This window comes from Tomitella biformata AHU 1821, from assembly GCF_000524475.1.
GTDB classification, from domain to species: domain Bacteria; phylum Actinomycetota; class Actinomycetes; order Mycobacteriales; family Mycobacteriaceae; genus Tomitella; species Tomitella biformata.
Map to the genome: position 1 here is coordinate 1 of NZ_BAVQ01000022.1, position 114,060 is coordinate 114,060.

Below are 114,060 nucleotides of genomic sequence, written 5' to 3' on the forward strand. Positions count from 1 at the left end.
AATCGCCTAGCGTTCACGCTGATTCGTTGATCGCTACGCTGATCCGAATTCCACCACTACACGGGGCACTACCCACGGCACCGGCTCGGCCACGGGTGTGCGGGCGACCCGCAGCCCGTCAAGGACGGCATTACAGCACCGCGACCCGCCCCGGCCGAATCACGTTGGGTCCCCTGCCTGACAGCGCACGGCATCGCGATGACCGCCACCGACATCTCGCATTGCCCCGTTCTGCGCCGTACCGTGGGCTAGGTATGACTGCCAACCTATCGGGAGGAACCATGCGTAGAACCACCGTATTCGCCGTCGGCATCGCCGTCACCGCCCTGATCGCCACGGGCTGCTCAAGCGGAAACAACTCCGCCAACCCGTCCAGCACCCCACCACCCAGCGGATCCTCCACAGCCAGCACCAGCGCCGAGCCCACCACCGCTGTCGCAGACTCGGGCGGAGCGTTCAGCGCGGCCGGGCCCGACTTCACCTACAACGAGGCCGCAGTGCCGATCGGGTCAACCCTCACCGCGGAGGTTGACGAGGCCGACGGGATGACCACCGTCGACATCCAGGTGACGGGCCTACAGCCCGACCGCGCGTACGGTGCCCACGCGCACACACTGGCATGTGGGCCGACGCCGTCCGACTCCGGTCCGCACTACCAGAATCAGAAGGACCCCGCGGCGACGCCGGAGACTCCATCCAGCGACCCCGCCTACGCGAACACCCAGAACGAGGTGTGGCTCGACTTCACCACGGACTCCGCCGGCAACGCCAGCGCGGCCACGATGGTGGAATGGGAATTCCGGCCCGGCGAAGCCCAGTCGATCGTGATCCACGACCACCGCACCAGCACCGAGCCCGGCAAGGCGGGCATGGCCGGGGACCGATTGGCCTGCGTGCCGGTGCAGTTCCCCTGACCGCCGAATAGGACGCGTGGCAGCGCCCCCGCTGTTCGTCCTTCGTGGCCGATCTCGGCACACCCAGAATCAGGATTCCGCCACCCATCGCCGCGACTGCGCGGTGGCGGTCCACCGCCACACCATCAGCACCACCCCGCAGCAGCCAATATGCTCCAGCAGAGTTCCCGCGACATCAAGCAACCGTTGCGCCTCAGCCTTGTCGCGGGCTGCAGGTCTGGGATCTGCCACCACGAGGGCCAGCGCGTCGCAGATATCGGCGACGTGGCGGTCATCCAGTGGCTGATAGGTGAAGGCCTCGATGATCCCGTCGCGCAAATCCGGCAGACCGACGGCGAGCAGGTCCTCCGCCAGCGCCTTGGCTGGCTCGTCGAATACCGTAATCCGCCCCATCGCAACACCGTAGTGAAATGGCCCGATCAGGTCAGGACTACGGCAGATACCCCGCCCGCAAGACCGGCTCGGCCACCGGAGTGCGGGCGACCCGCAGCCCGTCGAGGATCGCATTGCGCAGTTGCCGGGGGTCGATGACGGCGTCGTAGGTGGCGGTGCCGGCCAGCCGCCAGGGCCCCGCGGCCTCGTTCTCCACCAAGGCCTTCGTCGTGTCCGCGTCCGCCTTGGAGGTCTGGCCGCCGACCTTCGCGGGGATGCCGCCGAGCACCGCGCCGGGGAAGGCCAGCGATAGTGTCTGCCCGTTGAAGGCGTTCTGTCCCATCACCGAGCTGCCGAATCCGAACGCTTTGCGCAGCGTCACATGAATCTTCGGCACGTCCGCCCGGTGCTGCGCGGCGAACATCCGAGCCCCCGCCCGCAAGATCCCGGCCCGTTCCGAGGCACTGCCCGCGAGCACGCCGGGGTTGTCGGCCAGTTGGATCAGCGGCAGGTGGAACGCGTCAGCGATCTGGATGAACCGGGCCGCCTTCTCCGCGGCGGCGACATCGATCGCGCCGGCCATGACACTGGGCTGGTTCGCGATCACAGCGACAGGCCGTCCCCCGATGCGGGCGAGCGCAGTGATGATCGAGCGGCCGTGCAGAGGTGCGAGCTCGAAAACGTCCTCGCACACCGCTTCCAGGACCTCACACATGTCATAAGGGCGGCGCGCGTCGGGCGGGATGATATCGAGCAGCTCCTCCACGGCGCGGTCCCCCTCCGCATCGATCACCTCGGGCAAAGACCACGCGTTGGCGGGCATCAGCGCAAGGTAGCGGCGTGCCAGCGCGCAGGCCTCGTCGACGTCGGCCGCGACATTGTGCGCGACACCGCTGATTCCCGCGTGCACGGCAGGTCCGCCGAGGTCCTCCTTGGTGACCTTCTCCCCCAGCGACGCCTCGACCAGCGGCGGGCCGGCCGTGAACAGCGCGGAGTGGCCGTCCACCATGATCGTGAAGTCCGAGAGCGGCGCGGCCAGGGCACCGTGCCCGGCGGAGGGCCCGGTGACGATCGCGACGGTGGGCACGAGACCCGCAAGATCCGCCAGAGCCTGTAAGTCGTTGGGGGCAGGGCGTTCTCCGCGCAGCGCGTTAGTGGCGCGATGACCGGCGCCCTCGAGCATCAGCACAAGAGGACGTCGCTCCTGCAGGGCGAGGTGAGCCAGCCGCGCGCGCTTGGTGGCGCCGGCGGTGCCGATGGACCCGCCGGCGACGGAGAAGTCCTCCGCGCCGACGAACACCGGCCGGCCGTCGATCAGCCCGTGTCCAGCGATGAACGCGTCGGCGGGCACTTCGCCTGCGAGCGCGCCGATCTCGCGGAATGAGTCGGCGTCGAGCAGGAGTCCGATGCGCTCGCGGGCATCGACCCGGCCCAGTGCGCGGCGCTTGGCCAGCTTCTCCGGCCCGCCCATAGCTAGGGCGGCCTCGGTGCGCCGCGCCAGATCCGCCAGCAGCGGCGCCCAGTCGTCGCGGTGGGTCACGGCTAGTTGGTGATCAGCTCGTCGAGCCCGTGCCGGATGACCTTGCCGGTGGCGTTGCGCGGCAACAGTTCCGTGGTGAAACGCCACTTCGTGGGGATCTTGTACTTGGCGATCTGCTCGGCTAGGTGCGCGCACAATTCCTCGCCCCCGGCCGCGTCTGCGGCATCCAGGACGACGAGCGCGCCGACCTCCTCGCCTAGGTCGTGGTGCTCGAGCCCGACCACCGCGGCCTCGAGCACGCGGGGGTGCGTCGCAAGAGCGTTCTCGATCTCCACCGGGTAGACGTTCTCGCCGCCGCGCAAGATCAGGTCCGAGCGGCGACTGCTGATGGTGAGGTAGCCGTCGCGCATGGTGCCGAGGTCGCCAGTGTGCAGCCACCCCGCGGCGTCGATCGCCTCCGCCGTGGCCTCGGGGTTATTCCAGTATCCGAGCATCACCTGCGCGCCGCGGACACAGATCTCGCCCTCAACGCCGTCGGGCACGATCGCCCCGGCCGTGTCCATGACAACGACCTCGACGTTCTGAATGGCCTTGCCGACGGTGGTGGGGTCGGCCTCGAGGTCCGCCGCGGTGGCGAACGTGGCCGCGGTGGAGCATTCCGTCTGTCCGTAGTTGGTGCCGAGGGACTGCGCGACGGCCGGGATCAGCTTGCGCAGCTTCTCCTTCAGCTCCACGGACGACGGCGCGGAGCCGAGCGAAATCGTCTTGAGCGAGGACAGGTCATAACCCGACAGGTCGCCGCGCTCGACGAGGCGGCTGGCCATCGTGGGCACCGCACCCCAGCTCTCGATGCGCTCGGCCTCGATCACCCGCAGTACCCGGTCCACCTCGAAGCGGCCGGTGTAGATCGTCAGGGTGTCGCCGGCGACCAGTCGCGGGACCGACAGGTTGTGCAGCCCCGCGATGTGGAACAGCGGGCTGGTCATGAGGTAATTGCGCATCGTGCGCGGGCGGCCGAACGCGGCCATAAGCTCGTCGTTGAAGCGGAAGAAGTCGGCGGCGGCAATGACATTCCGGTGCGAGTGCACCGCGCCCTTGGGCCGGCCCGTCGTCCCCGAGGTGTAGAGGATGACGGCCGCGTCGTCCTCGTCGATCTCCACCGCGGGCAGTTCCGCCGGCGCGCCGGGCTCGGTGGCCAGGCGGACGATGTCCTCCTCAATGGACAACATCGGAATGCCGCGGTCGGCCGCCATTGTGCCGATATTCTCTCTGCGGCGGGTGTCCGCGATGAGGATCTTCGGCTCCGAGTGGTCGAGGCCGTACTCGATCTCGGCGCGCGACCAGAATGCGTTCATCCCGACGACGACGGCGCCCAGGGACGTCGCGGCCCAGAAGCTCATGATCCACTCGGCGCTGTTCGCCGCCAGGATCGCGACGCGGTCACCCTTGCCGAGGCCATACTCGTCCTTGAACGCGTGGCTCAGGGCGGTGACGCGGCGCAGGTTCTCGGTGTAGGTCAGGCGCAGGCCGTCGCAAATGAGGTACTCGGTGTCGCCGTACTTCGCGGAGTCCAGCAGCATGTCCCGCAGCGCGCGCGAGCGTCCGGTGTACACGGGCAACGGGTGGCCCTGAACCTGCTCGACGCCGACCTCGAGCGGACCTCCCGGTCCAGTAACCTGCTCGATCGCTGCCTCGCGCGTCAGTGCCGCCATCGTTGCCTACTCCTCATACCGCGTCGAATACCTGCCTGCACCCACCACACAAGCAATTGCTTGGTGGAGCGTAGGTTGCCGCGTCCTGGCAGGTCAATCGGCGGTCTCGGTGCCCTCCCGATACCGCTTCCATCGGCCGGGGTCCACCGGGACCGGCTCGGTGCTCCCCGCCACCTTCGAGGTGCCCTCGAAACTCCTGGCCACCTCCTCGATATCGGCTAGCAACTGCTCTGCGAGGTCGCGCTCGGCCTGGTAGTACCGCGCCGACCAGCGCATAGCCATGCTGGCGAACTCCCAGGTCGGCAGCTCGGAGGTCTGCTGCGCGCGAAGCGCCGCCCCGTCGCGCATTCCCTCCACGTACACGATGTGCTCCCGCACCATCTCCTTGAGCCGGTCCGGCTCGTTGAGGTGGCCGAGCCACATCCGCACCATCATCGGATGCTTCAGCACCGGCTGGTCGACCTCTGCGTTACGCGCCCAGGCGCGCAACGCGGCCGTCCCCGCCGGGGTGATTGTGTAGACCCGACGACCGCGGGCATCGGTCTCCGCGTCCAGTTCCGACTCCACGAAACCAAGGACCTCGAGCTTCTTCAGCTCCGAGTACACCTGGCTGAACGACGGGCTCCAATAGAAGTAGTTAAGGCTCCAATCGGCCCACGTCTTCAAGTCGTAGCCGGACAGCCCCTCGCCGAATGCGAGCATCCCCAGCACAGTCCACGCGTTAGCGGGCATTTTGGGGTAGCTCGCCTCGTCGGTGGCACGGGTTTCGTCCACGGAGTCATGCATATGTCCACGCTAACAGTCGACACAGCGTGCCGCAGCGACACCTTAATTAAATTGAATTGCCGCCCGCTCAACTAGAACCGCAGCCGTCCGCCCGAGATCACGGCGGCGCCGCCACTGACCAATTCGAAGTCGATGTGCTCGCCGTCGGCCCACGTCGACAGGTCCAACTCATCTCCCGGAAATACCGGCGCGGCGAACCGGCCCGAGAGCTCCTTTAGATCCGCCGGGTGCACGCCGAGGCGCGCGGCGAGGGGCAAGGTCAGTGCGGCCATCGTGCACAGCCCGTGCATGATCGGACGGGGCTGCCCGATGCCGGCCGCCGCCTCGGGGTCGATGTGGATGTGGTGGCGATCGCCCGTCAGGCGGTAGGTCGCTGCCTGCGTCGCATAGGTCTGCACGGGCAGGACCACGTCGGGCTCCCCCTGCGGTCCGATGGGCTTGGACGGGCCGCGCTCGCCGCCGAAGCCGCCGCTGCCGGGCGCGAAAATCGACCATGTGGCCTCGAAGTACTCGCACTCGACGAGAATGTCGAACACCGCCGCCGAACCCTTGTCCCATACCTCGGTCACGCGCGCGGCCAGGTGGAGTTCGCCCGTGCGCGGCAGATCCTTCAACACCTGAAGCTGCTGCGATCCGTGCACCGAGAGCCGAGTGTCGAAACCGCCCTGCGAACCCAGCGCGTCCGGGGCCCACTGCGCGAGGGTCAGCGCGAACGTGGGCAGCACCCGCAGGCGCTCCTCGAAGATCAGGTCCAGGTCCGTCGCCTGCGCGCCGACTGCGAGGGCGTAGAGGATCGCGTCGCGCTCGGTATAGGAGACGGTGCGGGCGCCGAGGTCGACGCCCTTCCACTCGCCGGCGGGACGGGGGTCGAGTTCACGGTGTTGAGCCATAGGCGGGACGCTAGCCGGGACGCCCAGCGCCAACGCTTGGGGCTCTCGGTGAGCGAGAGGCGCTTAGGGCTCGTACCTCCACTCGAGCATGCCGTCGACGATCATGGGCTTCATTCCCCAAGCGAAGACCTCCCCCGTCTCGAGGCTGTTCGCAAGATCGGCGAGCATCGCGCTGATCGAGAGCCAGCGCGGGCCGCTGCCATCGGCTCCCTCATCAGCGAACTCTGTGACACAGCCAGACAACTCGCCCGGGCGGGTGTCCACAAATAGGTAGTAGTTGTCCAGGCCCGCGATGGGAATGAACTCCGGCAGGATCATCCCTGCGGTGTCTCCAGCCTGGGAGCCGACGGCCTCCTCTCGCAGCCAACCGTCGTCGAGCCTGCTGGCCACATCCAGCATCATCTGTCTCTCCCCGAGCATCCGGTCCAGATCAAAAAACCCATGTCCCGGCAGGATCGGAGCCGAGCTATCCAGCGGCAGCCCGTTGACATCCTCAAATAGCTCGATGAGCTCCGCCGGCCACTTAACCCCCGTGGCCGCCTCGGCCCGGGCAATCCTGTCCGGATCGGCCCCGACGATGGGCACCGCCGGCAAGTTCTCCCCCATCCACTCCGCTATCCGGCTCCACTGCACGGCGACCGATCCCGGAGGCGTCGCCGACAGCACCGGCTCCGCGGGCGGCGCGTCACGCGCCAGCTCGTCGGCTGCCCTCTGTTCTGCGATCGCGACCTCGATGCGCTCGCGCAATTCCGGATCAGAAAGCTCTGGATCGAAGAAGCCGCTGACCCAGGCCATGTCCTGATTGATGCTCACGAAAACTGTCCCGGGTTCGCACACGTCCCCACCTCGACTTTGCTCGTCGAGGATGAGCTGTCGTCCCCGCTCGATCGCGGTGGCCAGCGCGGTCTCTCGGTCCTACTCGGTGCCATTGACGAGGGAGGAACTGCCGACGACCGTCGTCGGGCAAGCGAAGGACCAGGACGTCTCCTGTTCGAACTGCGATTCCACTGCGACTCCGCCCCTGTCTGCCGTGCAGGCCGCTGCCAACCCGAGTACTGCCAACAGCGCCGCAGCCCTAGCGACAGCTTGCATCCCGTTCCAGCTCACCGTGGATACCACCATTCGTCGGGCCGGGCACTGAGGAGGCTCCACAGACACATCCGTCGATGCTTCCACAGCCGTGCTCTTTGCCAGGAGAAACCGATGTTCCAGCCCCTATCGAGACCCCCGGATCAACCGCCCCGGCAACGCGCCCGTGTGCTCGCCCTCACGGAACACGATCTCGCCCGCGACGATCGTCGCCTCATAGCCGGCCGCCGTCTGCATCAGCCGCCGCCCGCCCGTCGGCAGGTCGTACGCGACGAAGGGATCGCCCGCCTGGAGCCGCTCGAAGTCGATCACATTGAGGTCCGCACGGTAGCCCGGCTTGATGACCCCGCGGTCCCCCAGACCGAGCGCCTCGGCGGTGTCCGCGGTCTGACGCTTGACCAGCCACTCGATGGGGAATAACTTGCCCCGCACGCGGTCCCGGCCCCAGAGGGTGAGCATCGTCGTCGGGAAGCTGGCATCCGAGATCGCACCGCAGTGCGCGCCGCCGTCGCCGAGCGCGGGGATGGTGATGGGGTGCTCGAGCATCTCGGCGCAGGCGTCGAGGTTGCCCTCGAGGTAGTTGAGCATCGGGAAGTACAGCAGGCCGCCGGCGGTCATGTGGTCATAGGCCAGAGCCTCCGGGAGGACTCCTGCGCGGGCCGCCGCGGCGTCGATGGAGTACTCGGGCCCCGGCTCGTAGTTCACGGGGCTGCCCAGGATGAACTGGTTCTCGAAGCTCTGCGAGAGCCGCGCGTGCAGCGCCGCCCCTTCGATCGGCACCTGGGCCAGGATGGCGTCGCGCACCTCGGGCCGGCGCAGCTGTGCGAGGCGTTCCGGCACAGGCAGATCCGCGATCTCCAGATAGGAGGGGCAACTCATGAACGGGTGCCAGCTCAGCTCCCAACCGAGCATCACGCCGATGGCTCGCGAGGCCACCTGGCCGCGGATCGGCACGCCGGTCTCCTCGCCGATCTGCTGCAGGCCCTCGAGCAGCGCGCGCCACTTGTCCTTGTCCGCCCCAGCCTGGGTGATCGACACGGACACGGGCCGCCCAGAGGCCTCCGCGACGGCTCGGACGAACGCCATCTCCTCTGGCCGGTCGATGAAGTCGGAGATGAGGTCGATGACGCCGTCGCCCGCGTCCTTGAGGCCCAGCGCCATCGTCAGCAACTCCTCGCGCGAGGCGGTCAGACTCGGTGTCGGCGACCCGTCCGCGGCCTTGTGCACGGCGGTCCTCGACGTCGACCAGCCCAGAGCTCCAGCCCGGACCGCGTCGGCGATGATCACCCGCATCTGCGCCAATTCGTCTGCGGTGGGGCGGGACTCGTGGTCCCCGCCGCGCTCCCCCATCACAAAGGTGCGCAGCGCGCCGTGCGGGACCTGCGCCCCGAAGTCGATGGCGCGCGGCTGTTCGATCGCGTCGAGGTACTCGGGGAAAGTGGTCCAGTCCCAGCTGATCCCCTCCGCGAGGACGCTGCCGGGGATGTCCTCGACGCCCTCCATAAGGTTGATCAGCCAGTCGCGATCCTGCGGCTTGACGGGCGCGAAGCCGACGCCGCAGTTGCCCATCACCACCGTGGTCACGCCGTGCAGGCTCGACGGGGTGAGCAGCTCGTCCCAGCTGACCTGCCCGTCGTAGTGGGTGTGGATATCGACGAAGCCCGGGGTGGCCAGCTTGCCACGGGCGTCGATCTCGGTGCGGCCGCTCGCGACAACCTCGCCGACGACGGTGATGAGGCCGCCGTCCACGGCGATATCGGCGGCGAAGCCCGGCCCGCCGGTCCCGTCGATGACGGTGGCGCCGCGGATAACGAGATCATGCATGGTGGGTCTCCATAATTCGGGCGGGCGCCGCGGCGACCTCGCGGGCCGCGGCGACGGCCGCCGGGATGATTGCGGTGAACTGCAGGAATCCGTGCGCCAGCGGCTCCAGGTGGTGCAGCCGCACGTCGACCCCCGCCGCCGTGAGGCGCGCCGCGTAGTCGAGGCCCTCATCGCGCAGCGGGTCATGCCCGCCAACGAACACCTCGGTGGGGGCCAGACCGGAGAGGTCAGCCGCGCGGATCGGGGCAAACGACGCGTCCACACGGTCCGCGGGGTCCGGGCAGTAATGGTCGATGAACCACGCCATCTCCCGCCGCCCGATCAAGATGTCCGAGTTCTCGACGTAGGACGGACGGTCCAGATCCCCGTCAACCACCGGGTACACCAGGACCGTGCCCGCGATGCGCTCGTCCGCGCGTAACCGCTGGGCGCAGACCGCCGCGAGGTTGCCGCCCGCGCTATCGCCCATGAGCACCAACCGATCCCACCGGCGCGCGGCCCAGTCGACGGCGTCGAGGACGTCCTCGACCGCGGCGGGAAACGGCGCCTCCGGGGCAAGGCGGTAGTCGACGCTGAGGACCGGCATCGCGGAGGCGTCCGCGATGAGTCGGCAGGTCGCGTCGGCGTACTCGAGGTCGCCGGTGACCCAGCCGCCGCCGTGGAAGTAGACAACGGCACCCTCACCCCGAACCACGTCAGGCGTGTAGAGCCGTCCGCCGAAATGCGGGGCGAGCTCCACCTCCTCGACCGTTCTCAGCTCCGGGCCGGGCGCGCAGGTGCCGGCGGTCGCGGCGATCACAGCGCGAGCGTCGGACACCGGGAGCTCGACCATCGGGGTGTTGCCAGCCTTGGCCATGGCGTCGACCAGCCCTGCGGTGTGTGGATCCAGCAGTGGAAATCTCGCGGCGGCTGTCACTGGGGCGCTCCTAGTGGGACGGCGGGGTGTGAAACTAGAACCTAGATCTATTATGAGACCTGCGCCACTCCGAGTCCCACCGCCAGAATCCCGATCCGCCGCTCCGAAGGACACGCCACCCATGACCACCACCCGCTTCGACGCCGTCATCGTCGGCGCCGGCTTCTCCGGCCTCTACCTCCTGCACAAGCTCCAGGCGCAGGGCCTGAGCGTGCGGCTCTTCGAGGCCGGCGACGAGGTCGGCGGTACCTGGCACTGGAACCGCTACCCCGGCGCGCGGTGCGATGTGGAGAGCCTGGACTACTCGTACTCCTTCGACGACGACCTCGCGAGCGAGTGGGTCTGGACCGAGCGCTACGCGCCGCAGCCGGAGATCTACGCGTACCTGCGGCACGTCGCCGACCGTTTCGACCTGCGCCGCGATATCGCGTTCAGCACCCGGGTCGACGCCGCCGAATGGGCTCAGAACTCCTGGCAGGTGACGACGGACCAGGGCGACACCGTCGAGGCAGGCCTGCTATTCATGGCCACCGGCAGCCTGTCCGCCGCGAACATTCCGGAGTTGCCCGGGCTCGATGGGTTCACCGGCCAGATCCTGCACACCGCCCAGTGGCCAGACACGGAGGTCGACTTCGCAGGCAAACGAGTGGGCGTGATCGGCACCGGGTCGTCGGGCATCCAGGTGATCCCCCAATTGGCCCGTCGTGCAGCGCATCTCACTGTCTTCCAGCGCACCCCCAACTTCAGCCTGCCCGCGCGCAACCACGAGCGCAGCCCCGAGCAGATCGAGCACGCCCGGCGCACCCACAAGCAGCGCCGTGCCAGCGCCCTGCAGACCCCGGGCGGCTGGAACATCACGCCTGGCACCCTGTCCGCACAGTCAGTCTCAGATGTCGAGCGGGAGAAGCTGTTCCGCGAGCGCTGGGACATCGGCGGCATCGGCATGACGATGACGTTCGGCGACCTGCTCACCGACGCCGCTTCCAATGACCTGGCGGCGGACTTCGTGCGCGACCGCATCCGCGAGACCGTGCGGGACCCGGCCACCGCCGAGATGCTGTGTCCCACTGGTTATCCCTTCGCGGCCAAGCGCCCGTGCGTCGATATCGACTACTTCGAGACGTACAACCGGCCGAATGTCACCCTGGTGGACGTGCGCGCGCACCCGATCACGGGACTCACCGTCGACGGTCTGCGAGCCGGCGATCAGCTCCACGAGCTCGACATCCTGGTGTTCGCCACCGGCTTCGATGCGATGACGGGCGCGCTGGCCAAGATCGACATCCTCGGCCGCGGCGGGCTCGCCCTGCAGGAGGCGTGGGCGGACGGCCCGCGCACCTACCTGGGCGTCGCGACCGCAGGCTTCCCGAACTTGTTCGTTCTGGCCGGTCCCGGCAGCCCGTCGGTGCTGACGAATGTGGCCGTCTCCATCGAACAGCACGTGGAGTGGCTCGCCGAGCACGTGGAGTACCTGCGAGCCAACGGCTTCCGCGTCAGCGAGGCCCAAAGACTGGCCCAGGACGACTGGGTGGAGCACGTGAACACGGTGGCGTCGGCAACCCTCTATCCGCAGGCCGACTCCTGGTACCTGGGCGCGAACATCCCTGGCAAGCCACGCAGGTTCATGCCGTACCCCGGCGGGATCGGGCCGTACCGCGCCAAGTGCGACGCGGTGGCCGCGGCGGGGTACGAGGGGTTCAACCTCTCTTAGCCGCGGGGCCCCTGGAAGACCAACGTGATCGCCCGGTCGACGATGCGGTATACCTCAGCCATCGTGGTGCCGCCGCGCTGATAGAGCCCCAGCGCAAAGGTCAGCACCGCCGACACGACCGTGATGAGGTCCGCGGCCTCCTCCACCCCGACGAGCTCGCCGCGGAAGGACTCGACCACCAAGCTCGAGAAGTCCCGGTAGAGCGCCTGCGCCTCGGCGTCGGCGGACTGCTGGATGACGTGCTGGAGCCCGATGAAATTCTGCTGGGCCTCGAACCGCGCCACGGACTGCAGGGCCCGCGCCCGCAACCGAGACTCCGGATCGGACTCATCCGCGGCCGGCGCGCGCTCCGGCCGGGCGTCCGACCACGCCCACAGCACTGCCGCATAGAGGTGTTCCTTCGAGCCGAAGTACCGATACAGAGTGCCGAGCGCGACGCCGGCCGACTCCGCGACGTCGCGGATCTGAATCTGTTCAAACGGCTGCGCGTCCAATAGCGCTGCGGCCGCCTCGATGATGCGCTCGCGACGCTGACGCTGCCCGCGCGGGAGATCCTGCGGCTGCGGCGATCGCGCTGTCCCACTGCTCACCGCTAACCTCCGGATTGTTGGGCCACTACCGCGTCGAGTGTTCCAGACCAAGCCGGTGACCACACCATCGTTCGGGATCCCCTAAGCCTTGCGACGCTCGAGACCCCGCACACCAATTTCTGGGGCAGGCGTGAACCAGAGTTCCTAGAGTGACAGGTGGTACATAACCGCAGGTCAATTGTGCTAAATCTGCCACGTTAGATAGCCTGTTCGGATAAACTTGGGTCATGTGCACCCCGGGGATTCAACTCGACAGGCAGGCGATCGCCATGCTCGCGAGTCCCTTGGACGTGGCCCCGGAAGCCCTCCCCACTGATCTCCTCTACGAGCTGACGGAGCAATGGATAGCCGACGCCCTCTCCGCGGACGTGCTCGAGCTTCAGTTCCTGGACGCCATCGTCTCCCGTGATCCCATCTGCGGCGCAGACAAGGCCGCCGCCGCCTGGCTGCATCGGCGAGCTACCCTGCGGCAGTCGGACGCTCGCGCCGAGATCGCCTTCGCCATCGGCATGTGCAAGCACCGAGAAATCCTCACCTCCTATGCGCAGTCCGAGATCAGCCGCCGCGAGGCCAAACGGATCATTAAGTTCCTCGAGTTCCCGCCGAAGAACGCCACGGACGACGACATCCCCGACATTCGCGCCAAGCTCCTCGACGCGGCCCGCACCCATGACCCTGAAGCACTGCGCGAGGAAGAGGAGACGATCCGGCAAGCCTTCACGGACGACGTGCCGCCGTCGGAGGACCACGACCGCAACGAGCTATTCATCCATCAGGGCCTGTACGGGCGCCATTTCCTCAATGGAGATCTCGACGCCGAGACCGCCGCCAAGCTCGAGGAGGCGCTCCGCCCCTACGCCGCCCCGCGCCCCGAGCACGACGGGACTCCGGACAAGCGGCCCGCCGCGATGCGGCGAGCGGAGGCCCTCGGCGACATCCTTGACGCGCACCTCGCCAGCCGCGAACGCCCCGAGGAGAACGGCGAGCGGCCCCGGCTTACGGTGCACATCAACCTCGATGCCCTGTTCGGGCACATCCCCACACATGCCGAGCGCATCGCGCTCATCCGCGCCGGCCGTCTCGACGAGGCCCTCGACACGATGAGGTTGGGCTGGAACAGCTGCATGGGCCCGGTCTCGCTGGCCACGGCACAGCGGATCGCCTGTGATTGCGAAATGCTCATGATCGGGGCCGACGAGAACGGCGCCCCGCTCGCCGTCGACACCGGCGAGAGGTTCGCGTCGAAGAAGCTCCGCCAAGCCCTCGCCGACAGAGATCGCGGGTGCGCCTTCCCCCACTGCAACCGCCCCTCCGGCATGACACAGGCTCACCACCTAGTGCACTGGGTGCACGGCGGACGCACCCACATCGACAATCTCGCCTCCCTCTGCGCCGAGCACCACCGAGCCGTCCACCATCACGGTTGGGATATAGCGATGGCCGCGAATCGGCATCCGATATTCCGCCCGCCGGAGAGAATCGACCCGCTTAGGCGCTGGCTGAACAGCAGGGGTCGCCCCGTTCACGACACCGCCTGAGGTCCACCCGACAGCCCCTCAACCACGGGCAACCCCACGGAGTCAACGCCGATGGGGCTGCCTGCACGCGGTCTCAACGCGAACCGCCGCCGCCGCGGCCCGCCGCAAACCTGACCCATTTACACTCTCGACAAACGGACTATCACGATATATCGTGATGTAGTCACCCAGAAAGAGTGACGATGTCACGATATTCAGGAGAAACACATGCACAGCCACAACAATGACCACATGCGCGGCCACGGAGCACGCCGCCGCCACGACAACAGCGCCCGGATGGGCTTCGGATTCAGCGGCGATGACGGCCGCCGCGGCCGCCATCCCCGAGGCGGCGGGCTGGGTCGCGAGCCCTGGGCCGGCGCGCCCCAAACCGGAGAACCCATGGGCTTCGGCGCAGAACACCCCCACGCCGAGCACGGCCCGCACGGGGAGGGCCCCCACGGCCGACGCGGCGGCGGCCCACGAGGCGGCGGTCCGCGAGGCGGGGGCCGCGGGCGAGGTCGCGCACAGCGCGGAGACATCCGCACCGCAACGCTGCTGCTGCTGACTGAGGAGCCGATGCACGGCTACCAGATCATGCAGGCCATCGCGGAGCGCACCGGCAGCGCATGGCGCCCCAGCCCCGGGGCCATCTACCCGACCATCGCCCAGCTCGAGGACGAGGGCCTGATCACCATCACCCGGGAGGGCGGGCGAAAGCTGGCCACCCTGACCGAGGCGGGCAAGCAGCACGTGGAGGAGAACGCCGCCGCCATGGGCAATCCGTTCGGGGCGATGTCGCGCGGCGCCGACGGACGCCACGACCTGCGCAGCGCGATCGATGACGTGCAGACCGCCACCCGGATCGTCGCCAAGAGGGGCACAGACGCCCAGATCGCGGCCGTCCACCAGATCCTCGCCCAGGCCCGGAAGTCGATCTACCTGGTCCTGGCCGAGGAGAACGACGCCGACGCCCCCGCCGCTGAGTCCAGCAGCGAGTAACTCAGCCCTGGACCGGCAGGTCCCCCAGGAACCGCTGGCGGCCGAACTTGCCGAACTCCGCCTCGAGGACGTCTTTGTCCTCGTTCGACATCAGCGTGTACTCCACGCCGCCACGGCCCGTCCACTGGTAGATCGGGTCGGCGCTGCGCCAGGCATCCGCCTTGACCTTGGCCTTCTGCACCTTGTTGGAGCCCGTGGTCGGCAGCCCGGTGGAGACGCGCAGGAATCGCGGGGTCGCCTTCGTGCCGAGGTCCTCCTGGCTGGCCAGGAAGTCGCGCAAGTGCGCGGGATCGAACTGCCCGCCCTCCTCAACCTCGATGGCGGCCATCACCTGATCCCCCGAGCGCGGGTCCGGCACCGCGTACACGACGGCCGTGACCACCGGCGGGTAACGGCGGATCACGCGCTCAATCATCAGCGCCGACGTGTTCTCGCCGTCGATGCGGATCCAGTCGCCCTTGCGGCCCGCGAAATACAGGAAGCCCTCGGTGTCGACGTAACCGAGGTCCCCGGTCCAGTACCAGCCGTTGCGGATCCGCTCGGCGTCCGCCTCATCGTTCTTGTAGTAGCCCTCGAACGCCCGGACCCCCTCCTTGTTCACCATCTCGCCAATGGCCTCGTCGGGGTTGAGCACCCGGCCGTGCTCGTCGAGCACCGCACGCCCGCGCTCGACGAAGGTGGCTGCGTCGACCACCGCGATGCCGTCGTGCGCGGGTCGCCCGAGCGCGCCGGCGGGGGCCGCGGGGTCCAGGCGGACGCTGCCCGCTCCCTCGCTGGAGCCGTAGCCCTCGAACAGCTCCGCGCCGAAGCGCCGCTTGAACTCGCTCTGGTCGTCGGGCGAGGCCTCGGTGCCGAAGCCGTGGGTGATGGTGTTCTCGGTGTCGTCCGGCTGCTCGGGCGTGAGCATCAGGTAACCGAGGGCCTTGCCGACGTACGTGAAGAAGGTGGCGCCGTAGAAGCGGATGTCGGACAGGAATCCCGACGCGGTGAACTTCGGTGTCAGCACCACAGTCGCGCCGACGGCCAGCGACGGCGCCCACAGCGCCATCAGCGCGTTGCCGTGAAACAGGGGCATGCAGCAGTAGCTGATGTCCTCGCGTTTGATGCTGTACTTGCGGCTGTTCTGATAGGCCAGGCGGGTCAGGCGGCCCTGGCTGCACTTGACGGCCTTCGACATGCCGGTGGTGCCGGAGGTGAACAGCAGGAGCAAGAGCGTGTCCTCGTCAACGCCCTCCGCGACCTCTACCGGAGCGTCGGCGTGCTCGGCCAACAGCGCCGCGTACTCCGGGGAATCGATGAGCAGGAAGCGGTCCTCGCCGAGGCCCAGGTCCAGGCCATCGAGCAGCGCCTTGCCGGCCGCGTCGGTGACGATCAGCTGGCAGTCGACGTAGCGGATCTCCTGTTCGAGCTCCGCGCCGCGGCGGGTCGAGTTGATGCCGACGATCGCGGCGCCGGACAGCGCCGCGCCGCCCAGCCAGAAGAGGAACTCGGGCACGTTCTCGAGAAGCACCCCGATATGGAAGGGGCCCTCGCGGCGCAGCGACTGCGCCGCCGCGGCCCGCGTCGCGCTCTCGCGCACCGTCTCGTCCCAGGTCCAGTCCTGGTCCTTGGAGCGAGTGCCCAGGTGGGTGTCGCCGACGCGGTCAAGTAGCAGCTCGACGATGGAGCTGCGGTCTACCTGGGACATCAGCGGTCCACCGCCGTCAGGGCTAGATTGTCCGCATCCAGATTACGCATCGAAGTCCTCCGTGAAATGTTCATGCATTTACCCCAGTGGTCGCGACGCGGCGGGTCCTCGCCGGCAGCGCGTTATGCGGTCGACGGTAGACATCTTCGCGTCCGCGCCGCCAGACCGTCCCAATGATTGGAAGCCCGGCGGGCACCTATCCTCCTTTCCCGCGAAACTGAGGTGCCGGACCCGACCCCAGCCGGCCCGCAGAGTGAGGACCCGCCACGATGACCGACCCCGCCAACCCAGAGCTCAATTGGCTAGAGCAGTACCAGTTCGCCGAGTTCACGCGCGCCGGCGACCTCGTGTTCCTCTCCGGGCAGGTGGGCCACGACGAGCAAGGCAACCCGCCCGAGGACCCCATCGCCCAATACCAACTGGCGTTCCAGTCGCTCTCTCGCGTGCTCAGGCAGGCTGGGCTGACGCCCGCCGACATCGTCGACCTGACCACCTTCCACACCTCCTACCCGCAGCACATGGCGGAGTTCGTGGCCGTGAAGGCCGAGTTCCAGGGCCCGGCGCGGCCGGCGTGGACCGCGGTGGGCGTGGAACGGCTGGGGATGCCGGGCACACTCGTGGAGATCAAGGCGATCGCGTCCGCACCGCGCTAGATCGGATAGTTTGCGATCACCAACACCGTCCGCACTAATCTGTCAACAACGCCAAGGTCGGCGACGCACAGGGAGGCTTCATACTCATGGCCACAGACATGCAGGCCGCGTTTGCCGCGCTGATCGGCAACCTCACCGGTCCCGGTGGGGAGTTCGAGCTGGTGAAGGAACAGGTGCTGGGAGCCCCGCTGACTGTGATGCGGAACCGGGAGCGCTCCCTCGCCGATGTTTTCGCGAAGTCCGAGCGGTTCGCCGACGCCGACTACCTGGTCAGCGAAGAGCAGCGCGTGTCGTTCGCCCAACACACAGCGGATGTCCGCGCGCTGGCACACTCCTTCGCGGAGCAGTACGGCATCGGCAAGGGGGACCGTGTCGCCATCCTGGGCGCCAACAGCCCGCAGTGGGTGGAGGTGTTCTGGGCCACGCAGGTGCTCGGCGCCATCGCAGTCGGCTTCAACGCATGGTGGTCGCCTCCCGAGGTGGCGCACGCGCTGGACGACTCGACCCCGAAGCTCCTCGTGGTGGACCGCAAGCGCCTGAACTCGCTCGGCGAGGTCGATATCCCGGTGCTCTGCCTCGACGACGACATCCCCCGCCTCGCAGCGGCCCACACCGGCGCCCCCCTCCCCCAGACACCCATCGACGAGGACGATCCCGCGATCATCCTCTACACCAGCGGCACCAGCGGCAGGCCCAAGGGCGCGGTCCACTCGAACCGCAACGCCATCGCCGTCACCGACTTCCACCACTTCAACGAGAAGCTGTTGGAGAGCCTCGGCGCCGCGCATCCGGTCGAGCGCCGCTATCTGCTGACCTCGCCCCTGTTCCACATCGCCAGCCTGCACAACCTCGCGCTCCCCAGCCTGGCCACCGGCACCGCCGTGGTCATGTACCAGGGGTCCTTCGACCCCAACCGGGTGCTGGCCCTGATTGAGTCCGAGCGCGTGACGAACTGGGGCGCGGTGCCCACCATGGCGAAGCGGCTCGTCGAGTCCGGGGACTTCGACAAGTACGACACCTCCTCGATGACCTCCTTCGCGCTGGCCTCCGCGCCGTCCTCCCCGGAGTTCAAACGGCAAGTGCGAGAACGCATCCCCTTCGCAAAGAACAGCCTCGTAGACAGCTACGGACTGACCGAGAGCTGCACGGGAATCGCCGTCGCGACCCCCGTCGACCTCGCGGAGAACCCCGGCACCCTGGGCCGCCCGACGCTGACTGTGGAGATGGAGATCCGCGATCCGTTCGGCGTCGTGCTGCCTGACGGCGTGGACGGCGAGGTCTGCGTGCGGGCCCCGTACATCATGCTGGGCTACTGGAATAACCCCGCGGCGACATCCGCCGCCATCGACAAGGACCGCTGGCTGCACACCGGCGACATCGGGTCCATGCGCGACGGCCTGCTATATCTGAACTCCCGGCGCTCCGATCTGATCCTGCGCGGCGGCGAGAACGTGTACCCCACCGAGGTCGAGCAGTGTCTCGACGAGTGTCCCGGCGTGATCGAGTGCATCGTCCTGGGCGCGCCGGACGAGGACCTCGGCCAGATCGTGGTCGCGGTAGTCGTCACCTCCGAGTCCGACCCGGTCACGGAGGAGACGCTGAACGACTGGGTGTCGAAGCGGCTCGCCTACTTCAAGCGGCCCGCGCGCTGGCGCATCACCACAAATCGGCTGCCCCGCAACGCGACTGGCAAGATCGCCAGGAAAGTCGTCGAGGCCCCGCGCGCAGGCCGCGACGGCTCCGCGGTTGGCCACGATTCCGTACCGGGCCATACTGGCTGACGTGACCCACGACTCGATCATCCCGATCTCCCGGCCGTCCGAACGCGATCTGCACGAGATCCGCGCCCTCGTCGACGCCTACGCCTACGCAGTCGATCGTCGCGACGAGCCGATGCTGGCCGCGCTGCTCACCCCGGACGCCGCGCTTATCCGCCCGGCCTCGATGGTCGGCGCCGGCCAGCACGCCGCGCTGACCGGCGTGCGCCTGCCGAATGAGATTCTCGCGGCCGTTGCGCATCTGCGGTCCACCCGGCACATCGTTGCGCAGCAGGTGCTCTTGGGCGCGGGCACCGCCACCACGGTTCAGGCCGAAACCTATTGCACCGCCCACCACATCTATGGCAAGGGCGACGCACACCGCGACAACCGCCTGCACGTGCGCTACCGGGACACCTTCGTCCGCCAGGACGGCCGGTGGTGGATCAGCCGACGCGAGCTGCTGGTGGACTTCATCGAGGACGTGCCAGTCACCCTGCCCCACCCTTGAGCTGCCCGGATCGACCAGAGATGGAGCACCCCCAGATGACTGACGACCTCAGCGCCGAGAAGTCCCCCGCGGACACGCGGGCCGCCGACATCGCCGCGGTCCGCGCGTTCTGGGAGCGGCTAGGACTGCCGGGGCTGATCGACGTGCACACGCACTTCATGCCGAAGCAGGTGCTGGACAAGGTGTGGCAGTACTTCGACTCCGCGGGGCCCCTCACGGGGCGGGTGTGGCCGATCGCCTACCGCGAGGATGAGGACGCCCGCATGCAGAGGCTGCGGGACTTCGGGATCCTCGCGTTCTCCTCGATGCTCTATCCGCATAAGCCGGACATGGCCGCGTGGCTCAACTCCTGGGCCGCCGAGTTCGCCGCCCGCACCCCGGACTGCCTGCACACCGCCACGTTCTACCCCGAGCCCGGCGCCGGCGAATACGTTGCGGAAGCTATCTCCCATGGTGCCCGGATCTTCAAATCCCATGTGCAGGTGGGTAACTACTCTCCAGACGACCCGCTCTTGAACCCCGTCTGGGAGCTGCTCCAGGAGCACCAGATCCCGACGGTAATCCATGCCGGCTCCGGCCCCGCCCCCGGCACGTTCACCGGGCCCGCCCCGGTGAACGACGTCCTCGAGCGCCATCCCGAGCTGCCACTGATCATCGCGCACATGGGCATGCCCGAGTACACCGAGTTCCTCGACATGGCCGAGCGCTTCCCCAACGTGTACCTCGACACCACGATGGCCTTCACCACCTTCACCGAGGCCGAGATCCCGTTCCCCCCGGCGGACCGTGCCCGCCTGCTCACCCTGCAGGACCGCATCCTGCACGGCAGCGACTTCCCCAACATCCCGTACCCGTACATCGAGTCGCTCGATGCCCTGCAGCGGCTGGATTTGGGCGATGATTGGCTGCGGGCGGTGTGCTTCGACAACGCGGTGCGGCTGTTCGGCATAGCCGTCTAGGAGTTACGCACGCTCACGCAGGTCCCAGCGCAGAATTTTCTGCGTGAGCGCGCGTAACCCCTAAAAACGTGTGGCTATGTCGGGCGCGGCACCTTCTTGTTGATGAACAACCCCTCCACCGACACACACACCTCGCCGTTGTGCGAGATCTGACCAGTGGTCCAGATCTTGCGGCCCTCGGTCCGCTCCTGGCGGCCAGAGACCTCGAGGGTCTCGAAGAGCGGAGCCGGGCGGTGATACCGCACATTCAGCTGCGCGGTCATGCCGTCCTTGCCGGACCAGGCGTTGGCGACGCCCAGAACATGGTCGAGCAGCAGCGCGGAGACGCCGCCGTGCACGCAGCCGGGCGGGCCCTGGTACGGGATGGTCAGGGCCACCTCGCCGCGCACGGAGGCGTCGTCGTAGCCGCGCAAGACCAGCGGCGGCGCGACCGCGTTCTCTGGCCCGGTCACGGGGTCGTGGCGGGTGACGCCCTCCCCTGACCACATGTCCACGAGCCGCTCCTGGACCGGGCCGGCGTGCTCCTCGAGGTGGTCGGCGATGGCATCAAGCTCCGCCGCGACGCGCGCGAGGTTCGCGTCGTCGCGGTTGGTGCGCAGCAACGCGTCGATGACGCGTCGGGCCGCCTCGGTGGCCTGGTCGATGGGGGTATCCCCACGCGGGGAGGTGATGACCGTGCCGCTGGGGGTGTTCGCCATCGTGGCGTGCGACAAGCCCTTGCCGGAGTGTTCGGCCGGGACCGCCCGGGCCTCCTCGGCGGCCACTACTGTCCTGGGGCCGGGTCGCGGGGCAGGCCGAGCAGGCGCTCGCCAATGATGTTGAGCTGCACGTCCGTGGTGCCGCCGGCGATCGACAGGTTGCGGGTGCTCAGGAACCAGCGGGTCGGGTCGTTGCGCCCGTGGGTGCCGACGAGCATCGACGTGCCGACCCACTCCATGATCACCTCCCACACCTGCTGGCGGTGGTCCACACCCAGCAGCTTCGCGATCGAGGACTCAGCGCCGGGCTGAGCGCCCGAGAGGCTGCGGATGGTGCCGCGCAGCGCGAGGAGCCCGCCGGACTGCGCGTCGCACAGCACCTGGCCGAGCGTCGTAGACATCTGCGCGTCCAGTGCCGCCTCGCCGCGCTGGGTGCAGATCTCCTCCGCCACCTCCAGCAGCCGCTCGCCGCCACCGCCGAGCGAGGAGCCCCGGGACAGGGACACGCGCTCGTTGGCGAGGGTGGTGCGGGCGAGCTTCCAACCGTCGCCGGGCTGCGCGATCAGCGCGTCGTCGGGGACGAAGACATTATCGAGGAAGACCTCGTTGAACAGCGCCTCGCCGGTGATCTCACGAAGCGGCCGGATATCGAGCCCCGCGGACTTCATGTCGAGCACGAAGTAGGAGATGCCCTTGTGCTTGGCGACGTCGGCGTCCGTGCGGGCGAGGAGGATGCCAAAGTCGGCCTCCCGCGCGACGGACGTCCACACCTTCTGGCCGTTGAGCACCCACCCGCCCTCGACCTTGACGGCCTTGGTGGCCAGGCCAGCGAGGTCGGAGCCGGCGCCGGGTTCGGAGAACAGCTGGCACCAGACGATGTCGCCGCGCAGGGAGCCGGGGATATAGCGCTGCTGCTGCTCGGCGCTGCCGTGCTCGATCAGCGTGGGGACCACCCAGTTGCCGATGACCATGTCATGCGCCTCGAGCTCGAGCGCGGCGAGCTCCTCGGCGATCACGAGCTGGCTGACCGCGTCGGCCCCCTTGCCCCACGGGGCCGGGAAGTGCGGGGCGGTATACCCGTGCTCGGCCAGATAGGCCGTGCGCTCGGCGCCGCTCACGGCGCCGGCGGGGATCAGCTCGGCGCGGATCTCGGCGCGGATCTGCTCGGCCTCCGGGGGCAACTCGACGCCCAGCTTGCGGCGCACGCCGGAGAGCGCGAGCGTGGCAACCCGCTGCTGCCAGACGGCCGTGGAGCCGAGGACGATGCGGAGGGTCTGGGCGCGGCGCAGATACAGATGCGCGTCGTGTTCCCAGGTGAAGCCAATGCCGCCGAGGTTGTTGATGTTGTCCTTGGCGGTGCTGAACGCCGCCTCAATGGCGACCGCGCCGGCGACGGAGGCCGCGAGCGAGGCCTCGTCCTGCGTGGCGGCGCCGCCCTCACTCAGAGCGCGGGCGGCGTCCCAGGCGCAGGCTCGGGCCTGCTCGGCGCGGGCAAGCATCCGGGCGATGCGGTGCTTCACACCCTGGAACTGCCCGATGGGGCGGCCGAACTGGCGGCGCACCTTCGCGTACTCGGCGGAAGTGGTCACGTTCCAGTCCGCCATGCCCGACGCCTCCGCGCCGAAGATCGTGGCGGCCAGGTCCAGCGGGCGGTTGGAGTCGTTGACCGAGAGGATGTCGGCGCTGTCGATGACGACGCGGCTGACGGTCACGCGCACGAGGTGTCGGGTGACGTCGTAGCTGGTCAGCTCCTCCACATCGACCTGGCCGCGATCCACGACCACCCAGACGATCGCGTCGCCGTCGTGCGCGGGAAGGACGAGCTTGGCGGCCAGCGCGCCGCCGATGATGAGTCCGGGGACGCCGTCGAGCACGGCCTTGCCATCCTCCCGGGTCAGGGTGAGGGTGCCCGGGTCCACGGCCATCGCGCCGATGACGGTGCCGTCGGCAAAGCCCGCGAGGAAGGCGGTGTGGCCGGCGTCGGCCAGCACCGCGCCGGTCAGAACGGTGGAGGTGAACGCGCCGGGGATCATGGCGCGGCCGAGCTCCTCGACCACCACCGCCGTCTCGATGAGGCTGGTGCCGGCGCCGCCGAACTCCTCGGGCAGGTGCAGGCCCAGCAGACCCTGCTCAGCAAGGTCGGACCAGTAGCCGGGGGCCGACTCCGACTCTGCGTTGACGGCATCGCGCAGCACGTCCGGGGTCAGGTGCCGACTGGCCCAGCCGCGCACCGCGTCACGCAGGTCGCGGGTGTCCTCTGTCAAACCGATCGTCATGGGTTCCTCACTGGCTCTTCTGACTGGGCGTTAGCTATTTTTAGAACGTATTCCACTCGAATGTTCGGTGGCAACGCGGTCCCGACTTCGCCCGCCGCCGGGCAGCTCGCGCCACCGGCGGGAACTGGTCAAATCCGCCAACAACAGCTCGCAGGCCAGGCGCAGGTCGGCCTCCGCGGTCTCCACTGAGATGTGCCCGTTCAGGCAGGACTGGACCATCCCGAACCACTGTTGGTTGACCAGCCGCGCCAGCCGGTCGTCCTCCTCTGTGGGCACGGAGATACGGGCGGCGGCCCACAGCGCCTCCTTGAACCCCTCATCGATCTTCGCGACGTCGACAACCCTGTCCACGTGCGCGATGTTCAGCGAGCGGATCATGGCGTCGGCCAGCATGGGCCGCGCCATCAGCGAGCGCAGGGCCTGGGTCAGGATGCTCGCGACCGACTCCCAGGGCGGCAGGTCCTCCCGGATGGCCCTGATCGACTGCGCGGTGAGTCCCTCGATCTGCGCGGCCATGACGCTGACGAACAGTTGGGTCTTTGACGGGAAATAACGGTAGAGGGTGCCAATGGCGATGCCCGCAGACTTCGCGACATCGTGCATCTGCACATGGTCGAAGCGATGCTGCGACGCGAGCTCCTCCGCCGATTTCAGCATCCGTGCGTACTTCTCGTGCTGCAACTTGGACGACGGCTCCGCCGGAGCACGAGACTCCCCGATCCTCGGCATCCACGCCTCCCTCTATTACGCCCCGGACAATGCCGCCCTAGTCTTCCCTACCTGCAGCGCCTGCGGAATTCGCCGTCCCGAACGCCGAGAGTCCATACAATCCCGGTAGATGAGATCAACGCGTCTGCCCTGCCGGGCCGCATCTAGCGTCACTGAAAAGCCACAGCCCCGTGTGTGAAGGACGGCAAATAATGACCAACGTTGTGCAAGACCAAGACGAGATCCGCACTATCGACGCCGGCAATGCCCCAGAGCGGTTCGCCCGTGGCTGGCACTGCCTCGGCCTGGCGAAGGATTTCCGCGACGGCAAGCCCCACTCCATCGAGGCCTTCGGCGGCAAGCTCGTCATCTGGGCCGACTCCGAGGGCAAGCTCAACGTCCTCGACTCGTACTGCCGCCACATGGGAGGCGACCTCTCCCAGGGCACCATCAAGGGCGACGAGATCGCCTGCCCGTTCCACGACTGGCGCTGGGGCGGCGACGGCAAGTGCAAGGACATCCCCTACGCCAAGCGCGTCCCGATGCGCGCCCGCACGCAGACCTGGCCCACCATGGAGCAGGACGAACTGCTGTACGTGTGGAACGACCCCGAGGGCAAGCAGCCGCCCGCCGACGTCACCGTCCCGATCATGCGAACCCCGGACGCCGAGTGGACCGACTGGCGCTGGCACGCGATCACCATCGACACGAACTGCCGCGAGATTGTCGACAACGTCGTCGACATGGCGCACTTCTTCTACGTGCACTACTCGCTGCCGGTGTACTTCAAGAACATCTTCGAGGGCCACACCGCCATCCAGTACTTCAATGGCGAGGGCCGCGAGGACATGGCGTCCAAGCGCGCCGAGAGCTCGCAGAAGGCCATTGGCAACTCCTCGATCGCCGCATACCACGGCCCCGCCTTCATGATCGATGACCTGGTGTACCACTACCCGGACTACGACGTCACCTCCGTGCTGGTGAACTGCCACTACCCGATCTCCCCCGACAAGTTCGTCCTCATGTACGGCACCACCGTCAAGAAGACGGCCGACCTGCCCGAGGGCATGGCGGACAAGATCGCCGAGGGCAACACCGCGTTCATCACCAAGGGCTTCGAGCAGGACGTCGCGATCTGGAAGAGCAAGACGCGCATCAACAACCCGCTCCTCTGCGAGGAGGATGGCCCCGTCTACCAGCTGCGTCGCTGGTACGAGCAGTTCTACGTCGACGTCGCGGACATCACCGAGGACATGACGGCCCGCTTCGAGTTCGAGATGGACACGAGCAAGCCGGTCGAGGCCTGGCGCAAGCAGGTCGCCGAGAACGTCAAGGCACAAGAGGCAGCGGCCCAGAAGGCCGCGGCACTGTAATGGCTATGCAGCCGCACGCCTGCCACACCTGCGGGACCCACGTCGAGGTGGAGAAGTTCAGCTTCCACCACACCTCGATCCAGTGGCAGAACGACGCCGAGGAGACCTGCGCGCAGTTCCAGGCGCTCGCCGCCGCGGGAGACCGTCAGGTCGACGCGTCCAGCTGCAAGGCCATGCGCGACTCCATCGAGGCCGCGGTGCTCGACGGCTCCATCGTCGTGCCCGACTAGCCCTACACCCATTTCGCTGACCCAGAGGACCACATGATCGACAAGGAATTTTACGGCCCCTGGGCCGTCATCGCCGGCGGCTCCGAGGGCGTTGGCGCGTCCTTCGCCGACCAGCTCGCGGAGGCAGGCATCAACTTGCTGCTGATCGCCCGCAAGCCCGGCCCACTCGAGGAGACCGCCGAGGCCGTGCGCAAGCATGGCGTCGAGGTCCGCACCCTCGCGCAGGACCTCCTGGCCGACGACGCGATCGAGAACATCAGCAAGGCCGTCGCGGACGTCGAGGTCGGGCTGATGATCTTCAACGCCGGCGCGAACAGCTACGGCCACGAGTTCGTCACCGGCGACCTCGACGGCTTCCGCGGCGTCGTCAAGCTCAACATCGACCGCCAGCTCGAGCTCTCGCACGTGTTCGGCGCGCCGATGCGCGAGCGCGGCCGCGGCGGCATCATGCTGCTCGGCTCGATGGCTGGCTACCTCGGCGCCGAGCACCAGAGCATCTACGCCGCGTCGAAGGCGTTCAGCCGCATCTTCGCCGAGGGCCTCTGGCTCGAGCTGAAGGAGCACGGCGTGCACGTCCTGGAGCTGGTGCTGGGCGTGACCCGCACCCCCGCCATGGCGCGCGCAGGGCTGAACTTCGACATCCCCGGCATGGTCGTCTGGGAGCCCGAGGACGTGGCCCGCCAGGGCCTCGAGCAGCTGCCCAACGGCCCCGTCTACATCGTCGGCGGCGACACCTCCGCCGCGGAGGCCCGCTCCGGCTACCCCCGCGACAAGATGGTCGAGGGCGCCGCGGCGGCCATGCGAAAGCTGATGGGCCGCTAGCCTTCTCAGTACAAGCTAGAGGTGGCCGGATCTGTGCTCAGCACCGATCCGGCCACTTTTCTTCTATCCACAGACAGGACCTTCCATGGTGCCTCAGCCCGACCACGTCCTCATCACCAACCTCGTCTACCGCTACGCGGAGTTGGTTGACAGCGCCGACTTCGACGCCCTGGGCGAGATGTTCTCCGACGCCGTGCTCTACGCCGGTGGGGAGCCCCTGCGCGGGGCCGCGGCGATCCGGCAGAACTTCGTCGACTGGGTGCGCGTGTACCCAGACAACGGCACGCCACACACGCGCCACCTCACGAGCAACCTGATTATCGAGGTCGCAGAGCCGGAAGATGGCGGGGCCGCGCAGACTGCGGCGGCCCGCTCCTATGTCACCGTGCTGCAATACGGGCCGGGCAACACGCTGACGCCGATCTTCTTCGTCCGCTATTTCGACGAGTTCCACCGCGTGGACGGGGCCTGGCGGTTCGCGTCGCGCCGCTACATCGAGCCTGCCTCCGGGCCGGCCGCGGACCATCTGCTCAAGGAATTGGGCGACTAACGGCACCCGCCCCTAGCCTTGCGTCCCGTGTTTGACCGTGCGCACGTTGCAAAGTGAGCAGGGCCAAACACCGGACGCAAAGCGGGCACGCGGGGGGGTTAGACGGCGGGCTTGTGCGCCGCGACGTCCCTAGCCTTGGACAGCTCCGCCGGCTCAGCGCTCTCGAACTTGCCGATCATCCGCAGCAGCAGCTTTCGCAGCTCCGCCGAATCCGCCACCGCGTCCGACAGTGCATCGGACTCCCGCACGTCCGCGACCACCCGCGCGTAGACCTGCCGACCTGCCTCCGTGATCGAGACCAACTGCCGCCGCTCGTCCGAGGGATCCGTCGCGCGACTGACCAGATCCTTGCGCTCGAGCCGCTCGATGGTGCGGCTGATCGTCTGATCAGTGACCCGGCAGCTGCGAGCCAGCTTGCGCTGGGGTTGGGCGCCGTCGATCAGGCACTCCTCCAGGATGGTGTAGCCGGCGTGGGTGACGCCGTGCTCGCGGAGCAGCAGCTCCCAGGTGTGCTCGAGCATGCGGGAGGCGGTCACCAGCAAACGTGCTGTCGACCAGTCCTCGATCTCCTGACTCACCATGACTTCCTATCATGAAAGACCCCCGGAAAACCCATCGACCTGCAGTTATTTACGCAATGCTACGTCGAGAGATAACTTCCGGGAGGCTTTTTCAGATGAATGCCTAGAGTCTGTCCAAAGCGGTCAAACCGGAGCGGTCAAACCAGGGCCCCCATCCACGCCAGCAGATCGTCTAGCCCATCCGCAGTCTCCAAGTAGGCCGTCGGCCGCAGCATTACGGTGGTGGCCCCCTCGTCGAACCGCCGGGCCACCGACGCCGCGGTGCGCTCGAGGTCCAGCTCCCCCGCCGTCGTCCGGGCCATCCCCAGGGAGACCTGCACCTCCAGGGAACCGGGATCGCGGCCATGCGCCTCGAAGGCCGCTCGCAGCCGGTCCACCGCGGCGGGGAAGTCCGGCAGGTCCGCGGGGTTGACGGTCCAGCCGTCGCCGACCCGTGCCAGGCGGTCGAAATTGCTGGCCGACGGCGCGAAGCCGAAAATCACGGGCAGCCGCTCCTGCACCGGCAGCGGGCGGCTGTAGAAGTCTTCGAAGGCGTAGTCCCGGCCGGTGAACGTCGCGGGCTCTGGCGACCACAGTGCCCGGCAGGCGACGACCATCTCCTCGAGGCGGCCGAACCTGCGCTCGAACTCCTGCCCCGCGGCTGCATACTCGTCCTCTTGCCAGCCGACGCCCACGCCCAGGCTAACGCGCCCGCCGGAGATCACGTCGAGCGTCGCGGCCTGCTTGGCCAGCAGCAGTGCGGGCCGCAGCGGGGCCACCAAGACGGAGATGCCAAGGCGCGCGCGGGTGGTCACCGCGGCAACCGCGCCGAGCATCGTCATGGGCTCGAGCCACGGATACTCCAGGTCGAACGGGAAGCCGTTGAACGCGACCCTCCCCTCGTGCGCCCGCCTCGAGAAGCCGAGGTGGTCACCGGTGCTGATCAGCCCGATCCCCGCGCGGTCCGCCTTTGTGGCAAGGTCGAGCACCGCGGAGAAATTGCCGTCGTACAGCTTCTCCGCGCCAAGGATGTTGAGGCCGATCTGCATGCGTTAGCCCTTTCGGTTAGATGACGATTCTTTTAGACGACGATGCCCCGGCACGCTGGCGCGCCGGGGCATCGGGGACATTGCGGTATTACATGTTGAAGGCGGCCAGCGGCTCGGAACCAGACCAGTCGTGGCCCCAGTACTCGTCCGCGGTGATCTCCTCGGCGGTGTACGTCGCGTCGTCGACCAGCGCGCCCTCGCAGCCGTACTCGAGGTCCCAGCCGCCGGGGGCGCGCACATAGAACGAGACCATCTTGTCGTTCGTGTGCCGGCCCAGGGTGGATGAGATCGAGTGTCCGCCCTTCTTCACGCGGTCCAGCGCCTGCCCGACGGCATCGAGGGTGGTGACCTCGACCATCAGGTGCACCAGGCCGGGGAGCTCATTCGGCGGGGCCGGGCAGATCGCCAGGCTGTGGTGGCGCGCGTTGATACCCATGAACCGGACCCGACGCGCCGGCACGGCGTACTTGCCGCCGAGGCGGATCGCGCCGCGCGAGCGGAAGCCGAGCACCTTCTGGTAGAACTCGACCGTCTCCTCCGAGTTCGGGATCGGCAGCACCACGTGGCCCATGCCGACACCCTCGGTGACGAACTTATTGCCGTGCGGGGTCACGACGTTGCTGTGGTCCAGGATCGGGCCGAAGAAGATCTCGACGGGGGTGCCGCCGGGATCGGTGAACGCGATGACCCGCTCGGCACTGCGCTGCGTGGCCTCCTCCTCGGAGAGCTCCGCGACAGTGACGCCGGCGGCCTCGAGGGTCGCCTTGACGCGGTCGAGGGCGATGCCGTCGGCAACCTCCCAGCCCACGGCCTGCGCCTTGTCGGAGTCGCCGGGCACGATGATCAGACGGGCATTCCGCTCGTCCATCCGCAGGTAGAGCGCGTCCTCGTTGGGGCCGGAGCCCTCCGCGAAGCCGAGCGCGTCCACGGCCAGCTCACGCCAGCGGGGCAAGTCCGTGGACTGGACCCGAAGGTAGCCGAGCTGCTTGATGTCGGTCATCAAATCATCCCTCGCATCATGCCCTGGGGGTCGCCGCCGAGCTCGATGAGCGCGGTGGCGTGGTAGTTCGATCCGGGGACGTGCACGGCGTGCACGGTGCCGGCGTGGGCGTCGCGCCAGAAACGCTGCAGCGACCCGTGCAGGTGCAGGGCACGGCCGCCGGAGCGGTCCATGATCTGGTCGACCGCGCGGACGACGCGGTGCGCCGCGGCGACCTGGGTGCGGCGACCCTGGGCGCGGGCCTCGAAGGAGACCTCCTTGCCAGCGTCGACGATGTCGAAGAAGCGGTCCGCGGTCTCGAGCAGCGCGGCGCGGGAGGCCGCGATCTCGGCTGCCGCCTCGCTGATGGCGTACAGCACATACGGATCCTCGCGGATCGGCTGGCCGGTGACGGCTACGCGGTCCTTCTGGTCCTGCAGGTGGCAGTACATGGCGCCCTCGGCGATGCCGATCACGGCCGAGGTGATGCCCAGCGGGAAGACGTTCCAGTACGGGAGGTTGTAGAGGGTCTGGTCCAGACCCATCTCCTTGGACTGCTCGCCGGACATGATCTTGGCGGCGTCCATCGTGCGGTGCGTGGGGATGAACGCGTCCTTAACGATGACGTCCTTGGAACCGGTGCCGCGCAGGCCGACGACGTTCCAGGAGTCCTGGTCGATCTCGTAGTCCTCGCGCGGGACCAGCACGTGCATCATCTGCGGCGGCATCAGGCGCTTGCCGTCCTTGTCGCCCACCGCGGCGCCGATGAACAGCCACGTGCAGTGGTCCGTGCCGGAGGAGAAGGACCAGCGGCCGTTGAGGATGTAGCCGCCGTCGACGGGGGTCGCGATGCCCATGGGCGCGTACGGGGACGCCATCCACGTGTTGGGGTCGGTGCCCCAGACCTCTTCCTGCACCTTCGGGTCGGCCATCGCCAGCTCCCACGGGTGCACGCCGACGATGCCGCCGACCCAGCCGGTGGCGCCGTCGAGCGCGGCGGTGCCCATGACGGCCTCCGCGAACTCGCGCGGGTGCGCCTCCGTGCCGCCGTACTTGACTGGCTGCATCATGCGCATGATCCCCGAGTCGCGCAGGATCCCCGCCGCGCGATCGGTGAGCTGCATGTTCTTCTCGCCCTCGGCGGCGTCGGCGCGAATCTCGTCGCCGCGGGCCAGGATGCTGTCCAGTTCCTTGCTCATATTCCCTCGCTTGGTTGTGGAAGTTTGTGTGTTAGTGCAAAAGTTGACGACCATCCGAATTGGTCGCTAGTCCAGGGGATGGCTTGCCGTCCAGGCTAGGACTTGGCGGCATCCAGCGCCGCGACATAGCCGAACACCATCGACGGTCCGATGGTGGCGCCCGCGCCGGCGTACTCGTTGCCCATCACCGAGGACGAGGTGTTGCCGGTCGCGTACAGTCCAGCGATCTCGGAGCCGTCCTCACGGAGCACCCGCGAGCGCGCGTCCACGACGAGGCCACCCTTGGTGCCCAGGTCGCCGACCTCGACGCGGACCGCGTAGAACGGGCCCTTGTCGATGACGTCGATGTTGGGGTTCTGCAGCGTCGGGTCGCCGTAGTAGCGGTCGTAGGCGCTGTCGCCGCGGCCGAAGTCGAGGTCCTTGCCCGTGCGGGCGAAGCCGTTGAAGCGCTCGATGGTGGACGCCAACTGCGCCGCGTCGATGCCGACCTTCTCGGCCAGCTCGGCGATGGTGTTCGCCTTGGTGACGATGCCCTGGTCGTAGAAGCCGGCCGGGAAGTCCAGGCCCGGCATGACCTGCGCGAACGGGTAGCGCGAGCGCGCCTTGGTGTCCATCACGAAGTACGCGGGGAGCACGCCGGCCTCGAGCTGGTCGTGCACGAAGTTCGTGTACGGCGAGGACTCGTTGGTGAAGCGCTTGCCGTCGGTGCCGACGATGACGGACGGCGGGATGCAGCGCTCGGACACGAGCGGGATGACCGCGCCCATCGGGTGCATGACGGACGGCATCCACCAGGCGTCGTCCATGAGGTCGGTTGCGGCGCCGAGCTTCTGGCCGGCGAGGATGCCGTCGCCCGTGTTCTCCCTGGCGCCGGCGCTGATTGCGGGCTGGCCGCCCTCGGGCAGCGTCTGCTGGCGCATCTCCAGGTTGTGGTCGTAGCCGCCGGTCGCCAGCAGCACGCCCTTGCGCGCGCCGACCCGGACCGTCTTGCCCTCACGCTCGGCGACGGCGCCGATGACGCGGCCGTGGGTGTCGACGATCAGCTCGGTCATGGAGGTCTGCAGCCACAGCGGAACGCCGCCCTCCTTCATTGCCAGGCGCAGGCGCGCGACGAGCGAGCGGCCGCCCGTCGCCATGTGGCGGCGCACCACGGTGTTCGACGCGACGCGCCAGGCGGCGACCAGGGAGGCGCGACGGCCGGCCCAGGTGCGCTTGACCATCGCGAGGTCGTGGTAATCCTTGCTGGTGACCCACAGGCCCAGCGGGCCCTTCATGCTGTTGGGACGCTGGAACTGCTCGTCTTCCTTCAGCTTCTTGGTGTTGAACGGCGGGCACTCGACGGTGCGCCCGTCCGCGCGGCCGCCCGGCAGCTCGGGGTGGTAGTCGGAGTAGCCCTTGACGTAGTAGAACTGCACGTTCTTGCTAGAACGCTGGAGCATCTCCATCATCGGCACGCCGTTGTCGATCAGCGCCTCGACACGGTCCTTCGGCACGCGGTCGCCGATCAGCGCGTCCAGGTAACCGAGGACGGACTCGCGGGAGTCCGTGACGCCCTTCGCGGCCAGCGTCGGGTTGTTCGGCACCCAGATGCCGCCGCCGGAGATCGCGGTGGAGCCGCCGAAGGTCTTGCCCTTCTCCAGCACCAGCGTGCTCAGGCCCTTCTCATTCGCGGCCAGCGCGGCGGTCATGCCGCCACCGCCGGAGCCGACCACCAGGAAGTCGACCTCAGCATCCCAGGCGGGCTGGGTTCCGGAGTTGTCTTGTGCTGCGGGGGAATTCATTACTTGGCCTTCGAATCGTCGCGGGTGAGGAAGGCGAGCACAGCGGATAGCCAGGCCTCGCGGGCCTCGATCATCGTCCAGTGCCCGCAGTTGGGGAACACGTGCAGTTCTGCGTTGGGGACATCGCGCATCGGGAGCATCGCCATGTCGACCGGGCTGACGCGGTCGTCGCGGCCCCAGGTCAGCAGGGTGGGCGCCTTGATGCGACCCAGTTTTGCCCAGTAGGGCGTGGTCTCGGCGGCCTGGTTCGCGGCGGCCATGGCGGCCATCGCCTGGCTGCTGTACATGCGGCGGGCGATCTCGAGGGTGGTCGGCTCGGTGGCAAGCGCCCAGCGCTCCTCGAGCAGCTCCTCGGTGACGATGGCGGGGTCGTAGACCATCGAGTTCAGCCAGCGGACCAGGCCCTCCCGCGTCGGGTTGTCCGTGAAGTCCATCAGCAGCTTGATGCCCTCGCTGGGGCCGTGGCCGAAGATGTTCTTGCCCATGCCGCCGATGGTGACGAGGCGGTTGACCCGCTGGGGTGCGTTGATCGCGATGTTGGCGCCGACGATGCCGCCCATCGAGTTGCCGATGATGTCAACGGAGTCCAGGCCCAGGCCATCAAGGAAGGCGATGACCGAGCCGCCAGCCATCATCATCGGGTGGCCGTCCCCCGCGTAGCTGACGCCGAAGCCCGGGAACTCCAGGATGAGGCAGCGGAAGTGCTCGCTCAACTCGCCAACGACGCCGCGGTAGTTCCGCCAGCCGGTGACGCCGGGGCCGGAGCCGTGCAGCAGGAGCAGGGGCGGGCCCTCGCCGACCTCGTGGTAAACCAGGACGCCTTGCTCGGTCTGCAACTCCTTGCGGGAGTCTTCGTAGCTAACTTGCGCCATTCATCTGCTCCAGTTCTCGACCCACAACCACATGGATTGCTATTCATCGTGAACCTAATGACGCGGATGGCGCGTGCGTGCGGCGATCCCGATCAGCGAGACATTCCGGCGGGTCAGACTCTAGACTGCGGCGTCGCGGCGAAAGCCCGAGGCAGTGCGCGCGCCGGAGCCGCCCGTGCGGGCGCCGGGGGCCGGGAACAGCTCCTGGGAAACGCGGCGTGCCGCGCCGAGGACGAGGGGTGCGACACGGTCCAGCGGGGTGCTGTTGGACTCCGGGCACAGACAGATGGCGGCGACGGGGCCTTCCGGCCCGACGATCGCGGCGGCGGCGGAGGTGAAGCCCATGGAGCGCTCCCCGGTCCGGTCGATGGAGAGGCCGTGGCGCTGGCGGATCCGGTTGAGCTCCTGGTGCAGCTCGGGGAGGGACCAGCCGTTCTTGCTGCGCTGGTTCTTCAGACGGTCGGTGACGAGGTCATCGACCGTCTCGGGGGTAAGTCCCGCGAGCATCGCCCGGCCGCCGGTGTTCCAGTACGCGCCGGAGTGGCCGCCCACGCGGGAGGCGAGGCGGCTCGCGAACCGGCCGCCGATCTTGTCGAGGAAAATCTCGTCGACACCGTCGAGCACCGACAAATGCACCACCATGCCGGTGCGCATGTGCAGCTCGTGCAGGTAGGAGTTCGACACCTGACGCAGCTCGTTGTGGCCATTGCCCTGGCCGCCGAGGCCGAGCGCGCGGCGGCCGAGGCCGTAGCCCAGCGCGCCGTGGTCGAGCCAGTCCAGCTTGACCAGCTGGTCGAGGATTCGGTGGGCAGTGGAACGGGGCAGCCGCGTCCGATTCGCGACCTCTTCCAGGTTGAGCTTGCTGGAACGACGCTCGAACGCGTCGAGGATCAACGTCATGCGCTCCACCATCGAGGGCGGGAGATCACGCTGCGCCCCATCTGCGACTGCCGCAGAGATGGTGGACTGTGTGTTCTCAAGCGATGACATGACGCCTCCACTGCTCACCTGGTCCACCGAACGGCCACCCAGAATTGAAATCAATTACTAAATTGTAGCAGTGAGGCCGGGGGCGGTACAAGATTCCCCATGCCGGCCCTCCGAGGTGCCGCGCTCCCGGTGACCGGAATGATTCGCCGGATCCGCCCAACTTCGACTGAGACTGGTGTAGTGCGACACCCGTAATCTCTCACAGAATCGATGGAGGCAATATGCGAATCGGGATCTCAAGCCCCATCGTGGTGCAGCATCCGCTCACCCGCTCCGACTGGGAGCATGACGCGGGGATCGCCGAGCTCGCCCTCATCGCCGAGGCCGCGGACCGACTGGATTATCACCATCTGACCTGCAGCGAGCACGTGGTGGTCCCCCGTGAGATCGCCGTCGAGCGTGGCGGCACCTACTGGGATCCCCTCGCCACGCTGGGCTTCCTGGCCGCGCGCACCAGCCAGATCCGACTCAACACCCAAGTCCTGGTGCTCGGCTACCACCACCCCCTCGAGATCGCCAAGCGCTACGGCACCCTCGACGTCGTTAGCGGCGGCCGCCTCACGCTCGGCGTCGGCGTCGGCACCATGCGCGAGGAGTTCGAGCTGTTGGGCGCGGAGTTCGAGGGCCGGGGCGCGCGCGCCGACGACGCGCTGCGAGCCCTGCGCGCCGCCCTCGGCGTCGAGGTCCCCAGCTACGCCGGCAGCCACTACTCCTTCGACGGCCTCGTCGTCTCCCCGCACGCCCAGCAGGCCCACGTGCCGCTGTGGATCGGCGGCAAGACGCGCCGCTCCCTGCGCCGGGCGATCGAGCTGGGCGACGGCTGGGTGCCCTTCGGCCTCGGCCACGAGGAGCTCGCCGCGATGCTCGCCGCCACCCCGGTGCCCGAGGGCCTGGACATCGTGCTCTCCCCCGGCCGCTCGCTGGACCCGATCGGCCACGCCGACGCCGCCCGCCGCGCCCTCGAGCGCCTGCAAGCCGCCGGGGCCACCATCGCCGGGCCCTCGATCGCGGCCGACTCCGCCGAGCACTACTGCGAGCAGCTCGAGGCGCTCAAGGCGATCGCGGTCGAGGTGGGCGTCGAGTTCTAGGGCTTGCCCCTTCCCCTCGCCGCTGTGAGGTCACTTAGCGCCCTGCCGCCGAGTCCGTCGGCGCCACAATCTAAGCGATCGCTTCTCCCGGTGCGACTGGCTGCACGGGGGTCAGCCGAGCGCGGCCAGCATCCGCAGGGTGCGCTCACCAGCCGGGTCCGCATCAGTGCACGACGGGACGATGACGATGTCGTCCACCCCCGCCGTGCGGTATGCGTCGATGCGCGCCTGCGCCGCGGCCGTGTCGGGGCCGATGATGCCCACCGCCTCGACGAGCTCGGTGGGGATCCGTGCAAGCAGCTCGCGAGGATGCGGGCGGGTGCGGGCGAACGCCACGACGTCGCCGAATCCTGCGCGCTCGAACATCTCCGAGTAGCCGGGCGCCGCGAGGTAGCCGAGGACTCCCCGGCGGATCTGCTCCACCGCGCCCGACCCGGCACCGATCGCCGCGGTGGCCCACAGCGCCACCCGCGGACGTGGTCGGCCCAGTTCCGCCGCCGCCCGCTCGAGATCCCCGATCAGCTCCCCCGCGGTCTCCGCAGTCACCAGGTTGAGCACTAGGCGGTCGCCGTGGCGGGCCGCGGCCCGGATCGCGGCCGGGCCGAAGGCTGCGATCGTCAGTCCTGAGCGGGGCGCGGGCAGCCGCAGCCGGTATCCGGTGCTGCCGACGACCTCGCCGGGGCTCTCGACCTTCTCGCCGTTGAGCAGCGGCCGCAGGGCCGCGGCGGACTCTGCTAGCGCTCGCGCCGACCGAGCGCGCGAGCGTCCATGCCACTCCTCCACGACCACCGCGCTGGACGTGCCCAGCGCGATGTCGACCCGGCGCCTGGTCAACGCGGCCACGGACGCGGCGCCCATCGCGATCATCGCCGGATCGCGGACCGTCACGGCGAAGGGGCCGAGAGTCAGCGGAATGTCGACGGTATGGCGCGCGATCTCCATCGCCAGCGCGAAGGCGTCATAGGTTGCCATCTCGCCAATCCACAGCGACTTGTAGCCAAGCTCGTCGGCGATCGCGGCGGTGGCCAGCGCCTCGTCGGCCGGCCGGTCCTGCCATAGCCCCAGCGAGACCTCCAATCCGTTGCTCATGCGAGCCCGACCGCGCTCGCCATGTGGTCGACGGTGTCCCAGCCCGGGATCTCCGAGCCGGCAGCCCAGGTTGAGTGCGTGCCGCTGGAGACCCGCTCGGGCAGCCGGATCCGCGTGATGGGGCCGTCCTCGACGCGCTGCGCGTCGAAGATCAGGCACTCGGAGAGGTCGCGGTTCATGTCGACCGTGATCGTGATCAGGTAGCCGTCGTCCTCACTGGTGGAGCCGACCCGCGGGGCCATCGCCGTCTCGCTGCCGTACACGCCCTCGCCGAATTGATAGGCCGTCTCATCACCGGTGAGGGTGTCGTGCTTGACGAGCCCGTTGAACAGGAACCAGTCCGGAACCGCTTGCGCCGCATAGGTGTAGCGGTGCTTGACACCGCCGTGGTGGGCGTTGATCATGCCGAACTCGGTGACCCGGTCCGAGAGGTGCCCCTCCTTGACCTCGCCCGTCCTCAGGTTCAACCGCCAGCGGTGCAGGCGGGTGCCCATGCGCTCCTGGGACAGAAACCGGAAGGCCCGCTGGTACGCCGATCCGACGCCATCGTCGGCAGGCTCGGGGTGCTCTTCATAGAAGCCGTCGAGGACGATCTCCTCGCCCTCCTCGTAGGCATTGACCCAGTGCAGCACGAAGGTGGGATCGGCCTCGAACCAGCGGACGTCCTCGGTGCGGCCGCGGCGGGGCACGACGCCGATACGCGTGGGAATGTCGGGGTAGAACCGGGTCGCGTGCTTCCCCTTCTCCAACGCCTCCGGGATCCAGAACAGGGGACAGTCCGTGAGGATCGCGTAGTTCTCGGTGAAGGCCATGTCGTGCGGCAGTCGCGGGCCGGGAAGCGGGATATCGATGTAGTGCACCAACTGCTCCTGCGCGTCTACCACCCCGTAGTGCATGTAGGGCGCGTCCTTGCCGTAGTTGAAGAACAACATCTCACCGGTGCGGTGGTCGACCTTCGGGTGCGCGGATACCCCGACGTCCGAGGGGAAATCGCCGTTCCACGTCGACTTCCCGAGCGTCTCGAGGGTCACCGGGTTCAGCCGGTACAGGTCCCCGCACTGGTAGAAGCTGGTCAGCGCGACGCCCGCGTGCAGACTCACGTCTGTGCTGGACGAGTCCTTCAGCAGCCCGCGGGCGCCCCAGCCGTCCTGGCGCAGCGAGGCCTTCGGGTTCTCGGCGATGCCCGGCCACAGCGGACCGCCCGCCGTCGTCTCCGCCTTGAGCCCGTCCGTCTGCACAAAGCGGTTGCGGTAGAACGCCTTTCCATCGCGGAATCCGACGACGTGCACCATGCCGTCACCGTCGAACGGGTGGTAGACGCCAGCGAGCGCCGGGTGCACCGGGTTCTCCGTGTTCCGCAGGTAGACCCCGTCCAGGTCGGCGGGGATCTCGCCCTCCACGTGCAGGTCCGTCGCTTCCCACTCGGTGGTCTGCGGGCGCCACGGTCCGGTGCGGTACGGGTGGTCGTCATCTGCGGGGAGAGTGGACAGCATGCGGCCCAAGACCTCGATATCCATTGTTGCCCTACCCTTTCGAAGTCGCAGTGAGGTTTTCCAAGAGCAGGGCCGAACCCAGTCCCGCGGCCCCGCTCACCGCGGCGACGCCGTAGCGCCCGCCAGAGCGGTTCAATTGCTCGACGGCCTGGCCGATGAGGATCGCGCCGGTCGCCCCGAACGCGTGGCCCATCGCGATGGTGCCGCCGTTGACGTTGAAGCGGCCCTCGCCAAAGCCCAACTCGCGCTGAATCTTCAGACAGAGGGCGGAGAACGCCTCCGCGAACTCGACCACGTCGAGGTCCGCCGGGGTGAGCCCGGCGCGGGAGAGCGCGCGCTCGATGGCAATCTGCCCGGCGGCGAGCATCCGGACCGGGTCGGAACCCGCGCTCGCGGCGCCCACGACCCGGGCCAGGGGGGTGAGCCCCGCGCGGGCCGCGGCCTCCGCGGTGCCGACGATCACCAGGCCCGCGCCATCCGCGAGCGAGGGCGACGTGCCACGGGTGTGCAGGTGCTGGATCTCGGCTAATCCGGGGAGGTGGCGCAGCGCAAGCGCGTCCTGGCCGCCCGCGCCGAGCTCCGCGAAAGCCGCGGGGAGCGCGGCCATCTGGTCGGCAGTCACGGCGCGCACGTGCTCGTCATGTGCCAGGACGATCGTGCCATCCGGGCCACGGACCGGCAGCACGGTCGAATCGTAGAACCCGTCCGCCCACGCCGCGGCCGCCCGTGCCTGGCTGCGCAGGCCGTAGGCGTCGAGCTCGGCGCGGGTGAGGCCGAGCTCGGTGGCGGCGATGTCGGCCGCGATGCCCATGTGGACACTGCCAATCGCCTCCACCACAGCCGGGTCCGTCCACAGCGGGCCTTGGTCGGCGAACATCGGGACCGCGGAGACGGAGTCGACGCCGCCGGCGACCACGAGATCTGCCTGCCCAGACTTGACCAGAGCCGATGCCGTGGCGACGGCATCGATCCCGGAGGCGCAGAAACGGTTCACGCTCTGGCCGGGGACGCGCTGCGGCCACCCTGCGGTGAGCACGGCGGTGCGAGCGAGGTTCCCGCCCTGCGCTCCCACCTGGGTGGCGCTGCCGAGCACGACGTCGTCGACGGCCTCCGGGTCCAGGCCCAGCCGGTGAACAAGCCCGCCGAGCAGCTTCTCCACCAGGGACAGCGGGCTGACTCCGGCCAGCCCGCCGCCGGCATGGGCCTTCCCGCGGGGGGTGCGCAGGGAGCCGAGCACGAAAGCCTCGGTCATTTCACGCCCCTGGTGACGACGGTGGCGACGGCGGTGGTGAACGAGCCGCCGACGTTGACGGTCAGCGCCGTGCGGGCGCCGTCGATCTGCTGGTCCCCGGCCCGGCCGGTCACCTGCTTGGCGGCGTCGAGCACCATTCGCACGCCCGTCGCACCGACGGGGTGACCGTTGGCCAGCAGCCCGCCGCCGGGGTTCACCGGCAGCTTCCCGTCCCGCGCGATCAGCCCGTCCATAACGGCCTGTCCGCCCTGACCCGGCGCTGCCAGGCCCATGTGCTCGAGCGTGACGAGGCCGTTGATGGTGAAGCAGTCGTGGATCTCCGCAACGTCGAGGTCGTCGACACCGGCCAGCCCGGCGCGGCGGTACGCGTCCTGCACCGCCGCGGCCAGGTGCGGGAACATGTAGTCCGCGCCGTCGCCCTGCGCGAGCTTGTCTGCCAACAGCAGGGTGGCAGTGCGGTGTCCGAAGCCCGCGATGACGGCCTCGGCGCTCAGCTCGGTCCCCGTGCGCTCGGCCCACGCCCGCGTGAATCGCTCGCTGGCGAGCACGACGCCGGCCGCGCCGTCGGTGATGCGCCCGCAGTCGGTCTTGCGCAACAGACCCTCCACCGCGGGGTTCACGTCGTCGTCCTCCTCGAACGAGCCTGCGGGGAAGTCCCAATCACGCGTCTGGGCAAGGGGATTTGTCTTGCCGTTGGCGAAGGCGATCTCCGCGAACCGACCGAGGTGCGCGTGGTCGAGGCCGTAGCGCTGGCCGTAGTCCGCCGCGATCTCCGCGAACAGCGCCGGCCAGGCGAAGGTGGCGTCGAGGGCCTCCCGGCCCGCCCAGGCCGCGGAGCCGAGGTTATCGGCCGCCGTTGTGGCAGAGACATTGCGCATCAGCTCGACGCCCAGGACCAGGGCCACGTCGTAGCGGCCGGACTCGATGTCGGCGCATGCGGCGAGGATGGCGGTGGAGCCGGAGGCGCAGGCCGCCTCGTGTCGGGTGCTGGGCACCCCATCCAGGCCGGGCTCCGCGGCGATAACCATGCCGCCGAGTTGCGCCTGGCCAGCGAAGAGCTCCCCGGCCAGGTTGCCGACGTGGATCACGCCGATCTCGGCCGCCTCGACCCGCGCGTCGGCCAGTGTGGCGGGGACGGACTCAGCCAACATGTCGAACAGACCATGCCCGTCCTTCGCCCAATTGCGGGCGAAGTCGGTCTGCATACCGCCCAGCACATAGACGGGGCTTGTCATTTGGCCTCCATCGTCAGGGTCCGCAGGTCGGATTTGGTGATCTTGCCGACGGGGTTGCGCGGCAACTCAGAGACCACAAAGACGGATTCCGGCAGCTTGAACGCGGCGATCTTCTGCCCGCGCAGGTGGGCGACGATGTCCACCAGGCTGGGCTCGGCGTCCCCCGAAGGCACCACCACCGCGCACACCCGCTCCCCCATCGCCAGGTCCGGCACCCCGATGACGGCGGCCTCGAGCACGCCAGGGCAGCCGAGGATCAGGGACTCGATCTCCGCGGGCGAGATGTTCATGCCGCCGCGCACGATGAGGTCTTTCGCGCGATCGACATAGCGGAGATAACGCAGGTCGCCGGGCTCGGCTTCGATGTATTCGAAGAGGTCGCCGGTGCAGAAGTAGCCGTCTTTGTCGAACGGGTCGCCACTTGCGGTGCCGGCGAGGTAGCCCGCGAACACGGATGGCCCATCAAGGCGCAGCTCACCGGTGTGTCCCGCGACGGTGATCTCCTCCTCGGTGGCAAGGTCCACCAACTTGGTGCGCATGCCCCGGGACGCCTCGTTGTCCCAGGTGTGCGAGGGAGAGCCGAAACGAGGGAACAGCACCGCACGTAGGACCGGGTCCGGGATCGTGTCGGGATCGCCGACCAGCGTGGTGCCCTCGTTGGAGCCGAAGCAGTTGATGATGTCGATGCCGAAGCGGTCCTTATACTCCGAGATCATCTGGTGCGAGAGCGGCGCGGAGCCGGAGCCGATCACGCGGAGGCTGTCGAGCACGCCCGCCGCGGCCGCGTCGCTGGCCAGCGCGCGCACGAGCACCGCGGGCGGCGCGACGGTGTACGTGACCTGGTGGTGGACAACCTGTTTGAAGAACGTTGCGGCGTCGAACGGGTGGTGCTGCACCAGCGTCGCGCCGGTCAGCAGCCACGGCACCAACATCCCCGCGATCCCCGCCATGTTGACCATCGGGAACGGGTTGAGCAGCACGTCATCCCCTGTGAGAGCCGCGCCGGAGACGCTCCCAATGCCGGAGATATACCACTCGTTGGCACCGCGCGGGATCCCCTTGGGCGTGGACTCCGTGCCCGAGGTCCAGCAGATCGTCAGGGCGACGTTCGGATCTGGTGTCAGGGAAGCCCGGCGCTCCGCCAGCGCAGTCCCGTCGAATGGCTCTGCCAGTCGCGCGTCGAGCCCCACCACACCGGCGGGCAGGTTATCGCCAAAGGCGAGGACACCGCGTAGCGACGGGAGGTCCCCCGCCGCCGTCGCTGCGGAGTCCACCAGCCGGTGTCCGGCCATCCGCGCACAGGTGACAAACGTCCGGAAGTTCGCCAGGGCGCCCAACTGGGCAAGCTCATACTCCCGGTACTGCACGGGCAGCGGCGAAATGACCGCGCCGATCCGCGTGATCGCCAGATACATCGCGGTCAGCTCCACCGAGTTCGGCAGTTGCACCCCGACGACGTCGCCGCGCTCCACTCCTTGCTCCAGCAGGACCTCGGCGAGCTGGTCCACGAACTCGTTGAGATCTGCCCACGTCAGCTCCCGCCGAGGACCGTCGGTCAGGTCTGCGCGGTTCAGCGGGTCCACGACTGCGAGCGCGCCGGGCCGCTCGCCCACATGCCGGTCCAGGAGTTCATCCCAGGTGTCGTGGCCCCACCAGCCAGCGGCTGTGTACTCATCGACCCTGTCCTGGGGGTGCAATCTCATTTCGGTGTGCCTCCGTGCGCTCTCCATGCTGCGGATCATGAGCGCAAACCTATCGATTGATTTCTATTACTGCAATAGGCAAAGTAACTAAGGTGGAGTTCAGATCTATCCATACTGCGTCTGCACATACGCAACATGATGGTGAAATCCGGAATTTATCCCAATCGCACGACATAACTTCATAATGGATAGTGGGATATATGAGGTCGGGGGGGCTACGATTCGAGGGGCGCCGAGGACCGTGCCGCCGCCACCGCGCGGACGTGGTTTGAGAGGATGAGGCTTGTGCCCACTCCGACGCCCACCTCATCCGCGCTGGGGCACGCACTCCTCATCGTCGGCGACCGCTGGAATCTGCAGATCATCCGCGGTGTGTTCGCCGGCGCGCACCGGTTCCAGCACCTGCGAGACAGCCTCCACATCTCTGACACAGTCCTCGCGCACAGGCTGGGGCACCTGGTGTCCGACGGGATCCTCGTCGCTGTCCAATACTCCACCGCCCCGCCCCGAAGCGAGTACCGCCTGACCGCCGCGGGTAAGGGCCTCTGGCCCGTGTACGTGGCGCTGTGGAACTGGGACCGCTCCTGGTCCCCCCGCGCGCACCAGGAGCTAGGCGCCCGTCTGCGCCATTCCCCGTGCGACAACACCATCGTGCCGATATTCGGCTGCGGAGCGTGCGGGGCGATTGGGCTGACCGCGCGGGACGTGCGCACAGAGGTCGACGCCCGCCTGCTGCTCGACGTCGCAGACCGTCGCGGGCGCCGGACCACCGCACCGCCGGACGTCAACTCCACCGGAGTGCTCGCCGATCGCTGGTCGACCTTCCTGCTGGCCGCCGCCCTCAACGGCACCCGCCGGTTCACCGACTTCCAGGAGCAACTGGGCGCAATCTCGCCCGCCACATTGACCCAGCGGCTGTCCCGTTTCGTCGACGGCGCCATGTTGGACCGGGTGCCGGTCGCGGACGGAGCCCGCCGCCAGGAGTACCGACTCACCTTGAAGGGGATCGACTTCTTCCCCGTGTTCGCCACCCTGAACACCTGGTCGCAGGAGCATCTCGCGCTAGACGGCCAGTCCGGCCTATCCCTGATCCACCGCGCCTGCGGCGCCGAGTTGCGGCCGCGATACACCTGCAACGCCTGCAACGTCGAGCTCACGCGGCGGGAGATCCAGTTCGAGCGCTAAGGCTGGGACGCCTAGCGCCGGGGCCGAATCAGCACCTCTTGCGCCACCGATGCCACTAAATCTCCCGCCACCGTGAAGAACTCGCCGCTGGCCAACCCCCGAGAGTCGGAGACCGCCCTGCCGTGCTGGTGATACAGCAGCCACTCGTCCGCGCGGGCGGGCTGATGGAACCAGATCGAGTGGTCCAACGAGGACAGCGTGTGCCCGGGCAGTTCCGCACGGTCTAGACCGCTCGCGATGGACGCGAGCTTGATGTCCGAGACGTACGAGATTGCGCACAGCTGTGCCAGCGGATCCTCGCCCAGCGGCTCCCAGGCCCGCACCCAGTACATCTGGCTGCCCGCCGGCACGAGACCGTCTGGGACGAAGCGAAAGTCGAAGAGCTGCGCCGGGATGGGCTGGCGGTCCCACACCGCGCCGAAAAGCCCTCGGGTGCCGGTCAACTCGTCTGGCAGCGGCACGTCGGGCATGGGCAGTCCGTGCGCCGCGCCCGGCACGGCAACCTGAAAGGACACGGTGAGTGAGAAGAGCACCTCGCCGTCTTGCACGGCCTGCACCTGGCGGGTGGAGAAGGATCGGCCGTCCCGGGTCGCCTCCACGCGGTAGACGATGGGCTGTCCGGCCCGTCCGCCGCGGATGTAATAGCCGTGCGCCGAGTGCGCGATCCGCTCCGCCGGCACCGTCTGCCCCGCCGCATGCAGCGACTGCGCCAATACCTGCCCGCCGAAGGCCCGGTTGCCGATCGCCCCGTGGCACACGCCGCGGAACATCAGCGCCTCCAGGCGTTCGGCGCCCAGATGGATCGCGTGCGGGTGGGACTCAGTTGGCTCCATCGCGCAATCCTAGGGCCAGGCCGCGGCGATCAGCGCGGGCAGCACTTCACCGGCGGCCCCACGCAGGAAGTGCCCGTCGAGGCCGTCGAGACCCCCAAGGTCCGGATTCACCTCCACGAGAACCGCGCCCGACGCCGCGGCCAGCCGAGGCAGGTCCGCCGCCGGGTACACCAGGGAGGAAGTCCCCACCACGAGGATCAGGTCGCAGGAGCGCGCTGCGGACTCGGCGGCCGCCCACTCGCGTGGCGGCAGCGATTCGCCGAACCACACAACGCCCGGCCGGATCATCCCGCCGCAGTCGGCGCAGCGGGGCGGAGCCAGCCGTGCGGGGTCCGCGGGCACAGGATCCCGGCTGGACCAGCCGCGCGCGCAATCGAAGCAGCGCGGGGCGCCAATGCTGCCGTGGACGTGGATCACGGCGGCGCTGCCGGCGCGCTCGTGCAGGTCGTCGACGTTCTGGGTGACGACGGTGACCTGTGGCGCGAGCCCCTGTAAGCGCGCGATGGCGTCGTGCCCTGGATTCGGGGCGCAGCGCGCGACGAGCGTGCGCCGCCATTCATACCAGCCCCACACCAGCTCCGGGTCAGCCTCGAAAGCCTTGGCCGTGGCGAGCTGCGTGGGGTCGAATCGTTTCCACAGCCCGGTCAGCGCGTCGCGGAAAGTGGGTATGCCGCTCTCCGCCGACGCACCCGCGCCGGTGAGAACCATGATGTGACGGGCGGCGCGAAGCCGCTCGAGCAGATCACGAGGGAAAGCCGGGGTCACGCCTTGCCGGTGCCCTCGTGTCCACCCTTGCCCAGGTCGGCCAGCTTGCGGAAGTCCCAGCTGGAGATCTTGTCCACAGTGATCCGCAGCCACGCATGCCGGCCGTCCGGATAGAACGTCCCGCCCATGTACTTGTCGGCGAAGATCTGCTCGACGGCCGCCAGCTGCGGATCGGGCTCGGCGGAACGCGGCACGTCGCCCACGATCTCCGCGCGGCCGGACAGCTCCACGCCGCACAGCTCCATATAGTCGACGCCGGCGTCGACCACCACGGAGACGCGGGGATCGCGCACCAGGTCCGTCCACCGCTGGCTGCGGGTGATCGAGAACAGCCACAGCGCGCCGTCGTGCCAGCCGAACCACAGCGGGCTCACATGCGGGGCGCCGTCCTTCCCGACAGTCGCCACCCGGCACGTGCGCTCGGCCGCCAGGAACGCGTCGCGCTCCACGTCGGTCATGGCAATCGCCCGGCCTCGGCGCTGGTTGCGCACAAACTCATCAGCCACTGTGAACCCCTTATCGCTAACCCAGCTATCGACAATCTGGACGGTCACCCGAAATTAGCATGCTGGCACCGGCCAGAGCCCCAGACCGAGGCGACCCCACTACCGCTCACCGGGACGTTTCCGAAGTAATGTCAGCCACGAAAATAGAATTCGATCTATCGACCCACAGCCGAAGAGGAGCCAGACATGGCCGACACACTGAGTTTGCAGGGCAAGACCGCCCTGGTCACCGGCGCCGGGGCAGGCCTGGGCCGCTCTGAGGCGCTCGCCCTCGCGCAGGCCGGCGCGTCCGTCCTCGTCAACGACTTCACGGACCGCGCCGACGAGGTCGTCGCCGAGATCGTCGCCGCCGGCGGCCAGGCCCTCGCAGTCAAGGGCGATGTGTCCAACTGGGCCCTGGCACAGTCCATGGTCGCCACCGGCGTCAAGGAGTTCGGCTCCTTCGACATCCTGGTCAACAACGCGGGCATCACCCGGGACAAGATGATCTTCAACCTGACCGAGTCAGACTGGGACGACGTCATCAAGGTCCACCTCAAGGGCCACGCCGCGACGTCGGCCGCCGCCGCCGCACACTGGCGCGCAGCCTCCAAGGCCGCCGACGCCCCCGTCTACGGCCGCGTCGTCAACACCTCCTCCGAGGCCGCCCTCTTCGGCCCCGCTGGCCAGCCCAACTATGGCGCCGCCAAGGCCGGCATCATCGCGCTGACGCTGTCCACCTCGCAGGGCCTCTCGCGTTATGGCGTCCGTGCCAACGCGATCTGCCCGCGTGCCCGCACCGAGATGACCGCGTCCGTCTTCGAGGGCATCGACCAGTCCACCGGCTTGGACGCCCTGGCCCCCGAGCGCGTTGCCGCCCTAGTCCAGTACCTGGCCTCCCCCGCCTCCGACGAGATCACCGGCCAGGTGTTCGTGGTCTACGGCAAGATGGTCACGCTCATGGCCGCGCCGCAGATCGAGAAGACCTTCGAGGCCCCCACCGGCGCGTTCGACGCCGCGGAGCTCGACGCGCAACTGACCACCCACTTCAAGGGCCGCGGCAAGTACGAGACCTACTCGGCGTACAGCATCGCAGCGCTGGAGAAGCCCGCCCTCGCAGTCGACTAAGCACTCACAATCAAGGGAGAACCCATGGGCAACAGACTGGCAGGCAAGACGGCCATCGTCACGGGGGGCGCCGGTGGCATCGGCCGCGGCATCGTCCGGGCATTCACGAAGCAGGGCGCCAACGTCCTGTTCGTGGACATCAACGAAGAGGCCGGCAAGGCCCTTGCCGAAGAGGTGGGCGATCAGGCTCGGTTCATCTCCCTCGACATCTCCCAGCAGGAGAACGCCGCCAAGATCGTCGCAGCGGCCGTCGAGGCCTTCGGCCGGCTGGACGTGTTGGTCAACAACGCCCATGCCTCACGCCAGGCCCCCTTCGTGGAGACCACACAGGAACACATGGACCTGTCGATGAACACGGGCTTCTACGCGACGTTCTGGCTCATGCAGGCTGCGTACCCGCAGCTCAAGGCCAATGAGGGCGCCGTCATCAACTTCGCGTCGGGCTCCGGTCTGCGCGGGATGCCGACGCAGACGTCCTACGCCGCCGCGAAGGAGGCCATCCGCGGGATCAGCCGCGTCGCCGCCAACGAGTGGGCGGTGGACAACATCAACGTCAACATCATCAGCCCGCTCGCCGCGACCGAGGGCGTGCAGAAATATATTGAGGCCAACCCTGAGACTGGGGCGCAGATGCTGGCGAACGTCCCGCTGCACCGCTACGGCGACCCGGAGAAGGACATCGCCCCCGTCGCGGTGTTCCTGGCGAGCGAGGACGGCAATTACCTCACTGGCCAGACGATCATGGCCGACGGCGGCAGCATCATGATGCGCTGACAGTCGTGCACCACGCGGGGCCGGGACATCGATGTCCCGGCCCCGCATTCGTCTGGTCGGCGCCCATCACGCGCTACAGATGAGACGACTCACCCCCCGCGGACGGCGATATCGATAATGTCGGTTGCATGCCCCAAACGCTGCTCGCCGATGCCGCCAACCTCCTGCCAGACCTCGTCGCCCTGCGCAGAGCGCTGCACCACGAGCCCGAGCTCGGTCTGGAGCTGCCCAAGACCCAGGCGGCGGTCGTCGCCGCGCTGGGCGGCCTCGACCTCGAGGTCACCCTCGGCGAGGCCTGCACCTCCGTGGTGGCCGTGCTCCGCGGCGGACGGCCCGGCCCGACGGTGCTGCTGCGCGCGGACATGGACGCCCTGCCCATCGCGGAGCCTGCGGGACTGGAGTACGCCGCCACCAACGGCAATATGCACGCCTGCGGCCACGATCTGCACACTGCCGCACTCGTCGGCGCCGCCCGACTCCTCCATGCCCGACGCGCGGAGTTGGCCGGCGATGTCCTGTTCATGTTCCAGCCGGGCGAGGAGGGGTACGACGGCGCTGCGGTGATGCTCGCCGAGGGACTGCTGGAAACCACCGGCACCACGCCCATCGCCGCATTCGCGATCCACAATGGCCCTGGCGAGCGCGGTGTCTTCTCCACCCGTCCAGGCCCAATCCTCGCGGGCAATGGCAGGCTTCAGGTCACCATCCGCGGCGCGGGCGGCCATGGCTCCCAACCGCATTCGGCCCGCAACCCGGTGCCCGCGGTCGCCGCGCTCGCGGGCGCCCTGCAGACCATGCTCACGCAGCGGTTCTCGGTTTTCGACCCGGTGGTCCTGTCCGTGACCCAGCTGTTCGCCGGGGAGGCCGTGAATGTGATCCCGGAGTCCGCCGGGCTCGGCGCCAGCGTCCGCATGGTCTCCGCCGACGCGCAGGCCCGACTGGGCGAGGAGGTCCGCGTGTTCGCCGACGGCATCGCCGCCGCCCACGGTTGCACGGCCGAGGTCGACTTCACCCTCCAGTACCCGGTCACCGTGAACGACGCTGCGGCCACCAAGCATGCGATTGCCGCACTTTCCACGCTGCTAGGCGCGGAACGGGTGATCGAGATACCCACGCCCGTCATGGGTTCGGAAGACTTCTCCCGGGTACTCGCCCAGGTGCCCGGCACGTACCTCTTCCTGCACTCCAGCCCGAACTCTGTGAACCCCGCAACCGCAGCCGTCAACCACTCCCCGCACGTGCTATTCGACGACGCGGTGCTGGCCGACCAGGCCGCGGCGCTGGCGCATCTGGCGATGTCGACGTTGGCGGGCCGCTAGTTTGGTCCATTTCTCCGTGGTCGTCGGCGGCGTGCAGCTCTGCGGATAGTCCTGCCGCGGGCCTACGTTCCGCGGGCAGACAACGCCCGTATCGCCCCAATCAGGAGCCTCGGACACCGCAAATCCCCCGGCGGACGAGCCCAGAATCGGGTGCCGCGGAAAAAGCCCAGGTGGCGCATGTGGTGGCGGCTGGTCAGCCTTCACCAACGGGGGGATTTTGGCCGTTCCCCCACAACAATCGCAGGTCAGGTGCCCGCTGGTGAAAATCCTGACCACGCCATTAGTCCGTTTTCCCAGGTCACAGCGAACACGGACCGGCACTGACCGCACGAGCGGGCGGAACCCCGTCCCCATCGCCTAGATTCCCGACCAAACGGGCATCGGGCGCCCGCGGAACGTAGGGGCCCGGCAGGACTACCAACTACGACGTCGTGGCCATCGAGCTCAGTCCGCGGCGAGCACCGTCCGCAGCGCCCACGGATAGTCGGCCTTGCCACTGGGCGAGCGCTTGACCTCCTCCGCGAACACGACCACGCGCGGAATCTTGTAGCCGGCCACCTGGGTGCGGCAGTATTCGGTGAGCTCCTCGGGCGAGGCGCCGGAGTGGCCCTCCCGCAGGGCGACAGCAGCCGCGACTCGCTGACCGAACCGCTTGTCGGGGATGCCGACCACCAGCGCGTCGTACACCGCCGGATGCGTCTTGAGCGCTTGCTCGACCTCCTCCGGGTAGATCTTCTCGCCGCCGGAGTTGATGCAGTTGGAGCCGCGGCCCAGGAGCACAATGGTGCCGTCGCCCTCGAGGATCCCGCGGTCGCCGAGCACTGCCATTCGGATGCCGTCGATCACCGGGAACGTCGACGCGGACTTGACCGGGTCCCCCCAATACTCCAGCGGCACATGGCCGCTGCGCGCGATGAAGCCCTCGATGCCGGGACCCACCGGCCGGAAGTCATTATCGACCAGCACCATGTTGGGATTGGACCGGATCCGCTTGGTGCCGTCGGCGGCGAACTCGACGATGCCGTCATTGCCGGTCTCGGAGGCGCCGAACGCGTCCTTGATCACCAGTCCTGGAACCCGCTCGCGCAGTTGGTCTTTCACGCCGGTAGAGAACAGTGCGCCACCGGAGCCCACCATCTTCAGCGAGGACAGGTCGATCTCGGGGTGCTGCTCCATCGCCTCGGCCAGCGGCCGCGCGATGCCGTCGCCCACCACCGTGATGCCGGTGACCCGCTCCGCCTCGATCACCCGGAGCGCCTCCACAGCGTCGAAATCACGCATGATCACCCGTCGCGAGCCGGCCAGGAACGCGGTCAGCAACGAATACACCGCGGCCCCATGCATCAGCGGCGGGACCAGTAGGAACACCGGCGCGGCAGAGTTCGCGACCGCGGCGGCCACCACTTCCTCGAGGGTCAGACGCGGGGGTCCGCTCGTGTTCGCGCCCGAGAGCGCCGCGAAGTAGAAGTCCTCATGTCGCCACACCACGCCCTTGGGGTAGCCCGTGGTGCCGCCGGTGTAGATGATGAATTTGTCGTCGGCGCTACGCGGCCCGAAGTCACGCTCGGGCGATTGCGCGGCGAGCGCGGGCTCGTAGCCCGCCGTGTCATCGGCCGCGGGCGCAGCAGAGTCGACCACCACCACGTGCCCGACGGTGGGGCAGCTCGCGAGCGCGGCGCGCGCCGCCGCCAGGTACTCCGCCTCCACGATCAACGCCACGGCCTGGGAGTTGCCGTAGACGTGGACCAGCTCGGCCTCGACGTAGCGGTAGTTGACGTTGATCGGCACGGCCCGCACCTTCAGGCACGCGAGCACGCACTCGACGTACTCGATGCGGTTGCGCATGTGCACCGCCACGTGATCGCCCGGCCCGACCCCCACCGACTGCAGGTGGTGCGCGAGCCTGTTGGCCCGGACCTCCAGTTGCGCATAGCTGCGTTGCTCCGACTCACAGGTCAGGACGACGCGGTCTGGCACGGCGTCGGCCACCGACTCAAACAAGGTGGCGATGTTCAAAGTCACAGGGCAGTCCTTATCGTTTTGGGCGTCACACGGCTTCCCTGCACTAAATCACTTGCGCCTCGGGCACGGCCGCTCGTTCCAGTCACTGGGAGGCGAGGGCACGATCTGCGGCCGGTGCCAACATTATGGGGTCCCGGACATCCCCGCGGGGGACGCACTAAGGAAGGTCGATATGTCGCGTACAAGTGTTAGCCGATTCGGCAGATACTGCCGCACCGCCGTCGCGGTGGTGGGCGCAAGCGCCATTCTCGCGGGTTGTGCCAGCAGCAATGACGGGGCCGGCGACAACGCCGCCGAGGTGCCAGCGGGGTTCCAGACCGGAATGGTCAACGTGCAGCCCGCCCCCGGCCAGGCCGTCGACGGCGGCACTCTGACCTACGGCGTCCAACTGCTCGCCGCCTCCCTCGACCCGACCAAGACCGCAGCCCGTGGCGGCTCCGGCGGCGAGGCCCTCGCGGCGGTCTACGACGTCCTGATGTCCTATGACACCGACACCAACACGTACGAGCCCAAGCTGGCCAAATCCCTTGCGGCCAACGCGGACTCCACCGTATGGACCCTCACGCTGCGGGACAACGTCAACTTCAGCGACGGCACCCCTGTCGACGCCGCCGCCGTCGTCGCCAGCATCGACCGTTACAACCAGGGCCGCGGCAATGGGTCCGACCTGTGGCTCAAGTCGGTGGCCGCCGCCGAGCCCGCCGCCGACGGGGCCTCCGTCGTATTCACCATGACGGCGCCGTGGCAGCGCTTCCCGTCCATGCTGGCCCTGGGCCACGGCATGATCGTCGCGCCGGCCTCCCAGCAGGGTGAGGCCTTCACAGCCATCGGCGCGGGACCGTTCACCGAGGGCAAGTTCGCGCCCAACGAGGAGCGCATCTTCACCGCCAACCCCGACTACTACGCGGGCAAGCCCCACCTGGACACGCTCCGCATGGTGGCGCTCAACGGCCCCCAGGCCAACCTCGAGTCCCTGCAGAGCGGCCAGCTCGACGTCGCCTACATCCGCGGCCTCAGCGAGGCCATCGACGCGGCCAAGGCCGACGGCTACCCCGGCTACATCAGCGTCCTCAACGCCGGCGGCGCCGAGATCATCAACAACCGCGAGGGCCGTCCCGGCTCGGACGTGCGGGTGCGCCAGGCCATCGGCCACTCCCTCGACACCGAGCTGATCGACCAGCGCGCCGAGAACGGCGGGGGTCTGCCCGGCTCCGAGCTGTTCGGCCCCACCTCGCAGTGGCACACCGACACCCCCGGCATCGCGTACGACCCGGAGAAGGCCAAGGAGCTGCTCGCGGCCGCGGTGGCCGACGGCTACAACGGCGAGCTGAACTACGTCGTCCTCAACGAGCCGAAGGACCACGCCATCGGCTTGGCCGTGCAGTCGCTCCTGCAGGCGGTGGGCTTCAAGGTGAACGTCGTCCTGGCCAACAACGCCGGCGACATCCTCCAGAACGTGTACGTCAAGAAGGACTTCGACCTCGCCCACGCCGGGCTCGGCATGTACGAGTCCATCATCGATCTGAGCCTGGACTCGACCACCAACAGCACGTCGCTGGGCAACACCGGCGGCTACGCCAACCCGGAGATGGACCAGCTGATCGCCGATCTGCAGGCCACCCAGGATGACGACGCCGCCCGCGCCGTCATCGCGAAGATCCAGGCGCTGTGGAACGAGACCGTGCCATCCGCCCCGATCAGCGGCCTGCCCTCCTTCTGGGCCTGGCAGAAGAACGTCCACGGCGTCACCCCGACCGCCACGGGCATCATGCTGTTCGACCAGGCGTGGCTCGACGCCAATTAGACGACAACCAGCAGGACCCCCACCAGCCAGGTGGGGGTCCTTCGCATTCGCTAGGCCAGATTGTCGGCGATGACCACCTCCTCGCCCAGCGGCCGGGTGATCGACCAGAGGTCGAGGGCTGTGCACGCCGAGATCTTCCAGACGCCGTCCTCGACCACATACCGGTCGTCGTATTCGATGGCCGCGACCCTCTCCGTCTGCTCGTGCACGTTGACCTGCCGGAAGCGGAGCGTCCAGGAGCCGGTGGCCGTGGTGTCGCTGGTGAGCTGGATGTCTGGGTGCAGGCCGTGGTGCATGTCCAGGATCAGGTGTTTGCCATCCTGCTTGCGGAGCGCGATGGCCTGGTAGATCTCGGCGATCGGATCAGCGTCGTCGAAGGCGCCGAGCGGGCCGAAGTCGATCGCCGCGCCCCGCGCGATGAAAGCGGCGCGGAAGCCCACCGGGTCCTTGCCGTCGCACGCGCGCCAGTAGCGGTATTTCAGCGCCTTGATCTCCTCCACCGCCTCGAGTCGGGCGATGCGCTGTTCCAGGGTCGAGGATCGATCGGCCACGGGGGTCCTCCTGCTGATAGTGGGGCGGGGTGCCTGGCCCCGAACCTACTATCGCGTTGCCCCAACCAGGCTCTGCACGTCCCACACCCACACGTCGGCCGCCCGGTGGCCGGCGTCCCCCAACAGGTCCTGCACCGTCGTGCGCAGCGCGTCGGAGTTCTTGCCTGTCGGCAGCACCACGACATCCGCCTGCCAGAACCGCAGATCAACGACGGCCTGCGCCCGCTCCTCCGCCGTGATCTGCGGGACGACGCCGGACGAGAGCACCTCCCCGAGCAACTTCGCGGTGGGTCGCGTCGGCGCGCCATAGCCACCCTTGTCGTCGGGACCCGCCGGCCCCACGAAGTATCCGCCAGCCAGCGGAAAGCCCATCTTCGCGTCGATCTGCCAGGTCAGCGCCGTCGCATCGGCAAGCTGGGGCAGCGGCACCACCACGACGGAGCCGTGGTCCACGTAGTCCTGCCACACGCCCTTCTCGAAGAACACCGGCGTGGGCTCGCGGACCACCGCCGAGATTGGCAGCGGCGCGAGCGGGGCAAGCGTCAGGGCCAGCAAGACCACCCAGGCGCCGGTCGCCGTCATCGAACCCCTGCGCAGCACGCGGTCGGTGGCCAACGCCAGCAGCAGCCCGATCAGCGGCACCGCGGCCATAGTCAACCTGGTCTCCAGCACCGACTCGAACAGCGGCAGGCTGTCCAGCACGCGCCACGGCATGGGTATGCCGGTGTCTGCACCACCAACCTTGAGTGTGGGTCCCAGCGACAGCACGATCATCACGAGGGCCGTGATCGAGGCGGCGCGGGCCAGCGGTGATCGGCGCAGCCAGAGGGCGATGCCCGCCGTCATCGCGAGCAGCGGCCAACCGAAGTACGAGTTGAACTCGGTGCCGCTGCGGCCGAGCACCTTGCTGCCATCGACCAGGCCGCCCAGCGTCTGGGGCGAGAATTTCCACAGCGACTGCAGGTCATTCGACCAGCTGCCGTGAGTGAGGTTGCTATAGCTCTGGGGTCCGAAGAACTGCCACCACAGTGGGACTGCCACCAGCACGGCCGCCACGGCGGCGGCGAGCAGCAGTGGGCGGGCCAGGGTGCGCGCCATCGCGATCGCCAACCGTGGCGCGCAGGCCAGGTAGCAGACTCCGAAGATGACGGAACCAATCGCGAGGATCAGCAGCGGCTCCTCGCCCAGCATGATCTGCCAGGCGATCAGCAGTCCCAGAACCACGGACACCCGGCGGCGGGCCCCGCGGCCCAGACTGATGGCGCAGGCCAGGATCAGTGGCAGGACCCCGAGCACCACGAAGTTCGGGTGGCCATTGGCATGCGAGATCATCGCGGGTGCGAATCCGCACAGCAGCCCGCCGACGGCCGCCGCGGCACGGGACTCCACGGCGTACCTCGAGAACAGCCAGTACCAGGCATAGGCGGTGCCCGCGAGCCCGATGGTCATGGCCAACGTCCAGGTCATGGTGGGGCCGAATATCGCTGTGACCGGGGCCAGCGGGATGCTGAGGCCCAGCATGGCCGTGTTGCCCATGAGGTTGACGCCCTGCGGATAGTTCTGCAGCACCGAGCCCAGCGGATTCTCCAGGTGGAACACGGCCCGCGCGCCCACCGCGAAGAACCACTCCCACATCCGCTGGTCCTGGTCGCTCCCCACCAGATAGCCGGTGGTCGGGGCACGCCACTGCCCACCCAGCACAAACACCGAGAGCCCTGTGAACCCGACTGCCGCCAACAGGTCCGACCGTCGCGGGCTCCAGCCGAAGCGCCGGCGCCTCGTCGGCAGCCCTTCCTTCAGCAGTTCGAGCTCAGTCGTTCTCTGCGCCGTCGTCATTCGCGCCCTCACCCCAATTCCGTCTCCAAGATCGGAGACGTTTCGACGCTAGTGCGGGATGCTGTGAGTTCTCTGAGCGGAAACACCTATTTAAGAGCCCCGGACTGGTCAGACCCCATAGAAACCGTCGGGGTCTAGTGCAGTCAGAGGCAGCCATTCCGCCGCAGCCGGCTGTCCCGGGCCGTCGAAATCGGCGGCATCGGCTTGCAGGTCCCGCAGCCGGACCGCCAGCGACGGCACCTCGTCTATACGCTGCACCAGGCAATATATGGCGGCCAGGTGGTGCACACACGGCCTGCGCCGACCCGTGCAGGGGCAGCTCGCCACGCAATCCTCTACTCCGCTGGCCACCGCCACGTCCTGGTCCTGCAGCCGGGCCACCAGCTCATCCGGGAACTCCCCTGAACCGATGCGCCGATCCTGGGCTCCAGCCTGCTCGAGCGCCGCGCGCACCCTCCCGGCTTGCGCGGCGGTCCAGGTGGGCACGGTGATCACGACCGAGAACTCCCTCCCCTTGGCGAGGACCTTGCCCTGGATGCGGCCGGCGAGTACCTCCGCGAGCCCGACCGCCCCGTTGCGGGCAAGTGACCGGGCCTGCGGCAGCGCTGGATTCGGGGCGCCGACGGAAACCGACTCGATGGTGCGCAGCCACGCCCGGCCCCACGCCGTGACGCCGAATTCCGCAGTCATCAGAACACTCCACTCTGATCGAGCTCCAGCAGCTCCCGCAGCTGTGCGTCGGACATCGCCGCCAGCGCGGACTCCGGGCCGGTCGAGCCGGGGTCCACGGTGATCGAGTCGGCCACCGCCCGCTTCGACTCGTGCATCGCGGCAATGTGGTCCTCGATAGTGCCGCCGGTGACGAGGGTGTGCACATTTACCTGCAGATGCTGGCCGATCCGGTGCGCGCGGTCGGTGGCCTGATCCTCCACAGCGGGATTCCACCACCGGTCGAAGTGCACCACGTGGCTAGCTCGCGTGAGGTTCAACCCGAATCCCGCGGCTCGCAGACTCAAGATCAACACCGGCGGCCCGTCCGGGCGGGTCTGGAACTCATCAACCAACTCGTCCCGACTCGCAGCGCTGAGACCGCCGTGCAAGAACGGGATCGCGCCCGCCCCCAGCTCCGCGGTCAGATGCTTCGACAGCAGCTCCCCCATCGCACGGTACTGCGTGAACACCAGTGCTCGATCTCCCTCGTCGACAATCTCCGCGAGCATCTCGCTTGCGCGGTCGAACTTGCCGGAGCGCCCCATCAATTCGGTGCCGCCGGCGCCGAATTGCACCGGGTGGTTGCAGATCTGCTTGAGCGCCGTCAGCAGAGCCAGGACGTTGCCGTGGCGAGCGATGCCCCTGCCCAGCCCCGAGTCGAAGGCGTTCGCCACCGCCGCGCGGTAGAGCCGGGACTGCTCGGCCGTCAGCGTGCACGCGATGGTGGCATACTGCTTGGCTGGCAGATCCGTTGCCACCTTGGACTTGGTGCGCCGCAACACATATGGCTCGATGATGTCGGTCAGCCGCGCGGCAGCGGTGCCCGAGCGACCGGTCTCGATGGGGCGCGCGAAACGTTGCCGGAAACGGGCGCGCGTGCCGAGGACCGACGGGTTGACGACGTGGAAGATCGACCACAACTCGTCCAGACGGTTCTCCACCGGCGTGCCGGTCATCGCCACCTTCAGCTCCGCGGATAGGCCGGCGGCGGCCTTGGCTGCCAGCGAAGACGGATTCTTGATCTGCTGGGCCTCATCGAGGATCACGGTGGACCACGGCATCGCCGCGAACTCCACCGCGTCGCTCCGCAACACGCTGTAGCTGGTGAGCACCGCCGACCCCGGCACCGCGGTCGCGAGCGGCCCGCGGCCCACGCCGTGGTGCACTTGGACGGGCAGACTCGGGGCGAACCGCGCGAGCTCTCGCCGCCAGTTGCCGAGCACCGACGTCGGGCAAACCACCAGATGCGGCGGCCCGTCCACTCGGGTGGCCAACAGCGAGATCGCCTGCAGCGTCTTGCCGAGTCCCATCTCGTCGGCCAAGATGCCACCGCCGTGGCCGGCCAGCGCCCGCAGCCAGGCCACCCCCTGTACCTGGTAAGGCCGCAGCGAGGCCTGGATCTCGGCGACCGCGAGATCTCGACTGGTGGCGGCCATCGACAGGAATTGCTGGACTGTGGAGTCGGCTGAGGCTATCGCCCCCTCCGCATCGTTGAGCGAGGCGTGTGCGGCCGTGGGCATCTCAGACTTCTCGCCCCGCGCCACCGCCTGCCAGGCCCGCACCGATGCCCCCACCCGGTCGCCGGAGGCATCGATGCCCGCCAGCGCGCTCAGCACCTCGGTGAGCGCGGCCACTCGGACGCCCACCGTCCGCGGCGCCACCACTGCCCCGCCCGCTTCGGCCGTGGGAACCGCCAGTCGGCACGTCGACGCGGTGCCCGCGGGCAGCCCCAACACGGACAGCGCTGCCTCGAGGTCGTCCGCGCCCCACCACACGAGCGTCGCCAGCGCCGGGACGAACGTGGCCTGCAGGCGGCTCTCGGGCGCGAGTGTCGGGTCCATGACCGCTGACAGTAGGCCCGCACCCACCCCGACGGCCAATGGAAACCCTCAGATCAGGTGTGGTTTTTCTGACATTGACGCAGCCTCGCGGCACCTGTCTCTTATCCCGGTCCCCGTCCGCCACAAGCGGTGTAGCTAGCCGACCCAGACCGAGTCGAGCAGCATGATGTTGTCCGCGCTGCGCTTGACCTCATGGACGTCGTTGTCCCACGCGAGGAAGACCGAGGCCGGCCCCCACAGCGAGTAGGGCACAGTCTCGTTGGCCCGCAACTGCACGGCGCTGATCGCTTCCTTCTTGGCCTCGTCCGTTGTCGCCGTCTGGACCGCGACGAGCAGCTCGTCCATCTGCGGGTCCTTGGAGCCCACCGAGTTGTTGTTGGAGTCGCTGCCAAAGCCGGCGTACAGACGCAGATAAGGCGCCTCATCCATGAAGGCATAGGAGGACCGCGTGATATCGAAATCATGCTCCACATACAGCTTGCGGACCAGGTCGGTGACACTGCTGACGTAGTCGATGGTCACGTCGAAGCCGATCGAGTTGAGCGAGGCCTGGGTCGCCAGGGCCGCCGCCTCTGCGCTGGGCTCGCTCATCGCCAGGTAAGTGAGCTTGCCGTTATAGCCGTCGGCCTTCGCCTCGTTCAGCAGCGTTGTGGCCTTGGCCGGGTCATACTGCAGGCCCTCGGTCCCGTTGTTCCATCGCGAGGTCTCGGGGACGATCGCGCTGCTCGCGATGCCCAGTCCATTATTCGCACGCGCGTTGATCGCCTCGGGGTCAATGCCGTAGGCAACCGCCTGACGCACCCGCAGGTCTGCTCCGGGACGGCCCTCGCGGTTGTTGACCGCGCCGATCGAGCCCAGCCCCTGAACATCAAGGAAGCCTGACAAGCCGGCATCCTGCGCGGCCTTGATCACGTCCTCATCACGCATGATGTAGGCCATGTTCAGCTGGCCGCTATTGAGCGACTCCAGCGAGGCCGTCGCACCCGCGGTGGGGACGAAACGTAGCTTGCCCAGGTGGGGCGTGCCGCCGTAGTAGTCCGCGCGCGGGGAGAGCGTGATCTCCTCGTTGGGCGCGAACTTCTCCAGCGTGAACGGGCCCGCGCCGATCGGGGCGAATGCGCCGTTGGCATCGGACCCCTGCCCGACGATCATGCCTGGCCCCATCGACAGCAGCACGGGGAAGTCATCCCACGAACGTTGCAGGGTGAACTCCACGGTGGACGCGTCCGGCGTCGCGATGCTCTCGACTACGCCGGACCAGGCCTGCGCTACGTCCGCCTGCGCCGCGACGAAGCGGTCGATGCTCCATTTGACCGCGGCCGAGTCGAGCACGGTGCCGTCACTGAAGGTCACACCGTCGCGGAGCTTGACCGTGTAGGACGAGAAGTCCTCGTTGGAGGTGATCGACTCCGCGAGCTGCGGAACGAACTCACCGGCCACAGAGTCGCTACGGATCAGCGTGTCGTAGATCGCCGCCATCTCGGTGCCGCCGGTCGAGCCGGTGGCCTGAGTCTTCGTGGGGTCCAGCGCGTTGGGGAAGGAGTAGGACCCGAAGGTCAGGGTGCCACCGTCGACCGCGTCGCCGGCTTCCTGCACATTGATGAACCCGACGCTCCCGTTCGCGGATCCCGTGGCCGCACTGTCATCAGAGTCCCCGCCTGAGCCGCAGGCACCCAGCAGCAGCGCGCCAGCCACACCGAGCACTAGCATTCGCGCGCTGGGCCCAGTCATCAAATTGTTCAATCTAGTTCCACCTCACCGATTTCCTCACCGGACGGCGAGGCCTCTGCAGTAACTCCGCGAACGGTAGGCCGAACCGAACCTGCCTGGCGCCGAAGTCCCATTGGCTCGAAGGCCGGGATCTCGACTCGGGCCCGGGCGGGACAGGTTCCACTCAAGGACCAGATCGGCAGGCCGGAGTAGATCGAGGCTGGTGGCTCGCGCCCATCAGCGCCCAGAAGGTGCGTAACCAGGGATCTACCAGCCGGGTGGCAACTGGGTGAAGTCCGCCTTGCGCCCCTCCGCGAAGGCCGCCAGCGCCTCTGCGTTCGCCGGCCCGCCCATCAGCTCCCGGAATGCCTCGTTCTCCCGCTCCCGGGCCGCGTCGATCTCCGCCCGCCGCGGAGCCGTCATTGTCCGCTTCACCGCAACCAGGCTCGAGATCGGCTTCGCCGCAAGCACTTCCGCATACCGATGGGCGTCCGCCACCAACGTGTCCGGCTCGCAGACCCGCCACACCAGGCCCATCTCCTTTGCCTGCGCAGCGTCGATCCACTCCGAGCTCATCAGCACCCACGCGGCGTTCTGCCTACCGATCAGCGCGGGCAGCAGCACGCTGGACGCAGCCTCCGGCGCCACACCCAGATCGGTGAACGGGCACTTGATCCTCGCCGTGCTGGACATGAAAGCGAGGTCCGCGAAGCCCAGAATGGTCGCGCCGATCCCCAAACCGATCCCGTTGACCGCGCAGATCAGTGGCTTCGGGAACTCCACCAGCACATCCAGGAGCCCGCGGAAGCCGTGTTTTCCCCGCTGAAAGTCCGGATCACTGGTGATCAGGGCCATCTCCCGCAGGTCGGTGCCGGCGCTGAATGCCCGCCCGTTTCCGGTCAGCAGGACCACCGCTACCGCGGGGTCCGCCGCGGCGTCGAGCAGCGCGTCCGCGAGCGCGTCGTAGAGCGCCTCGTTGAAGGAGTTCAGAGCCTCGGGGCGGTCGAGCGTGAGGGTTCGGACACGGTTGCTATCCACGATGATCAGGCTCATCACCGCATACTAGAACGTGTTACCCCATGCACGTCGACACGGGCCCGGCCGACCATCGCGGCCCCCTCGACGTTCCAGTCAATGGGAATTTCCCCCTCCCCGACTTTTGACGATGGAGGATCCAGCCCACAACGGCCGGCCGGAAACCGGATATGCGAGGACGTCCACAGGAGGATCACATGATCAAGGCCATTGCGCTGCTCACCCGCCGGGCAGGCCTGACCCGGGCCGAGTTCATCGACTACTACGAGAACTCCCACGCACCACTCATTCGCCGCCTACTGCCGCAGATCCGTGAGTATCGCCGCAACTTCGTCGATCTCGAGGGCGCCCTCCGCGCTCCCGGGGTGCCGGACCCGACCTTCGACGTCATCACCGAACTCTGGTTCGACGATCGCGCAGGCTATGCCGCCATGCTCGCCACCCACGGACAGCCGGAGATCCGCGCGCAGATCGAGGCCGACGAGGCGCGCTTCCTCGACCGCGGCAAGACCATCCAGTTCCTCGTCGACGAGGCCGGCTAGCCAGAGTCCACTAGCTGTCGGCTCGCCGCAGCACAGCCTCCGCGTGCCGGAGCACCGGTGAGTCGACCATCATCCCGTCGAGGGCGAACACCCCGCGCTCGGTCTCCGCCGCGGTGAGGATCCGACGGGCCTGGGCGATCTGCTCGCCGGTGGGCCGGTAGGACTCGCGGACCACCGCAACCTGGCTGGGGTGGATGCAGACGGTGCCGCCGAAGCCGACCGCGACCGCGTCCAACGCCTCCGCGCGATGCCCATCCAGGTCCCGGATGTCCAGGTGCACTGAGTCCAGTGCCAGCCGGCCAAAGCTCGCGGCAGCCAGCAGCACGGTGGAGCGGACATGCCGCGCGACGTCCCGGTAGGCGCCGTCGGCCCTGCGGCTGGAGCTGCCGCCGATGGCGGCGACCAAGTCCTCGGCGCCCCACATCATGGCGACCGTATTCTCTGCTGCCGCAATCTCGGCGGCGAACACCGCCCCGCGCGGAGTCTCGATCAAGGCCAGCACGTCGTAGCTCCCGAGCGCCGCCACCTGCGCGGCGGACTCCGTCTTCGACAGCATCACCCGGGTGTAGTCGGTGCCGCGCAGCGCCTCGAGGTCGAGCGCGTAGTCGGCGGTGCTGGCGGCGTTGACGCGCACGAAGGTGGTCGCCGGGTCCAGCGGGGTGTCCCGCAGGGCCTGGCGGGCGGCTGGCTTGTCCGCGGGTGCGACGCCGTCCTCGAGGTCGAGGATGACGACATCGGCGGCTGCGGCTGCCTTGCCGAAGCGCTCGGGCCGGTCGGCGGGACAGAACAGCCAGGCGGGGCCCCACGCCGCCGTCACTTCGGGGCCTTCTGCATGAGTGTCGAGCGAACGGCGCGGACGACGATGTCGCCATGCTGGTTTCGCCCGATGTGCTCGAGCGTGACGATGCCCTGGGTCGGCCGGGACTTCGACTCCCGCGTCTCGAGCACGATGGTCTCCCCATAGAGGGTGTCGCCGTGGTACATCGGGTTCGGGAACGAGATCTCGCTGAAGCCGAGGTTCGCCACGATCGTGCCCTGCGAGAGCTGCGCCACGGACTGCCCGACAACGGTGGACAGGGTCAGCATGGAGTTCATCAACCGTTCGCCGAACTGCTGGTCCGCCGACCACGCCGCATCCAGGTGCAGCGACTGCGTGTTCATCGTCAGTGTCGTGAACAGCACGTTGTCGGCCTCGGTGAGGGTGCGCCCGGGGCTGTGCTTATAGACGACGTCGGTCTCGAACTCCTCGAACCAGAGTCCGCGCTGGGTGATCTCGCGCCGTTCGCTGTGGGATCGCTCGGCGGGCGTATCGATACTCATGCGAACCCCAATTCTCGTGCGATGAGCATCAGCTGCACCTCGGTGGTGCCCTCGCCGATCTCCAGGATTTTGCTGTCCCGGTAGTGCCGGGCCACGGGGTACTCGTTCATGAACCCGTAACCGCCGTGGATCTGGGTGGCGTCGCGGGCGTTGTCCATCGCCGCCTCGGAGGAGATCATCTTCGCGATGGACGCCTCCTTCTTGAAGGGCTTGCCCGCCAGCATCTTCGCGGCCGCGTCGTAGTAGGCGGTGCGGGCCACGTGGGCGCGCGCCTCCATGCGGGCGATCTTGAAGTTGACGGCCTGGTACTCGCCGATCGCGCGGCCGAAGGACTGGCGTTCCTTGGCGTACTTCACGGACTCGTCGACGCAGCCCTGCGCGACGCCCGTCGCGAGCGCGGCGATCGCGACGCGGCCCTCGTCGAGGATCGAGAGGAAGTTGGCATAGCCGCGGCCCCGGGTGCCGAGCAGATTCTCCTCGGGCACCCGCGCGTCGACGTAGCTGAGCGGGTGGGTGTCGGAGGCGTTCCAGCCGACCTTGTTATAGGCCGGCTCGGCGGTGAAGCCGGGGGTGTCGTTGGGCACGATAATCGTCGAGATCTCCTTGCGCCCGCCTTCTTTCGCCCCAGTGACCGCGGTGACCGTGACGAAAGACGTGATGTCAGTGCCGGAGTTGGTGATGAACTGCTTGCCGCCGTTGACCACCCACTGCCCATCCACGAGCTTGGCAGTGGTCTTGGTGGCCCCGGCGTCCGAGCCCGCGCCCGGCTCCGTCAGGCCGAAGCCCGCGAGCCGGCGCCCGGCGGCGAGGTCCGGCAGCCAGCGCTCCTTCTGCTCGTGGCTGCCGAAGCGGAAGATCGGCATCGCGCCGAGCCCCACGCCCGCCTCCAAGGTGATGGCCACTGACTGGTCGACCTTGCCGAGCTGCTCGAGCGCGAGGGCCAGGGCGAAGTAGTCGCCGCCCATGCCGCCGTACTCCTCGGGGAACGGCAGGCCGAACAGGCCCATCTCCCCCATCTGCGCGACGATCTCATACGGGAACGTGTGGTCCCGATCGTGCTGGGCGGAAACCGGGGCAACCACTTGCTGCGCGAAATCGGCGACAGTGTCGCTCAGGGACTGGTACTCCTCGGGCAGCTCTGCTGCCGCCATACTCGCAGTCACGACTGCGCCTCCTTCTCGTCTGTTTTTAGAATGTCGGTGTCGGGCTCGTCGTCGGGGACGACGCGGGCCAGCAGCTGATCAACCTTCACCTGATCGCCCTGGCGCACCGAGATCTCCACGGTGCCCGCGACGGGCGCGGTGAGGCTGTGCTCCATCTTCATGGCCTCGACCATCACCACGCGGTCGCCGGCCTCGACGCGATCTCCGTTCCCAACGACCACCTCGATCACGCTGCCGGGCATCGGACTGAGGATGTCCGCGCTGGCCACGGCGCCCTCGCGGCGGATCTTGACCTCCTCGGCCTCTGCGATGCGCCAGGTGCCGCGCTCGTCGCCGAGCCAGAGGTCCAAGCCCTCCTCGGCCACCCGCAGCGTGCGCCGCAGCCCGTCGACGCTCACATGCAGCGCCTCCCCGGCCAGCTGCGCTCGGGCGGCCACCGGCTCGCCGTCGCCGACGCTGACCCGGGCCGCCGCGACATCGCCACCGGCGGGATCTCCCCACACCGCGACGGTCTCGGTCCGGAGCGGGGTCTGCATCCGGGTGCGCACGGGCGCGGGCACGCCGATCCGCCAGCCGGACACCGAGTCCCACGGGCTGGCGCCCCGGCTCCCCTGCAGTCGGAGTTGGCGGAGCAGTCCGGCCGCGGCCAGGACGTCGTCAGGAGCAGGCAGCGGCTCGAAGTCCTCGGCCCGCGTGTCCAGCAGCAGGGTGTCGAGGTCGCCAGCGCGCACCCGATCGTCGGCGAGCAGAAAACGCAGGAACTCGATGTTGGTCTGCACGCCGGGAATGGCGGTGTCCGCGAGCGCTCGGTCCAGCCTGGCCAGCGCGTCATCGCGGGTGGGCCCGTGCGCGATGACCTTGGCCAGCATCGGGTCGTAGTCACTGCCGACAACGGTGCCCACGCGCAGCGAGGAGTCCACCCGCACGCCGGGGCCGACGGGCTCCGTCAGGGCGAGGACCTGCCCGCCGGTGGGCAAGAAGCCGCGGGCGGGGTCCTCGGCGTACACCCGCGCCTCGATGGCATGCCCGGTCATGGTGATGTGCTCTTGCCAGAAGCCCAGGGGCTCCCCCATGCCAACGCGAAGCTGCCACTCGACGAGGTCGATGCCGGTGACCATCTCGGTCACGGGGTGCTCCACCTGCAGGCGGGTGTTCATCTCCATGAAGAAGAACTCGTCGGGTTTGTCGGCCGAGACGATGAACTCCACCGTGCCCGCGCCCACGTAGTCGACGCTGCGGGCGGTGGCGACGGCGGCGGCGCCAATCTGCGTGCGGGTCTGCTCATCCAGCAGCGGTGAGGGCGCCTCCTCGATGACCTTCTGGTGGCGGCGCTGCAGGCTGCACTCGCGCTCGCCAAGATGCACCACGTTGCCGTGGGTGTCCGCGAGGATCTGCACCTCGATGTGCCGAGGGCGCAACACGAACCGCTCCAGGAACAGGGTGTCGTCGCCAAAGGAGGCGGCGGCCTCGCGGCGGGCCTGGGCAATGGACGACGCGAGGTGGGCGGAGTCTTCCACCAGATGCATGCCCTTGCCGCCGCCGCCGGCCGACGGCTTGATGAGCACCGGATAGCCGATATCGCCTGCGGCCGCGATCAACTCGGCGTCGGTCAGGCCCGGCTCGGCGATGCCCGGCACCACCGGCACGTCGAACGCGCCGACGGCCTTCTTGGCGGAGATTTTATCGCCCATAACCTCGATGGCGCGGGCGGAGGGCCCAAGAAAGACGATGCCGTTCTCGGCGCAGGCGCCGGAGAACTCTGCGTTCTCCGCCAGGAAGCCGTAGCCCGGGTGGATCGCCTGCGCGCCAGTCGCCTTGGCCGCGGCGATGACCTTCTCAATGGACAGGTAGCTATCCCGCGCGGGGGCGGGACCGAGCCGGACGGCGATGTCCGCCTCGGCGACGTGGCGGGCGTCCGCGTCGGCGTCGCTGTAGACGGCGACGGAGCGAATGCCCATCTCGCGCAGCGTGCGCATGACGCGGACCGCGATCTCGCCGCGGTTGGCGACGAGGACGGTGTGGAAGGTTCTCAGTGGACTCACAACTGTCTCCATCACATTCGGAAGATGCCATTGGAGACTGGCTCCAGGGGCGCATTGGCGCAGGCGGACAGGGCGAGGCCGAGCACGGTGCGGGTGTCGGCGGGGTCGATGATGCCGTCGTCCCAAAGCCTCGCCGTCGAATAGTAGGGATTGCCTTGGTGCTCATACTGTTCGCGCAGCGGGGCCTTGAACGTCTCCTCCTCGTCCGCGGACCACGGTGTGCCGGCCTTCTCAAGCTGCTCGGCGCGCACGGTGGCCAGCACCGAGGCGGCCTGCTCGCCGCCCATCACCGAGATGCGCGCGTTCGGCCACATGAACAGGAACCGCGGCGAGTAGGCGCGCCCGCACATGGAGTAGTTGCCGGCGCCGTAGGACCCGCCGATCACCACCGTCAGCTTCGGCACCCGCGCGCAGGCCACGGCCGTGACCATCTTCGCGCCATGCTTGGCGATGCCGCTGGCCTCGTAGTCGCGGCCGACCATGAACCCGGAGATGTTCTGCAGGAATAGCAGTGGGATGGAGCGCTTATCGCACAGCTCGATGAAGTGCGCGCCCTTCATAGCGCTCTCGCCGAACAGGACGCCGTTGTTGGCGATGATTCCCACGGGGTGGCCCTGAATGCGGGCGAAGCCCGTGACGAGGGTCTTGCCGTACTCGGCCTTGAACTCCTGGAACGCCTTGCCGTCCGCGGTGGCGGGGCCGTCGACGATCCGCGCGATCACCTCGCGCACGTCATAGGGCACCTTGGAGTCCGGCGGCACCACCTCGTAGACGGAGCTCGGGTCCAGTTCCGGCGCAATCGCCGCCGCGACCTCCCACGGGGCCGGGCTGCGCGGGCCGAAGGTCGCGGCGATGCGGCGCACGATCGTCAACGCGTCCTCGTCGTCCTCGGCCAGGTGGTCGGTGACGCCGGAGGTCTTCGAGTGCAGGTCGCCGCCCCCGAGCTCCTCCGCAGTGACGACCTCGCCCGTGGCGGCCTTCACCAGGGGCGGGCCGCCCAGGAAAATTGTGCCCTGGTTGCGCACGATGACAGCCTCGTCACTCATCGCCGGGACGTACGCGCCGCCCGCGGTGCAGGAGCCCATCACGGACGCGATCTGCGGAATTCCCTTGGCGCTCATCGTCGCCTGGTTGAAGAAGATGCGGCCGAAGTGCTCGCGGTCCGGGAACACCTGGTCCTGCTCCGGCAGGAACGCGCCTCCGGAGTCCACCAGGTAGATGCACGGCAGATTGTTCTGCAGCGCTACCTCCTGCGCTCGGAGGTGCTTCTTGACCGACATCGGATAGTAGGTGCCGCCCTTGACGGTCGCGTCGTTGGCGACGATCACGCACTCGCGGCCGGACACGCGGCCGATGCCGGTGATCATCCCGGCGCCGGGGCTGCCATCGTCGTACATCCCGTTCGCGGCCAGTGGCGAGAGCTCCAGAAACGGGGTGCCGGGGTCCAGCAGCCGCTCGACGCGGTCCCGTGGTAGCAGCTTGCCGCGGGCGATATGGCGCGCCCGGGAGGACTCGCTGCCGCCGAGCGCGGTCTCCGCCAGGCGTTTGTTCAGCTCGTCGACAAGCTCTTGATGCTGCTCTGCATAAGTGTTCATTCATTGCCCTCGAGTTCGGCGATGGCCTGCTGGCGCATCTCCATCTTGCGGATTTTTCCGGTGACGGTCATCGGGAAATCGTCGACGACTCGCAGGTATTTCGGGATCTTGTAGCGGGCGAGCTTGCCCTCGCAGAACGCGCGCAGCGCCTCGATGGTCAGCGCCGGCGCGCCGGACCGCATCTTCACCCAGACCATCAGCTCCTCCCCATACTTGTGGTCGGGGACTCCGATCACCTGCGCGTCGGCGATGTCGGTGTGGGTGTAGAGGAACTCCTCGATCTCGCGCGGATAGATGTTCTCGCCGCCGCGAATGACCAGGTCCTTCATGCGGCCGGTGATGCGCAGGAAACCGTCGTCGTCCATGGTGGCGAGGTCGCCGGTGCGCATCCACTGCTCGGAATCGATTGCCTCCGAGGTCTTCTCGGGGTCCTCCCAGTAGCCCAGCATCACGGAGTAGCCGCGGGTGCAGAACTCGCCGGTCTCCCCGCGCGGTACGGTCTCGCCGGTCACGGGGTCGATGATCTTGACCTCAAGGTGCGGGCCGACGGGGCCCACCGTGTTCACTCGCTGGTCGAAGGTGTCGCCCGCGCGGGTCTGCGTGGACACCGGGGACGTTTCCGTCATGCCATAGCAGATGCCGACGTCGCCCATGTGCATTCGCTCGACGACCTGGCGCATCACCTCCGCTGGGCAGGGCGAGCCGGCCATGATCCCGGTGCGCAGGCTGGACAGGTCGTACCCCTCGAAGTTCGGCAGGCCCAGCTCCGCGATGAACATCGTCGGCACGCCGTAGAGGCTTGTGCAGCGCTCGTCCTGGACAGCCCGCAGCGTCGCGGCCGGGTCGAATCCGGGGGCGGGGATCACCATCGCGGCACCGTGGGTGATGGCTGCGAGGTTGCCCATCACCATGCCGAAGCAGTGGTAGAACGGCACGGGGATGCAGATCCGGTCCTCGTGCGTGTACTCCATCAGCGTGCCGACAAAGTACCCGTTGTTGAGGATGTTGCGGTGGGTCAGCGTCGCGCCCTTGGGCGATCCGGTGGTGCCGGATGTGTATTGGATGTTGATGGGGTCGTGCCGGTCCAGGGTCTGCTCGATGGCGGCCAGCGCGGCCTCGTCGATCTCGGCGTCCGCCAGCTCGTCCCAGCGCGGCGAGCCCATGAAGACGATGTCGGTGACGCTCGCGCAGCGCGGGGCGACGGCGGCGAGCATTCCGGCGTAGTCGGCGTCCCGGTGCTCCACGGCTGAGATCACTTGCCGGATACCGGACTTGTTCAGCGCGTACTCGAGCTCGTACTCGCGGTAGGCCGGGTTGATGTTGACGAGGATCGCGCCGATCTCGGCCGTCGCGAACTGCGTGATCGTCCACTCCCAGCGGTTCGGGGCCCACACGCCGACACGGTCGCCCTTGCCAATTCCCGCGCGGAGTAGTCCCGTGGCCAACTTGCGCACATCCCGGTGGAGCTCCACGTAGGTCCAGCGGCGCCCGGCCGCGCAGTCGACTAGCGCCTCCCGGTCCGGGAATCGCGCGACCGTCGAGGCCAGAGCCGCGCTGATCGTGCTCTCGAGGAGCGCGGGCTCGGCCACGCCCTTCGAGTAGGAGAGTTCTCGGTCTGCCATCGCTGCGACACCGCCCGTCGGAAGATTTCAGTTAACGCTTGATAACTGAAATTAAGGTTAGCACCGAGATCGGCCTGTGTCCACAGTCACAAGCCGCCCCCTCATCGTGCGCCTACCGCGAGTCCCCCGCCAGGCTTTGCAGGGCCATCCGCGCCAGGATCTCCCGGACCTGGGGCTCCGCCACCCCGGAGAATCCATGCGGCGTCGAGTTGATCAGCCCGAATGCCGCGTGCGCCCGCACCCGCGCCTGCGAGTTGGGCAGCTCGGGGTCCAACTGGCGTAGCACCGCCACCCAGATCTCGACGTACTGTCGCTGCAACCGGCGCACCTGGTGCTGGGCGTCGGGGTTCAGGCTCGCCAGGTCGCGGTCCTGGACGCGGATCAAGTCGATGTCCGAGACCGCGAAGGCCACATGCGCGTCCACGAGCCGGCGCAGCGCGTCCGCGGGCCCGGTGGACTCTTCTGCCTGCCGCTGCCCGTTCGCCAGCAGCCGCTCGCTGATACCGACCAGCAGCTCCACCAGCACGTCCTGCTTGCTGGCGAAGTGCCGGTAGATCGCCGGGCCGCTGACGTCGACCGCCGCGCCCAAATCGCGCATGGAGACCCCGCCATACCCGCGGTCGGCAAATAACCGTGCCGCGGCGTCCAGCAGCGCCTTGCGTCGATCGGCCTTGCGCTGATCGCGCAGTGTGCCCGGCTCGGGGAGACGCTCTTCCTCGGTCATGGCGGCCACGATATGTCAGAGCCCTGTGGGAGCATGCCACCACGCCGCCCCGAGAGGCGGGAATGCCTGCCGCAAAAACTCAATAGACGCAGGTCAAGATAGTAAAAACTCTATCTATCGGGAAGGCGTTCGAGTAGAATCAGACCATGGGAACGGCAGGGATAGCCCTCGATAAACAGGCCATCGGCCTGCTCGCGGACCCCTCGGCTTCGACCCCGAGCGACTCTCCGAGTCCGTCCTCTACCCGCGCACCGCGGAGTCGGTGTCCGCCCGGTTGGCCGCGGACGTCGTCGAGCTTCGACTGCTGGGACACATCACCCTGCGCGACCCCATCTGCGGCGCGGACAAGGCCGCCGCCCGCTGGCTGCACAGCCACTCGGCCGATTCCCTCGCCGAGTCCCGCACCGAGGTGACCTTCGCGATCCGCATCTGCGAGCACCACCCGGTCCTGGCCTGCTACGCCCACGCCGAGATCAGCCGCCGAGTGGCCAAGCGGATCCTCCAATTCCTGGCCTATCCGCCCAAGAATCTCGACGAGGAGCACATCCCCGCCGTCCGGGACCGGCTGCTGAAGGCCGCCCGCACCCGAGACCCGCAGCAGCTCCTCGAGGAGGAGGAACGCCTCCGGCAGGCCTTCAGCGACGATGTCCCGCCGTCCGCGGACCACGACCGCAATCGGCTCACCATCGACGAGCTCCTTGGCCGCGTGATCGTCCAGGGCGACCTCGACGCCGAGACGGGCGCAAAACTTCAGGAGGCGTTGTCCCCGTTCATGGTCCCCCGGCCCGAGCCCGACGGCGCCCCCGATAGGCGCCCTACCCCGCAGCGCCGGGCCGAGGCGCTGAGCGACCTCCTCGACGCGGCCCTGGCCGCCGCGAACTTCCCCAACCTCAACGGGGAGCGCCCCCGCCTGATGGTGGATATCCCCCTCGAAGACCTGATGCGCGGCATCCCCACCCACGAGGAGCGCATCGCGATGATCCGCAATGGCCGCATCGACGAGTACTTCGCCGCTAATCCCGTGGGCTGGAACCACTGGATGGGCGCGGTCTCCCTCGCGACAGCGCAGCGCCTCGCGTGCGACTGCGAGCTGACGATGATCGGGACCGACGAGCACGGCGCGCCGCTGACCGTCCACACCGGCGACCGGTTCGCGTCCAAGCGCCACCGCCAAGCCCTCGCGCACCGCGATCGCGGCTGCGCCTTCCCCCGGTGCAACCGCCCCGCGTCGATGACGCAAGCCCACCACATGGTGTTCTGGGAGCACGGTGGCCATACCCAGATCGACAACCTCGTGTCCCTGTGCGGGGAACACCACCGGGCCGTCCACCACCACGGCTGGCACGTGGCGATGGCCAAGAACCGGTTCCCGGTGTTCCGGCCGCCGCCCAAGTTCGACCCGCTCCGGCGATGGTTGAACTCCGCTGGCGAGCACGTCGATGGGCCCGAAGCGCCGCCGGGTGAAATCGGTTGAATCCTGCCCAGCCCCAAATACGCGAAACCCCCACCGGGATGTCCCGATGGGGGCCGCGCCAGGTCGAGAGGAAGCTGCTCGCTAGCCCTTCTTCGCAGTCAACGCGGTGTAGCCGAGCGTCAGGACGGCAGCCGCAGCGATGCTGATGATCCAGCGGATCCAGTCGATCCCACCGGTCTCGCCATTGCCGATCATGCCCCAGATCCAGTAGCCGATCAGAGCGCCAGCAATGCCGAGCACCACTGTGATGACCCAGCCCATCGCCTGTTTTCCGGGGATCACCAGGCGCGCGAGCACACCGATGATGGCGCCGAAAATGATGGTTCCGATTATTGATCCCATGTCATTTTCCTCTCACATCGTTGAAGGTTGGCCTATTGAGCTTGAGACAGTCAGCCCAACACAAAATCTATCTGACACAGAAAATTTCCACTGTGCAACGGCAGAATTGTTACCAACCGTGACGCCTCGACGGGCTGAATCTCACTGGTCACGCGGGCCTGCGGCTAAGGTGCATTCATGTTCGACGCACCCGAATACGGCACCCGCACCCTCTCCGACCTGCTCCCGAGCGTGTTGGCGGGACTCGGGGTGCCCGGCGAGGCCGACCGGCTGGGGCTGGGCCTCGACGGCGTCCGGCGGGTGTGCGTGCTGCTGGTCGACGGCCTCGGCGCCCGTCAATTGGCCGCCCGCCCCGACGCGGCGCCGTTCCTGACCTCCGCCGCCCCACGCGTGATCACCACCGGATTCCCGTCGACCACCGCGGTCAGCCTGAGCTCCATCGGCACGGGGCTGACCCCAGGCGAGCATGGGCTCGTCGGCTACCTGATGTCCGTGCCCGGGTTCGACCGGGCGATGAATCCGCTGCAGTGGAAGCTGCACGGGCAGGGTGATCATGTGGATCTGTTGGAGGCGCTGCCCCCGGAGCAGTTCCAGCCGCGGCCCACTGTCTTCGAACGCGCGGCGGAGCACGGCATCGCGGTCACGAAGGTCGCCCCCGGCTATCAGGCCAAATCCGGGCTGACTCGAGCCGCACTGCGCGGCGGCGAGTTCGCGGCCCGCTTCTCCATCGGCGACCTCGCGGCGATGGCCGCGGACGGCCTGCGCAAGGGCGACCGCGCCCTCGTCTACGCCTACCACGGCGATCTCGACCTGACCGGGCACATCCGTGGGCCTGAGAGCGACTCGTGGGCAGCCGAACTCGCGCAGGTGGATCTGCTCGCCAAGGCCATCGCGGAGCGGATGCCCCCCGACGCGGCGCTGCTTGTCACGGCGGACCACGGCATGGTGCAGATCCAGGATCCTTTCGACCTGGACGCCCCCGACCATGCCGAGATGCTCGACGGAGTGCGGATTGTGGGCGGCGAGCCCCGCGCCCGCCATATCTACACCGATGCCGGCGCCGCCCCGGATGTGCGGGCCAGGTGGGCGGAGACGCTCGGCGCGGACTATCACGTGCTGCTCGGCGCGGATGTCATCGATCGCGGCTGGTTCGGCCCCACCGTCACCGATGACGCGCGCGCCCGGATCGGCGACGTGCTGGCCGTCGCCGCTGGCCGGGGCGCGCTGATCCGGCGAGGCTATGAGCCGATCCAGTCGCAGTTGGTCGGCCACCACGGCTCGCTGACACCCGTCGAACGCGAGATCCCGCTGCTCGAGTTCCGCTAGGCGGGCACGGTGACCACGGACGTCCTGATCCTGCTGATCGTCGTCGCGGTGCTCGCCGCGGCCGTGCTCATCGTGTGGGTGCGCAGCCACCAATCATTCAGCACCCCCACCGAGCGCGCCGTTCACAACGCCCTGCATACGGCGTCGTTGGCCGCCCGGCCCCTGCGGCGCGGACTCAACACCGAATCCGCGACGGAGGCCGCGCCCCACCTGCGTGAGTTGACCGGCGCCGCGGGCCTCGGGATCACCGACGCCGACGGCACCCTGCTGACCTGGCACGGTGATTTTCCCGAGCTGGCGGAGCAGTTCTGCGCGGCGGCGCTGCGGGCGGTCGCTGGCGAACGGCGGATCCTCCTGCAGCGCTCCGAACTGCAACACGCCGGGCTGGGCACGACGGCGGCGCGGGCGCTGATCGTGCAGCCCCTGATCGTGGAGGATGCCGGCGTGATCGGCGTGCTGGGAGTCCTCAGCACCGAGTCCCCAGTGCCAGGCATGCTCGGGGCGATCTCCGAGGTGGCCCGCTACGCGTGCGGACAGATCGAACTGGCCGAGCTCGACACGTCCCGGGCGCGTCTGGACCGCGCCGAGGTCCGGGCCCTGCGCGCGCAGATCAGCCCCCACTTCATCTACAACGCGCTGAACACGGTCGCCTCCTTCGTGCGCACCGACCCCGACCAGGCCCGCGAGTTGATCCTCGAGTTCGCCGACTTCACCCGATACTCCTTCCGCTCCGCCGGCGAGTACACCGTGCTGGCCGACGAGTTACGCAACGTCGACCGCTACCTGACCCTCGAGCGTGCCCGCTTCGGCGACACCCTCGAGGTCCGTGTGCAGGTCTCACCGGAGGTGCTCGGCGTGGTGCTGCCATTCCTGGCACTGCAGCCACTGGTGGAGAACGCGGTGCGGCACGGCATCGCAGGCCTGGGCCGCGGCGTGATCTCCGTGGTGGCCGCAGACGAGGGCGCAGACTGCGTGATCAGCGTCGAGGACGACGGCATCGGCATGGATCCCGAGTTGCTGCGCTCCGGCGGGCTCGATGCCACCGAGACTGTCCCCGGCCAGCCCAGCTCGCTCGAATCCGCCCACGTCGGCCTGGCCAATGTGGACGACCGGCTCCGGGCAGCCTTCGGCAACGACTACGGCCTGGTGGTCGAGACTGCCCCCGGCGCGGGCACCAAGGTCAGCATGCGCATCCCCAAGTTCCGCCCGGGAATCACTGCCTGACCAGCCCGCGACGGCGCGCGTCGCGCATGGCACGATGGGGCACTGTGACGCCCGACACTGACCGCACCCCCGGCCTCCCCCCTTCCCCCGGACTGTCGGTGCTGGTGGTCGACGACGAGCAGCCGGCGGTGGCCGAGCTGCGGTATCTGCTGCGCCGCCAGCCCGCCATCGGGGAGATCGCGTCCGCCTCCGACTCCACGACCGCGTTGCGGATCATCAAAGACCGCCTCGGCCTCCTCGACGTCGTGTTCCTCGACATCAACATGCCGGGCCTCGACGGCTTCGAGCTGGCCGGGGTGCTCGCCGCGTTCACCGAGCCGCCGCTGATCGTGTTCGTCACCGCCCACGAGGACCGGGCTGTGGGCGCCTTCGAGCTCGGCGCGGTCGACTACCTGCTCAAGCCGCTACGCGAGGAGCGCCTGGCCGCGACCATCCGCCGGATCTTGAACCGCCGAGCCGCCGCCGAGCCGCCCGTCCCGGCGCAGGACCCGGCGGACGGGCTCGCCGACGACGTGATCGCTGTCGAGCTGGGCGGCCTGACGACGATGGTGCACCGGCAGGCCGTCGCCTGGCTGGCCGCGGAGGGCGACTACACCCGCCTGCACACCGCCACCGGCACCCACCTGGTCCGCATACCAATCTCGACCCTCGAGGCCCGCTGGCACGACGCCGGCTTCCAACGGGTGCACCGGTCCTATGCCGTCTCGCTGCGGCTGGTCACCGGCATCCGCACCATCGGCACCGGCACCGTGGTGTACATCGCCGCCGGTCCCGGCGAGACGCCGGTGGAGCTGCCCGTGAGCCGGCGCCTGACCCGGGAGCTGAAGGACCGCCTGGTCCGCGCACACCACATCGGCCGGGGCGAACCGTGATTGGGCGTGGCCGGGCCCCCCGCGAGCGCGTGGTGCTGGCCGAGCGCGTGGGCGCCCGCATGGTCCGCACCCGCGTGGAGGTGCAGCAGCAGACCGCGTTCGGCGACGCCATGGTGCGGGCACTCATGCGCGCCCAACTGCTGCTCGCCATGCGCCTGGCCGCGGGCACCGCACTCTCCCTGTGCGCGCTCCCCCTGCTGATGCTCGCGTTCCCCGTCCTCACCGAGGCTGCGGTGCTCGGCATCAAGCTGCCGTGGCTGGTGCTCGGCGTCGGCGTCTATCCCGCCCTCTACATCGTGGGCCGCCGCTATATCCGGCAGGCCGAGCGGATCGAGGCGGAGTTCGCCGAGCTGGCCGATGAATAGCGGCATGCCCGTGGCGACTGTGGCCGCTGTCGTCCTCACCGCCGTGGCTACGGTGGTCGTCGGCGCGTACGGGGTGCGGATGGCCCGCACCACCTCCGACTTCCTGGTGGCCTCCCGCACCGTCAGCTCGCGCTGGAACGCGGCCGCGATCTCCGGCGAATACCTTTCCGCCGCATCGTTCCTGGGGGTGGCGGGGCTGATCGCCAAGTACGGCGCCGACGCGCTCTGGTACCCGATCGGGTTCACCGCCGGCTACCTCGGGCTGCTGCTCTTCGTGGCCGCGCCGCTGCGGCGGTCCGGCGCCTACACCGTGCCGGACTTCGCGGAGTTCCGGCTGGGCTCGACGGCCTTGCGCAAGCTGGCGATGGTGGTGGTCATCATCATCTGCGTGCTCTACACCGTGCCCCAATTCCAGGGCGCGGGCCTAGCGCTCGGCATCGTGCTGGGCATCCCCCGCTGGGTGGGCGCCGCCGCCGTGGGCCTGATCGTGATCGCGAACGTCGTCGGCGGCGGCATGCGCTCAATCACCTTTGTGCAGGCCTTCCAATATTGGCTCAAGCTCACCGCTATCGCGATCCCCGCGCTGGTGCTCGCGGCCCACCTACTCGGCGCGAACCCCTTCGCCGCGCCAGCGGGAGCCACCACCGCCGCCGCGGTGTTCGCCGCGGACACCACCGTCTCCGTGACCACCACGGTGCGCGCGGAGGTCGGCGCGCCCATCACCGTCCTCGAGGACGGCGCCGCCCGCACCTTGGCCGCCGGCGAGCACGAGTTCGCGTCGGGCACGGAGGTGGTCTTCCCGGCCGGCGCCACCGTCCCCGGCATCGCCGCGACCCCCCCGACCACGGCCGCCTGGATGACCCCGGGCTGGGGTTTCGGCGGCGCGCACCCGTTGTTCCAGGTGCTCTCCCTCATCGTCGGCATCTTCCTCGGCACAATGGGCCTGCCACATGTGCTCGTGCGGTTCTACACCAACCCCGACGGGCGGGCGGCGCGTGCGACCGCCCTGTCCGTGATCGCGCTGCTCGGGCTGTTCTACCTCTTTCCGACGATTCTCGGCGTCCTCACCAGGCTGTGGGCTCCGCAGCTGCTGCTCACCGGGGCGTCCGACGCGGCCGTGCTGCTCTTGCCTGGCGCCTTGTTGTCCGGCTGGGTCGGCCAATCGCTGGCGGCCCTCGTCGCCGCGGGGGCCATCGCGGCCTTCCTATCCACATCGTCCGGCCTCCTCGTCAGCGTCGCCGGCGTGTTGTCCACGGACGTGCTGCCGGGCCGGGTGCGGGACTTCCGCTTCGCCGCCGTCCTGGCCGGCGCTGTGCCGCTGGCGCTGGCGATCTTCACCCAGACGCTCGACCTCTCGCGGATCGTCGGCCTGGTGTTCGCCGTCGCGGCCTCGACCCTGTGCCCACTGCTGATGCTCGGGATCTGGTGGCGGGGGCTCACCGCCGCGGGCGCCGCCGCGGGGATGACGGCGGGCGGGCTAGTCTCCGGCGCCGCGATCCTCGTGACGGCGGGCGGCGGGCTCTCCGCCGAGCTCTGGGACGGCTGGCCCGCCGTGATCGTCAGTCATCCCGCCGCCGTGACCGTGCCCCTCGCGTTCCTGGTGATGATCGGTGTCAGCCTGGCCACGCGCAAGGACGTGCCCCGCGATGTGGCCCGCCTTCTCACCCGCATGCATGTGCCGGAGAAATTGGGCGTCGGCGCGGACCGGGAGACGCGGCTCCGGCTCGATTGAGGGCACTCGCCGCGACCGCTCGTCGCCGCAGATTGACCGCTCACCGCTAATCCCGGCGTCTCGCCGCAAAGATTTTCGACGTGATGCATATCTCATTTAGTGTTCCGGGCACTAGCCCACCACAGTCGAGGAGGCCGATTATGTCGGACACTATTGAGAACTCCAGCGGCCTGCCGCCTGAGCCGATATCGGCTGAGGCCCAGGCCTTCTTCGACATGCAGGAGCGGCCCGAGTTCCAGGAGCTGCGCAGCCGCCTGCGCCGCTTCGTGTTCCCCATGACCGCATTCTTCCTGTCCTGGTATGCGCTCTACGTGCTGCTGGCGATGTACGCCACGGACTTCATGGCGCACAAGCTGTGGGGCGAGATCAACGTCGGCCTGGTGATGGGACTCGGCCAATTCGTCACCACGTTCGTCATCGCGGGCCTCTACGTCCGCTTCGCCACCCGCGACTTGGACCCGATCTCATCCAAGCTCCGCATCGAGATGGAAGGTAAGGGACTGTGACCTCTCTAGGAACGTCCACCACGCTCCTCGCCGCGGACGGCGATGTCGGCAACCCGCTGCTCAATATCGCAATCTTCGCGGTCTTCGTGATCGTCACCATGGGGATCGTCATCCAGGTCAGCCGCAGCCCTAAGAAGGCCTCGGACTTCTACACCGGCGGCGGCCAGTTCTCCGGACCCCAGAACGGTTTCGCCATCGCCGGCGACTATCTCTCCGCCGCGTCCTTCCTCGGTATCGCCGGCGCGATCGCCGTCTACGGCTACGACGGCTTCCTCTACTCCATCGGCTTCCTCGTCGCCTGGCTCGTGGCGCTGATGCTCGTCGCCGAGCTGCTCCGCAACACCGGCCGGTTCACGATGGCCGACGTGCTCAGCTTCCGCCTCAACGAGCGCCCCGTGCGCATGGCGGCCGCGATCTCCACGCTCGTCGTCTCACTGTTCTACCTGCTGGCGCAGATGGCCGGCGCAGGCGGGCTCGTCGCACTGCTGCTCGACATCAACGACAAGCTCGGCCAGGCCATCGTCGTCGCCATCGTCGGCGTGCTGATGATCGCCTACGTCCTGATCGGCGGCATGAAGGGCACCACCTACGTGCAGATGGTCAAGGCCGTGCTGCTGATCCTCGGCGCGGCCATCATGTTCGTGCTGGTCCTGTTCGCAGTCCGCGGCAACTTCTCCACACTGCTCGAGCAGGCGCAGACCGCCGCCAACGCGGCCGAGGGCGTCGACCATGATGTGCTGGCCCCCGGCTCGAAGTACGGCATCAGCGGGATGACCAAGCTGGACTTCGTCTCCCTCGCCATCGCGCTCGTCCTCGGCACCGCCGGCCTGCCCCACGTGCTGATGCGCTTCTACACCGTCCCCACCGCCAAGGAGGCCCGCCGCTCCGTCACCTGGGCCATCGGCCTGATCGGCGCCTTCTACCTGTTCACGCTGGTCCTCGGTTTCGGCGCGATGAAGATGGTCGGCCCCGACGTCATCTTGAACGCCCCTGGCAAGGAGAACTCCGCGGCCCCGTTGCTGGCGTTCGAGCTCGGCGGCACGCTGTTCCTGGCGATCATCTCCGGCGTCGCGTTCGCCACGATCCTCGCCGTCGTCGCGGGCCTGGCCATCACCGCCTCCGCGTCCTTCGCCCACGACATCTACGCCAGCGTGATCAAGCGAGGCAAGGCCACGATCGAGCAGCAGGTGCGGGTCTCGCGCATCACCGTGGTGGTCATCGGCCTAGTCTCGATCGTGCTCGGCATCCTGGCGATGGGCCAAAATATCGCGTTCCTCGTGGCACTGGCCTTCGCCGTCGCCGCCTCCGCGAACCTGCCGACCCTGCTGTACTCGCTGTTCTGGCGCAAGTTCAACACCACCGGCGCGCTGTTCAGCATCTACGGCGGACTCATCAGCTGCCTCCTGCTGATCGTGTTCTCGCCGGCGGTCTCCGGCAAGGCGTCCTCGATGTTCCCCACCGTGGACTTCTCCTGGTTCCCCCTCGCCAACCCCGGGATCGTGTCGATCCCCCTGGCCTTCCTCCTCGGCATCGTCGGCACCTACGTCGGCCGCCATAAGAGGGAGGACCCGGCCAAGCAGGCCGAGATGGAGGTCCGCTCGCTGACCGGCATCGGCGTGGAGAAGGCGATCAGCCACTAGCCCCCACTGCTCTGAGAAGGCCCCGCCCCTCCGCGATCTGGAGGGGCGGGGCTTCTTGGTGCAGGAGCTACTTGGCCGGGTGGGCCGTCGGCAGCTCGAGGCCGCGCTCGGCCATGACCTGGCGCAGCAGCGTCGGCTTGTCGGTGATGATGCCGTCGACGCCCGCGTCCATCAGCGCGTTCATCCGGGGCGGGTCGTTCACCGTCCACGGCACCACGGCCAGCCCCTGCTCATGCGCGCGGGCGATCAGCTCGGGGGTGGCGAGGGTGTGGGTCGGCGAGAGCACCTCGACGCCGACCTTGTGCGCCGCCGCGACGATGTCGCCGTCAACCTCCTCGTAAGTGACCGGGCCGGTCCACACGGAGCCCGGCTTCCAGTTGGACCCGCTCCACAGCAGCACCAACGGAATGCTGGGCTCGGCGGCGCGGACCAGGGGCAGCGAGCGCCAGTCGAAGCTCTGGATCATCACCTTGTCGGTGACGCCGGCCGCGCGGACCTCGGCGAGGATCGCGTCGACGAACTCCTGCGGCGACGCCGACTGCTCGGGCTTGTCCGCCTCGATCTTGGTCTCGATGTTGAAGTGCACGTCGGCGCCGCGCGCGGCGGTCAGCGCGAACACATCGCGGAGCTGGATGAGCTTATTGCCCTCGACGACCTCCGCGTCGGGGTACGCCGAGAGCCCCTTGCCGCAGTCCAGGGTCTGCAGCTGCGCCCACGTCAGCTCGCGCACCAGGTCGCCGACGTACGGGTACTGCGCGTCGCCCTCGGCGGCCGGCGCGGTGTCGGCGCACTTGGCCGGGTCGATCGTCGGGTCATGCCAGACGACGGGCACATTGTCCGCGCTCAGCACGATGTCCAACTCGAGGGTGGTCACGTCCAGGTCCAGGGACTTCTCGAACGCGCGCCGGGACTCCTCCGTCGTCTCCGCCCGCCCGCCCCGGTGCGACTGCAGATCGAAGCCCGTGGGGAGGTTGTCCGACGCGGCCGGCGGGGCCTGCTCGAGCGAGCCGAGGCTCCCCAGCCCGGCCAGCGAGCCGAGCTCCAGCGGTGCCGCCGAGGCCGTGCCGGCGACCGAGCTCAGCGCCGCCGCTGCCAATACCGCGGCGATAACTCCGCGAGAACGATTGGGGTGCAAGGGTTTTCCTCTCAACGTGGGGCGGCCTCCGGATCCTGCGGGCCGCTGCTCGCACGCTATCGGGGGAATCCGCACACCCGTGACCATCTGAGGGGTCTTTCGCCTAGAGTTCACGGAAGGATCATCGGCCGTACCCGGCCCCGTTCGCCGCGGGACAGCTGGGACGCGAATTTCGGCGGTAGCCTTAACCATGTCGCGGCAACCCAGCTCGCCGAGACCCGTGCCCCCGCAGGCTTGGAAGCTCACCGTCCTGCTGGTGCTTCGGGTGACCCTGTCCTGGTCGCTGCTGCTCACGGCGTACTACCTGATCCCTGCGAAGAACGCGGACGGATCCGACCTGCCCTGGGTGATCCTGGCCCTGTGCGCGTTCGGCGCGGTCGTCGCCCTCATGGTGCCGGCGATCATCAGGTCCCCGCACCCCCTGTTCCGCGCGATCGAGGCGCTGGCGCTGATCATCCCGCTGTACCTGCTGATCTTCGCCCGGATCTACCTCTCGAACTCGCTGACGAACCCCGCCGGGTTCACCGAGCTCCTGGACCACTCGACCGCGCTGTACTTCACGGTCACGGTGTTCGCGACCGTCGGGTTCGGCGACATCATCGCGCGGACCGACGGGTTGCGGCTGCTCGTGACGGTGCAGATGCTGGGCAACCTCGTGGTGCTCGGCGTGGTGGTCCGGCTCATCGTGGTGGCGGCGCGGCGCGGGGTCGCCCGGCTCGACGCCGACGGACAGGGAGATGGAGATCAGCCCGACCCCGATGGCTGAGCATCGCGTCGCGGACGACAACGGTGAGCTTGCCTACATCTGGACGGCCGGGGCTTCACAAGCAGGGTGAACAGTGGTTTACTCAATCGGTAAACATGCATTTACCCTAATAGAACGCTTGGATGGACCTTTGACGACAACTCTGACCACCCCTGCGCCGGTCCCCACCAAACGCAGCCGCACCATGCTCATCACCGCCGTGCTCTGTCTGACCGGCACCGCGGTCGCCCTGCTGCAGACCGTGGTGGTGCCGCTCATCCCGGAGTTCCCCGCAATCTTCGGGGTCAGCGCGGACGACAGCTCCTGGCTGATCACGATCACGCTGCTGACCGCGGCCGTCGGCACGCCGATCATCGCGCGTCTGGCGGACATGTTCGGCAAGCGCCGCATGATGGTGGTCGCGCTGGTGGCGATGATCGCCGGCTCGCTCGTGGCCGCGATCGGCCAGAACTTCACCGCGGTCGTCATCGGGCGGGGCCTGCAGGGGTTGTCCATCGCGCTGGTGCCGGTGGGCATCTCGATCCTGCGCGACGAGCTGCCCAAAGCCCGAGTCGCCGCGGCCACCTCGCTGATGAGCGCCACCCTGGGCATCGGGAGCGCGCTGGCTCTGCCCCTGTCCGGGTTCATCGACGTGCACATGGGCTGGCAGGGCATCTTCTGGCTGCCGGCCGCCGTCGGCGTCGTCATGCTCGTCGCAGTGCTGCTGGTTGTCCCCGAGTCCGAGGTGCGCACCCCCGGCCGCTTCGACTTCGTAGGCGCTATTCTGCTGACCATTGGGCTGAGTACCCTGCTCCTCGGCATCACCAAGGGCGGCGCGTGGGGCTGGTCCAGCGAGCCACTGCTGCTGACCTTCCTCGTCACGATCGTCGTGTTCGCGCTGTGGGTCCCCTATGAGCTGCGCGTCGGCAGCCCGCTCGTGGACCTGCGCACCTCCGCAAGGCGGCCGGTGCTCCTGACCAACATCGCCTCGATCCTCGTGGGTTTCGCGATGTACGCCAACATGCTGCTCACGACCCAACAGCTGCAAATGCCCCTGGCCTCCGGCTACGGGTTCGCGATGACGGTGTTCGCGGCGGGCATCGCGATGGTCCCGGCCGGCTTGGCGATGGTGTTCTTCTCTCCCCTCTCCGCGCTGATCACCAACAGGCTGGGCGCGAAGACGACGTTGATCACCGGCTCGCTGATCATGGTGGTCGCCTACGTGGCGCGCGTGTACCTGACGGGGTCCGTCGTGCTCATCATCGTCGGCGCGACTCTCGTCAGCATCGGCACCGCCATCGCCTACGCCGCGATGCCGATGCTCATCATGCGCTCGGTGCCGATCACCGAGACCGCGTCCGCGAACGGCCTCAACTCGCTGCTGCGCTCCATCGGCACCTCCACCTCCAGCGCCGTCGTCGCGGCCCTGCTGACCGCGATGATCATCGGCGGCGGCGGAGCCGGCGCCGATCTACCCAGCCTCGGCGCGTTCCAAGCCGCATACTGGATCGCCGCCCTAGCCGCCCTCGGGGCCGTCCTCGTCGCGCTCTACATTCCGCGCCAGCCCGAGTCCTCGACCACCGCCCTGCCCCAACGCCAGGCCCCGGCCAGCGACGGCGAGCACAGCGACTCCGAGATCGTCGTCAGCGGCATCATCATCGGCGAGATGGCCCGCTCCGACAAGAGCGGCGCCGAGACCCTCTGGGAGCGCCCGATCCGGCAGGCCGTCGTCAGCCTGCTCAGCACTGCTGGGCAGCCCGTCGACTGGAGCCGGGCTAGCAATGAGGGCCGCTTCGCGCTGGTTCTGCCCCAGCCCGGCCGCTACCTGGTAGTGACCAGCGCCGACGGCTGGACTCCGCACTCGGAGGTGGTGCAGTTCGACGACGCCACCAGCGCCCACCAGATCAGGCTGTGCAAGCGGCTGACCATCTCCGGCAGCCTCGCCCGCGGGGGCAGCCCGCTCGATGCCGGCCTGGTCACACTGACCAAACCGACTGGCGAGTTCGTCTCCTCGGCCTTCAGCAGCGCCGACGGCCGGTTCGAGTTGCCGCTGCCCTCCACCGGCCGCTATATCCTCACCGCCATGGATCCGACCGGCGAGACCGTGCAGGCACGACAGGTCGCCGTCATCGGAGCCTCGGCCACCATCGACCTCGACCTGACCCCTGCCGACGCGGAGATGGCGGCCCTGTGAGAACCCCGGCCCCAGCCACCCCTGCCCCCACCACGAGGCAGGCGATCATCGACGCCGCCACCACCTTGTTCAGCGAGCGCGGCTACAGCGCGACCACCGTCCGGGACATCGCCGAGCTGGCCGGGTTCTCCCCCGCGATGGTCATCAAGACGATGGGCTCGAAGGCGGACCTGTTCGCTATCGCCGCGCCGGACGCCCCGCACCTCGACAACGACCTTGAGGATGAGGGCATCGGCTACCGCCTGGTGCGGCGCATCGTCGCCCGCCGGGACTCCGGGGAGTCCGATCCCTGGGCGATGGCGACGTTCCTCATCCAGGACTCCCCCGACCCCGCCGCCGCGCGCATTGAGTCCCGGCGCAAATACGTCGTATTCGTGGCCGAGCAGCTCGGCGACGCCGAGAACCTGCGGCGGGCTGAGTACGTGGTGTGTGTGCTGCTGGGCTTGGCCAACGGGCTACGGGTGTTCGAGGTCCTGGCGGACGAGCCGGCGGAGTCGCTGATCGCCCGATATGGCGCGATCGTGCAGGCCATGATCGACGAGGGCTAAAAGACCCTGTCAGGCAAGGTATTTCGCATGCCAGAAAGCTGTCGGAGCCACGGCTAGCCGGCCACGGTCGGATCTCGGTTCCCCCGCAAACCCGAAAAATCGTGACGAGTCTGACTACAGTTCGATACCGACCAAAGAATGCAACCGACGAGTGGCGATCCACGACGAGGAGCACGATGATGGGCAAGAAATCTCAGTTGGACGGGTTCGGAGCTGACGTCTCTCGCCGTCGGTTTTTGGTGGGCGCTGGGGTGGTGTCCGTCCTAGCCGCCACCGGGTTCGCTAGTGCCGGATGTAGTTCGACCACATCCGGCGACACCTTGAAGAAGGCTCAAGACGCCGGGAAGATCACGGTGGGCTACGCGGGTGAGCGGCCCCATAGCTTCAAGGACGGCGACAAGGTCACCGGCGCGGCGATCGCGATTGACGGCGCGGCATACAAAGAGCTGGGCATCGACCAACTCGACGGCGTGCTCGTCGACTTCGGCGGCCTGATCCCGGGCCTTAAAGCGGGTCGGTTCGACGCGGTCAGCGCGGACATGTCGATCCTGCCAAAACGCTGCCAGGAGGTCGCGTTCTCCACCCCGACCTTCCGATACACGACGGCGCTGATGACTCCTGCCGGCAACCCGCTGGGGCTGATGAACCTCGACGACGCCCAGGCGGCGGGCGTCACCGTCGCTGTGATGGCGGGCGCGCTGGAGGGCAGCTACTGCGAGAAGCTGGGCATCAACTCCGTCGCTGTCGACACCGCCCAGGATGGGATGGACGCGGTGGCTTCGGGCCGCGTGGATGCGTTCGCCCTCACCGGCGTGACGCTGCATTACATGAAGAAGCAGCAGCCCGACGCGCCCGTCGACGTGATGCCATCCTTCGTCCAGGTTCTGGACGGGGTCCCGCAGGTTAGCGGCGGCGCAGCGACATTCCGGACCGAGGACACCTCCCTCGTTGACGCGTTCAACGAGAAGGTCCGGGGGATCGTCACAGACAAGGACCGCTATCTATCGCTGGTGAGCGAGTTCGGCTTCAGCGAGACCGAGATGCCTGACCCCAGCTGGACCACCGAGAAATTCTGCAACGGCGAACTTGGCTAAGTGGGTATGGGCGACGCACTGGACACGGTCCTCGACCACCTGCCTGAGTTCCGGAACGGCCTGCTTGTCACGCTCGAGTTGACGCTGGGCGGCACCGCTCTGATGTTCATCTTGGCGTTCACGCTCGGACTGGCAACCTCCACTCGCGCGCTTGCCGTCCGAGCGCCCGCGCGGGTCATCGTCGAGTTCTTCCGCGGCACATCGCTTGTGGTCCAAATGTTCTGGCTGTTCTTCGTGCTACCGCAGTTGGGATTTCGGCTAGAACCGCTGTTCTGCGGCATTCTCGCGCTCGGCCTGAACTACGGGGCCTACGGCGCCGAGGTGGTGCGGGGTGCCCTCGCGGCGGTGCCCACGCCACAACGGGAGGCGGCCGTCGCACTCGGCTTCTCGCCCTTCGACCGCTTTCGGCGCGTGGTGTTCCCGCAGGCGTGGGTGCAGATGATCCCGCCCTTCTCAGTGCTCATCATCCAACTGTTGAAGGGTTCGGCGATCGCCTCGATGATCACTCTGGTGGACCTGAACTCCCAGGGCGAGATTCTGCGCAGCGCAACCGGCAACACCGCGCTGGCCTACGGCATCGTGCTAGTGCTGTACTTCATCATCGCCTACGCGATCGCCGGGCTAATGAAACTTCTCGAGTACGCGGCGAGGCGTCGGCTTGGCTTGGCGGAGAAGATCTCCTGGCGTTCCGTGCTGCGCGCCCCCGCGCTCTCCCCTGGTGGGAGCACGCCATGAACTGGAGTTGGGACACCACCTGGGACGTACTGCCGGTACTGCTGCAGGGTTTCAAGATCACGCTGTTGGTCACCGTCATCGGCTCGGCCATCGCCGTCGCGCTGGGACTGGTCGTCGCGGTGATCCTGCGCTCCGGGTTCCGGCCCGTGACCTATCCCCTCAGCTTCCTCTTCACCTTCATCCGCTCCACCCCGCTGGTGGTGCAGTTGACCGTGATCTACGTCGGCATACCCACATTGAAGCCGCTGTATATCGGCATCATCGTCATCGGCATCCACTACGCGACATACATGTCCGAGTCCTACCGCGCGGGTATCGACTCCGTGCCGATCCCGCAGTGGGAGGCGTGTACGGCGCTGTCCCTGCCAGCGCATCGCAAGTGGATCGATGTGATCCTGCCGCAGGCCATCCGCAACGTCGTGCCAGCCTTGGGCAACAACATCGTCGCCATGTTCAAAGACACCCCGTTCCTCTCGGTGATCACCGTGACCGAGATGGTGCGCGCCGCCCAGGTCTACGGCAGCGACAACTTCCGCTATATGGAGGCGTTCACGCTGGCCGGCCTGATCTTCCTGGCCGCCAGCTACCCAGTTTCCGTACTGCTTCGCCGCTTGGAGGCACACCTTGCCCGGTACTGAAGACACCCCGATGGTGCGATTTGAGAAGGTGGTCAAGAAATTCGGCGACCACACCGTGCTCGACCACCTGGACTTCACCGTCAAACGCGGGGACCGCGTCACCCTCATCGGCCCGTCGGGCTCCGGCAAGACGACGATCTTGCGGTTGCTGATGACCCTGGAGAAGGTCACCGACGGCATGATCTGGGTCGGCGACGAGCCTCTGAGCCATGTGCGCAAGCGCGGAAAGTGGGTGCCCGCCCCGGAAAAACACCTGCGCCGCCGCCGGCTCTCGATCGGCATGGTCTTCCAGCACTTCAACCTCTTCCCCAACATGAGCGTCATCGACAACATCACCGAGGCGCCGATCCGGGTGCTGGGCCGTTCCAAGTCCGAGGCCCGCGAACGCGCACTGGACCTGCTCGAGATGGTGGGGTTGGCGGACAAGGCCGATCAACATCCGACAACGCTCTCGGGCGGGCAGCAGCAGCGGGTGGCGATCGCGCGGGCCTTGGCGATGGAGCCCGAGGTCCTGCTACTCGACGAGGTCACGTCCGCCCTCGACCCGGAGACCGTCGACGACGTGCTCAATGTGTTGCGCGAGATCGCCCGCACCACCGAGATCACGATGCTGATCGTGACGCACGAGATGCGCTTCGCGCGCGATGTGTCCAACCGGGTGCTCATGTTCGACGGTGGCCGCATCGTGGAGGAGGGCACGCCGGAGAAGATCTTCACCAACCCGGATCACGAGCGCACGCAACGGTTCCTGCAGGCGATTGTCGGCAAGTAGGGTCCCGCACACAGCCAAGCTCAGGCGAGGGCCATCACCGACAACAGCTCATAGGCCACATGCGCCGCGGCGACGCCGGTGATCTCCGCGTGGTCGTACGCCGGGGCCACCTCGACGATGTCCGCGCCCAGCAGCTCCGCCCCGGCCAGTGCCCGCAGAGTCCCGAGCAGCTCGCGCGAGGTGAGCCCACCCGCCTCCGGGGTGCCGGTGCCGGGCGCATGCGCGGGGTCCAGCACGTCGATGTCCACCGAGACGTACACCGGACCATCGCCCAGCCGGCGGCGCATCGCCGCGACCACCCCGGCGATGCCGTCGTTGTAGACGTCGGCGCGGATCACCTGAAAGCCCAGTGCCGCATCGTCCTCCAGGTCTTGCGCCCCGTACAGCGGCCCCCGGACCCCGATGTGCAGAGATCGGGCCAGATCGATCAGCCCCTCCTCGCTGGCCCGCCGGAACGGGGTGCCGTGCGTGAACGGCGCACCAAAATAGGTGTCCCAGGTGTCCAGGTGCGCGTCGAAGTGCAGCACCGCGATGGGGCCGGACTCCCGCGCCAGCGCCCGCAGGATCGGCAGCGCGATCGTGTGGTCCCCGCCGAGGGTGAGCACCCGCGCGCCCCGCTGACGCAGCGCCGTCACCCCGGCCTCGATGGCCTGGAGCGCCGCCGGGATGTCGAAGGGGTTGACCGCGAGGTCGCCGGCATCGGCCACCTGCCTGGCCTCGAACGGCGAGACTCCCAGGGCCGGGTTGTACGGCCGCAACAACTTCGAGGACGCCCGAATATGAGCGGGGCCAAAGCGCGCTCCCGGCCGATAGCTCACGCCAGAGTCGAAGGGGACGCCCAGAATCGCGATGTCCGCGTGGTCAACCTCATCCCATCGCGGCAGCCGGGCGAACGTCTCCGGTCCGGCGAACCGCGGAATCTTTGTCGCATCCGGTGGTCCCTGCATGAGAGCCTCCTCAATCGCAGCCTGCTGCCAGTATGCCGCGCCTAAGGTGGGAGCAAGGCGGTGATCAGAATGCTGACGGCACTGTTGCAGGGACCGGAGCGCACCTCGTCCGTGGCCGCGAACCTGGCCGCCATCGACGACGCCGCCGCCGCCGCAGCCCGCCGCGGCGCGCGCATCCTCGTCTGCCCGGAGATGTCCGCCACCGGCTACAACATCGGCCCCCTCCTCACCGAGAGGGCCGAGCCGCGCGACGGGCCGATAGCCCGGTCGGTCGCCGCAATGGCCGCAGCCCACGGCATCGCCATCGTCTTCGGCTACCCAGAGCGGGACGGCGACCGCCTCTACAACGCCACCGCGGCGATCGACAAAGACGGCCGCGGACTCGCCCACTACCGCAAAACGCATCTATTCGGCGAGCTGGACCGGGACGCCTTCACACCCGGCGAGGTGCTGCTGGCGCAGTTCGAACTCGACGGCCTGCGATGTGGACTGCTCACTTGCTACGACGTCGAGTTCCCCGAAACCGCCCGCGCGCACGCGGTGGCGGGCACCGACTGGCTGATCGTGCCGACGGGTCTGATGCACCCGTTCGCGCAGGTGGCCGAGACCCTGATCCCCGCACGGGCCATCGAGAACCAAATCTTCATCACATACGCCAACCGGGTCGGGTCCGAGGGCGACGTCGAGTATTGCGGCCGCAGCTGCATCGTCGCGCCCGACGGCGCCGTGCTGGCCCGTGCCGGCGAGCAGCCAGTGCTGCTCTTCTCGGAGCTCGACCCGGCGCAGGCCGCGCGGTCCCGCGCACGCTATCCGTATCTCGCCGACCGCCGCACAGATCTGTATCCGCAGTGACCACGCCCGTGAGCCCGGAACCTGGCCGTCGGGCGCTGTCGATGATCGGCCCGGATTTCCCATTCCCCTATGACGACTACCGCCTCAGCCCCGCCGGGCTGGGCTCCGTGCCGGCGTCCGCGTTCGGCACGGAGGTGGCGGTTGTCGGCGGCGGCCTGGCCGGAATAATCACGGCGTACGAGCTGATGCGGATGGGCCTGCGCCCAGTGGTCTACGAGCCGGAGCAAATCGGCGGCCGGATGCGCTCAGCGGAGTTCGAGGGCTTCCCAGGGACCGTCGCCGAGCTCGGCGCAATGCGATTCCCCTTGTCCTCCACCACCTTGCACAGCTACCTCGCCGCAATGGGCCTGCCCACCCGGCCCTTCGCCAACCCCCTCGCAACCGACACTCCCAGCACCGTGATCGATCTCAAAGGCAACCCGCTCTATGCGCGGAACCTCGACGATCTGCCGCCGGAGTTCCGTCTCGTCGCCCAGGCCTGGGGCCAAGCCCTCGAAGACGGCGCGAACCTGGGCGCGCTCACATCGGCCCTGCGCGCCCGAGATCCGCTGCGCATCAAGGCGATCTGGAACGACCTCGTCAGGCGGCTCGACGACCACACCTTCTATCACTTCCTTGCCGACTCCCCCCACTTCCGGTCCTTCGCGGACCGAGAGCTGTTCGGGCAGGTGGGGTTCGGCACCGGCGGTTGGGACACCGACTTCCCCAACTCGATCCTGGAGGTGCTGCGCATCGTCGCCACCGGCGCGGATGAGGACCAGCACCTGGTCATCGGCGGCTGCCAGCAGCTCCCGCTCCGCCTGTGGTCGCACCAGCCCGACGCCCTCGCCGGTTGGCCGGCCGGCACCTCGCTGCAGGCCCTGCATGCCGGCTCGCCCCGGCCCGGTGTCACCGCGCTGCGCCGCACCCACTCCGGGATCACCGTCACCGATGCGGCCGGGGCCATCCGCACCTATCCCGCCGTGGTCTACGCCGCACCGATCTGGTTGTTGCTCAACAACATCGAGTGCGATGAGTCCCTCTTCTCCAGCGCGCTGTGGACCTCGATCGAACGCACCCACTACATGGGCTCGAGCAAGGTCTTCGTGCTAGTCGACCGCCCTTTCTGGCGCGACCAGGACCCCGCGACCGGCCGCGACACCATGAGCATCACGCTGACCGACCGGATGAGCCGCGGCACCTACCTTTTCGACGACGGCCCCGATCGCCCCGCAGTGATCTGCCTGTCCTACACGTGGGCTGACGACTCCCTCAAACTCCTGCCGCTCTCCGCCACCGAGCGCATGGACCTGATGCTGCACTCCCTCGGCGAGATCTACCCCGGGGTGGACATCCGCAGCCACATCATCGCCTCCCCCATCACCGTGTCGTGGGAGATGGAGCGAAATTTCATGGGCGCGTTCAAGGCCAACCTGCCCGGCCACTACCGCTATCAAGAGCAGCTGTTCGGCCATTTCATGCAGGACCAGATGCCCGACGCGCACCGCGGGATCTTCTTGGCCGGCGATGACATCTCCTGGACCGCCGCCTGGGCGGAGGGCGCGGTGCAGTCGGCGCTCAACGCGGTGTGGGGCGTGCAGCACCACTTCGGCGGCGTCTGCGATCCGGACAATCTCGGCCCCGGCGACCGCTTCGCCGAGTTCGCGCCGATCCGGTTGCCCGACATCCTCTGAGTCGACCCCGACACCCGTTTCCCGGGCCGCGTGCGGGTTCACATCTCGCTGGAGCCGCCGGGGGTGCAGGATAGAGCGGTGAGCATCCTGATCCGCGACGCCGTCCCCGGGGACTTGCCCGCCATCCTCGAGATCCACAACGAGGCCGTCCTCAACACCACCGCGAACTGGTATGAGGAGCCGAGCACCCTCGAGGACCGCCAGGAGTGGCTGGACTGGCGGGCCGACAACGGCTACCCAGTCCTGACCGCCGACGAGGACGGCGTGGTCGTCGGCTTCGCCAGCTATGGCCCCTGGCGGCCGAAGAACGCGTACCGCCACACGGTGGAGAACTCCGTCTACGTGCACGTGGACCACCACCGCAAGGGGGTGGCGAAGGCACTGATGACGGAGCTCGTCGCGCGCGCGAAGGCCGACGGCCGGCACGTGGTCGTCGCCTACATCGAGTCCTCGAACGAGAACTCCATCGCACTGCACCGCAAGGTCGGGTTCGAGGTGGCCGGCCTCCTGCCCGGGGTGGGCAAGAAGTTCGGTCGGTTCCTCGACCTGACAATCATGCAGCTGACTCTTAGCCCTTAAAGTAGACCAGCTGATGGGTCGTGGCGAGCAGCTCGCCGTCGCGGCTCCACACCTCGCCGACCTGGTCGAAATACCCGTTGCCGAAGCGCTGCGCGCGGGCTGACCCCAACAGGTAGTCGTCGCCCTGCCGCGCCAGCATCGCCTCGTCTGCGTGGAAGTACACCGTGAAGGTGACGGTGCTGGCGGGCATCATCGCGCCTTTGCGCAGGTAGACCCGCGGATAGAAGCTGTCACAGATGGCAGTCAGCGCCGTGAAGTCGACAGCCCGAGCCGGGGTCTCGCGGATCCAGAGGGTGGACCGCGAGCTCGCGCTCTCGCTGGGGTTGGGATTGGCGGGGTCCAAGCCGCCCTCGGTGAAGCGCATCTCGTAGTTCTGCGCCCACGCGATGAACTCCGGCAGGTGCTGCTCCTCGACGTCGCCGGGCGCCGGCACGGCGGGGAAGCCGAGCTCGGTGGAGTCGAAGGACTCGCGCCGGACGCCGCAGATCGCCGTGGCGGTCGTGGTGACCTCGCCGTTCTGGATGATCTCCATGGTCCAGTGCTGATTGGACCGGTTCGTGCGCGCAGGCTTCGCGACCACCTCGAAATCGCCATACGCGATCGCGCCGCCGAAGTTGACGGTCAGCGCCAGCGGGTCGCCCTGCCGGTCGGGGTGCTGGAGGACGGCCTGCAGCAGCGCCGCCGCGGTGGAGCCCCCGAATGGGCCGACCATGTTCGCGAATGCCGGTGTGGTGCGGCCGGCGAAGCGGCTGCCGCCCTTGTCCGCCAAGGAGATTGCGTCATCGAACGGGTGCATGGTCATCTGGCCCTCACAGCTCTAGCTATCAATCGATTACTTATAGGGTTCGCCGTCCAAGATACGGTACCGCCGCATAGTCTGTCCCAATGCCCGCTTCCCCCGCTGAGCGCCCAAGTCCCCTCCAGATCCTGTGGACCGAGAACCCTGGCGCCGCCCGCGCCGCCCAGCCGACCACGCCTGAGGAAGCGATCGCGGTACTGAACAAGGGCTCCCACGGGTTCTCCCGCCTCGGGCAAGAGCCCCTCCAGCTACGGGTGGACCGCGAGGCGTTCGGCTACCCGCCCGAGGACGACCCAGACGGGGTGCTCGACCAGCAACCCTTCGCCGCGGTGCTCAGCTGCAGCGACGCCCGCGTGCCCATCGAGCTCACCCTCGGCTGCGCCACCAACGACCTCTTCGTGGTGCGGGTCGCCGGCAACGTGCCCGGCTCTGACTGCCGCGGCAGCATGCACTACGCCGCGAGCCATCTGCCGAGCGTGCGGGTGTTCGCCGTGGTTGGCCACTCGCGGTGCGGGGCGAACTCCGCCGCCGTCGACGCGATGCTCCATCCCGAGCGGTACCTCGAGATCGCCTCGGACGCTCCGCTGCGGGGCATCATCGACTCCCTGCTCGCCGGCGTGCACTTCGCCGAGCGAGCCCTGCTGCACGCGCACGGCCCCGACGCCGCACGCTCCCCCGACTACCGGGCGCGGCTGGTGACCCTCACGACGTTTGCGAACACCGCGTTGACCGCCCTGGTGCTGGAGCGGGAGATCAAACGCCCCTGCGCATTCGGCGTCTACAAACTCGCGACGCGCACGGTGGGCGTGCGCCGGGCCGCCGGCTGGATGGACGGTCTGGCGATGGCGCCGAAGGACGACGCGGAGCTGATCGCGCTCGTCACCAACTCGGCACGCTCGCTCTCGCTCTAGAAGTCGCCGGGCGCCACCTGGAAGCACACCAGGCCGATGCTCCGCCACATCGCCACAACCTTGTCGCGGTCGTCCAGCACCCCGAGCACCCGGAAGCGGCCCTCGATGCGCTCACGGTAGAGCGCCTCCTTGACGACCTCGTCGGGCCGGAAGTCGCCGGGTTCGCGCATGTGCAACTCGTCGAACGGCACGCCCTGCGCGTCGAGCCACTGCACCGTCTGCCCGCGGGAGGAGCCGTCGCGCCCGGACACCGCGAGGATCGCGTCGACTCCGGGATGCGCCGCCAGCGCCTGCACGGCGATGATCACCGGCAGATGCGGCCGGTCCTCGCCGACCCGGTGCCAGTCGAACGGCCCCCGCTCGCCCATCAGCGCCAGCGTTCCATCGATGTCGACTATCCACGCCGACTGCTCAGACCCGCGCGCCACGTCAATCGGAAGCCCGGTCGTCAGGATCTACCACCGCCACCTTCTCCTCTGTGTTCCCGGCCGCCCCCGCAGACCGCAGCGACGCTTTAACTCGTTCATCCATCTCATCGACGACCTCGGTCAGCGAGTCCTTCCCCGAAACCGGATCGTGCATCACGCCCGTAGGTTCATTCTGCTCCCAGTTTTCCATGGCTATCCCCTTTACTCCCAGGAAGGAAAGCACCCCGCCCTTCACTCGATCCGGTGCCGCGGGTCCTCATCGATCTCCGGATGCCGGGTATGTTGCGGGGGAAGGGCCGTGTCATCACCGCTCCGGCTGCCACCGCTCCGAGCGTCGCCCTGCACCTCGGGATCTAGCTCGTCTGCCCGGCGGAGATGCTCCTCCTGCTCCTCCCGCACCCGGCGGGCAGCATGGCTATGCCCGGCCGCCTCGGCCTCCACCCGCCTAGCTCGCGCAGCCTCCTCATCCGCCGCGGCACGTTGCTTGCGAGCCCCCGCCTGCGCCTCGGCAGCGCCCGCCTCCTGTTTGCCGATCTCGGCCTCCCGCTCGGCGGCTTGGAGGCGCAGATCCTCAGCTTGCTGGTGACGAGCCTGCCGCTGCTTCATCGCGGCAACCCGCGCCAGCAAGCCGATCACAACAATCAGTACAACGACAGCCACAACGATGGCGATGATTACTCCAGTGTTCATTTTTCTGTCCCTCACAGTTCCGGCGGCTACGAGCGCCCATCGAGGCCCTCACGGGATAGACCGCTTGCTCGAAACGCTGGCACGCCTCGCTAGCGGCGGCCTTTGGGCCGCGACTTCCCCTCGGCGTACCCCGGAGGCGGCCGGCCCAAACCTGGCCGCCGCCATAGGAGCCGCTCTCCGCTCTCCACTCCCCGCTCTCCTTCACCGTCCCCGGTCGGCAGCGCCGCTCTTGCCAACCCAGAATTCCGGTGTTGACTGGTGGTAGTCGCCGCTACCACACGTGGGGGTTCTCATGGATGCCATCACCGCCATCGCCACACCCGTCAACGAGCCCGTGCGCTCCTACGCCCCCGGCAGCCCCGAGCGGCACCGGATGCAGGCGGAGCTGAGCCAGTTCGGCGCGGATCCCACAGAGATCTGCCACGTCATCGGCGGGCGCCACCGCCGCGGCGATGGCCGCCTCGTCAACGTGGTCCTGCCCCACCACCACCAGACCGCGCTGGGCTCATTCAATGAGGCCACGGCGCGCGACGCGCAAGACGCGGCAGACGCGGCGACCGACGCCGCGCGCGACTGGGCCGCGATGTCGTTCGAGGACAGGGCCGCGGTGTTCCTACGCGCCGCGGACCTGCTGTCCGGACCCTGGCGCGAGACGCTGCTGGCCGCCACGATGCTGGGCCAGTCGAAGACCGCCTATCAGGCGGAGATCGATGCGGCGTGCGAGCTGATCGACTTCTGGCGGTTCAACGTCCGCTTCGCCCACCAGATCCTCGAGGACCAGCCGCTGTCCTCCCCGGGCGTGCGCAACACGCTGGACTACCGCCCCCTGGAGGGCTTCGTCTACGCGATCACCCCGTTCAACTTCACCGCGATCGCCGGCAACCTGCCGACGGCCCCGGCGCTGCTGGGCAACACCGTGGTGTGGAAGCCCTCGCCCACCCAATCCGTAGCCGCCTATTGGACGATGCGGCTGCTCGAGGCCGCGGGCCTGCCCGCCGGGGTCATCAACCTGCTGCACGGGCCCGGCCCCGAGATCTCCGACGTGCTGCTGGCCGACCCTCGTCTGGCCGGCATCCACTTCACCGGCTCCACTGCCACCTTCCAGCACCTGTGGCGCCAGGTCGGCGCCAGAATCGACAAGTACCACACGTATCCGCGACTCGTCGGCGAGACCGGCGGCAAGGACTTCATCCTGGCGCACAGCTCCGCCGACCCCGAGGCGCTGACAGCCGCCCTGATCCGCGGCGCATTCGACTACCAAGGCCAGAAGTGCTCGGCCGCCTCGCGGGCATTCATCCCGTCCTCGGTGTGGGCGCGCATGGGCGAGGACTTGTTGGCCAAGACCTCGCAACTATCCTACGGCGATGTCGCGGACTTCTCGCATTTCGGCGGGGCCGTGATCGACCGCGCGTCCTTCGACCGCAACGCCGCGGCACTGGCCCGAGCACAGTCGGCGAACAACCTGAAGGTCGCCGTCGGCGGAAAGTGCGACGACGTGGTCGGCTATTTCGTCGAGCCCACCATCCTGCTCGGCGAGGACCCCGGCGACGAGGCCTTCCGCACCGAGTATTTCGGCCCCATCCTGGCTATCCACGTCTATGACGATGCGGTGCCCGGCTCGTTCGCCACCGCGATCCACACGGTCGACTCGGGCTCGCGGTACGCGCTGACCGGTGCGGTCTTCGCCGACGACCGCGCCGCGATCGCCCAGGCTGCCAAGGGGCTTCGCCACGCCGCTGGCAACCTGTACATCAACGACAAGCCGACCGGCGCGGTCGTGGGCCAGCAGCCATTCGGCGGCGGCCGGGCATCGGGCACCAACGACAAGGCCGGGTCACGGCAGAATCTCCTGCGCTGGACGTCAGCACGCACGGTCAAGGAGACGTTCGTGCCGCCGATCGAGCACCGCTACCCGCACCAGGGCTGATAATGGCCCTCTTCGACGCGCTGCGGCCCGCGATGCTGGCGGCCGCGCGCTCCCCCAGGCTCGAACGGACCATCTCAACGATGCCCGCGACGCGAAGCCTTGTGCGCCGCTTCGTGGCCGGGGAGACCGAGGCCGACGCCGCCTTGGCCGCCACCGCGCTCCTCGACTCCGGGCGGCTGGCCAGCATCGACTACCTCGGCGAGGACACGGTCGATGCCGCCTCCGCCGCGGACACCGTCGCGCACTACCGCGCGCTATTGTCCGTGCTGCCCCGATCCCACGGCCCGGTCCCAAAGATCGAGGTTTCCGTGAAACTGTCCGCGTTGGGGCTGGGGTTGCCCAACGGCCCGGCCCTGGCGCTGGAGAACGCCCGCGCCGTCTGCGCCGCGGCGGAGATCGTGGGCGCCTGGGTCAGCGTCGACGCCGAGGGCCACGCCAGCACGGACACCGCACTGTCGGTCATCCGCGACCTGCGCGCCGACTTCCCCACCGTGGGGACGGTCCTGCAGGCCTATCTGCACCGCACGGAGGCGGACTGCCGAGACCTGTCCGGCACACGGGTGCGCCTGTGCAAGGGTGCGTATGCCGAGCCGGCGGCCGTGGCCTTCCAAGGGCGCGCTGCCGTCGCCGACTCCTACCTGCGCTGCCTCGCGATCCTCATGCGCGGCGCCGGATATCCGATGGTGGCCTCGCACGATCCGTCGATGCTGCGCGCCGCTCTGCGCCTGGCCTCCGAGACTGGCCGGCCGACAACCGAATACGAGTTCCAGATGCTGTACGGCATCCGCACTGAGGAGCAGCTGCGGCTGGCCGGCGAGGGCTACCCAGTGCGCATCTACCTGCCCTACGGCGCACAGTGGTACGGCTATTTCATGAGACGGTTGGCCGAGCGGCCCGCGAACCTTGGGTTCTTGCTGCGGGCGCTGGAGAAAGGCCATCGCTGAGGTGCTGCCGCCTGTTGTTCGGTGCGGGAGTTCCCTTTTGTCTCCGTCGAGGCTCCTGATGGACCGTAATTTTCGGCATCTCCGCAGCGTACGAGGTTGTACACAGGCCCGAGAGTTATCCCCAGAGACGCGATTTCCTGGGTCGTCCGGACCACCCAGCCTGGCAGTCTCACAGTATGGGGGAAGAGCCGGGCGGAACGCGGGTGTGGACCCGCGCCCAACTACATGCCGCGGGGATGAAGGACACGACCATCGCGAACCATTGCCGGAGCGGGGCCTATCAGCGGCTCATGCCGGGTATCTACTGCCTCGGCCCGCCGACAGCGCTGGACAAATGCCGTGCGGTGAGCTTGTGGCGGGCGGACGCGGTGCTCAGCCACCGCACCGCCGCCTGGCTGTGGGGGCTGCTGCCGGAGCCACCGCACATCGAGGTGACGGTGCCGTCCGTGGTGCGGGCCAGCCCGCCGGACTGGGCGAGGCTCTACCGGCGAGATCTATCGCCGGCGGAGTGCTCGTGGGCACAGATGCTGCCAGTGGTGTGCCGAGAGCGGGCCATCCTGGACTCGCTGCACCTGCTCCCGCGCGCCGATGCCGAGAGGCTGGTGGACGAGCACACCCGGTTTGACCAGCAACGCGAGGACCTGATCAGCTTGTGCTCGGTGGACCGCGCGGGCATGGCGGTGGCTCGGGCGGTCGTCGCCACCGCAGCCCAGCGCTGGGCCTCGGAACCAGAGCGGCTGCTCGGCAGGACCCTCGCGAGGATCGGATGCCGCCTTGAGCCCAACAACCCGGTGCTCGGCTATGCGGGCGACCTGGTCGACCAGGAGGCGCGTCTGGTGGTGGAGATCGACGGCCGCGGGTTCCACAGCGAGCGCGAGGTCTTCACACACGATCGTCGCAGGCAGAACGCCATCGTTATCGCGGATTGGCTGGTGCTGCGCTACTCGGCGGACGACGTGTTCGAGCGGACCGACCAGATCGCGCTCGAGATCAAGACGCAGGTGCGCAAGCGCCGTCGGCGGGCCCGCGATCGCAGGAAGTGAAAAACCCTCCACTCTCACCACCCCGAATGCCGATAATCGGCAACCTAGGGGTCGATAGTGGAGGGTTGTTGCGAAATCCTTATCTGCCGGTGTGCTCGGTTATGCGCCGGACATCGTCCGCCCTGGATCAGCGTGACCTGGTTGACCGCCAGCCAGTCGTTGCGGTCGGGCCTCGATGGTTACCATCGCGTCGATGTCGCTAGTGGCCCCAGCGTCACCACGCACGACCGACCCGAATATCTTGACCTCCGATGCCGCGTATTACGCGAAGACTTGCTGGAGCTCATATCGACGCATGGCGCGGATTCTCCGCAGACGTTGGCTGTCTACAGAACGTTTGGGCACAGCCACCTCGGCAGGAGGCTACGCCCAGGCGACCCCAATCCTCGCGGGGTCGAAAACGATCAAGTAGGTGAGCACGACAACTGCGACCGTGCAGGCGGTGAGCAGGAGCTTGTCGAACGGGCCGGATGCCCTGATGCGCAGAATCTCCGGCGGACGGACGTCGTACCAGCGTTTCCCACTGATTTTGACCAACGGGGCCAACATGGGCACTCCCCGCTTGGTGATCACGTCACCCAGGAGATGGGCTAACACCCCAACGGTTACCGAAGCACCCAGGGCGATCGCGCTTGCAGACTCCGGCAGCAGCCTCCACGTCCCCCACGCCAGGATGGCGGATGCTCCAGTCACGATGAGCCAGCCATTCTTCTTCGCCCACCTCGGGAACAGCCCCCGTAGCGCGAGACCGAGCATCACGAACAAGATCCCGACCGACGCAGTCATCCCGAACGCCGCAACCAGACCGCCAGTGGCCAGGCCGGCGAGCACCGCGAACAAGATCGTGTGGGTCGCCGTTCGGTGCCCGTTCTCCTTGCGGGAGTCCCGTTTCGTGCGAGTCGCCGAGTACACCGCCCGGGCTGCGTTCTCCGTCACATGCGCCAGCACCTGGCTAGCCGGGCCGAAACTGCGGGCGATTGTGGCCTGCGGGCTGTCGAGGTCAGGGAGCAACGCGGCGCCCGCAGTCACTCCGGCAAAGACGAATGCCCCGGCGATCGACGTCGGGCCGCCCCACTCCGGCGGCAGCGTGGCCGCCATCGCCAAACCAATTGCGGCACCGCTCATCGCATGCGTCGGCCCCATCACCATCGCTGGCGGTCCTTCCGGTTGTGCGCGGCCGCAATGGGCTCCGCGCAGATGAACTTCGATACCTCTGAGCGTTGGAGCCCGCCGTCCCTGGCATGCCCGAGTCCAGGCTGGCAGCCATAAACTGAAAGCTGTTGCAAGACAAGCAGATCAAGAAACACGCTGTGAAAATGTAATGCTACAGCAAGCATGTTCGGGTCATGAAACCATGAATGTCTGACGCGGGCAGGACCTGGATCCGCCCCGCACTGTCGAAGGCGACTAGCCCGTGTCCTGCTCGTCAACCGCGCCGACGGGCGCACGGGGCACGAGGCCGGTGAAGAACATCGCCATGATCCCCAGGCCTGCGGCCACCGCGAACGCGGCGCGCAGCGCGTCGACCCGGGCCTGGGAGTTGAGTGCGACGATCTCGTCGGCCTGCTGGCCGGTGACCGAGGCGCCCGCCAGGCCGTCCTCCAGCTGGGTGTCGGACAGGAACGGCACGCCGGCGGCCAGCTCGGTGGTGGCCTGCTGTTTCACGGAGTCGGGCACGGCGGGGTTGGCTTGGATTCCCGCGATAATCGAGGCGCTCAGCGTCGCGATGAGCACCGACCCGATCAGCGCGGTGCCCAGCGACGCCCCAAGGTTGGTCGCGGTGTTCTGCAGCCCGCCGACCTCGGGGCTCTTCGAGTCCGGCACCGCAGAGACCGTGACCGCGCCGAGCTGGGAGGCCAACGCGCCGAGCCCCAGGCCCACCAGCAGCATCGGGACGGCGACGACGGCGGCGTTGGCGGCGGGCGTCATCCCGGCGACCAGGATCAGGATGCCCACGACCATCGACGCCAGACCCAGCCGGACGACGCGGCGAGGGTTGGCCTGCGGCCAGAGTTTGGGGATCCCCGCGGCGGCCAGCAGCAGCGCGACGGACAGCGGGACGAGGCGGAGCCCGGTCTGCAGCGCGCTGAGCTCGAGCACCACCGATAAAAACAGCGGCACCGCGAAGAACACGCCCGCCTGGACGGTGAACTGGGCGAAGAACATGCTGAGCCCGCCGGCGAGCTGCCGGTTCCGCAGCAGCCGGACGTCGACCAAGGGCTCGCCGCCGGTCTCGGTGAGGTGGGACTCCCACCGCAGGAACCCATACAGCACCAGCAGGCCCGCCAGCAGCAGCCACACCACCGGCGAGAGTCCCAGGATTTCCGCACCGCCCGGCTTGGGCTGGACCCAACCCCACTCGCTCGAACGCAGGACGCCGAAGACCAGCATGCCCAGGCTCAGCACGGACAGCGCCGACCCGACGAGGTCCAGGTGGACCCTCGACGGCGGCACGTCCGCGATCTTGCGCAGCATAAGCAAGATGACGGCGACGATGACGACCTCGCCGGCGAAGACGTACCGCCACGACGCGAACGTGGTCACCGCGCCGCCGATCAGCGGGCCCGCGGCCACGGCCATCGCGCCCGCCGCGGCCACCAGCCCGTAGGCCGCGGCGCGGCGCTCAGGCGGGAAATTCGCCGCCACCAGCGCGACGATCGCCGGCATGATCAAGGCGGCGCCGAGCCCCTCCAGCAGCGACCACCCGATCAGCAGCACCGCCAGGTTGGGCGCCAGCGCCGTGGTGAACGAGCCGGCGCCGTAGACGACAAGGCCGATCGCGAACGCGCGCCGCCGGCCCAGGATGGTGCCCACCTTTCCGCCGGTGATCATCATCGTCGCCATGACCAGCGTGTACAGGGTGATGGCGGTCTGGACTCCGGTGATCGTGGTACCGAGGTCCGCGGCCACGGAGGCCATGGACACGTTCATCACGGAGCTGTCCAGCGTCATCAGGAACTGGCCCGACGCGAGCGCCGTCAGCACCAGGCCGGCTCCCCCGACCGCCGCCCGACCGCCCTGGGCGGTCACCTCTCAGCGCTCATAGCGACTCCTCAGATCCCGGCGCGAGCCTCGATGCGGCCAGCCGCGATCGCCGCCGTCATCGCGGCGTGGTCGCGGGTGTTCTGCCTCGCATAGCCCTCCGCGAAGTCCGCCATCGCATGGTCGAACTCGGCATCCGAGCCCAGATACGCGGCGATCGCGATCCGATCCCCCGAGCGGGCATGGCCGTACGCCAGGGCTCGGCCGCACAGCCGCCCGTACCACCTCATCAGCTCCGGCGACATGGTCTCGACCATCGCGGAGCCCTTGCCGTCGCGCAGTTGACGGACGTAGAAATCGCGCTCGACGCCGTCCATGCCCGGCCCGCGCGCCCAGCCAAGGAAGATGTCGCTGGCGACCTGCGTGAGCCGCTGGCCGTGCACGACGCGCTCCCCCTCGCTGGCGAACCCACCCCCGCCGGACAAGCCGGCACCGTCGACGTAGCCCGCCAGCACCGACGGCACCGCCTCTTTGACCTGCAAGAATAGTGGGTCATCGGCGTCGGACCCCAGCATCAGGGCAATCCAGGTGCGGGTGCCGACGCTCCCCACCCCGACCACCTTCCGCGCGAACTGCGCCAGCCGGAACTGCCCGAGGAGCTCGCGGCGGTCGGACTGCAGCGTCCGCGCGTAGGTGTCCAGCCACCCGCCCAGGAGCCGGTACGGCGCCGCCAAGTCCGCGCCGCCGTACAGCTCCTCGAGGGGCACCAGCAACGGCGGATCGCTGACGATGCGTCGCTGACCGTCGACCATCGTCGTCAGCTTCGCGAGCGCCTGGATGTTGTTGCGGCCCTCCGCCTTCCGCAGCGCCGCGCGCGTGCGTTTGGTGATCGCCGAGTCCAGCTCGCTGCGCAGCGCCTTGAGATCCTTTGCCGCCTCGATGTGCGCGTAGCAGGCCGCCAGGGTCCCCAGCCGAGCCTGGCGCGCCATGGTCTCGCGATACTCGGCGGCGCACGCCCTCGTGATCTTCCTGCGCTTCTTATCTCCGAACCCGCACGCCTGCGCCGCGATCGCCAGGCTGGCCGCGAGCCTTTTGACGTCCCACTCGAACGGCCCGGGATGGGTCTCGTCGAAGTCGTTGACGTCGAAGGCCAGCTTGCGCTCCGGGGTGGCGAAGATGCCAAAGTTGCTCAGGTGCGCGTCCCCGCACAGCTGCACGCGCAGCCCCGTGGCGGGCGCGCGGGACAAATCGCTCGCCATCACCGCCGCCGCGCCGCGGTAGAACGAGAACGGCGTGGCCGCCATGCGTCCGTGGCGTACCGGCACCAGCTCGGGGACCCGGTTTCTCGCCTGCTCCTCCAGCAGCGCGACGGGATCCGGCCGACCGGTCGAGCCCTTCACCCCCGAGCCCCTGCCGTCAAGGCCGTGCTCGGAGAGCGCCGCCGGCGGCCTCTCTCGCCGCTCCGCCGCACCCCGGCGCTCGCGGCCTACCCTGGACTGGTCCGTGCCGGAAATCTCCATCGCGGACACCTCCATTCCGACACCCATCCTCCCACCGGCGCGGCGCAAGGGATACCCCCCGGCGGACATTTCGCGGATGGCTCCACGGCGCAGATCCCAATGACCGGGAGACGGCCCCATCACAAGGACCCTGCGAAATAGCGTTCAGCGCGTGAAGACCCGCAGCCAGAAGTACCCGCACCTGCTCTCGCCAGGCGTCATCGGCCCGATGTCGCTTGACAACCGAGTAGTGCTGCCCGCCATGGATATGAACATGTGCGAGGACGGCGAGATCGAGCAGGGCGATATCGACCACTTTGTGGCGCGTGCGGCCGGCGGCACGGGCCTGATCATCACCGGCTGCTGCGCCGTGGCCTACCCCCAGGGCGCGGCCAGCACCAAGGAGCCGGGCCTGTCGGAGGACCGGTTCATCCCCGGCCTCAAGGCCCTGGCGGACGCCGTGCACGCCGCGGGCAGCAAGCTCTGCGTGCAGATGACGCACCACGGCAAGGTCGCGCGGGTCGACACGCTCAACGACATCCCCCTGATGGTCCCGTCCGCGCCCCGGGTGACGCCCGACATGTCGGCGATGGCGGACAACACCCCCGCAGAGCTGCAGAAGATGGGCGCTGTCACGGCAGGCAAGACGGCGACCTTCCACGAGGCCGACCACGATGACCTGGACTGGCTGGTCCGCTGCTTCGCCGAGGCCGCCGGCCGGGTCAAGGCCGCGGGCGGCGACGCCGTCGAGATCCACGTGGCGCACGGCTACATCCTCGGCGCGTTCCTCAGCCGCGCCGACAACAAGCGCACCGACGAGTACGGCGGCTCCCTCGCCAACCGCGCGAAGCTGACCTGCCGGGTCATCGCCGCGGTCAAGGAGGAGGTGGGCGGGTCCGTCGCGATCATCGTCCGCGTCGCTGGCAAGGAGTACGGCGAGGACGACGGCCTGAGCACCGAGGAGGCCGCGGGCGCGGCCACGCTGTTCCAGGCCGCGGGCGCCGACGCCATCCATGTGACCGGGTGGGGCCGAAACCCGTTCTCCAACTTCACCGACGGGCCGCTGCCCGACAAGCTCGGCGCATACATCGAGCTGTCCGCCGCGGTGAAGGCGGCCGTGTCGATCCCGGTGATCGCGGTCGGACGGGTCCTGCCCGAGATCGGCGAGAAGGCGATCGCCGCGGGCCAGGCGGACTTCGCGGCGATGGGCCGCCAACTGCTCGCGGACCCGGACCTGGTGGTCAAGCTCAAGGCCGGCACGCCGGAGCAGGTCCGCCCATGCATCAACTGCTATGTGTGCGTTCAGGAGAACTTCTGGGACGCCACCCCGCTCTGCGCCGTGAACCCGGCGCTCGGCAACGAGACGCTGCTGCCCCTCCTGCCGACCCGCACCACGCGCCACATCGTGGTCGTCGGCGCGGGCCCGGCCGGGCTCGAGGTCGCGCGGGTGTCCGCCGAGCGCGGGCACCGCGTCACCGTGCTGGACTCCTCCGACCGCCTCGGCGGCACGCTGTGGTTCTCGTCGCTGACCACCCCAGACAACGGTCGCCTGCTGCGCTGGCTGGCCAGCGAGACCAAGCGCCTCGGCGTCGACATCCGGCTCAAGACCGAGGCCACGGTGGCCTCGATCCAGGCGCTGTCCCCGGATGTCGTGGTGGTCGCGACCGGCGCGGTGCGCGAGTTGCCGCACGTGCCCGGCGCGGACCTGCCGCACGTGCACACCGGCGACACGCTGCGCGCGCTGATGACCGGCTCCGGCGATGTCTCCCAGGTGCCGCTGTTCCTGCGCACGATGGGCAAGCTCGGCAAGTTGTCCGGAATCACCAAGAGCGCCACCGCGATTCGCCAGATCACCCGCAAGTTCCTGCCGATGGGCAAGAACGTCGTGGTGGTCGGCGGCTCGCTGGTGGGCTTGGAGCTCGCGGAGTTCCTCGCTGACCGCGGCCGCCACGTGACCCTGCTCGAGGAGGGCCAGCAGCTCGGCGTGCCGATGGCGATGCCGCGCCGCTGGACCGCCGTGCGCCACGCCGGCGAGAAGGGCGTGATCATCCACCGGCACGCGACGCTGCAGCGGATCACCACGGACTACGTCGAGTTCGAGGTGGGCGGCAAGACGCTGTCCACGCGCGCCGACATGGTGGTGGTGGCCTCCGGCGTCTCCGCCGCCGCCCCGCTTGCGGACCAGCTCGACGGCAAGGTCGCCGAGGTGCACGTCGTGGGCGACGCCACCGAGGTCGACTACATCGAGGGCGCGATCCACACAGCCTGGGCGGTCGCCACCAAGCTGTAGGCCCCATCCTCGCCTCGTCCCCATTTCTCGGGCGAGACGGACGTTCGCGGCCGCTTCAGAGGCTGTTGCCGACCCCTACGTTCCGGGGGCACCTGACGCCAGTTTGGCCGGGAATTTAGGTGATGGCGATCGGGTTCTGCCCGCTCGTGCGGTCAGAGACGGCCCCCGTTCGCTGCCACCTGGGCAAACGGTCCGATGGCGTGGTCAGGATTTTCACCAGCGGGCACCTGACCTGCGATTGTTGTGGCGGAACGGCCTGAATCCCCCCGTTGGTGAAGGCTGACCGGCCGTCACCACTCGCGCCACCTGGGCTTTTCCCGCAGCACCGGATTCGAGGCTCGTTCACCGGGGGTTTTCGGTGCCCGATGCTCCCGATTGGGCCCCCTCGGGGTAGTGCGGTGACTCACACTGAGGCTGCCACAGAGGGTACGGGCGTTATCCGCCCGCGCAACGTAGGCCCGCGGCAAGGCTATCCGCGGCACTGCACTCCGACGAGTGCGACCGCGAAACGGCCTATTGAATTCGGCAACAGGCACTTCATCGTCCGCGAAGTCCGTCGCGGTGGCCGCGGGAAGCTAGCCGACCAACGCGCCCAAGGCCCCAAAGGAGCCCAGCGAGCCCGCGGCGCCGCCCGGCGCATCGGTGGTCAGCAGCGGCAGGAACGTGTCCGCGATGACCTGGTGGCCGGCGTCGTTCGCGTGGATGTCGCCGAGCTTGCACATCCAGGTCCAGGTGCAGACCTGCGCGACATTCTTCGGCACCGCGCCCACTCCGGGCAGATCGACCTGGGTGAAGTCATTGTTGGAGAAGGCCTCCGACACATCGGCCGTCTTCCAGCCGTTGGCCGAGTTGGTCAGGGCGATGGTCTGGGTGAGGATGTTGTTCGCGGCCGTGGTGCCCGCCGCGATCACCCGGCTGGTCCCGCCCTTGAGCCAGGACGCCAGCATCGGGTTGTAGTACGTCATCCCGACGTAGACCGCGTCGTTCCCGCCCGCATCGCGCAGGCCGGAATCGACGGTGGCGAGGTTGCTCTGGATCGCCGCGAGGTTGGTGACGATGCAGCCGATATCGGGCGTGCTCCCGGAGACACAGCGGTAGATGTCGTTCGCGCCGATATTATTGGTGACGTACTTGACCTCGCCGCGATGAGCTCCCACGAACTGGGCTGCGGCGTCGAGCTGGCTGGCCGCGCCCTCATAGGTGCATTTACCGCCGTTGACCATCGTCACGCTGGTCTCGCCATCACAGCCGAAATTGATGTGCACCAGGCCCGGCTCGCCGGCCTTGAGCGCCGCATAGATCTTGTCGGTATAGGAGATCCGCGCGTTCCCGGCGGGCTGATAGCCGGCGGCCAGCGAGTCCCCCATCGACACGTAGTAGGTCGCGGGCTGCTCCGCCGCGGCGGGCGAGGCCACAAGCGCCGCCCCCACCACCACGAGGGCCGCCGTGAGGATCGCGGATCGAACGCGCCGTGGCTGCATGTGAGTCTCCAAGCTGCGAGGGGTTTCTGGCATGGGGTCAGGGTGTGACGATCGCAAAATCCGGGTCCGGCTTGTCAAGGACCCCGACCAGCCGGCCGAGCGCCGTGATGTCCCCCTCGATCGAGATGGCGCCCGACCCCACCTCGTCCTGGAACGGTCGGCCGCCGATGAGCACCCCGATCAGCGACGGGCGCGTGAGCGTGATGGTGAGCTGCGCAGGCGGAATGGCGGCCGAGTCGACCACATTGTGGTGGATGAGCACCCCATTCCTCAGCTCTGTCCTGCGCACCCGATCCTGGTCGGTGAGCCGCCAGTCGATGACGAGGTGCTCATCCCAGGCGCGCGGGGCGTCCACCCGCAGCGACAGCACGTCGAACGCCTGCTCCACCGTGAGTGCGCCGAGCATGCTCGGCGAGCCCGCGCGGGTGGGCGTCCCCAGCGAGCCGTGCCGCAGCTCGTGCGCGCCGGTGAGGTAGAAGTTGCGCCAGGTCCCGTTCTCCGCGCCATAGCCGAGTTGCTCGAGCGCGTCGGCCTGCAGCAGCTTCGCCTCCTCGTTGTCGGGGTCGGCGAAGACGCAGTAGTTGACCACCTGCGCCGCCCAGCGGTAGTCGCCCTCCGCGAAGGCGAGCCGGGCCTTGCGGAGCACCTCGGCGGCCCCGCCCATGAACTCGACGTGCCGCAAAGCGGACGCGACCGGCGGGTGCTCCCACAGGTGCGCGGGATTGCCGTCGAACCACCCCATATACCGCTGGTAGATCGCCTTGACGTTGTGGCTCAACGAGCCGTAGTAGCCGCGGGTGTGCCAGGCATCGGCCAGTGCCGGCGGCAGCTGGAGTGTCTCGGCGATCTCAACCCCGGTGTGCCCCTGGTTGATCAGCCGCAGGGTCTGATCATGCAGGTAGCCGTACAGGTCACGTTGCAGCGACAGGAACTCCGTGATTCGCTCGGTCCCCCAGGTCGGCCAGTGATGCGGGGAGAAGACGACGTCCGAAGCCCCGGCATATAAGCCGATCGACTCCGTCAGATACGCGGACCACACGTGCGGGTCGCGCACCAGCGCCCCGCGCAGCGTCCCCAGGTTGTGCATCGTGTGGGTGGCGTTCTCCGCCATGCACAGGGCGCGGCGCTGGGGTAGGTAGAAGTTCATCTCGGCCGGGCACTCGGTCCCGGGCGTTAGTTGGAAGACGAGGCGGACGCCGTCGATCACCTCCTCTTGTCCGGTGTGGGTGATCTCGAGGGTCGGCGCGATGATGGTCGTCGTGCCGACGGAGGTGGTCGGTCCGAGCCCCGCGCCGACCGAGCCCCGCGGCCCCCGCGGCAGGGCCGCGCCGTACATATATCCGGCCCGCCGCGCCATCGCGGTGCCGGCGTAGATGTTCTCCGCGACGGCGTGCTCGATAAAGCCTGCCGGCGCCAGCACCGGACAGTGCCCGGACTCGGCATCCTGTGCGGTGATCACGCCCTGCACGCCGCCGAAGTGGTCGACGTGGGCATGGGTGTAGACCATCCCCGTCACCGGCCGAGGCCCGCGGTGCTCGCGGTAGAGCGCCAGCGCGGCCGCGGCCGTCTCCCTCGAGACCAGCGGGTCGACGACGATGACGCCCCGGTCTCCCTCGATCATCGTGATGTTGGAGAGGTCGAGCCCGCGGACCTGGTAGACCCCGTCCGTGACGGCGTAGAGCCCCTGCTTGGCCACCAGCCCGCTCTGGCGCCACAGGCTGGGGTGCACCGACGGCGGGCAGTCGCCGCCCAGGAAGTCGTAGGTGTCGCCGTCCCAGACCACCGCGCCGTCGGCGTCGGAGACGGCGCCCGGGCTGAGCGCGGCGATGAAGCCGCGGTCCGCGTCCGCGAAATCGGCGGTGTCCGCGAACGGCAATGTCGCCGCGGCCAGCTTATGTGCATCGAGGATGTGGCTGCTCGGCTCTGCTGGCTGCGCCATCTGCTGACCTCCGGGGGCGAGACGGATAGTGTCCCGCCTGATCCGAACATCATCGCACCCACGCGGCCGGCACACGCGGGAATCCGTGACGGCGGTCGCTACCGCTCCGACCAGACTCCCAGCTCGTTGCCGCTGGGATCGGCAAAGTGGAAGCGTCGCCCACCGGGGAATGCGTAGGGCCCGTTGACGATCCGCCCGCCTGCCGCCGTCACCGCGGCGACGCTGGCGTCGAGGTCCTCGGAGAACAGCAGCACCAGCGGCCCGCCGGAGCGGACCCCGTCACCGAGCGCGAGCCCGCCGACCTCGGCGTCGGTGTCCGCAGCGCCCTGGATGCCCGAGTACTGGGGCCCGTAATCGTTGAAATGCCAGTCGAAGGCCGCCGAGTAGAACCGCTTCGCGGCGGCCAAATCCGTGACGGTCAATTCGACGTAATTGATGGCGTGGTGTCTTCCGATGGTCATGTAGCGTAAACCTGCCATATGAACGATCACCCCGTGCCCGCACATCCCGGCAAGCCCCTGCGCCGCAGCATCGTGCTGGTGGCACTGCTGTTCTTCATGACCATGGGCTATGGCACCGTCACCACGCCGTTGTGGCCGCTGTATCAGGAGCGCGACGGGTTCGGGCCCACGATGGTCACCGTCATCTTCTCCATGTACACGCTGGGCACGGTGCTCACGCTGTTATTCGCAGGCAGCCTGTCGGACCGCTTCGGGCGCACCCGCGTGCTCGCGCTGGCCGCGGCTATCGGGGTGCTCTCGATCGCGGTGTTCTTGCTGTGGGATGCGGTGCCGGGCCTGATGCTGGCCCGCACCATCCAGGGCGTCGGGGTGGGACTGACCGCGTCGACGGCCACCGCCGCCATCGTCGAACTCGCACACGCGGGGGCGGCGCGCAATCCCCGGTCCACGGCCACCGCGTTGTCCACGGTCGCCAATCTCGGCGGCCTCGGCGCGGGCGCCCTCATCGGCGGGCTGATCAGCGAGTGGTTCCCCGCGCCGCTGGCCGGTCCGTTCCTCTTCTACGGGGCGACGCTGTCGCTGGCCGCGGTGTCGATGATGTTCGTCCAGGACACCACCCCAACCGCCCCGCCGCCCGCGGCCCCGTCCCCAGCCAAGCCGGCCAAACGCCGCCGGCTCGAGGTCCCCGCAGGTCACGCCCGGCGCTATTTCGGCGCGAGCGCGCTGGGGCTGACGGCATTCGCGACCTTCGGGATGTTCACCTCGCTGGTGCCGGTGATCCTCGTCGGCGATCTGCAGGTGCGCAGCCGCATCCTCGCGGGCGCGATGGTGCTGCTGGTGATGGGCGTCGCGGCGCTGAGCCAACTGCTCGTCGCCAACCGCTCCCCGCAGGCCTTGTCAGTGGCGGGTGTCGTCCTCTATCCGCTGGGTTGGGCGTTGACCGCGATTGCCGTCGGCACCTCCAGCCTCGCGATGTTCGTGCTCGCCGCTCTGGTCGGCGGGGCGTCCGCGGGCCTGTTGTTCAGTGCGGGGTCGGCAACTGTCGACTCCGTCGCCGATGCCGACCAACGCGCCGGAGCACACGCAGGCTTCTTCCTACTGGCGTACCTCGGGATGGCGGTGCCGGTCATCGGTCTCGCAGCGTTGAGCGTCGTCACGGGGAACCTGTGGGCGGTCCTCGTGTTCGGCGCGCTGCTGTCGATCACCGCCGTGGCGGGGTCCACTCAGGTCAGAGCCTCGCGAGATCGCTGATGAACGTGTCGGCGCGCGCGAGGTTCACGGCCATCTTCTCTCTCTTGCGCTGGGCACGCTGCAGATAGTCGGCCAACTTCTCCCGGGCACCCGCATCCTCGGGGGCGCTCGCGAGAATGTCGACGGCGTCCAGCAACTCGGCCATCTCCTCGAGGGAGAAGCCCAACGGCTTCATCGAGCGGATGACCAGCATCCGCTGCAAGTCCGCCTCGGTGTAGATGCGGAAGCCGCCCCCGCTGCGACTGGTGGCGGGCAACAGCCCGATGTCGTCATAGTGCCGGATGGTGCGCAGGGAGAGGCCGGTCGCCGCGGCCAAGTCGCCGATGTGCATGGTGCGCTGTTCCTTTCTACGGACTGCCCGCGAACTCTACCCTTACGTCAGGTTAGGGTTCTGGGGTCCGGTGGCGCTGCCGCCACCATCCAGGAACGGAGCCTTCCATGTCCACGGCCACGGCCAAGCTGTCGGGACCGCCCGCACCCACCCCCGACGAGCGGCAGTCCGTGCTCCGCACCCTGCGGTCCCCGCGGCTCCTCAAAACGGAGTTCCTGGGCGGACTCGTCGTCGCGCTGGCGTTGATCCCCGAGGCCATCGCGTTCTCCATCATCGCGGGCGTCGACCCGCGCGTGGGGCTCTTCGCCGCGTTCACCATGGCCATCTCGATCGCGTTCCTCGGCGGCCGGCCGGCGATGATCTCCGCGGCCACGGGGGCCGTCGCCCTCGTGATCGCGCCACTGGTGGCAAGCCATGGCGTCGACTACATGATCGCGGCCGTGATCGTCGCCGGGGCGCTGCAAGTCCTGCTCTCGGTGTTGGGCGTCGCGAAGCTCATGCGGTTCATCCCCCGCCAGGTGATGGTCGGATTCGTGAACGCGCTGGCCATCCTGGTGTTCGTCTCCCAGGTGCCGGAGCTGCTCGGCGTCCCGTGGCTGGTGTACCCGCTGACAGGTCTGGCCCTGGCCATCGTGTTCGGGCTGCCGAGGCTGACCACCGCGGTGCCGGCGCCGCTGGTCGCGATCGTCGTGCTGACGCTGATCACCGTCCTCGCCTCGGTCACGGTGCCGACGGTCGGCGACAAGGGCGAGCTGCCCGAGAGCCTGCCGACCCTGCTGCTGCCCAACGTGCCGCTGAGCTTCGAGACCCTCCGCATCGTGTTCCCCTTCGCCCTCGCGATGGCGTTCGTCGGCCTGTTGGAGTCGCTGCTGACGGCCAAGCTGGTCGACGACATCACCGACACCCACTCGAATAAGTCTCGCGAGGCGTGGGGCCAGGGCGCGGCGAACATCATCACCGGCTTCTTCGGCGGCATGGGCGGCTGCGCGATGATCGGGCAGACCATGATCAACGTCAAGGTCTCGGGGGCGCGGACCCGCATCTCCACGTTCCTCGCGGGCCTCCTGCTGCTGGTGCTCGTGGTGGTCCTCGGCGATGTCGTCGCGCTGATCCCGATGGCCGCGCTGGTCGCCGTGATGATGTACGTGTCCGTGGCGACCTTCGACTGGCATTCGATCAAGCCCTCGACGCTGCGGTTCATGCCCAAGTCCGAGACCGCGGTCATGCTCATCACCGTGGCGTTCACGGTCTCGACCGACAATCTTGCAATCGGCGTCGGGGCCGGTGTCCTCACGGCCATGGTCCTGTTCGCCCGCCGCGTCGCCCACTTCGTCACTGTCGACCGCACCCTGTCCGAGGACGGCGCCACCGCAACCTACGCCGTCGACGGCCAGCTGTTCTTCGCCTCCTCCAACGACCTGTACACGCAGTTCGAGTACGCGCTGGACCCCGACACCGTCATCGTCGACCTGCGCCGCGCCAATATGTGGGACGCCTCGACCGTCGCCGCCCTCGATGCGATCACCGCGAAGTACCGGGGCCGCGGAAAGACCGTGGAGATCACCGGGCTCACCGGCGTCGGCGCCCAGCTGCGCGATCGGATGGGCGGCAAGCTCGGCGGATCCTGACCACATTACGATGCGCGGGAGACCCCAACCCGATCGGAGCCGTCCCGCCGTGAGTGTCCCGCCCCGGTCGCAGGCCAAATCCATGCGCACCGAGATCATCGTCATCGTGGTCCTGCTGCTCGCCGCGGCAGGCTTCGGCGTCAAGCACTACCTCGACAACCGCGAGGTCGCGAGCGCCGCGCAGGTCCAAGACCCGGCTGTGCCCGAGCAGTGGCAGGACCAGGGCGGAGACCGGATCGGCGCCCTGGGCGACCAGGCCCGCCGCGTCGACGGCGACCCCCTCGCGATCGGCGCCGTGGACGCCCCCGTCGTCATGGTGGAGTACTCCGACTACCGCTGCCCGTTCTGCGCCAAGTTCAGCCAGGCCACCGTGCCGGTCCTGCTGGCCGAGTACGTCGACAAGGGGTTGCTGCGAATCGAGTGGCGGGACGTGCCGATCTTCGGCGAGCCCTCCCTGATCGCCGCGCGGGCGGGCCGGGCCGCGGGCGAGCAGGGCAGGTTCTGGGAGTTCAACACCGCCCTGTACGCGCAGGCCCCCGCCACCGGCCATCCCGAGTTCACCCCCGCGGATCTGCGCGCGCTCGCGCAGACCGCCGGAGTGGCGGACCTCGACCAGTTCGACGCCGACGCGGCCAGCCCGAGATACGACGACGCGATCTGGGCCGACGCCCGCGAGGCCCAGGACTTGGGGCTGATCAGCACCCCCTCGTTCGCGATCAACGGCCACCCCGGCATCGGGGCGCAGCCCACCGACGCGTACACGGACCTCATCGACCACCTGTTGAGCCTGGAGAATTAGCCCCGCTACTCCGTCACCAACCGCGCGCCGACCCTGTCGAACTCCACCCGCCGCACGTGCTCGCCGCTGACCAGGATGGTCGCCATCACCTTTCGCCGTGGCGGCAGGATCCGCACGGTGACGGTCCCGTCCGCGACGGCGTCGAGCTCGGCCACGACCTCCTCCGCGAGCCTCGTGTGCAACTCCGCGGGCCCACCGTCCATCCCCCGGTCGTCGAGCATCACCACCACGACGCCGCGGCTGCGCGCAGCCCGGGCCGCGGCGACGACATCAGGCCGCTGCAGCCCGGGCGCGCGCAGCCCGTCGCGCAGCCGCGCTTCCAACAGCTCGCAGGCCGTCCGCTCCTCGCAGCCGAGCGGTGCCCCCGACGCGATGCGCTCCAGGAGCGGGCGGGCCAGTTGGTCCAGCTCGTTGAGCTTGGCGTCTCGCGCCTCGAGCACCGCGGCGGTGGCGGCCTCGTCCGCGATCCGCCGGGTGGACTGCGCGCGCAGTTGGTAGATGGAGCTGCCCAACGGGCGGATCGTGTACGCGAAGAAGGTCGACATCAGCAGCGGGCCGGCATTGATGAACGACATCGCCACCCCGTGCATCGCGCCCTGGCCGGTCAGTGCCGACCACACCACGCACACCCCGATCATCGCCACAAAGCACAGCCACGCGGCGAGGACCCGGCCCCGCACGCACATGAACGTGAATAGCAGCGTGGACATCCCCAGGGGCCACATGGAGATGACGTGCTCAACCGGCAGGTCCAACTTCCACAACCCCAACCCGCAGGCGGCCGCCCCTCCCAGCCCCACCGCGAAGCATTGGCCGAGCGGCATCGGGTCCCCCGCGGAGGTCACCAGCACGTAGCTCGCGACGGACAAGATCAGGGCGGCGACGAAGATCGGCCACCACAGGTGCATATACGCACTGGTGAAAGCAGCCAACACCAAGCACGCGAGCATATAGATGCCCGTCATCACGAGTGCGGCGACGCTGCGCATCCCCAGCAGGTCTCTAACGTCCTGCCCCATCACGGCGCCGTCCACTCGAGCTGGACCCGGGCACCGCCGCCGGGCCAGGAGCGCACCTCCGCGCTCCCCCCGGGCTGGGCCGCCATGCGGCCGCGAATGCTCACCGCCAGGCCGAGGCGCAACTCGCTGACCTCGTCGGGGTCGAAGCCAAGGCCGTCATCCGAGACCAGCACCGACAGCCGCCCCGGCTCGATCCGCACCTCGACGTCGCGGCGGGCCAACGGCCCCGCATGCTGGACGCTGTTGCGCATCGCCTCCGCCAGGGCCCCGGCGATGGAGCGTGTCGCCTCCACCGGATACCACCGATCCGCGCTGAGCGGATCGACGTGCGAGACGAACCGGACGCCCTCGTCAACCTCCGAGGCCGCGGAACGCATGTGCGCGAGCACCCCGGCCGCATCGAAATCGCCTTCCAGCCCGTCACCGGCCCGGAGCTCGTCGAACCCCTCGATCGCGCGTCGCGCCTGGTCCGTGACGTTGACGGCGACGCCGCCCGTCCGCATCGCCGCGACCAGCAGGGTGGACAGCACCGTGTCATGGACCAGCGCGTCAAGCCGCTCGCGCTCCACCGACCGAGCCTGGATGGCGGCGGCGTTCGCGGCCGCCAGGTGCGTCTCCACGATGGTCGCGTCCAAGGTCCGCCCTGTGTGGAAGGCCATCGACGCCGCGGCCACGAACACCGCGCAGAAGGTCCAGCCAAAGGTCAAGTCCGGCACGATATCCGTCATGAACGGGGAACTCCGGAGCACATGGTCGCCCACCTGTACCAGCCCCACCGCCACAAACATGTGCGCGAACGCCACGACCGGCCGCCAGGCAACAGCCGCAGCCAGGCTCGCCACGCCGGGAATGGCGGAGGTCCAAGTGCTGAACTGCTCCGAGAGGTGGGTGCCATCCCAGGCGAGCCACCACAGCAGCACG

At 68.5% G+C, this 114,060-nt stretch carries 103 protein-coding genes and 1 pseudogene (1 of these 104 only partly in view); 45 read left to right on the plus strand and 59 right to left on the minus strand.

Annotated features, from left to right (window positions below; genetic code table 11):
* The first annotated feature begins 281 nt into the window (after positions 1-281).
* Positions 282-914 carry a superoxide dismutase family protein gene (locus tag TBIF_RS08195; RefSeq protein ID WP_024794341.1) on the plus strand — a complete coding sequence of 211 codons (633 nt, stop codon included), beginning with the start codon at positions 282-284 and terminating at the stop codon, positions 912-914.
* A 69-nt stretch (positions 915-983) separates the two neighbouring features.
* Here the strand turns inward: TBIF_RS08195 and TBIF_RS08200 are convergent, their stop codons facing one another.
* The 8 genes from TBIF_RS08200 to TBIF_RS08240 form a co-directional block, all read right to left on the minus strand.
* Positions 984-1,307: a hypothetical protein gene (locus TBIF_RS08200; RefSeq protein ID WP_024794342.1), complete on the minus strand. Its 324-nt coding sequence runs from the start codon at positions 1,305-1,307 to the stop codon at positions 984-986.
* Between the two features lie 37 nt (positions 1,308-1,344).
* On the minus strand, positions 1,345-2,826 hold the full coding sequence (locus TBIF_RS08205) for an acyl-CoA carboxylase subunit beta (protein ID WP_024794343.1): 1,482 nt from the start codon (positions 2,824-2,826) through the stop codon (positions 1,345-1,347).
* 2 nt (positions 2,827-2,828) lie between these two features.
* Positions 2,829-4,478 (minus strand): steroid-24-oyl-CoA synthetase, encoded by a 1,650-nt coding sequence (gene casG / locus TBIF_RS08210; RefSeq protein WP_024794344.1) that lies wholly within the window; start codon positions 4,476-4,478, stop codon positions 2,829-2,831.
* 93 nt (positions 4,479-4,571) lie between these two features.
* A complete protein-coding gene (locus tag TBIF_RS08215) occupies positions 4,572-5,264 on the minus strand; it encodes a PadR family transcriptional regulator (RefSeq protein WP_024794345.1) in 693 nt (230 codons plus the stop codon).
* A 71-nt stretch (positions 5,265-5,335) separates the two neighbouring features.
* Entirely contained in the window at positions 5,336-6,154 is an 819-nt protein-coding gene (locus TBIF_RS08220) for a MaoC/PaaZ C-terminal domain-containing protein (protein ID WP_024794346.1), read from the minus strand.
* Positions 6,155-6,217: 63 nt separating this feature from the next.
* Positions 6,218-6,967, minus strand: coding sequence for an SMI1/KNR4 family protein (locus TBIF_RS08225; RefSeq protein WP_024794347.1), 750 nt, complete (start codon positions 6,965-6,967; stop codon positions 6,218-6,220).
* A gap of 402 nt (positions 6,968-7,369) precedes the next feature.
* Entirely contained in the window at positions 7,370-9,067 is a 1,698-nt protein-coding gene (locus TBIF_RS08235) for an N-acyl-D-amino-acid deacylase family protein (protein WP_024794349.1), read from the minus strand.
* Positions 9,060-9,983 carry an alpha/beta hydrolase gene (locus tag TBIF_RS08240; RefSeq protein ID WP_024794350.1) on the minus strand — a complete coding sequence of 308 codons (924 nt, stop codon included), beginning with the start codon at positions 9,981-9,983 and terminating at the stop codon, positions 9,060-9,062. Before TBIF_RS08240 ends, TBIF_RS08235 begins: the two co-directional genes overlap by 8 nt.
* A 121-nt stretch (positions 9,984-10,104) precedes the next feature.
* On the opposite strand from TBIF_RS08240, the gene TBIF_RS08245 reads away from it, so the two are divergent.
* Positions 10,105-11,694 (plus strand): flavin-containing monooxygenase, encoded by a 1,590-nt coding sequence (locus TBIF_RS08245; protein ID WP_024794351.1) that lies wholly within the window; start codon positions 10,105-10,107, stop codon positions 11,692-11,694.
* Here TBIF_RS08245 and TBIF_RS25355 read toward each other — a convergent pair.
* A complete protein-coding gene (locus TBIF_RS25355; protein ID WP_024794352.1) occupies positions 11,691-12,284 on the minus strand; it encodes a TetR/AcrR family transcriptional regulator in 594 nt (197 codons plus the stop codon). The genes TBIF_RS08245 and TBIF_RS25355 overlap by 4 nt on opposite strands.
* 227 nt (positions 12,285-12,511) lie before the next feature.
* Between TBIF_RS25355 and TBIF_RS23235 the strand changes: the two genes are divergently transcribed.
* Positions 12,512-13,822 carry an HNH endonuclease signature motif containing protein gene (locus TBIF_RS23235; protein WP_024794353.1) on the plus strand — a complete coding sequence of 437 codons (1,311 nt, stop codon included), beginning with the start codon at positions 12,512-12,514 and terminating at the stop codon, positions 13,820-13,822.
* A 207-nt stretch (positions 13,823-14,029) separates the two neighbouring features.
* The gene (locus TBIF_RS23240; protein WP_024794354.1) at positions 14,030-14,803 is read left to right on the plus strand and encodes a PadR family transcriptional regulator; all 774 of its coding nucleotides are present in this window, start codon (positions 14,030-14,032) and stop codon (positions 14,801-14,803) included.
* Between the two features lies 1 nt (position 14,804).
* Here the strand turns inward: TBIF_RS23240 and casI are convergent, their stop codons facing one another.
* Positions 14,805-16,490, minus strand: coding sequence for a steroid-22-oyl-CoA synthetase (gene casI, locus TBIF_RS08265; RefSeq protein WP_024794355.1), 1,686 nt, complete (start codon positions 16,488-16,490; stop codon positions 14,805-14,807).
* Between the two features lie 269 nt (positions 16,491-16,759).
* Here casI and TBIF_RS08270 point away from each other — a divergent pair, with 269 nt between their 5' ends.
* The 4 genes from TBIF_RS08270 to TBIF_RS08285 all read left to right on the plus strand — a co-directional run bounded on the left by TBIF_RS08270 (position 16,760) and on the right by TBIF_RS08285 (position 20,370).
* The gene (locus TBIF_RS08270; protein WP_024794356.1) at positions 16,760-17,143 is read left to right on the plus strand and encodes a RidA family protein; all 384 of its coding nucleotides are present in this window, start codon (positions 16,760-16,762) and stop codon (positions 17,141-17,143) included.
* An 86-nt stretch (positions 17,144-17,229) separates the two neighbouring features.
* A complete protein-coding gene (gene casG, locus TBIF_RS08275; RefSeq protein ID WP_024794357.1) occupies positions 17,230-18,924 on the plus strand; it encodes a steroid-24-oyl-CoA synthetase in 1,695 nt (564 codons plus the stop codon).
* A gap of 1 nt (position 18,925) precedes the next feature.
* Positions 18,926-19,411 (plus strand): nuclear transport factor 2 family protein, encoded by a 486-nt coding sequence (locus TBIF_RS08280; RefSeq protein ID WP_235174594.1) that lies wholly within the window; start codon positions 18,926-18,928, stop codon positions 19,409-19,411.
* A 35-nt stretch (positions 19,412-19,446) separates the two neighbouring features.
* On the plus strand, positions 19,447-20,370 hold the full coding sequence (locus tag TBIF_RS08285) for an amidohydrolase family protein (RefSeq protein WP_024794359.1): 924 nt from the start codon (positions 19,447-19,449) through the stop codon (positions 20,368-20,370).
* A gap of 74 nt (positions 20,371-20,444) precedes the next feature.
* On the opposite strand, the gene TBIF_RS08290 is transcribed toward TBIF_RS08285, so the two are convergent.
* The 3 genes from TBIF_RS08290 to TBIF_RS08300 all read right to left on the minus strand — a co-directional run bounded on the left by TBIF_RS08290 (position 20,445) and on the right by TBIF_RS08300 (position 24,073).
* Positions 20,445-21,068, minus strand: coding sequence for a PaaI family thioesterase (locus TBIF_RS08290; RefSeq protein ID WP_038170473.1), 624 nt, complete (start codon positions 21,066-21,068; stop codon positions 20,445-20,447).
* Positions 21,069-21,133: 65 nt separating this feature from the next.
* The gene (locus TBIF_RS08295) at positions 21,134-23,344 is read right to left on the minus strand and encodes an acyl-CoA dehydrogenase family protein (RefSeq protein WP_024794361.1); all 2,211 of its coding nucleotides are present in this window, start codon (positions 23,342-23,344) and stop codon (positions 21,134-21,136) included.
* A gap of 30 nt (positions 23,345-23,374) precedes the next feature.
* On the minus strand, positions 23,375-24,073 hold the full coding sequence (locus TBIF_RS08300) for a TetR/AcrR family transcriptional regulator (RefSeq protein ID WP_024794362.1): 699 nt from the start codon (positions 24,071-24,073) through the stop codon (positions 23,375-23,377).
* Positions 24,074-24,264: 191 nt separating this feature from the next.
* Here TBIF_RS08300 and TBIF_RS08305 point away from each other — a divergent pair, with 191 nt between their 5' ends.
* The 4 genes from TBIF_RS08305 to TBIF_RS08320 all read left to right on the plus strand — a co-directional run bounded on the left by TBIF_RS08305 (position 24,265) and on the right by TBIF_RS08320 (position 27,027).
* Entirely contained in the window at positions 24,265-25,425 is a 1,161-nt protein-coding gene (locus TBIF_RS08305) for a 3-ketosteroid-9-alpha-monooxygenase, oxygenase component (protein ID WP_024794363.1), read from the plus strand.
* A 5-nt stretch (positions 25,426-25,430) separates the two neighbouring features.
* Positions 25,431-25,655, plus strand: a complete 225-nt coding sequence (locus TBIF_RS08310) for a hypothetical protein (RefSeq protein ID WP_024794364.1) — start codon at positions 25,431-25,433, stop codon at positions 25,653-25,655.
* A 33-nt stretch (positions 25,656-25,688) separates the two neighbouring features.
* Positions 25,689-26,477, plus strand: a complete 789-nt coding sequence (locus tag TBIF_RS08315) for an SDR family NAD(P)-dependent oxidoreductase (protein ID WP_024794365.1) — start codon at positions 25,689-25,691, stop codon at positions 26,475-26,477.
* Between the two features lie 85 nt (positions 26,478-26,562).
* Positions 26,563-27,027 (plus strand): nuclear transport factor 2 family protein, encoded by a 465-nt coding sequence (locus TBIF_RS08320; protein WP_024794366.1) that lies wholly within the window; start codon positions 26,563-26,565, stop codon positions 27,025-27,027.
* Between the two features lie 98 nt (positions 27,028-27,125).
* On the opposite strand, the gene TBIF_RS08325 is transcribed toward TBIF_RS08320, so the two are convergent.
* From TBIF_RS08325 to TBIF_RS08355, 7 genes are all read right to left on the minus strand, one after another.
* Positions 27,126-27,608, minus strand: coding sequence for a MarR family winged helix-turn-helix transcriptional regulator (locus tag TBIF_RS08325; protein ID WP_024794367.1), 483 nt, complete (start codon positions 27,606-27,608; stop codon positions 27,126-27,128).
* A gap of 137 nt (positions 27,609-27,745) precedes the next feature.
* Positions 27,746-28,636 carry a TIGR03619 family F420-dependent LLM class oxidoreductase gene (locus tag TBIF_RS08330; RefSeq protein WP_024794368.1) on the minus strand — a complete coding sequence of 297 codons (891 nt, stop codon included), beginning with the start codon at positions 28,634-28,636 and terminating at the stop codon, positions 27,746-27,748.
* An 88-nt stretch (positions 28,637-28,724) separates the two neighbouring features.
* On the minus strand, positions 28,725-29,636 hold the full coding sequence (locus TBIF_RS08335) for a VOC family protein (RefSeq protein ID WP_024794369.1): 912 nt from the start codon (positions 29,634-29,636) through the stop codon (positions 28,725-28,727).
* Positions 29,636-30,814 carry an acyl-CoA dehydrogenase family protein gene (locus tag TBIF_RS08340; protein ID WP_024794370.1) on the minus strand — a complete coding sequence of 393 codons (1,179 nt, stop codon included), beginning with the start codon at positions 30,812-30,814 and terminating at the stop codon, positions 29,636-29,638. The genes TBIF_RS08335 and TBIF_RS08340 overlap by 1 nt, the downstream gene beginning before the upstream one ends.
* A gap of 95 nt (positions 30,815-30,909) precedes the next feature.
* The gene (locus tag TBIF_RS08345; RefSeq protein WP_024794371.1) at positions 30,910-32,595 is read right to left on the minus strand and encodes an FAD-binding protein; all 1,686 of its coding nucleotides are present in this window, start codon (positions 32,593-32,595) and stop codon (positions 30,910-30,912) included.
* The gene (locus TBIF_RS08350; RefSeq protein ID WP_024794372.1) at positions 32,595-33,467 is read right to left on the minus strand and encodes an alpha/beta fold hydrolase; all 873 of its coding nucleotides are present in this window, start codon (positions 33,465-33,467) and stop codon (positions 32,595-32,597) included. Before TBIF_RS08350 ends, TBIF_RS08345 begins: the two co-directional genes overlap by 1 nt.
* Before the next feature lie 120 nt (positions 33,468-33,587).
* Positions 33,588-34,457, minus strand: coding sequence for an IclR family transcriptional regulator (locus tag TBIF_RS08355; RefSeq protein WP_024794373.1), 870 nt, complete (start codon positions 34,455-34,457; stop codon positions 33,588-33,590).
* Between the two features lie 221 nt (positions 34,458-34,678).
* On the opposite strand from TBIF_RS08355, the gene TBIF_RS08360 reads away from it, so the two are divergent.
* On the plus strand, positions 34,679-35,545 hold the full coding sequence (locus tag TBIF_RS08360) for an LLM class F420-dependent oxidoreductase (protein ID WP_024794374.1): 867 nt from the start codon (positions 34,679-34,681) through the stop codon (positions 35,543-35,545).
* Between the two features lie 111 nt (positions 35,546-35,656).
* Here TBIF_RS08360 and TBIF_RS08365 read toward each other — a convergent pair whose 3' ends face one another.
* Genes TBIF_RS08365 through TBIF_RS08385 form a run of 5 tightly spaced genes read right to left on the minus strand, consistent with a single transcriptional unit; the run spans position 35,657 to position 42,317 of the window.
* Positions 35,657-36,634, minus strand: coding sequence for an LLM class F420-dependent oxidoreductase (locus TBIF_RS08365; RefSeq protein WP_024794375.1), 978 nt, complete (start codon positions 36,632-36,634; stop codon positions 35,657-35,659).
* Entirely contained in the window at positions 36,631-38,151 is a 1,521-nt protein-coding gene (locus TBIF_RS08370; RefSeq protein WP_024794376.1) for a carotenoid oxygenase family protein, read from the minus strand. Before TBIF_RS08370 ends, TBIF_RS08365 begins: the two co-directional genes overlap by 4 nt.
* A gap of 7 nt (positions 38,152-38,158) precedes the next feature.
* The gene (locus tag TBIF_RS08375; protein WP_024794377.1) at positions 38,159-39,379 is read right to left on the minus strand and encodes an acetyl-CoA C-acyltransferase; all 1,221 of its coding nucleotides are present in this window, start codon (positions 39,377-39,379) and stop codon (positions 38,159-38,161) included.
* On the minus strand, positions 39,376-40,614 hold the full coding sequence (locus tag TBIF_RS08380; protein WP_024794378.1) for an acetyl-CoA acetyltransferase: 1,239 nt from the start codon (positions 40,612-40,614) through the stop codon (positions 39,376-39,378). Before TBIF_RS08380 ends, TBIF_RS08375 begins: the two co-directional genes overlap by 4 nt.
* Complete coding sequence (locus TBIF_RS08385) at positions 40,611-42,317, minus strand: class I adenylate-forming enzyme family protein (RefSeq protein WP_024794379.1); 1,707 nt, start codon at positions 42,315-42,317, stop codon at positions 40,611-40,613. Before TBIF_RS08385 ends, TBIF_RS08380 begins: the two co-directional genes overlap by 4 nt.
* Positions 42,318-42,602: 285 nt before the next feature.
* Between TBIF_RS08385 and TBIF_RS08390 the strand changes: the two genes are divergently transcribed.
* Positions 42,603-43,502, plus strand: a complete 900-nt coding sequence (locus TBIF_RS08390; RefSeq protein ID WP_024794380.1) for a winged helix-turn-helix transcriptional regulator — start codon at positions 42,603-42,605, stop codon at positions 43,500-43,502.
* A gap of 11 nt (positions 43,503-43,513) precedes the next feature.
* On the opposite strand, the gene TBIF_RS08395 is transcribed toward TBIF_RS08390, so the two are convergent.
* The 3 genes from TBIF_RS08395 to TBIF_RS08405 are packed head-to-tail and all read right to left on the minus strand — an operon-like array spanning position 43,514 to position 45,591.
* Positions 43,514-44,335 (minus strand): acyl-CoA thioesterase, encoded by an 822-nt coding sequence (locus TBIF_RS08395; RefSeq protein WP_024794381.1) that lies wholly within the window; start codon positions 44,333-44,335, stop codon positions 43,514-43,516.
* A gap of 9 nt (positions 44,336-44,344) precedes the next feature.
* Positions 44,345-45,100, minus strand: a complete 756-nt coding sequence (locus TBIF_RS08400; RefSeq protein WP_024794382.1) for an SIR2 family NAD-dependent protein deacylase — start codon at positions 45,098-45,100, stop codon at positions 44,345-44,347.
* Positions 45,097-45,591, minus strand: a complete 495-nt coding sequence (locus tag TBIF_RS08405) for a pyridoxamine 5'-phosphate oxidase family protein (protein WP_024794383.1) — start codon at positions 45,589-45,591, stop codon at positions 45,097-45,099. The genes TBIF_RS08400 and TBIF_RS08405 overlap by 4 nt, the downstream gene beginning before the upstream one ends.
* A gap of 201 nt (positions 45,592-45,792) precedes the next feature.
* Here TBIF_RS08405 and TBIF_RS08410 point away from each other — a divergent pair, with 201 nt between their 5' ends.
* The 3 genes from TBIF_RS08410 to TBIF_RS08420 all read left to right on the plus strand — a co-directional run bounded on the left by TBIF_RS08410 (position 45,793) and on the right by TBIF_RS08420 (position 48,806).
* Positions 45,793-46,713 (plus strand): 3-oxoacyl-ACP reductase, encoded by a 921-nt coding sequence (locus tag TBIF_RS08410; RefSeq protein ID WP_024794384.1) that lies wholly within the window; start codon positions 45,793-45,795, stop codon positions 46,711-46,713.
* A 24-nt stretch (positions 46,714-46,737) separates the two neighbouring features.
* Positions 46,738-47,487: an SDR family NAD(P)-dependent oxidoreductase gene (locus TBIF_RS08415; protein WP_024794385.1), complete on the plus strand. Its 750-nt coding sequence runs from the start codon at positions 46,738-46,740 to the stop codon at positions 47,485-47,487.
* Between the two features lie 128 nt (positions 47,488-47,615).
* Positions 47,616-48,806: a M20 metallopeptidase family protein gene (locus TBIF_RS08420; protein WP_024794386.1), complete on the plus strand. Its 1,191-nt coding sequence runs from the start codon at positions 47,616-47,618 to the stop codon at positions 48,804-48,806.
* 444 nt (positions 48,807-49,250) lie between these two features.
* On the opposite strand, the gene TBIF_RS08425 is transcribed toward TBIF_RS08420, so the two are convergent.
* Positions 49,251-50,828 (minus strand): acyl-CoA synthetase, encoded by a 1,578-nt coding sequence (locus tag TBIF_RS08425; protein ID WP_024794387.1) that lies wholly within the window; start codon positions 50,826-50,828, stop codon positions 49,251-49,253.
* 172 nt (positions 50,829-51,000) lie between these two features.
* On the opposite strand from TBIF_RS08425, the gene TBIF_RS08430 reads away from it, so the two are divergent.
* The gene (locus TBIF_RS08430; protein ID WP_024794388.1) at positions 51,001-52,632 is read left to right on the plus strand and encodes an ABC transporter substrate-binding protein; all 1,632 of its coding nucleotides are present in this window, start codon (positions 51,001-51,003) and stop codon (positions 52,630-52,632) included.
* Positions 52,633-52,682: 50 nt separating this feature from the next.
* On the opposite strand, the gene TBIF_RS08435 is transcribed toward TBIF_RS08430, so the two are convergent.
* The 6 genes from TBIF_RS08435 to TBIF_RS08460 all read right to left on the minus strand — a co-directional run bounded on the left by TBIF_RS08435 (position 52,683) and on the right by TBIF_RS08460 (position 60,334).
* Positions 52,683-53,183, minus strand: coding sequence for a nuclear transport factor 2 family protein (locus TBIF_RS08435; protein WP_024794389.1), 501 nt, complete (start codon positions 53,181-53,183; stop codon positions 52,683-52,685).
* A 48-nt stretch (positions 53,184-53,231) separates the two neighbouring features.
* Complete coding sequence (locus TBIF_RS08440) at positions 53,232-55,019, minus strand: glycosyltransferase family protein (RefSeq protein ID WP_024794390.1); 1,788 nt, start codon at positions 55,017-55,019, stop codon at positions 53,232-53,234.
* A 108-nt stretch (positions 55,020-55,127) separates the two neighbouring features.
* On the minus strand, positions 55,128-55,709 hold the full coding sequence (locus TBIF_RS08445; protein WP_024794391.1) for a hypothetical protein: 582 nt from the start codon (positions 55,707-55,709) through the stop codon (positions 55,128-55,130).
* On the minus strand, positions 55,709-57,571 hold the full coding sequence (locus tag TBIF_RS08450) for a DEAD/DEAH box helicase (RefSeq protein WP_084611626.1): 1,863 nt from the start codon (positions 57,569-57,571) through the stop codon (positions 55,709-55,711). Before TBIF_RS08450 ends, TBIF_RS08445 begins: the two co-directional genes overlap by 1 nt.
* Before the next feature lie 135 nt (positions 57,572-57,706).
* Positions 57,707-59,302, minus strand: a complete 1,596-nt coding sequence (locus tag TBIF_RS08455; RefSeq protein ID WP_038170449.1) for an ABC transporter substrate-binding protein — start codon at positions 59,300-59,302, stop codon at positions 57,707-57,709.
* 246 nt (positions 59,303-59,548) lie between these two features.
* On the minus strand, positions 59,549-60,334 hold the full coding sequence (locus tag TBIF_RS08460; protein ID WP_024794394.1) for an enoyl-CoA hydratase/isomerase family protein: 786 nt from the start codon (positions 60,332-60,334) through the stop codon (positions 59,549-59,551).
* 179 nt (positions 60,335-60,513) lie between these two features.
* On the opposite strand from TBIF_RS08460, the gene TBIF_RS08465 reads away from it, so the two are divergent.
* Positions 60,514-60,858: an EthD domain-containing protein gene (locus TBIF_RS08465; protein WP_024794395.1), complete on the plus strand. Its 345-nt coding sequence runs from the start codon at positions 60,514-60,516 to the stop codon at positions 60,856-60,858.
* Between the two features lie 10 nt (positions 60,859-60,868).
* On the opposite strand, the gene TBIF_RS08470 is transcribed toward TBIF_RS08465, so the two are convergent.
* The 7 genes from TBIF_RS08470 to TBIF_RS08500 all read right to left on the minus strand — a co-directional run bounded on the left by TBIF_RS08470 (position 60,869) and on the right by TBIF_RS08500 (position 69,324).
* Positions 60,869-61,675 (minus strand): HpcH/HpaI aldolase/citrate lyase family protein, encoded by an 807-nt coding sequence (locus TBIF_RS08470; RefSeq protein WP_024794396.1) that lies wholly within the window; start codon positions 61,673-61,675, stop codon positions 60,869-60,871.
* Complete coding sequence (locus TBIF_RS08475) at positions 61,672-62,178, minus strand: MaoC family dehydratase (protein WP_024794397.1); 507 nt, start codon at positions 62,176-62,178, stop codon at positions 61,672-61,674. Before TBIF_RS08475 ends, TBIF_RS08470 begins: the two co-directional genes overlap by 4 nt.
* A complete protein-coding gene (locus tag TBIF_RS08480) occupies positions 62,175-63,329 on the minus strand; it encodes an acyl-CoA dehydrogenase family protein (protein WP_038170450.1) in 1,155 nt (384 codons plus the stop codon). The genes TBIF_RS08475 and TBIF_RS08480 overlap by 4 nt, the downstream gene beginning before the upstream one ends.
* Before the next feature lie 8 nt (positions 63,330-63,337).
* Positions 63,338-65,395, minus strand: a complete 2,058-nt coding sequence (locus tag TBIF_RS08485) for an acetyl-CoA carboxylase biotin carboxylase subunit (RefSeq protein WP_038170451.1) — start codon at positions 65,393-65,395, stop codon at positions 63,338-63,340.
* Positions 65,395-66,978 (minus strand): carboxyl transferase domain-containing protein, encoded by a 1,584-nt coding sequence (locus TBIF_RS08490; protein WP_024794400.1) that lies wholly within the window; start codon positions 66,976-66,978, stop codon positions 65,395-65,397. Before TBIF_RS08490 ends, TBIF_RS08485 begins: the two co-directional genes overlap by 1 nt.
* Positions 66,975-68,600 (minus strand): AMP-binding protein, encoded by a 1,626-nt coding sequence (locus tag TBIF_RS08495; RefSeq protein WP_024794401.1) that lies wholly within the window; start codon positions 68,598-68,600, stop codon positions 66,975-66,977. Before TBIF_RS08495 ends, TBIF_RS08490 begins: the two co-directional genes overlap by 4 nt.
* A gap of 112 nt (positions 68,601-68,712) precedes the next feature.
* Positions 68,713-69,324 carry a TetR/AcrR family transcriptional regulator gene (locus TBIF_RS08500; protein WP_024794402.1) on the minus strand — a complete coding sequence of 204 codons (612 nt, stop codon included), beginning with the start codon at positions 69,322-69,324 and terminating at the stop codon, positions 68,713-68,715.
* Positions 69,325-69,586: 262 nt separating this feature from the next.
* On the opposite strand from TBIF_RS08500, the gene TBIF_RS23245 reads away from it, so the two are divergent.
* Complete coding sequence (locus TBIF_RS23245; RefSeq protein ID WP_084611615.1) at positions 69,587-70,798, plus strand: HNH endonuclease signature motif containing protein; 1,212 nt, start codon at positions 69,587-69,589, stop codon at positions 70,796-70,798.
* 81 nt (positions 70,799-70,879) lie between these two features.
* Here TBIF_RS23245 and TBIF_RS08510 read toward each other — a convergent pair whose 3' ends face one another.
* A complete protein-coding gene (locus tag TBIF_RS08510) occupies positions 70,880-71,140 on the minus strand; it encodes a GlsB/YeaQ/YmgE family stress response membrane protein (protein ID WP_024794404.1) in 261 nt (86 codons plus the stop codon).
* 177 nt (positions 71,141-71,317) lie between these two features.
* On the opposite strand from TBIF_RS08510, the gene TBIF_RS08515 reads away from it, so the two are divergent.
* The 7 genes from TBIF_RS08515 (at position 71,318) to TBIF_RS08545 (ending at position 78,805) form a co-directional block, all read left to right on the plus strand.
* A complete protein-coding gene (locus tag TBIF_RS08515; RefSeq protein WP_024794405.1) occupies positions 71,318-72,466 on the plus strand; it encodes an alkaline phosphatase family protein in 1,149 nt (382 codons plus the stop codon).
* 48 nt (positions 72,467-72,514) lie between these two features.
* Entirely contained in the window at positions 72,515-73,690 is a 1,176-nt protein-coding gene (locus TBIF_RS08520; RefSeq protein ID WP_372435168.1) for a sensor histidine kinase, read from the plus strand.
* 44 nt (positions 73,691-73,734) lie between these two features.
* Complete coding sequence (locus tag TBIF_RS08525; protein ID WP_024794407.1) at positions 73,735-74,562, plus strand: LytR/AlgR family response regulator transcription factor; 828 nt, start codon at positions 73,735-73,737, stop codon at positions 74,560-74,562.
* Between the two features lie 59 nt (positions 74,563-74,621).
* Positions 74,622-74,927 carry a hypothetical protein gene (locus TBIF_RS08530; RefSeq protein WP_235174605.1) on the plus strand — a complete coding sequence of 102 codons (306 nt, stop codon included), beginning with the start codon at positions 74,622-74,624 and terminating at the stop codon, positions 74,925-74,927.
* Positions 74,920-76,659, plus strand: a complete 1,740-nt coding sequence (locus TBIF_RS08535) for a sodium/solute symporter (RefSeq protein ID WP_024794409.1) — start codon at positions 74,920-74,922, stop codon at positions 76,657-76,659. Before TBIF_RS08530 ends, TBIF_RS08535 begins: the two co-directional genes overlap by 8 nt.
* Before the next feature lie 140 nt (positions 76,660-76,799).
* Entirely contained in the window at positions 76,800-77,165 is a 366-nt protein-coding gene (locus TBIF_RS08540; protein ID WP_024794410.1) for a DUF485 domain-containing protein, read from the plus strand.
* Positions 77,162-78,805 carry a monocarboxylic acid transporter gene (locus tag TBIF_RS08545; RefSeq protein ID WP_024794411.1) on the plus strand — a complete coding sequence of 548 codons (1,644 nt, stop codon included), beginning with the start codon at positions 77,162-77,164 and terminating at the stop codon, positions 78,803-78,805. The genes TBIF_RS08540 and TBIF_RS08545 overlap by 4 nt, the downstream gene beginning before the upstream one ends.
* Before the next feature lie 67 nt (positions 78,806-78,872).
* On the opposite strand, the gene TBIF_RS08550 is transcribed toward TBIF_RS08545, so the two are convergent.
* Positions 78,873-79,940, minus strand: coding sequence for a glycerophosphodiester phosphodiesterase family protein (locus TBIF_RS08550; RefSeq protein ID WP_024794412.1), 1,068 nt, complete (start codon positions 79,938-79,940; stop codon positions 78,873-78,875).
* Positions 79,941-80,160: 220 nt separating this feature from the next.
* Between TBIF_RS08550 and TBIF_RS08555 the strand changes: the two genes are divergently transcribed.
* The 7 genes from TBIF_RS08555 to ehuA all read left to right on the plus strand — a co-directional run bounded on the left by TBIF_RS08555 (position 80,161) and on the right by ehuA (position 86,666).
* Positions 80,161-80,706, plus strand: coding sequence for a potassium channel family protein (locus TBIF_RS08555; RefSeq protein WP_024794413.1), 546 nt, complete (start codon positions 80,161-80,163; stop codon positions 80,704-80,706).
* A gap of 130 nt (positions 80,707-80,836) precedes the next feature.
* Positions 80,837-82,879 carry an MFS transporter gene (locus TBIF_RS08560; RefSeq protein WP_024794414.1) on the plus strand — a complete coding sequence of 681 codons (2,043 nt, stop codon included), beginning with the start codon at positions 80,837-80,839 and terminating at the stop codon, positions 82,877-82,879.
* A complete protein-coding gene (locus TBIF_RS23250) occupies positions 82,876-83,427 on the plus strand; it encodes a TetR/AcrR family transcriptional regulator (RefSeq protein ID WP_051461431.1) in 552 nt (183 codons plus the stop codon). The genes TBIF_RS08560 and TBIF_RS23250 overlap by 4 nt, the downstream gene beginning before the upstream one ends.
* A gap of 320 nt (positions 83,428-83,747) precedes the next feature.
* The gene (locus TBIF_RS08570; RefSeq protein ID WP_235174597.1) at positions 83,748-84,521 is read left to right on the plus strand and encodes a transporter substrate-binding domain-containing protein; all 774 of its coding nucleotides are present in this window, start codon (positions 83,748-83,750) and stop codon (positions 84,519-84,521) included.
* A 6-nt stretch (positions 84,522-84,527) separates the two neighbouring features.
* Complete coding sequence (gene ehuC, locus TBIF_RS08575) at positions 84,528-85,256, plus strand: ectoine/hydroxyectoine ABC transporter permease subunit EhuC (RefSeq protein ID WP_024794416.1); 729 nt, start codon at positions 84,528-84,530, stop codon at positions 85,254-85,256.
* The gene (gene ehuD, locus TBIF_RS08580) at positions 85,253-85,894 is read left to right on the plus strand and encodes an ectoine/hydroxyectoine ABC transporter permease subunit EhuD (protein ID WP_024794417.1); all 642 of its coding nucleotides are present in this window, start codon (positions 85,253-85,255) and stop codon (positions 85,892-85,894) included. The genes ehuC and ehuD overlap by 4 nt, the downstream gene beginning before the upstream one ends.
* A gap of 10 nt (positions 85,895-85,904) precedes the next feature.
* The gene (ehuA, locus tag TBIF_RS08585) at positions 85,905-86,666 is read left to right on the plus strand and encodes an ectoine/hydroxyectoine ABC transporter ATP-binding protein EhuA (RefSeq protein ID WP_024794418.1); all 762 of its coding nucleotides are present in this window, start codon (positions 85,905-85,907) and stop codon (positions 86,664-86,666) included.
* A 20-nt stretch (positions 86,667-86,686) separates the two neighbouring features.
* Here the strand turns inward: ehuA and speB are convergent, their stop codons facing one another.
* A complete protein-coding gene (gene speB / locus TBIF_RS08590; protein ID WP_038170455.1) occupies positions 86,687-87,613 on the minus strand; it encodes an agmatinase in 927 nt (308 codons plus the stop codon).
* A gap of 69 nt (positions 87,614-87,682) precedes the next feature.
* Between speB and TBIF_RS23255 the strand changes: the two genes are divergently transcribed.
* The 3 genes from TBIF_RS23255 (at position 87,683) to TBIF_RS08605 (ending at position 90,717) form a co-directional block, all read left to right on the plus strand.
* A complete protein-coding gene (locus tag TBIF_RS23255) occupies positions 87,683-88,465 on the plus strand; it encodes a carbon-nitrogen hydrolase family protein (RefSeq protein ID WP_038170458.1) in 783 nt (260 codons plus the stop codon).
* Entirely contained in the window at positions 88,462-90,138 is a 1,677-nt protein-coding gene (locus tag TBIF_RS08600) for a flavin monoamine oxidase family protein (RefSeq protein ID WP_024794420.1), read from the plus strand. Before TBIF_RS23255 ends, TBIF_RS08600 begins: the two co-directional genes overlap by 4 nt.
* An 84-nt stretch (positions 90,139-90,222) precedes the next feature.
* Positions 90,223-90,717, plus strand: coding sequence for a GNAT family N-acetyltransferase (locus TBIF_RS08605; protein ID WP_038170494.1), 495 nt, complete (start codon positions 90,223-90,225; stop codon positions 90,715-90,717).
* Here the strand turns inward: TBIF_RS08605 and TBIF_RS08610 are convergent.
* The gene (locus TBIF_RS08610) at positions 90,707-91,519 is read right to left on the minus strand and encodes an acyl-CoA thioesterase (protein ID WP_024794422.1); all 813 of its coding nucleotides are present in this window, start codon (positions 91,517-91,519) and stop codon (positions 90,707-90,709) included. The genes TBIF_RS08605 and TBIF_RS08610 overlap by 11 nt on opposite strands.
* An 83-nt stretch (positions 91,520-91,602) precedes the next feature.
* Here TBIF_RS08610 and TBIF_RS24435 point away from each other — a divergent pair, with 83 nt between their 5' ends.
* Entirely contained in the window at positions 91,603-92,427 is an 825-nt protein-coding gene (locus TBIF_RS24435) for a carbonic anhydrase (protein ID WP_024794423.1), read from the plus strand.
* Here TBIF_RS24435 and TBIF_RS08620 read toward each other — a convergent pair.
* The 3 genes and pseudogenes from TBIF_RS08620 to TBIF_RS23265 form a co-directional block, all read right to left on the minus strand.
* Complete coding sequence (locus TBIF_RS08620) at positions 92,424-92,855, minus strand: phosphatase domain-containing protein (protein ID WP_024794424.1); 432 nt, start codon at positions 92,853-92,855, stop codon at positions 92,424-92,426. The two genes, TBIF_RS24435 and TBIF_RS08620, sit on opposite strands and share 4 nt — an antisense overlap.
* 1 nt (position 92,856) lies before the next feature.
* The gene (locus tag TBIF_RS08625) at positions 92,857-93,045 is read right to left on the minus strand and encodes a hypothetical protein (RefSeq protein WP_148302208.1); all 189 of its coding nucleotides are present in this window, start codon (positions 93,043-93,045) and stop codon (positions 92,857-92,859) included.
* A 41-nt stretch (positions 93,046-93,086) separates the two neighbouring features.
* Positions 93,087-93,569, minus strand: a pseudogene (locus TBIF_RS23265) (hypothetical protein); the annotation flags it as partial.
* Positions 93,570-93,837: 268 nt separating this feature from the next.
* Here TBIF_RS23265 and pruA point away from each other — a divergent pair.
* The 3 genes from pruA (at position 93,838) to TBIF_RS08645 (ending at position 97,459) form a co-directional block, all read left to right on the plus strand.
* Entirely contained in the window at positions 93,838-95,472 is a 1,635-nt protein-coding gene (gene pruA, locus TBIF_RS08635) for an L-glutamate gamma-semialdehyde dehydrogenase (RefSeq protein ID WP_024794427.1), read from the plus strand.
* Positions 95,473-95,474: 2 nt separating this feature from the next.
* Positions 95,475-96,416, plus strand: a complete 942-nt coding sequence (locus tag TBIF_RS08640; protein ID WP_024794428.1) for a proline dehydrogenase family protein — start codon at positions 95,475-95,477, stop codon at positions 96,414-96,416.
* A gap of 176 nt (positions 96,417-96,592) precedes the next feature.
* Positions 96,593-97,459: a DUF559 domain-containing protein gene (locus TBIF_RS08645; protein ID WP_038170460.1), complete on the plus strand. Its 867-nt coding sequence runs from the start codon at positions 96,593-96,595 to the stop codon at positions 97,457-97,459.
* Between the two features lie 99 nt (positions 97,460-97,558).
* On the opposite strand, the gene TBIF_RS26605 is transcribed toward TBIF_RS08645, so the two are convergent.
* The 4 genes from TBIF_RS26605 to TBIF_RS08660 form a co-directional block, all read right to left on the minus strand.
* Entirely contained in the window at positions 97,559-97,699 is a 141-nt protein-coding gene (locus TBIF_RS26605; protein ID WP_084611620.1) for a nucleotidyltransferase domain-containing protein, read from the minus strand.
* A gap of 123 nt (positions 97,700-97,822) precedes the next feature.
* The gene (locus TBIF_RS08650) at positions 97,823-98,608 is read right to left on the minus strand and encodes a metal-dependent hydrolase (protein ID WP_024794430.1); all 786 of its coding nucleotides are present in this window, start codon (positions 98,606-98,608) and stop codon (positions 97,823-97,825) included.
* Between the two features lie 258 nt (positions 98,609-98,866).
* On the minus strand, positions 98,867-100,489 hold the full coding sequence (locus TBIF_RS08655) for an MFS transporter (protein ID WP_024794431.1): 1,623 nt from the start codon (positions 100,487-100,489) through the stop codon (positions 98,867-98,869).
* 23 nt (positions 100,490-100,512) lie between these two features.
* Positions 100,513-101,988, minus strand: coding sequence for a DUF2252 domain-containing protein (locus TBIF_RS08660; protein ID WP_235174599.1), 1,476 nt, complete (start codon positions 101,986-101,988; stop codon positions 100,513-100,515).
* Between the two features lie 124 nt (positions 101,989-102,112).
* Here TBIF_RS08660 and TBIF_RS08665 point away from each other — a divergent pair, with 124 nt between their 5' ends.
* Positions 102,113-104,230, plus strand: a complete 2,118-nt coding sequence (locus tag TBIF_RS08665; protein WP_024794433.1) for an oxidoreductase — start codon at positions 102,113-102,115, stop codon at positions 104,228-104,230.
* Positions 104,231-104,805: 575 nt separating this feature from the next.
* Here the strand turns inward: TBIF_RS08665 and TBIF_RS23270 are convergent.
* From TBIF_RS23270 to TBIF_RS08680, 3 genes are all read right to left on the minus strand, one after another.
* Positions 104,806-105,711, minus strand: a complete 906-nt coding sequence (locus tag TBIF_RS23270) for an SGNH/GDSL hydrolase family protein (protein ID WP_024794434.1) — start codon at positions 105,709-105,711, stop codon at positions 104,806-104,808.
* A 37-nt stretch (positions 105,712-105,748) separates the two neighbouring features.
* Positions 105,749-107,650: an alkyl/aryl-sulfatase gene (locus tag TBIF_RS08675; RefSeq protein ID WP_024794435.1), complete on the minus strand. Its 1,902-nt coding sequence runs from the start codon at positions 107,648-107,650 to the stop codon at positions 105,749-105,751.
* Positions 107,651-107,748: 98 nt separating this feature from the next.
* Positions 107,749-108,111, minus strand: a complete 363-nt coding sequence (locus tag TBIF_RS08680; RefSeq protein WP_024794436.1) for a VOC family protein — start codon at positions 108,109-108,111, stop codon at positions 107,749-107,751.
* An 18-nt stretch (positions 108,112-108,129) separates the two neighbouring features.
* Here TBIF_RS08680 and TBIF_RS08685 point away from each other — a divergent pair, with 18 nt between their 5' ends.
* On the plus strand, positions 108,130-109,362 hold the full coding sequence (locus TBIF_RS08685; RefSeq protein ID WP_051461432.1) for an MFS transporter: 1,233 nt from the start codon (positions 108,130-108,132) through the stop codon (positions 109,360-109,362).
* On the opposite strand, the gene TBIF_RS08690 is transcribed toward TBIF_RS08685, so the two are convergent.
* Positions 109,340-109,693, minus strand: coding sequence for a MerR family transcriptional regulator (locus tag TBIF_RS08690; RefSeq protein WP_024794438.1), 354 nt, complete (start codon positions 109,691-109,693; stop codon positions 109,340-109,342). The two genes, TBIF_RS08685 and TBIF_RS08690, sit on opposite strands and share 23 nt — an antisense overlap.
* A gap of 107 nt (positions 109,694-109,800) precedes the next feature.
* On the opposite strand from TBIF_RS08690, the gene TBIF_RS08695 reads away from it, so the two are divergent.
* Both TBIF_RS08695 and TBIF_RS08700 read left to right on the plus strand, forming a co-directional pair.
* Positions 109,801-111,321: a SulP family inorganic anion transporter gene (locus TBIF_RS08695; RefSeq protein ID WP_024794439.1), complete on the plus strand. Its 1,521-nt coding sequence runs from the start codon at positions 109,801-109,803 to the stop codon at positions 111,319-111,321.
* An 82-nt stretch (positions 111,322-111,403) separates the two neighbouring features.
* On the plus strand, positions 111,404-112,120 hold the full coding sequence (locus TBIF_RS08700) for a DsbA family protein (RefSeq protein WP_038170462.1): 717 nt from the start codon (positions 111,404-111,406) through the stop codon (positions 112,118-112,120).
* Positions 112,121-112,125: 5 nt separating this feature from the next.
* Here TBIF_RS08700 and TBIF_RS08705 read toward each other — a convergent pair whose 3' ends face one another.
* Both TBIF_RS08705 and TBIF_RS08710 read right to left on the minus strand, forming a co-directional pair.
* Positions 112,126-113,139: a DUF8320 family protein gene (locus TBIF_RS08705; RefSeq protein WP_038170506.1), complete on the minus strand. Its 1,014-nt coding sequence runs from the start codon at positions 113,137-113,139 to the stop codon at positions 112,126-112,128.
* Positions 113,139-114,060 carry the 3' portion of a sensor histidine kinase gene (locus tag TBIF_RS08710; protein WP_038170508.1) on the minus strand. 278 nt of this gene lie beyond the right edge of the window, so only the last 922 of its 1,200 coding nucleotides appear in the window; the start codon falls outside the window, past its right edge — the gene reads right to left on this strand; its stop codon occupies positions 113,139-113,141. Before TBIF_RS08710 ends, TBIF_RS08705 begins: the two co-directional genes overlap by 1 nt.

Coding starts and splice junctions, on each gene's coding strand:
- TBIF_RS08195 (WP_024794341.1), top strand. CDS start 282: ATGCGTAGAACCACCGTATTCGCCGTCGGCATCGCCGTCACCGCCCTG.
- TBIF_RS08200 (WP_024794342.1), bottom strand. CDS start 1,307: ATGGGGCGGATTACGGTATTCGACGAGCCAGCCAAGGCGCTGGCGGAG.
- casG (WP_024794344.1), bottom strand. CDS start 4,478: ATGGCGGCACTGACGCGCGAGGCAGCGATCGAGCAGGTTACTGGACCG.
- TBIF_RS08215 (WP_024794345.1), bottom strand. CDS start 5,264: ATGCATGACTCCGTGGACGAAACCCGTGCCACCGACGAGGCGAGCTAC.
- TBIF_RS08220 (WP_024794346.1), bottom strand. CDS start 6,154: ATGGCTCAACACCGTGAACTCGACCCCCGTCCCGCCGGCGAGTGGAAG.
- TBIF_RS08235 (WP_024794349.1), bottom strand. CDS start 9,067: ATGCATGATCTCGTTATCCGCGGCGCCACCGTCATCGACGGGACCGGC.
- TBIF_RS08245 (WP_024794351.1), top strand. CDS start 10,105: ATGACCACCACCCGCTTCGACGCCGTCATCGTCGGCGCCGGCTTCTCC.
- TBIF_RS23235 (WP_024794353.1), top strand. CDS start 12,512: ATGTGCACCCCGGGGATTCAACTCGACAGGCAGGCGATCGCCATGCTC.
- TBIF_RS23240 (WP_024794354.1), top strand. CDS start 14,030: ATGCACAGCCACAACAATGACCACATGCGCGGCCACGGAGCACGCCGC.
- casI (WP_024794355.1), bottom strand. CDS start 16,490: ATGTCCCAGGTAGACCGCAGCTCCATCGTCGAGCTGCTACTTGACCGC.
- TBIF_RS08270 (WP_024794356.1), top strand. CDS start 16,760: ATGACCGACCCCGCCAACCCAGAGCTCAATTGGCTAGAGCAGTACCAG.
- casG (WP_024794357.1), top strand. CDS start 17,230: ATGGCCACAGACATGCAGGCCGCGTTTGCCGCGCTGATCGGCAACCTC.
- TBIF_RS08285 (WP_024794359.1), top strand. CDS start 19,447: ATGACTGACGACCTCAGCGCCGAGAAGTCCCCCGCGGACACGCGGGCC.
- TBIF_RS08290 (WP_038170473.1), bottom strand. CDS start 21,068: ATGGCGAACACCCCCAGCGGCACGGTCATCACCTCCCCGCGTGGGGAT.
- TBIF_RS08295 (WP_024794361.1), bottom strand. CDS start 23,344: ATGACGATCGGTTTGACAGAGGACACCCGCGACCTGCGTGACGCGGTG.
- TBIF_RS08300 (WP_024794362.1), bottom strand. CDS start 24,073: ATGCCGAGGATCGGGGAGTCTCGTGCTCCGGCGGAGCCGTCGTCCAAG.
- TBIF_RS08305 (WP_024794363.1), top strand. CDS start 24,265: ATGACCAACGTTGTGCAAGACCAAGACGAGATCCGCACTATCGACGCC.
- TBIF_RS08310 (WP_024794364.1), top strand. CDS start 25,431: ATGCAGCCGCACGCCTGCCACACCTGCGGGACCCACGTCGAGGTGGAG.
- TBIF_RS08315 (WP_024794365.1), top strand. CDS start 25,689: ATGATCGACAAGGAATTTTACGGCCCCTGGGCCGTCATCGCCGGCGGC.
- TBIF_RS08320 (WP_024794366.1), top strand. CDS start 26,563: ATGGTGCCTCAGCCCGACCACGTCCTCATCACCAACCTCGTCTACCGC.
- TBIF_RS08325 (WP_024794367.1), bottom strand. CDS start 27,608: ATGGTGAGTCAGGAGATCGAGGACTGGTCGACAGCACGTTTGCTGGTG.
- TBIF_RS08330 (WP_024794368.1), bottom strand. CDS start 28,636: ATGCAGATCGGCCTCAACATCCTTGGCGCGGAGAAGCTGTACGACGGC.
- TBIF_RS08335 (WP_024794369.1), bottom strand. CDS start 29,636: ATGACCGACATCAAGCAGCTCGGCTACCTTCGGGTCCAGTCCACGGAC.
- TBIF_RS08340 (WP_024794370.1), bottom strand. CDS start 30,814: ATGAGCAAGGAACTGGACAGCATCCTGGCCCGCGGCGACGAGATTCGC.
- TBIF_RS08345 (WP_024794371.1), bottom strand. CDS start 32,595: ATGAATTCCCCCGCAGCACAAGACAACTCCGGAACCCAGCCCGCCTGG.
- TBIF_RS08350 (WP_024794372.1), bottom strand. CDS start 33,467: ATGGCGCAAGTTAGCTACGAAGACTCCCGCAAGGAGTTGCAGACCGAG.
- TBIF_RS08355 (WP_024794373.1), bottom strand. CDS start 34,457: ATGTCATCGCTTGAGAACACACAGTCCACCATCTCTGCGGCAGTCGCA.
- TBIF_RS08360 (WP_024794374.1), top strand. CDS start 34,679: ATGCGAATCGGGATCTCAAGCCCCATCGTGGTGCAGCATCCGCTCACC.
- TBIF_RS08365 (WP_024794375.1), bottom strand. CDS start 36,634: ATGAGCAACGGATTGGAGGTCTCGCTGGGGCTATGGCAGGACCGGCCG.
- TBIF_RS08370 (WP_024794376.1), bottom strand. CDS start 38,151: ATGGATATCGAGGTCTTGGGCCGCATGCTGTCCACTCTCCCCGCAGAT.
- TBIF_RS08375 (WP_024794377.1), bottom strand. CDS start 39,379: ATGACCGAGGCTTTCGTGCTCGGCTCCCTGCGCACCCCCCGCGGGAAG.
- TBIF_RS08380 (WP_024794378.1), bottom strand. CDS start 40,614: ATGACAAGCCCCGTCTATGTGCTGGGCGGTATGCAGACCGACTTCGCC.
- TBIF_RS08385 (WP_024794379.1), bottom strand. CDS start 42,317: ATGAGATTGCACCCCCAGGACAGGGTCGATGAGTACACAGCCGCTGGC.
- TBIF_RS08395 (WP_024794381.1), bottom strand. CDS start 44,335: ATGGAGCCAACTGAGTCCCACCCGCACGCGATCCATCTGGGCGCCGAA.
- TBIF_RS08410 (WP_024794384.1), top strand. CDS start 45,793: ATGGCCGACACACTGAGTTTGCAGGGCAAGACCGCCCTGGTCACCGGC.
- TBIF_RS08415 (WP_024794385.1), top strand. CDS start 46,738: ATGGGCAACAGACTGGCAGGCAAGACGGCCATCGTCACGGGGGGCGCC.
- TBIF_RS08420 (WP_024794386.1), top strand. CDS start 47,616: ATGCCCCAAACGCTGCTCGCCGATGCCGCCAACCTCCTGCCAGACCTC.
- TBIF_RS08430 (WP_024794388.1), top strand. CDS start 51,001: ATGTCGCGTACAAGTGTTAGCCGATTCGGCAGATACTGCCGCACCGCC.
- TBIF_RS08440 (WP_024794390.1), bottom strand. CDS start 55,019: ATGACGACGGCGCAGAGAACGACTGAGCTCGAACTGCTGAAGGAAGGG.
- TBIF_RS08445 (WP_024794391.1), bottom strand. CDS start 55,709: ATGACTGCGGAATTCGGCGTCACGGCGTGGGGCCGGGCGTGGCTGCGC.
- TBIF_RS08450 (WP_084611626.1), bottom strand. CDS start 57,571: ATGGACCCGACACTCGCGCCCGAGAGCCGCCTGCAGGCCACGTTCGTC.
- TBIF_RS08455 (WP_038170449.1), bottom strand. CDS start 59,302: ATGACTGGGCCCAGCGCGCGAATGCTAGTGCTCGGTGTGGCTGGCGCG.
- TBIF_RS08460 (WP_024794394.1), bottom strand. CDS start 60,334: ATGAGCCTGATCATCGTGGATAGCAACCGTGTCCGAACCCTCACGCTC.
- TBIF_RS08465 (WP_024794395.1), top strand. CDS start 60,514: ATGATCAAGGCCATTGCGCTGCTCACCCGCCGGGCAGGCCTGACCCGG.
- TBIF_RS08475 (WP_024794397.1), bottom strand. CDS start 62,178: ATGAGTATCGATACGCCCGCCGAGCGATCCCACAGCGAACGGCGCGAG.
- TBIF_RS08480 (WP_038170450.1), bottom strand. CDS start 63,329: ATGGCGGCAGCAGAGCTGCCCGAGGAGTACCAGTCCCTGAGCGACACT.
- TBIF_RS08485 (WP_038170451.1), bottom strand. CDS start 65,395: ATGGAGACAGTTGTGAGTCCACTGAGAACCTTCCACACCGTCCTCGTC.
- TBIF_RS08490 (WP_024794400.1), bottom strand. CDS start 66,978: ATGAACACTTATGCAGAGCAGCATCAAGAGCTTGTCGACGAGCTGAAC.
- TBIF_RS08495 (WP_024794401.1), bottom strand. CDS start 68,600: ATGGCAGACCGAGAACTCTCCTACTCGAAGGGCGTGGCCGAGCCCGCG.
- TBIF_RS08500 (WP_024794402.1), bottom strand. CDS start 69,324: ATGACCGAGGAAGAGCGTCTCCCCGAGCCGGGCACACTGCGCGATCAG.
- TBIF_RS08510 (WP_024794404.1), bottom strand. CDS start 71,140: ATGGGATCAATAATCGGAACCATCATTTTCGGCGCCATCATCGGTGTG.
- TBIF_RS08515 (WP_024794405.1), top strand. CDS start 71,318: ATGTTCGACGCACCCGAATACGGCACCCGCACCCTCTCCGACCTGCTC.
- TBIF_RS08530 (WP_235174605.1), top strand. CDS start 74,622: ATGGTCCGCACCCGCGTGGAGGTGCAGCAGCAGACCGCGTTCGGCGAC.
- TBIF_RS08535 (WP_024794409.1), top strand. CDS start 74,920: ATGAATAGCGGCATGCCCGTGGCGACTGTGGCCGCTGTCGTCCTCACC.
- TBIF_RS08540 (WP_024794410.1), top strand. CDS start 76,800: ATGTCGGACACTATTGAGAACTCCAGCGGCCTGCCGCCTGAGCCGATA.
- ehuC (WP_024794416.1), top strand. CDS start 84,528: ATGGGCGACGCACTGGACACGGTCCTCGACCACCTGCCTGAGTTCCGG.
- ehuD (WP_024794417.1), top strand. CDS start 85,253: ATGAACTGGAGTTGGGACACCACCTGGGACGTACTGCCGGTACTGCTG.
- ehuA (WP_024794418.1), top strand. CDS start 85,905: ATGGTGCGATTTGAGAAGGTGGTCAAGAAATTCGGCGACCACACCGTG.
- speB (WP_038170455.1), bottom strand. CDS start 87,613: ATGCAGGGACCACCGGATGCGACAAAGATTCCGCGGTTCGCCGGACCG.
- TBIF_RS23255 (WP_038170458.1), top strand. CDS start 87,683: ATGCTGACGGCACTGTTGCAGGGACCGGAGCGCACCTCGTCCGTGGCC.
- TBIF_RS08610 (WP_024794422.1), bottom strand. CDS start 91,519: ATGACCATGCACCCGTTCGATGACGCAATCTCCTTGGCGGACAAGGGC.
- TBIF_RS24435 (WP_024794423.1), top strand. CDS start 91,603: ATGCCCGCTTCCCCCGCTGAGCGCCCAAGTCCCCTCCAGATCCTGTGG.
- TBIF_RS08625 (WP_148302208.1), bottom strand. CDS start 93,045: ATGGAAAACTGGGAGCAGAATGAACCTACGGGCGTGATGCACGATCCG.
- pruA (WP_024794427.1), top strand. CDS start 93,838: ATGGATGCCATCACCGCCATCGCCACACCCGTCAACGAGCCCGTGCGC.
- TBIF_RS08640 (WP_024794428.1), top strand. CDS start 95,475: ATGGCCCTCTTCGACGCGCTGCGGCCCGCGATGCTGGCGGCCGCGCGC.
- TBIF_RS08645 (WP_038170460.1), top strand. CDS start 96,593: ATGGGGGAAGAGCCGGGCGGAACGCGGGTGTGGACCCGCGCCCAACTA.
- TBIF_RS08650 (WP_024794430.1), bottom strand. CDS start 98,608: ATGGTGATGGGGCCGACGCATGCGATGAGCGGTGCCGCAATTGGTTTG.
- TBIF_RS08660 (WP_235174599.1), bottom strand. CDS start 101,988: ATGGGTGTCGGAATGGAGGTGTCCGCGATGGAGATTTCCGGCACGGAC.
- TBIF_RS23270 (WP_024794434.1), bottom strand. CDS start 105,711: ATGCAGCCACGGCGCGTTCGATCCGCGATCCTCACGGCGGCCCTCGTG.
- TBIF_RS08675 (WP_024794435.1), bottom strand. CDS start 107,650: ATGGCGCAGCCAGCAGAGCCGAGCAGCCACATCCTCGATGCACATAAG.
- TBIF_RS08680 (WP_024794436.1), bottom strand. CDS start 108,111: ATGACCATCGGAAGACACCACGCCATCAATTACGTCGAATTGACCGTC.
- TBIF_RS08685 (WP_051461432.1), top strand. CDS start 108,130: ATGAACGATCACCCCGTGCCCGCACATCCCGGCAAGCCCCTGCGCCGC.
- TBIF_RS08690 (WP_024794438.1), bottom strand. CDS start 109,693: ATGCACATCGGCGACTTGGCCGCGGCGACCGGCCTCTCCCTGCGCACC.
- TBIF_RS08695 (WP_024794439.1), top strand. CDS start 109,801: ATGTCCACGGCCACGGCCAAGCTGTCGGGACCGCCCGCACCCACCCCC.
- TBIF_RS08700 (WP_038170462.1), top strand. CDS start 111,404: ATGCGCACCGAGATCATCGTCATCGTGGTCCTGCTGCTCGCCGCGGCA.
- TBIF_RS08705 (WP_038170506.1), bottom strand. CDS start 113,139: ATGGGGCAGGACGTTAGAGACCTGCTGGGGATGCGCAGCGTCGCCGCA.